At 38.9% G+C, this 115,343-nt stretch carries 108 protein-coding genes and 2 pseudogenes (2 of these 110 running past the window's edge); 28 read left to right on the forward strand and 82 right to left on the reverse strand.

From position 1 onward, the window contains the following. The 3 genes from phnC to MHH64_RS01895 form a co-directional block, all read right to left on the reverse strand. A protein-coding gene (gene phnC, locus MHH64_RS01885; protein ID WP_340002583.1) for a phosphonate ABC transporter ATP-binding protein crosses the window boundary here: on the reverse strand, nt 1-408 show its 5' portion. It extends 357 nt beyond the left edge of the window; the window shows 408 of its 765 coding nt (coding positions 1-408); it begins with the start codon at nt 406-408; its stop codon lies off the left edge, out of view. 82 nt (nt 409-490) lie between these two features. After that, entirely contained in the window at nt 491-1,522 is a 1,032-nt protein-coding gene (locus tag MHH64_RS01890) for a PhnD/SsuA/transferrin family substrate-binding protein (RefSeq protein ID WP_340002584.1), read from the reverse strand. An 18-nt stretch (nt 1,523-1,540) separates the two neighbouring features. Then, nucleotides 1,541-2,674, reverse strand: coding sequence for a phosphonoacetaldehyde reductase (locus MHH64_RS01895; protein WP_340002585.1), 1,134 nt, complete (start codon nt 2,672-2,674; stop codon nt 1,541-1,543). A 236-nt stretch (nt 2,675-2,910) separates the two neighbouring features. On the opposite strand from MHH64_RS01895, the gene MHH64_RS01900 reads away from it, so the two are divergent. Then, nucleotides 2,911-3,684: a DeoR/GlpR family DNA-binding transcription regulator gene (locus tag MHH64_RS01900; protein ID WP_303447084.1), complete on the forward strand. Its 774-nt coding sequence runs from the start codon at nt 2,911-2,913 to the stop codon at nt 3,682-3,684. Between the two features lie 226 nt (nt 3,685-3,910). Here MHH64_RS01900 and MHH64_RS01905 read toward each other — a convergent pair whose 3' ends face one another. From MHH64_RS01905 to MHH64_RS01995, 19 genes are all read right to left on the reverse strand, one after another. After that, the gene (locus tag MHH64_RS01905) at nt 3,911-5,854 is read right to left on the reverse strand and encodes an FUSC family protein (RefSeq protein WP_340002586.1); all 1,944 of its coding nucleotides are present in this window, start codon (nt 5,852-5,854) and stop codon (nt 3,911-3,913) included. Between the two features lie 317 nt (nt 5,855-6,171). Then, entirely contained in the window at nt 6,172-7,608 is a 1,437-nt protein-coding gene (locus tag MHH64_RS01910) for a glycoside hydrolase family 1 protein (protein WP_340002587.1), read from the reverse strand. 52 nt (nt 7,609-7,660) lie between these two features. Then, on the reverse strand, nt 7,661-8,593 hold the full coding sequence (locus tag MHH64_RS01915; RefSeq protein WP_340002588.1) for an ROK family protein: 933 nt from the start codon (nt 8,591-8,593) through the stop codon (nt 7,661-7,663). A gap of 73 nt (nt 8,594-8,666) precedes the next feature. Further along, nucleotides 8,667-9,692 carry a LacI family DNA-binding transcriptional regulator gene (locus MHH64_RS01920; RefSeq protein ID WP_251659830.1) on the reverse strand — a complete coding sequence of 342 codons (1,026 nt, stop codon included), beginning with the start codon at nt 9,690-9,692 and terminating at the stop codon, nt 8,667-8,669. A 91-nt stretch (nt 9,693-9,783) separates the two neighbouring features. Then, nucleotides 9,784-10,635 carry a carbohydrate ABC transporter permease gene (locus tag MHH64_RS01925; protein WP_340002589.1) on the reverse strand — a complete coding sequence of 284 codons (852 nt, stop codon included), beginning with the start codon at nt 10,633-10,635 and terminating at the stop codon, nt 9,784-9,786. Beyond that, the gene (locus MHH64_RS01930; RefSeq protein ID WP_340002590.1) at nt 10,632-11,585 is read right to left on the reverse strand and encodes a sugar ABC transporter permease; all 954 of its coding nucleotides are present in this window, start codon (nt 11,583-11,585) and stop codon (nt 10,632-10,634) included. The genes MHH64_RS01925 and MHH64_RS01930 overlap by 4 nt, the downstream gene beginning before the upstream one ends. A 181-nt stretch (nt 11,586-11,766) precedes the next feature. Then, entirely contained in the window at nt 11,767-13,062 is a 1,296-nt protein-coding gene (locus tag MHH64_RS01935) for an ABC transporter substrate-binding protein (protein WP_303447088.1), read from the reverse strand. A gap of 454 nt (nt 13,063-13,516) precedes the next feature. Beyond that, entirely contained in the window at nt 13,517-14,485 is a 969-nt protein-coding gene (locus MHH64_RS01940; RefSeq protein WP_251659826.1) for a sugar phosphate isomerase/epimerase, read from the reverse strand. Between the two features lie 90 nt (nt 14,486-14,575). Next, complete coding sequence (locus tag MHH64_RS01945; protein WP_251659824.1) at nt 14,576-15,616, reverse strand: Gfo/Idh/MocA family oxidoreductase; 1,041 nt, start codon at nt 15,614-15,616, stop codon at nt 14,576-14,578. A 122-nt stretch (nt 15,617-15,738) separates the two neighbouring features. Continuing rightward, on the reverse strand, nt 15,739-16,455 hold the full coding sequence (locus tag MHH64_RS01950) for a ThuA domain-containing protein (protein ID WP_118889369.1): 717 nt from the start codon (nt 16,453-16,455) through the stop codon (nt 15,739-15,741). Nucleotides 16,456-16,505: 50 nt separating this feature from the next. Next, nucleotides 16,506-17,588 (reverse strand): Gfo/Idh/MocA family oxidoreductase, encoded by a 1,083-nt coding sequence (locus tag MHH64_RS01955; protein WP_251659822.1) that lies wholly within the window; start codon nt 17,586-17,588, stop codon nt 16,506-16,508. 26 nt (nt 17,589-17,614) lie between these two features. After that, a complete protein-coding gene (locus MHH64_RS01960) occupies nt 17,615-18,436 on the reverse strand; it encodes a carbohydrate ABC transporter permease (RefSeq protein WP_340002592.1) in 822 nt (273 codons plus the stop codon). Nucleotides 18,437-18,448: 12 nt separating this feature from the next. Then, a complete protein-coding gene (locus tag MHH64_RS01965) occupies nt 18,449-19,780 on the reverse strand; it encodes a sugar ABC transporter permease (protein WP_340002593.1) in 1,332 nt (443 codons plus the stop codon). A 322-nt stretch (nt 19,781-20,102) separates the two neighbouring features. Continuing rightward, a complete protein-coding gene (locus tag MHH64_RS01970; RefSeq protein ID WP_095310242.1) occupies nt 20,103-21,404 on the reverse strand; it encodes an ABC transporter substrate-binding protein in 1,302 nt (433 codons plus the stop codon). Between the two features lie 182 nt (nt 21,405-21,586). Continuing rightward, nucleotides 21,587-22,339, reverse strand: coding sequence for an SDR family oxidoreductase (locus MHH64_RS01975; protein ID WP_340002594.1), 753 nt, complete (start codon nt 22,337-22,339; stop codon nt 21,587-21,589). Nucleotides 22,340-22,354: 15 nt separating this feature from the next. After that, nucleotides 22,355-23,338: a LacI family DNA-binding transcriptional regulator gene (locus MHH64_RS01980; protein ID WP_118889365.1), complete on the reverse strand. Its 984-nt coding sequence runs from the start codon at nt 23,336-23,338 to the stop codon at nt 22,355-22,357. Between the two features lie 323 nt (nt 23,339-23,661). Beyond that, nucleotides 23,662-25,233, reverse strand: coding sequence for a BCCT family transporter (locus tag MHH64_RS01985; protein ID WP_340002595.1), 1,572 nt, complete (start codon nt 25,231-25,233; stop codon nt 23,662-23,664). 122 nt (nt 25,234-25,355) lie between these two features. Then, a complete protein-coding gene (locus tag MHH64_RS01990) occupies nt 25,356-25,853 on the reverse strand; it encodes an LURP-one-related family protein (RefSeq protein WP_095310161.1) in 498 nt (165 codons plus the stop codon). A gap of 117 nt (nt 25,854-25,970) precedes the next feature. Further along, nucleotides 25,971-27,302 (reverse strand): PQQ-binding-like beta-propeller repeat protein, encoded by a 1,332-nt coding sequence (locus tag MHH64_RS01995; protein ID WP_340002596.1) that lies wholly within the window; start codon nt 27,300-27,302, stop codon nt 25,971-25,973. 286 nt (nt 27,303-27,588) lie between these two features. Here MHH64_RS01995 and MHH64_RS02000 point away from each other — a divergent pair, with 286 nt between their 5' ends. Beyond that, nucleotides 27,589-28,713 carry an NADH-dependent flavin oxidoreductase gene (locus MHH64_RS02000; protein ID WP_340002597.1) on the forward strand — a complete coding sequence of 375 codons (1,125 nt, stop codon included), beginning with the start codon at nt 27,589-27,591 and terminating at the stop codon, nt 28,711-28,713. 1,001 nt (nt 28,714-29,714) lie between these two features. Here MHH64_RS02000 and MHH64_RS02005 read toward each other — a convergent pair. Genes MHH64_RS02005 through MHH64_RS02015 form a run of 3 tightly spaced genes read right to left on the reverse strand, consistent with a single transcriptional unit; the run spans nt 29,715 to nt 30,472 of the window. After that, nucleotides 29,715-30,035: a histidine phosphatase family protein gene (locus tag MHH64_RS02005; RefSeq protein WP_340003250.1), complete on the reverse strand. Its 321-nt coding sequence runs from the start codon at nt 30,033-30,035 to the stop codon at nt 29,715-29,717. Nucleotides 30,036-30,045: 10 nt separating this feature from the next. Beyond that, nucleotides 30,046-30,309, reverse strand: coding sequence for a histidine phosphatase family protein (locus MHH64_RS02010; RefSeq protein WP_340002598.1), 264 nt, complete (start codon nt 30,307-30,309; stop codon nt 30,046-30,048). A 13-nt stretch (nt 30,310-30,322) separates the two neighbouring features. Continuing rightward, entirely contained in the window at nt 30,323-30,472 is a 150-nt protein-coding gene (locus MHH64_RS02015) for a hypothetical protein (RefSeq protein WP_187393148.1), read from the reverse strand. Between the two features lie 377 nt (nt 30,473-30,849). Here MHH64_RS02015 and MHH64_RS02020 point away from each other — a divergent pair, with 377 nt between their 5' ends. Then, nucleotides 30,850-31,113 carry a hypothetical protein gene (locus tag MHH64_RS02020; protein ID WP_095310146.1) on the forward strand — a complete coding sequence of 88 codons (264 nt, stop codon included), beginning with the start codon at nt 30,850-30,852 and terminating at the stop codon, nt 31,111-31,113. A gap of 263 nt (nt 31,114-31,376) precedes the next feature. Here the strand turns inward: MHH64_RS02020 and hpaB are convergent, their stop codons facing one another. Further along, a complete protein-coding gene (gene hpaB / locus MHH64_RS02025) occupies nt 31,377-32,819 on the reverse strand; it encodes a 4-hydroxyphenylacetate 3-monooxygenase, oxygenase component (RefSeq protein ID WP_118889358.1) in 1,443 nt (480 codons plus the stop codon). A 240-nt stretch (nt 32,820-33,059) separates the two neighbouring features. Between hpaB and MHH64_RS02030 the strand changes: the two genes are divergently transcribed. From MHH64_RS02030 to MHH64_RS02045, 4 genes are all read left to right on the forward strand, one after another. Further along, nucleotides 33,060-33,533: a DinB family protein gene (locus MHH64_RS02030; protein ID WP_340002599.1), complete on the forward strand. Its 474-nt coding sequence runs from the start codon at nt 33,060-33,062 to the stop codon at nt 33,531-33,533. A 25-nt stretch (nt 33,534-33,558) separates the two neighbouring features. After that, complete coding sequence (locus tag MHH64_RS02035; RefSeq protein WP_095310135.1) at nt 33,559-33,879, forward strand: hypothetical protein; 321 nt, start codon at nt 33,559-33,561, stop codon at nt 33,877-33,879. A gap of 113 nt (nt 33,880-33,992) precedes the next feature. Then, nucleotides 33,993-34,832 (forward strand): GNAT family N-acetyltransferase, encoded by an 840-nt coding sequence (locus tag MHH64_RS02040; RefSeq protein WP_340002600.1) that lies wholly within the window; start codon nt 33,993-33,995, stop codon nt 34,830-34,832. A 57-nt stretch (nt 34,833-34,889) separates the two neighbouring features. Continuing rightward, on the forward strand, nt 34,890-35,522 hold the full coding sequence (locus MHH64_RS02045; RefSeq protein ID WP_340003251.1) for a DNA alkylation repair protein: 633 nt from the start codon (nt 34,890-34,892) through the stop codon (nt 35,520-35,522). Nucleotides 35,523-35,779: 257 nt separating this feature from the next. Here MHH64_RS02045 and MHH64_RS02050 read toward each other — a convergent pair whose 3' ends face one another. The 6 genes from MHH64_RS02050 to MHH64_RS02075 form a co-directional block, all read right to left on the reverse strand. Then, on the reverse strand, nt 35,780-36,061 hold the full coding sequence (locus tag MHH64_RS02050; protein WP_340002601.1) for a hypothetical protein: 282 nt from the start codon (nt 36,059-36,061) through the stop codon (nt 35,780-35,782). Then, complete coding sequence (locus tag MHH64_RS02055; RefSeq protein ID WP_340002602.1) at nt 36,055-36,726, reverse strand: hypothetical protein; 672 nt, start codon at nt 36,724-36,726, stop codon at nt 36,055-36,057. Before MHH64_RS02055 ends, MHH64_RS02050 begins: the two co-directional genes overlap by 7 nt. A gap of 142 nt (nt 36,727-36,868) precedes the next feature. Beyond that, on the reverse strand, nt 36,869-37,270 hold the full coding sequence (locus MHH64_RS02060; RefSeq protein ID WP_340002603.1) for a MarR family transcriptional regulator: 402 nt from the start codon (nt 37,268-37,270) through the stop codon (nt 36,869-36,871). A 226-nt stretch (nt 37,271-37,496) separates the two neighbouring features. After that, the gene (locus MHH64_RS02065; protein ID WP_340002604.1) at nt 37,497-38,111 is read right to left on the reverse strand and encodes a DUF2306 domain-containing protein; all 615 of its coding nucleotides are present in this window, start codon (nt 38,109-38,111) and stop codon (nt 37,497-37,499) included. A gap of 15 nt (nt 38,112-38,126) precedes the next feature. Further along, nucleotides 38,127-38,561: a DUF2269 family protein gene (locus MHH64_RS02070; protein ID WP_340002605.1), complete on the reverse strand. Its 435-nt coding sequence runs from the start codon at nt 38,559-38,561 to the stop codon at nt 38,127-38,129. A 17-nt stretch (nt 38,562-38,578) separates the two neighbouring features. Continuing rightward, complete coding sequence (locus MHH64_RS02075; protein WP_340002606.1) at nt 38,579-39,589, reverse strand: DJ-1/PfpI family protein; 1,011 nt, start codon at nt 39,587-39,589, stop codon at nt 38,579-38,581. Nucleotides 39,590-39,830: 241 nt separating this feature from the next. On the opposite strand from MHH64_RS02075, the gene MHH64_RS02080 reads away from it, so the two are divergent. The 7 genes from MHH64_RS02080 (at nt 39,831) to MHH64_RS02110 (ending at nt 46,357) form a co-directional block, all read left to right on the forward strand. Then, nucleotides 39,831-40,517, forward strand: a complete 687-nt coding sequence (locus MHH64_RS02080) for a response regulator transcription factor (RefSeq protein ID WP_340002607.1) — start codon at nt 39,831-39,833, stop codon at nt 40,515-40,517. Between the two features lie 4 nt (nt 40,518-40,521). After that, nucleotides 40,522-41,871: a HAMP domain-containing sensor histidine kinase gene (locus MHH64_RS02085; RefSeq protein ID WP_340003252.1), complete on the forward strand. Its 1,350-nt coding sequence runs from the start codon at nt 40,522-40,524 to the stop codon at nt 41,869-41,871. 168 nt (nt 41,872-42,039) lie between these two features. Beyond that, the gene (locus MHH64_RS02090; RefSeq protein WP_340002608.1) at nt 42,040-42,315 is read left to right on the forward strand and encodes a metalloregulator ArsR/SmtB family transcription factor; all 276 of its coding nucleotides are present in this window, start codon (nt 42,040-42,042) and stop codon (nt 42,313-42,315) included. 155 nt (nt 42,316-42,470) lie between these two features. Further along, complete coding sequence (locus tag MHH64_RS02095) at nt 42,471-42,854, forward strand: VOC family protein (protein WP_340002609.1); 384 nt, start codon at nt 42,471-42,473, stop codon at nt 42,852-42,854. Nucleotides 42,855-43,260: 406 nt separating this feature from the next. Further along, nucleotides 43,261-43,716: a GNAT family N-acetyltransferase gene (locus MHH64_RS02100; RefSeq protein ID WP_340002610.1), complete on the forward strand. Its 456-nt coding sequence runs from the start codon at nt 43,261-43,263 to the stop codon at nt 43,714-43,716. Nucleotides 43,717-44,349: 633 nt separating this feature from the next. Beyond that, a complete protein-coding gene (locus MHH64_RS02105) occupies nt 44,350-45,159 on the forward strand; it encodes a nucleotidyltransferase (RefSeq protein ID WP_340002611.1) in 810 nt (269 codons plus the stop codon). Between the two features lie 337 nt (nt 45,160-45,496). After that, entirely contained in the window at nt 45,497-46,357 is an 861-nt protein-coding gene (locus MHH64_RS02110) for a polysaccharide deacetylase family protein (protein WP_340002612.1), read from the forward strand. A 49-nt stretch (nt 46,358-46,406) separates the two neighbouring features. Here the strand turns inward: MHH64_RS02110 and MHH64_RS02115 are convergent, their stop codons facing one another. The 3 genes from MHH64_RS02115 to MHH64_RS02125 form a co-directional block, all read right to left on the reverse strand. After that, a complete protein-coding gene (locus MHH64_RS02115; RefSeq protein ID WP_340002613.1) occupies nt 46,407-46,826 on the reverse strand; it encodes a MarR family transcriptional regulator in 420 nt (139 codons plus the stop codon). A 71-nt stretch (nt 46,827-46,897) separates the two neighbouring features. Continuing rightward, nucleotides 46,898-47,632 carry an SDR family oxidoreductase gene (locus MHH64_RS02120; RefSeq protein ID WP_095310116.1) on the reverse strand — a complete coding sequence of 245 codons (735 nt, stop codon included), beginning with the start codon at nt 47,630-47,632 and terminating at the stop codon, nt 46,898-46,900. Between the two features lie 13 nt (nt 47,633-47,645). Continuing rightward, the gene (locus MHH64_RS02125) at nt 47,646-48,395 is read right to left on the reverse strand and encodes an SDR family oxidoreductase (RefSeq protein WP_340002614.1); all 750 of its coding nucleotides are present in this window, start codon (nt 48,393-48,395) and stop codon (nt 47,646-47,648) included. 266 nt (nt 48,396-48,661) lie between these two features. Here MHH64_RS02125 and MHH64_RS02130 point away from each other — a divergent pair, with 266 nt between their 5' ends. Next, the gene (locus tag MHH64_RS02130) at nt 48,662-49,624 is read left to right on the forward strand and encodes an aromatic acid exporter family protein (protein ID WP_158586241.1); all 963 of its coding nucleotides are present in this window, start codon (nt 48,662-48,664) and stop codon (nt 49,622-49,624) included. Between the two features lie 282 nt (nt 49,625-49,906). Here MHH64_RS02130 and MHH64_RS02135 read toward each other — a convergent pair whose 3' ends face one another. From MHH64_RS02135 to MHH64_RS02155, 5 genes are all read right to left on the reverse strand, one after another. Next, complete coding sequence (locus MHH64_RS02135; protein ID WP_303447113.1) at nt 49,907-51,157, reverse strand: lactate racemase domain-containing protein; 1,251 nt, start codon at nt 51,155-51,157, stop codon at nt 49,907-49,909. 140 nt (nt 51,158-51,297) lie between these two features. Continuing rightward, nucleotides 51,298-52,296 carry a 4-hydroxythreonine-4-phosphate dehydrogenase PdxA gene (gene pdxA, locus MHH64_RS02140; protein WP_303447114.1) on the reverse strand — a complete coding sequence of 333 codons (999 nt, stop codon included), beginning with the start codon at nt 52,294-52,296 and terminating at the stop codon, nt 51,298-51,300. A gap of 85 nt (nt 52,297-52,381) precedes the next feature. Further along, nucleotides 52,382-53,701, reverse strand: a complete 1,320-nt coding sequence (locus MHH64_RS02145; RefSeq protein ID WP_340002615.1) for a four-carbon acid sugar kinase family protein — start codon at nt 53,699-53,701, stop codon at nt 52,382-52,384. A 254-nt stretch (nt 53,702-53,955) separates the two neighbouring features. Next, a complete protein-coding gene (locus MHH64_RS02150; protein WP_340002616.1) occupies nt 53,956-55,728 on the reverse strand; it encodes a PrpR N-terminal domain-containing protein in 1,773 nt (590 codons plus the stop codon). A gap of 359 nt (nt 55,729-56,087) precedes the next feature. Beyond that, nucleotides 56,088-57,434 carry a gluconate:H+ symporter gene (locus MHH64_RS02155; protein WP_095310102.1) on the reverse strand — a complete coding sequence of 449 codons (1,347 nt, stop codon included), beginning with the start codon at nt 57,432-57,434 and terminating at the stop codon, nt 56,088-56,090. A gap of 599 nt (nt 57,435-58,033) precedes the next feature. Here MHH64_RS02155 and MHH64_RS02160 point away from each other — a divergent pair. Next, nucleotides 58,034-58,201 carry a hypothetical protein gene (locus MHH64_RS02160; RefSeq protein ID WP_340002617.1) on the forward strand — a complete coding sequence of 56 codons (168 nt, stop codon included), beginning with the start codon at nt 58,034-58,036 and terminating at the stop codon, nt 58,199-58,201. Between the two features lie 213 nt (nt 58,202-58,414). Here MHH64_RS02160 and MHH64_RS02165 read toward each other — a convergent pair whose 3' ends face one another. The 9 genes from MHH64_RS02165 to MHH64_RS02205 all read right to left on the reverse strand — a co-directional run bounded on the left by MHH64_RS02165 (nt 58,415) and on the right by MHH64_RS02205 (nt 67,898). After that, nucleotides 58,415-59,200 carry an SDR family oxidoreductase gene (locus MHH64_RS02165; RefSeq protein WP_251659777.1) on the reverse strand — a complete coding sequence of 262 codons (786 nt, stop codon included), beginning with the start codon at nt 59,198-59,200 and terminating at the stop codon, nt 58,415-58,417. Between the two features lie 317 nt (nt 59,201-59,517). Next, complete coding sequence (locus MHH64_RS02170; protein WP_340002618.1) at nt 59,518-59,676, reverse strand: hypothetical protein; 159 nt, start codon at nt 59,674-59,676, stop codon at nt 59,518-59,520. 102 nt (nt 59,677-59,778) lie between these two features. Beyond that, nucleotides 59,779-61,224, reverse strand: a complete 1,446-nt coding sequence (locus tag MHH64_RS02175; protein WP_095310099.1) for a carbon starvation CstA family protein — start codon at nt 61,222-61,224, stop codon at nt 59,779-59,781. 310 nt (nt 61,225-61,534) lie between these two features. Further along, nucleotides 61,535-62,419, reverse strand: coding sequence for a VOC family protein (locus MHH64_RS02180; RefSeq protein WP_340002619.1), 885 nt, complete (start codon nt 62,417-62,419; stop codon nt 61,535-61,537). Between the two features lie 88 nt (nt 62,420-62,507). Beyond that, nucleotides 62,508-62,948, reverse strand: coding sequence for an SRPBCC family protein (locus tag MHH64_RS02185; protein WP_251659769.1), 441 nt, complete (start codon nt 62,946-62,948; stop codon nt 62,508-62,510). Nucleotides 62,949-63,152: 204 nt separating this feature from the next. Continuing rightward, nucleotides 63,153-64,019, reverse strand: coding sequence for a fructosamine kinase family protein (locus MHH64_RS02190; protein ID WP_340002620.1), 867 nt, complete (start codon nt 64,017-64,019; stop codon nt 63,153-63,155). Nucleotides 64,020-64,240: 221 nt separating this feature from the next. Further along, nucleotides 64,241-65,830 (reverse strand): long-chain-fatty-acid--CoA ligase, encoded by a 1,590-nt coding sequence (locus MHH64_RS02195; protein WP_340002621.1) that lies wholly within the window; start codon nt 65,828-65,830, stop codon nt 64,241-64,243. Between the two features lie 137 nt (nt 65,831-65,967). Further along, nucleotides 65,968-67,533: a cation acetate symporter gene (locus MHH64_RS02200; protein ID WP_095310087.1), complete on the reverse strand. Its 1,566-nt coding sequence runs from the start codon at nt 67,531-67,533 to the stop codon at nt 65,968-65,970. Continuing rightward, nucleotides 67,530-67,898: a hypothetical protein gene (locus tag MHH64_RS02205; protein ID WP_340002622.1), complete on the reverse strand. Its 369-nt coding sequence runs from the start codon at nt 67,896-67,898 to the stop codon at nt 67,530-67,532. Before MHH64_RS02205 ends, MHH64_RS02200 begins: the two co-directional genes overlap by 4 nt. A gap of 506 nt (nt 67,899-68,404) precedes the next feature. On the opposite strand from MHH64_RS02205, the gene MHH64_RS02210 reads away from it, so the two are divergent. Further along, nucleotides 68,405-69,004: a TetR/AcrR family transcriptional regulator gene (locus MHH64_RS02210; RefSeq protein ID WP_340003253.1), complete on the forward strand. Its 600-nt coding sequence runs from the start codon at nt 68,405-68,407 to the stop codon at nt 69,002-69,004. Between the two features lie 225 nt (nt 69,005-69,229). Here MHH64_RS02210 and rlmH read toward each other — a convergent pair whose 3' ends face one another. Continuing rightward, entirely contained in the window at nt 69,230-69,709 is a 480-nt protein-coding gene (rlmH, locus tag MHH64_RS02215) for a 23S rRNA (pseudouridine(1915)-N(3))-methyltransferase RlmH (protein ID WP_095314191.1), read from the reverse strand. A gap of 236 nt (nt 69,710-69,945) precedes the next feature. Between rlmH and MHH64_RS02220 the strand changes: the two genes are divergently transcribed. Further along, nucleotides 69,946-70,098 (forward strand): aspartyl-phosphate phosphatase Spo0E family protein, encoded by a 153-nt coding sequence (locus tag MHH64_RS02220; RefSeq protein WP_095314193.1) that lies wholly within the window; start codon nt 69,946-69,948, stop codon nt 70,096-70,098. A gap of 56 nt (nt 70,099-70,154) precedes the next feature. On the opposite strand, the gene MHH64_RS02225 is transcribed toward MHH64_RS02220, so the two are convergent. Next, complete coding sequence (locus MHH64_RS02225) at nt 70,155-71,321, reverse strand: TraB/GumN family protein (protein WP_095314194.1); 1,167 nt, start codon at nt 71,319-71,321, stop codon at nt 70,155-70,157. Nucleotides 71,322-71,509: 188 nt separating this feature from the next. Between MHH64_RS02225 and MHH64_RS02230 the strand changes: the two genes are divergently transcribed. Beyond that, the gene (locus tag MHH64_RS02230; RefSeq protein ID WP_095314195.1) at nt 71,510-72,067 is read left to right on the forward strand and encodes a GNAT family protein; all 558 of its coding nucleotides are present in this window, start codon (nt 71,510-71,512) and stop codon (nt 72,065-72,067) included. 139 nt (nt 72,068-72,206) lie between these two features. Here the strand turns inward: MHH64_RS02230 and MHH64_RS02235 are convergent, their stop codons facing one another. Continuing rightward, nucleotides 72,207-72,542: a YqzG/YhdC family protein gene (locus tag MHH64_RS02235; protein ID WP_095314196.1), complete on the reverse strand. Its 336-nt coding sequence runs from the start codon at nt 72,540-72,542 to the stop codon at nt 72,207-72,209. A 75-nt stretch (nt 72,543-72,617) separates the two neighbouring features. Between MHH64_RS02235 and MHH64_RS02240 the strand changes: the two genes are divergently transcribed. From MHH64_RS02240 to MHH64_RS02255, 4 genes are read left to right on the forward strand one after another with little or no spacing between them, the layout of a single operon-like run. Beyond that, complete coding sequence (locus tag MHH64_RS02240; RefSeq protein WP_303447130.1) at nt 72,618-73,181, forward strand: histidine phosphatase family protein; 564 nt, start codon at nt 72,618-72,620, stop codon at nt 73,179-73,181. A 27-nt stretch (nt 73,182-73,208) separates the two neighbouring features. Then, a complete protein-coding gene (locus tag MHH64_RS02245; RefSeq protein ID WP_340002623.1) occupies nt 73,209-74,198 on the forward strand; it encodes a phosphotransferase in 990 nt (329 codons plus the stop codon). 3 nt (nt 74,199-74,201) lie between these two features. After that, on the forward strand, nt 74,202-74,945 hold the full coding sequence (locus tag MHH64_RS02250) for a class I SAM-dependent methyltransferase (protein ID WP_251659744.1): 744 nt from the start codon (nt 74,202-74,204) through the stop codon (nt 74,943-74,945). Nucleotides 74,946-74,964: 19 nt separating this feature from the next. After that, complete coding sequence (locus tag MHH64_RS02255) at nt 74,965-75,330, forward strand: nuclear transport factor 2 family protein (protein ID WP_095314202.1); 366 nt, start codon at nt 74,965-74,967, stop codon at nt 75,328-75,330. A 152-nt stretch (nt 75,331-75,482) separates the two neighbouring features. On the opposite strand, the gene MHH64_RS02260 is transcribed toward MHH64_RS02255, so the two are convergent. The 12 genes and pseudogenes from MHH64_RS02260 to MHH64_RS02315 all read right to left on the reverse strand — a co-directional run bounded on the left by MHH64_RS02260 (nt 75,483) and on the right by MHH64_RS02315 (nt 91,078). Then, nucleotides 75,483-75,923, reverse strand: coding sequence for a VOC family protein (locus MHH64_RS02260; protein ID WP_340002625.1), 441 nt, complete (start codon nt 75,921-75,923; stop codon nt 75,483-75,485). Nucleotides 75,924-76,432: 509 nt separating this feature from the next. Continuing rightward, nucleotides 76,433-77,692, reverse strand: a pseudogene (locus MHH64_RS02265) (DUF1343 domain-containing protein); the annotation flags it as partial. A 173-nt stretch (nt 77,693-77,865) separates the two neighbouring features. After that, nucleotides 77,866-80,547, reverse strand: coding sequence for a gamma-glutamyltransferase (gene ggt / locus MHH64_RS02270; RefSeq protein WP_340002626.1), 2,682 nt, complete (start codon nt 80,545-80,547; stop codon nt 77,866-77,868). A gap of 244 nt (nt 80,548-80,791) precedes the next feature. Beyond that, nucleotides 80,792-82,276 (reverse strand): serine hydrolase domain-containing protein, encoded by a 1,485-nt coding sequence (locus tag MHH64_RS02275; protein WP_340002627.1) that lies wholly within the window; start codon nt 82,274-82,276, stop codon nt 80,792-80,794. Nucleotides 82,277-82,311: 35 nt separating this feature from the next. Next, on the reverse strand, nt 82,312-82,899 hold the full coding sequence (locus MHH64_RS02280) for a CalY family protein (protein ID WP_095314208.1): 588 nt from the start codon (nt 82,897-82,899) through the stop codon (nt 82,312-82,314). 30 nt (nt 82,900-82,929) lie between these two features. Next, nucleotides 82,930-83,493, reverse strand: coding sequence for a signal peptidase I (locus MHH64_RS02285; RefSeq protein ID WP_303447135.1), 564 nt, complete (start codon nt 83,491-83,493; stop codon nt 82,930-82,932). Between the two features lie 21 nt (nt 83,494-83,514). Further along, the gene (locus tag MHH64_RS02290) at nt 83,515-83,961 is read right to left on the reverse strand and encodes a hypothetical protein (protein WP_340002628.1); all 447 of its coding nucleotides are present in this window, start codon (nt 83,959-83,961) and stop codon (nt 83,515-83,517) included. A 37-nt stretch (nt 83,962-83,998) separates the two neighbouring features. Then, entirely contained in the window at nt 83,999-86,032 is a 2,034-nt protein-coding gene (locus MHH64_RS02295; RefSeq protein WP_340002629.1) for a glycoside hydrolase family 3 protein, read from the reverse strand. 514 nt (nt 86,033-86,546) lie between these two features. Next, complete coding sequence (locus MHH64_RS02300) at nt 86,547-87,389, reverse strand: carbohydrate ABC transporter permease (RefSeq protein ID WP_340002630.1); 843 nt, start codon at nt 87,387-87,389, stop codon at nt 86,547-86,549. Between the two features lie 69 nt (nt 87,390-87,458). Continuing rightward, nucleotides 87,459-88,352, reverse strand: coding sequence for a sugar ABC transporter permease (locus MHH64_RS02305; protein WP_095314214.1), 894 nt, complete (start codon nt 88,350-88,352; stop codon nt 87,459-87,461). 82 nt (nt 88,353-88,434) lie between these two features. Beyond that, a complete protein-coding gene (locus MHH64_RS02310) occupies nt 88,435-89,784 on the reverse strand; it encodes an ABC transporter substrate-binding protein (RefSeq protein WP_118889392.1) in 1,350 nt (449 codons plus the stop codon). A 790-nt stretch (nt 89,785-90,574) separates the two neighbouring features. Next, nucleotides 90,575-91,078, reverse strand: a complete 504-nt coding sequence (locus MHH64_RS02315; RefSeq protein ID WP_340002631.1) for a hypothetical protein — start codon at nt 91,076-91,078, stop codon at nt 90,575-90,577. Between the two features lie 325 nt (nt 91,079-91,403). On the opposite strand from MHH64_RS02315, the gene MHH64_RS02320 reads away from it, so the two are divergent. Both MHH64_RS02320 and qacH read left to right on the forward strand, forming a co-directional pair. Next, on the forward strand, nt 91,404-91,955 hold the full coding sequence (locus MHH64_RS02320) for a TetR/AcrR family transcriptional regulator (RefSeq protein ID WP_340002632.1): 552 nt from the start codon (nt 91,404-91,406) through the stop codon (nt 91,953-91,955). Nucleotides 91,956-91,957: 2 nt separating this feature from the next. Next, a complete protein-coding gene (gene qacH / locus MHH64_RS02325; protein WP_340002633.1) occupies nt 91,958-92,335 on the forward strand; it encodes a quaternary ammonium compound efflux SMR transporter QacH in 378 nt (125 codons plus the stop codon). Nucleotides 92,336-92,806: 471 nt separating this feature from the next. Here qacH and MHH64_RS02330 read toward each other — a convergent pair whose 3' ends face one another. Further along, complete coding sequence (locus tag MHH64_RS02330) at nt 92,807-93,343, reverse strand: DUF5412 family protein (protein ID WP_340002634.1); 537 nt, start codon at nt 93,341-93,343, stop codon at nt 92,807-92,809. Nucleotides 93,344-93,557: 214 nt separating this feature from the next. Further along, nucleotides 93,558-95,273: an ABC transporter ATP-binding protein gene (locus tag MHH64_RS02335; protein WP_340002635.1), complete on the reverse strand. Its 1,716-nt coding sequence runs from the start codon at nt 95,271-95,273 to the stop codon at nt 93,558-93,560. A gap of 369 nt (nt 95,274-95,642) precedes the next feature. Here MHH64_RS02335 and MHH64_RS02340 point away from each other — a divergent pair, with 369 nt between their 5' ends. Further along, a complete protein-coding gene (locus tag MHH64_RS02340) occupies nt 95,643-96,002 on the forward strand; it encodes a DoxX family protein (RefSeq protein WP_316246655.1) in 360 nt (119 codons plus the stop codon). 408 nt (nt 96,003-96,410) lie between these two features. On the opposite strand, the gene MHH64_RS02345 is transcribed toward MHH64_RS02340, so the two are convergent. From MHH64_RS02345 to MHH64_RS02380, 8 genes are all read right to left on the reverse strand, one after another. Further along, nucleotides 96,411-97,613: a trypsin-like peptidase domain-containing protein gene (locus MHH64_RS02345; protein ID WP_340002636.1), complete on the reverse strand. Its 1,203-nt coding sequence runs from the start codon at nt 97,611-97,613 to the stop codon at nt 96,411-96,413. 251 nt (nt 97,614-97,864) lie between these two features. Further along, nucleotides 97,865-98,650 (reverse strand): MBL fold metallo-hydrolase, encoded by a 786-nt coding sequence (locus MHH64_RS02350; protein WP_095314224.1) that lies wholly within the window; start codon nt 98,648-98,650, stop codon nt 97,865-97,867. Beyond that, entirely contained in the window at nt 98,647-99,576 is a 930-nt protein-coding gene (gene yycI, locus MHH64_RS02355) for a two-component system regulatory protein YycI (RefSeq protein ID WP_095314225.1), read from the reverse strand. Before yycI ends, MHH64_RS02350 begins: the two co-directional genes overlap by 4 nt. A 2-nt stretch (nt 99,577-99,578) precedes the next feature. Beyond that, complete coding sequence (yycH, locus tag MHH64_RS02360) at nt 99,579-100,910, reverse strand: two-component system activity regulator YycH (protein WP_251659728.1); 1,332 nt, start codon at nt 100,908-100,910, stop codon at nt 99,579-99,581. Then, nucleotides 100,907-102,736: a cell wall metabolism sensor histidine kinase WalK gene (gene walK / locus MHH64_RS02365; protein ID WP_095314228.1), complete on the reverse strand. Its 1,830-nt coding sequence runs from the start codon at nt 102,734-102,736 to the stop codon at nt 100,907-100,909. The genes yycH and walK overlap by 4 nt, the downstream gene beginning before the upstream one ends. A gap of 5 nt (nt 102,737-102,741) precedes the next feature. Beyond that, nucleotides 102,742-103,443 carry a response regulator YycF gene (gene yycF / locus MHH64_RS02370; RefSeq protein ID WP_095314230.1) on the reverse strand — a complete coding sequence of 234 codons (702 nt, stop codon included), beginning with the start codon at nt 103,441-103,443 and terminating at the stop codon, nt 102,742-102,744. A 141-nt stretch (nt 103,444-103,584) separates the two neighbouring features. After that, on the reverse strand, nt 103,585-105,081 hold the full coding sequence (locus MHH64_RS02375) for a M23 family metallopeptidase (RefSeq protein ID WP_340002637.1): 1,497 nt from the start codon (nt 105,079-105,081) through the stop codon (nt 103,585-103,587). A gap of 300 nt (nt 105,082-105,381) precedes the next feature. Continuing rightward, nucleotides 105,382-106,671, reverse strand: coding sequence for an adenylosuccinate synthase (locus tag MHH64_RS02380; RefSeq protein WP_118889314.1), 1,290 nt, complete (start codon nt 106,669-106,671; stop codon nt 105,382-105,384). Nucleotides 106,672-106,890: 219 nt separating this feature from the next. Here MHH64_RS02380 and cdaS point away from each other — a divergent pair, with 219 nt between their 5' ends. Further along, nucleotides 106,891-107,514, forward strand: coding sequence for a sporulation-specific diadenylate cyclase CdaS (gene cdaS, locus MHH64_RS02385; RefSeq protein WP_340002638.1), 624 nt, complete (start codon nt 106,891-106,893; stop codon nt 107,512-107,514). 169 nt (nt 107,515-107,683) lie between these two features. On the opposite strand, the gene dnaB is transcribed toward cdaS, so the two are convergent. From dnaB to MHH64_RS02405, 4 genes are all read right to left on the reverse strand, one after another. Beyond that, entirely contained in the window at nt 107,684-109,057 is a 1,374-nt protein-coding gene (gene dnaB, locus MHH64_RS02390; protein WP_095314238.1) for a replicative DNA helicase, read from the reverse strand. A 116-nt stretch (nt 109,058-109,173) separates the two neighbouring features. Continuing rightward, the gene (rplI, locus tag MHH64_RS02395; RefSeq protein WP_095314239.1) at nt 109,174-109,620 is read right to left on the reverse strand and encodes a 50S ribosomal protein L9; all 447 of its coding nucleotides are present in this window, start codon (nt 109,618-109,620) and stop codon (nt 109,174-109,176) included. Beyond that, on the reverse strand, nt 109,617-111,593 hold the full coding sequence (locus tag MHH64_RS02400) for a DHH family phosphoesterase (protein ID WP_340002639.1): 1,977 nt from the start codon (nt 111,591-111,593) through the stop codon (nt 109,617-109,619). Before MHH64_RS02400 ends, rplI begins: the two co-directional genes overlap by 4 nt. Nucleotides 111,594-111,624: 31 nt before the next feature. After that, a complete protein-coding gene (locus tag MHH64_RS02405; RefSeq protein ID WP_095314242.1) occupies nt 111,625-112,569 on the reverse strand; it encodes a YybS family protein in 945 nt (314 codons plus the stop codon). A gap of 298 nt (nt 112,570-112,867) precedes the next feature. Here MHH64_RS02405 and MHH64_RS02410 point away from each other — a divergent pair, with 298 nt between their 5' ends. Further along, nucleotides 112,868-113,350: a DUF1189 family protein gene (locus MHH64_RS02410; RefSeq protein ID WP_095314244.1), complete on the forward strand. Its 483-nt coding sequence runs from the start codon at nt 112,868-112,870 to the stop codon at nt 113,348-113,350. Between the two features lie 49 nt (nt 113,351-113,399). Here the strand turns inward: MHH64_RS02410 and rpsR (MHH64_RS02415) are convergent. The 4 genes and pseudogenes from rpsR (MHH64_RS02415) to ssb all read right to left on the reverse strand — a co-directional run. Continuing rightward, a pseudogene (rpsR, locus tag MHH64_RS02415) lies at nt 113,400-113,498 on the reverse strand (30S ribosomal protein S18); the annotation flags it as partial. Nucleotides 113,499-113,873: 375 nt separating this feature from the next. Beyond that, nucleotides 113,874-114,281, reverse strand: a complete 408-nt coding sequence (locus MHH64_RS02420) for a hypothetical protein (protein ID WP_340002640.1) — start codon at nt 114,279-114,281, stop codon at nt 113,874-113,876. A 443-nt stretch (nt 114,282-114,724) separates the two neighbouring features. Beyond that, on the reverse strand, nt 114,725-114,955 hold the full coding sequence (gene rpsR / locus MHH64_RS02425; protein WP_095314025.1) for a 30S ribosomal protein S18: 231 nt from the start codon (nt 114,953-114,955) through the stop codon (nt 114,725-114,727). A 35-nt stretch (nt 114,956-114,990) separates the two neighbouring features. Next, nucleotides 114,991-115,343, reverse strand: the 3' portion of a protein-coding gene (ssb, locus tag MHH64_RS02430; RefSeq protein ID WP_095314023.1) for a single-stranded DNA-binding protein. 160 nt of this gene lie beyond the right edge of the window; 353 of the gene's 513 nt are visible here — the last part of the coding sequence; the start codon falls outside the window, past its right edge; the stop codon is at nt 114,991-114,993.

Raw genomic sequence — 115,343 nt, forward strand, 5'->3', positions numbered from 1 at the left:
TCCCAACTTTTCCAACAGGTAAAAGGCACGTTCTTTTTCTTCTTCTGTGTATCTTCCTAACAGTCCCTGCAGTGTTGTTTTATAACCAAATCGGCCATGCAGTACATTCTCAATCACTGTCAAACGAGGCACGAGATTATAGTGCTGAAACACCATCCCAATATTCGCTCGTAAATTGCGTAATTCTTTTTTATTTAAACTTCCAACATCATGATTGTTAAACATAATCTTTCCTTCATTAAATTCAACCATTCGATTAATACAACGCAGCATGGTAGATTTACCAGCACCAGACGGACCTATGATAGAAACTAGCTCTCCTGCTTTGATTTCAAAATGAATATTCTTTAATATTTGTTTGTCGGCTGTATATGATTTTCCTAATCCTTCTACTTTTAACAATGACATGTGTATTGACTCCTTTTTAGAGCTTATTAAGTAAGATTACGCATCGTAAGTACACGCTTCCTGGTTTCGTTTCCCTCTACTATTATTTCGAAATTTCGCGAATTGGATCATACCATTCATCTTCCACTGGCAACAGTCTTTCTTTATCACTTTTAGAGAATAAAGCGCTCTGTTCTGAATCCTCAGGTGCAAAGATTTTCTCATTATTTGCTACTTCATCTGAAGTTAAGAGCTCTTGAATTTTATCAAAATCCGCTTGTCCGATGACATCCATATTCACAACAAATGGTTCATTTAATACTGGGTCAGAGCTCATTAATGCAAATTCTTTGCCTGTAACTGAATTGAAGGGTTCCGCTGCATTTTCTTTCACGCGATAAACAGCTCCAACTGTATTTTCCTCTCCTTCAGAAAGCTCCACATACTCTTCCACACATGTATCACAGAATGCCGCAACATCTGCATTACCCGTTAATAAATTAACTGCGGAACCTTGGTGAGAGTTGCCAAATAATACTTGGGAAAACAATGGCCCGCTTCCCATTAAATCCTCTTCCGTTAAATCTGCATATGCTTCTTGTTGCGAGAAATGTTCAATAATACTGGATGATGGAACTTTAAACCCGGATGTTGAACTATTTGATACGAATGAAAATCTTGTATCTGCAATCGTATCAAGGGAGAATTCCCCGTTTTCTTTAAACTTGTCTTGCTCGTCCACATTTACCGCTAACCAGCTGTAGTATTTCGCATCATCCAATGTTCCGGATTCACCCGATTTTACGGCTAGCGTTTGAACTGCATCATTTCTGTTATTTGCTTCTACATATCCTTGTGAACCCATGAATGCAAGGTCTGCATTGTTGTTGACTAACGTTTCAATCGCAATCGAGTAGTCCGTCGTTAATTGATGTTCTACCTCTTTACCTGTAGCCTCTGAAATAAGTCTTCCAATTTCATCACGAGATGATTTCAAATCATTACCAGACTCGTTCGGATACCAAACAATTTTAATCACATCATCTACTGACGCAGTACTGCTGTTACCGCCACCACAAGCCGTTAACAAAGCTGTGAACACGAAGAGCATTATCAATAAAAATTTCGTTTTCATATTTTACACTCCTTATCCTTAATAAATAGATCGTAATATGTTTTTGACATCTTCCTGCGTTAAAGCAACTGGGTTATTATCCATTCGCCCCTTTGTAAAGGCGTTTGCGGCAACTTTCTCGATTATTTCTTCATTCGCATTGTAATCCCTGAGCTTGCTTGAAGAATCTGCTAGCTGATGGAAATGCTCGATAAGACCTTGAACTTCACTGCAGCTTCCTACCCCAAATGCCTGGAGCAACTTATCGTTTTCAATAATCGAGTCAAAATTGATTTTCATCACTTTAGCCAATGTAATGCTTGCTGCTATTCCATGAACCATTCCAAGTTCCAGTGTCAGAGGATAGGATATCGAATGACATGCAGTCGTCCTAGTGTTACTAAATGCTAGTCCTGCGTACAAGCTGCCCAAAGCCATTTCATTTCTATATGTAAATTCATCGGGCTGATTTATTACCTTTTCAAAGTTGTCAACAATACGATTGATCGCTTCTAATGCATAGATTCTTGAAATTTCATTGGAGCTTTTTGACCAATAAGCCTCTGTTGCATGACATAAAGCATCTAAAGCAGTTGAAGCCGTTAATCCTTTTGGTAATGTTACAGTTAGTTTTGGATCAATGATCGCTGCATAAGCATATAAGTGTTCACTATCAACTGACATTTTCACTCCGTTAGCACGATCCCAAATCGTTGCCCAGCACGTAACCTCAGAACCCGTACCTGAGGTTGTAGGAATGCCAATCCATGGTACGACGCTTTGATTTTCTGCATATTGCTTTTGTTCAATCATGGTACGTAATGCAGAGACAGACTCTATTTTCATATCCTTTAAAGCAGCCAATGATTTCGAAAGATCAAGAACACTGCCTCCTCCAATTCCTACGATGCACTGATATTCAACGTTCTCAATTTGCTTATAGTAATGAAACAAGTCTTCCACATCCGGATTGGATATGTTCACTTCTATCTGTTTTACTTCATAATTCTCAAGGTATTTATAGAGATTACGTCCAGCGGCAATTTCTGATAAGTCGCCTCCTCGATGTAAAAGGACAATCTTGCTGATTTGAGGTTTGATGGTATGGAGCACCTCTTCAATGACATCTATAGTATCTATTTTAATGTTGACAGGATTGTAATAGTTTCCCATTATGCTATTTCCTCTCTTTGTTGGTATTTTTCTTTGCGGTACAATGCAAGATTAATCGGTATTTTGCTGTTTTTCAAGTGCTTTTACAGTTTATTTACATAACATTAACGCTTTTTACAAAGAATACGCGCAGTTTTTACTTTACAAAATGCCCTTATTTGCATTATTTTGCTTTTTTATAATGTATGTTATGATTTACATACATGAAATATAGAGGCAGATGGGAGAGCTGGATGATGTTACAGGAGCAAAGACATCAAATGATTGAATCCTTTTTAAAGCAGCAAAAAGCTGTAAAAGCTTCAGAGCTTGCTACTTTATTAGATATCTCTATTGATACGGTACGAAGGGATCTAGAGGTTCTTGAGAAAAAAGGAGTCGTAAAACGAGTACATGGCGGGGCTGTATTAACTCAAAAAAGTGATAATGCACTAAACAGGCTTTTTAATGAAAGAGAAGTCAAAAATCGAGAAAAGAAACAAGAAGCTGCTTTCGTAGCGATTGAATTAATTGAAGAAGGACAGGCAATTGCTCTAAACGGCGGGACAACGACGATTGAAATTGCGAAGGTACTTGTTAACAAATTTAAGCGATTAACGATTATTACAAACGATCTTCGGATTTTATCTATTCTTGGGGAAAATAAAAACTTCAACGTTATCCTCACGGGCGGCTTTTTTAATCCAGAGGAATACACGTTATATGGGAAACAATGCGAAGAAATCCTTTCTAATTTTAATATTGATATTGCTTTTATTACGGTAAACGGATTATCGCTTGAACATGGTTTAACAGATTTCAGAATGCACGAAGTAGGCGTTATTCAATCCATTATCTCACGCTCAAAGCATAAAGTAGTTGTTGCGGATGCATCAAAGTTTGAGACATCTTCTTACATCAATGTATGTCCACTAAAGGATATTGATCTAATTGTTACGGATAGCTCACTTCCATCTGATATCGTGGAGCAATATAGTCAACAGGATATTCGGATTCTTTCTCCACACTAATCAGAAATGATGGGGAAATGCCGGTTAGCAGCAATGAAATGAAAAGCTCAAATAGGCTCGTTTCTAATAGGATAGATATTTAACCGTATATTAACCTATGATGGGAAATTACTGTCACTGTTTCATGATCTATTCCTTTACAGCAAGGTACGCGACAATTTCTGATATAAACGGTTTAGAGTCAAAGGCAGAATTTGTCGCGTTCGACTAATTAAATAGAGTATCTCTACGCCAAACCACTTCCAACCTGCATCGCCACCTGCAAATCCCCAATCTCCTTCTGAATCTGCGGAAAGCCTGGAATCTCCGGAATACGCCGAGTCTCTGGAGACTCCATTTGTTTCGCTGATTTCGCCATCATTTCAAAAACAAGCATCAGCTGTGCTAAATCATCATCTTTAAGAATGGGTAGATCTTGCTTTCTTGATGCAGCTTCTAATAAAAAGCCTAACTGCTCAATCGAGAAAATAACAGACCATAATTGCTCTAAAGCTTTTTGATTACGTGGGATTTCTCCTAAAGCTGTACGATAAACAAGACTTAAATTCTTCAAGTTGGTGTGCATTTTCTTTGTTTCACTACTGCTCGTAATATCCACATCGTCCCTCGTTCCAGAAAACATGAAAGCCATCAATTGCATCTGGCTGCGGATTGTTTTAGCAATTAAATGCGGAAGACGGCTGGATGCCGATTTTCTGCCGATAAAGAATATGCCAATAAGTCCAATCGCACAACCGATTAGAATATCTGTAATTCTTGCTGTCGCAAAGAAACGTAAATCATAGATCTGGGACGTGTTTTCTGCCATGAATATTGCATTTGGTGTAATGAAACTTACGGCAATCGCATAATTCCTTGGGATAAATAGCTCCGTCAAGAAAGTGAGCAGCCAAATAATCAAAATGATATAGATGCCATCTGGATGGGTGGAAAGAACGAGAGCCGCAATCAGGACACCGACAATGGTTCCAAATGACCTTTGGATGGCACGGTGAAATGTTGTGATAATAGTTGAACCTAACATAACAGCGCCACATGATAATACAATCCAATAAGAACGGTCAAATTCAAATGAAAAAGCTATGAGGGCTGCAATAAACAGGATAAAGCCATAACGAATCGCAGAAATAAAGACGAAGGAATTTTTATGAAAGCTTCCTGCTAGGGTCTCTTTCAACGAACGCCTTGGAACACGGATTTCTTCCTCTAATCGTAATCGCTCATCGTCTCCATTTAAAATAAGCACTGCTTCATTTACCATCTTTTCTAAACGAAGGTTGGTTTCCTTATCCATTTCATTCATGAACGGCATTGGTTCACCCGAATGTTTGTCCATTTTATTCGCCAATGTGCGAAGCATTTGGGCAATTGCGGATAGTTGCTTTTTATCAGGTATTGCATAGAATTCGATAATCTCCGCATAAATTAGATTTGCTTGCTCATATAAATAGTGAAGTTTTCTAAATTCAGCCGAATTCTGCCAGGAAATATACGCTCTGGATAACGTATCTCCAGTATCTTTTAGCGTTTGCAGGGCTCTTTGTCTTTCTTTACTAAACTCAGCTGTCCCTATCACATCGATTAAAGATCCCAGCTCCATATACACACGCTTGATGGCATTTCTCTCTGGACCATGGGGATTGATAAACCAGCCGCTCATTGCAAGAACCCACGCGAAAGCACCACCTAATAAAGTAAGCCCTGATCGCATTGGTGCTAGGGAAGGGTCAATCGGCATTGCTGATGTGATGGTGAAGACTAACACAAAGAATATTGCCGCAGGTCCTGGAATTTTCAAAGCCCCAAATAAAAAGGTAAACAGAAAACCAAGTACACCAGTCATCAATGAGAATATAAAGGGGTAAGGTGCGAGCAGCATTCCTAGACCGATTGATAGCGAGAGACCAATCATGACAAAAAATAACTTCTTCGCCCGCTCTGCATACGGTTCATTAAACATATACAGGTATGTAAAACCGCCAATTCCAGCTGCAAGACCGGATTGTAAGTCGCCAAGCATTAGTCCTATCCATGCGGGAAACGCGGCACTGACACCAGCAAGAATTGCTTTATTCCATGGCAAGGGATTTCTTTTAATTTCAAATGCCTGGATTAATGTTTTTAGGAATGTTGAATCTGTAAAAGTTGTATGTTTGTTTCTTTTCCCCATCCCAGACACTCTCCTTTGAATTACCGTCAATCTATGTTAATCATTACACAATCGAATGTAAGGTATGATTCTAGTATAGGATAAATACAACAGATTTATAAAATAAAACTTTTCGGCGTCCAAAGTTGAATATGTTCATAAAAGAATAGGATTTGAAAATTTATGCTAACTTTTATCGTCCACATAAAATAAAAACACAACATAATTAAAAATATGTTGTGTTTAAATGATAACAATAGAAAGCAGAAGGACTGCCCACCCGCTCCCCCTAGTTTAAAGGGTTGCAATAGGCCAGCCCCCGTATTTATTAGATCCAATTACAGTTTGCTTCCATTCGTCTCAATGACTTCTTTATACCAATCATAACTTTTCTTTTTGATGCGGCGCAGATCATGGTTACCTTCTTCATGTTGATTAACATAGACAAATCCGTAGCGTTTTTGGAAGCCATTCAGCCAGCTTAACAGGTCTGTGAACGACCATGTACAGTAGCCGAGTATGTCTGCTCCATCGCTAATAGCTTCTTGTATCGCTTTTACATGTACGTGAAGATAATGAATACGATAGTCATCGTTAATGACATCACCATCCTCGAGCTTATCATATTCTCCTAAGCCATTTTCACTGATTAAAATTGGTAATTGATATCGATTTGTGATGCGGCGCAGGGCGATTCGCAGTCCATTTGGATCGATATTCCAATCCCAGTTTGTTCTTTCGAGATTTTCATTTTGAACGGTTTTATAAAGACCTGGTACACCTGTATCTTGTGTCGTGCCTTTCTTTCCGGATGTATTCATTTTCCCTTCAGATACACCGTCTAATGGATTCTTCTCAAAAGTAGTGGTTTGGTAATAGTTCAATCCCATAAAATCGGGTTTTGCTTCTTGTAATAATGCAGCGTCACCACTTTCGAATGTTGGAGCCAAGCCTTTTCCTTCTAAGTATTTCCAAGCAACCAGAGGATACATCCCCCATGCATAGACGTCCAGCCACCAATGCGCATTTAACTCTTCTGCATTTTCCGCGGAAAGGATATCCTCCGGTTTTGAGGATGCTGCATAAGAAGGAGAATACGCAAAGCTTGGACCTATCTTTCCATCCGGTACATATTTACGGAACTCTTTGATTGCACTTGCATTTGCGAGATTGGCATGATGGTTAACTTGATAGAAGAGCTTCTCATCCTTTACTCCCGGAGGATGAAGGGCCGTTCTATATCCGAAACTAGTGAAAATATTTTGCTCATTCAAGCTTACCCAATATTTAACACGATCGCCAAAATGCTTGAATAAAGTAACCGAATAATTGGTAAAGTCCTCGACAATCTCACGGGATTCCCAACCACCGTATTCATCTTGAAGCGCCTGTGGCAAATCCCAATGATAAATGGTTAAAATCGGTTCAATTTTGTTTTTAATCAGTTCATCAATTAAATCACTATAGAATTGGATGCCCTTTTCGTTTACTTCACCTTTCCCCTCAGGAAAAATACGGGACCATGCAACAGAAAATCGATACGCTTCCAAGCCCATTTCGGCCATAAGGCGAACATCTTCTTTATAACGATGGTAATGATCGACTGCTGTATCACCTGTTGTCCCTTTAAAGGTTTTGCCCGGAATCCGAACAAATTGGTCCCAGTTGGAAGGTCCCTTTCCATCCTCGTCCCATGCACCTTCTACTTGATAGGCAGCAGAAGCAGATCCCCACATGAATTTACTTGGAAAAGGTTCTAATTTTTTGTGTATCATCTTATTCCCTCCTATGTATCTATTTTGCTCGCTTCATGTTAACGTTTACTTATCAACTTAAAGCTTCACGCTGTTCGATGGATTGAAGATTTTGATTTCTTTGTAAGAAATGATACAGTGCTCCAATTAAATTGGAGTCATTGCCAAACTGGCATAGGTGTACTTGAATATCTAAACATGCATCACTCGGTTTCATAACCTTAAGCTTTTCATTAATTTGATCAACAAACCCTTCACGTTTACTAATTGCGCCACCAATTAATATTTTTTCAGGGTCAATAATATACTGCAAGTTATAAATCCCTACTGCTAAACGTTTAATGAATTTTTCAATTTCATCCTGTACTTCTTGGTCGCCCCCATCCGCCATCTTAAACACCGTTAGGCCATCAAGCGTATCTGGGTCCATGTTTTTGCGCCCTGCAACCTGCATAACCAAGCCCCGAGTTGCAGCCAGCGAGCTCCAACTCTCTCCTAATGGCTGGTTCAGATAATCTTCAAGAATCATATAACCGAATTCACCACCGAAAAGACTGTTACCATGACGAACCTTTTTATCTAATACTACTGCCCCACCAATCCCAGTGCCGATAACAATACAAATGTAGTCATTAATTCCTTTGGCAGCACCAATCCAGCCTTCTGCTAATCCTGCACAATTCGCATCATTTTCGAGTTCAACCGGAAGTTCTGTTCGTTCCTGGATCAGTTCCTTCATATTTGGACCATGAATATAGGAAATAGCCGTTAATCCTTTAATATATCCAGATTCCACATCTACCGCTCCAGGCATACTTAAGGCGATCCCACTTAGTATGTGACTTTTTTGAAATCCCTTCACCACTGAATCAATTGTATTTACAAAAGATTCAATGCCGTCTTTCGGTGTTGGAATAGAAGATTTTTCTAAAAAATGGCCTGCCTCATCCATAAGAGAATATTTTATTGCGGAACCACCAACATCAAAAACTGCATAATAGTTCACCAAAAAACCTCCTAACATCCCATACAAATCCTGTTGTTATTTTTTTAAAAATCAAGCATGAACCAAGGTGAATTTACCAGAAGGTTTTGTTTGTTCCACACGACTCTCTGACAATGAGTTCTGAGTCCGTAAACACAGGCTTTAATTTCGATTTCCCCTCAATTAAATCATTTAACATATAGGCCGATAATTTACCGATTTTCTCCTTATCCTGTTTAACTGTGGTCAGTTTAGGGTTACTGTAACGACAAGCAGCAATGTCATCACATCCCACAACCCGGATATCGCCTGGAACATGTAATCCAGCTTCTTTAATAGCCCTTAGTGCACCTAATGCCATTAAGTCTGAGGCAGCGAAAACAGCTTCTGGATAATTCTTCAATTCAAGCATCCGCTTCATGGAGATATAGCCGCTTTCTTCTTGATAGTCACCGTATTGAATCCATTCATCTCTTACATCAAGATCAAACTGACTCATCGCATCTTTGAATCCTTTTAACCTGAAATTAGAAATGACCGAATCACGCATCCCACCAATATATCCGATCTTCCGAAGGGAACTCAGATAAAAATATTCGACTACTTTTCTTGATAAATTCACATTATCCGTCATGACATAGCTTGCTCTAGGGCCCTTTAACTCAATATCAATCCCAATACAAGGGAAACCACTTTCCGCAAGTTCAAACGTAGCATCCTCTACTTCCTCACCAGCAATAATCAAACAGCCATCTACGTTAAAATGCTTGCATCTGGCTAAATAACTTCCTTTATCTTGCAAAAAATGTTCATTGGAAAACATTAAAATATCATAACCTAGTAATCCAATATTCTTCTTAAAGGTTGAAATAACTTCATTGAAATATGGATGCGTCATGTCAACATTGATCTTACCAGCATAAATAAGACCGATGAGATTTGACTTTTTAGTTGCCAGTGAGCGAGCGGAAAAATTAGGTGCGTAACCCATTTCGTTAATAACTGTCATGACTTTGTTCTTTGTTTCCTCACTAATTCCCTTATAATTATTTATTACTTTTGATACAGTCGCTTGTGAAACCCCTGTCATTTGTGCAATGTCCTTTATCGTTAAGCCCATCGTATTATCTCCTCTAATCCTTGCTAAATGTCTTTCCTACTGTTAGATTACTAAGATTTATAGAGTGAAACAATAGCCAGGCAGGAAAAACTCATGATTTTACAGATCCCTCTGTAATACTAGAAATAAATAAGCGATTAAATAATAAGAAAATGATTAATAATGGAACGGTAGCCCAGAATACTCCAGATAAAATCATGCCGAAATCGATATTATTCGTATTGCTCAACTGTGCCAATGCAACTTGAATTGTATAGCTATCCGGATCTCTTAGAACCGTAAACTGCCATAGGAATTCTCCCCAAACCGCAGTAAAGACAATAATTCCAAGTGTCGCAAATGCTGGTAAGATGATAGGCAAGACAATTCTCCAATAGATTCGGAAGTTTGAACACCCATCTAATTTCGCAGCTTCTATTAATTCATCCGGAACCGCGCCTGAAATATATTGTCGCATCAAAAATATCCCTAAAGGATTTAAAAAGAATAGAATCATGACTCCAGGTAAAGAATCAAGAAGTCCTGCTTTCGAAATTAAAAAGTATTGCGGAATTAATCCTAACTGCGGCGGGATAATCATGGTTACTAGAATTGCGACAAAAAGGATATTTTTCCCTGGGAATTTAAACTTCGCAAAAGCAAAGCCTGCTAATGAACTAATGAACAGAACGACAATCGTAACGACCACACACAGTACAAACGAATTCCACATCCCACCAAAGAAATCAATTTGATTTAATACCTTATTAAAATTTTCAACCAGCATATTTCCTGGTGTAAGTGTTGGTGGTATTGTATTATAGGCAGCACTTGGCCGTGTCGCCATTACAAACATCCAATAAAAAGGAAAAAGAGAAAGGATTGAAGCAATGCATAAAAACGAGTAAACGACTATGCTGCCAATGGATAATTTTTTTCGATGCTTTTGGATTTGATTACTCATTTCTGAACACCTCTCTTTTTCCTACCAAAGCCTTGAACTAATCGTAAATTAATCACAGCAAATAACGTAATGATGACCAACAGAATAATTGCTGTTGCGGAAGCTGTTCCAAACGACTGTAATCTAAAGGCATCCCGGTACAGGTACATGACAATCGTCATCGCTTCGTCCCTTGTAAAGGCATCAGCCCCTAAGAATACAGTTGGCTCAGAGAATAACTGCATCGCCCCAACTGTTGATGTAAATACGGTCAGGATGATAAATGGCTTCATCATCGGAATCGTAATATACCATAGCTGTTGAAACTTATTGGCACCATCGACTGTCGCTGCTTCATATAAATCATTAGGAATACTTTGGATTCCTGCTAAATATATAATCGTGTTGTACCCGACCCATCTCCAGAATACCATCATCGAAATCGCAATTTTTGTCCCCCATTCAGATGCAGCCCAGGAAATTGGGTCAAGTCCAAATAAATGGGTTAATACATAATTGGCAAGCGAAGATTCATGATTACTGAATAACACACTAAAAATCAGGGCTACGGCAACCATTGAGGTTAAATAAGGCATAAATATCGTAACCCGGAAGAAACTTTTAAACTTGAGAAAAGCCATATTCAGTAAGTAGGCTAAAATAAGACCGACAATTAATTGGGGAGCAGTGCCCATAACCCCCATAATAATGGTGTTGTATACGGACTTCCAAAACAATGGATCCGTTAACACGAGTTGGAAATTACCGAAGCCATTAAAGGTCATCGGGCTTAAGCCGTTCCATTTCTGGAAAGCTAAGTAAAAACTAAAAAGTGCGGGATATAAGCCTATAAGTGTAAAAATTATGAAGAAAGGCGCTATATATAAATATCCTGAAATCATGTCTTTTTTTTCTTCAGACCTAAATCTCTTCTTTTTAAATATAGGTTCTTTCTTACGAATAGAATTCATTTTCACGCCTCTTTTCCATTTCAAAGTAGTACGGTGCCCTTAGGCGCTCATATCTTATGTTATTCACCGTTCACAAGGTTACAAAAAACGCGTTAAGAAAGGTAGTCGGCTTACCTTTTTGGGGCTAAAAATCCAAATGTTAAGCCGACTATATAGATTACTTGCTTACAAGTTTTGCAGATTAGCGTTTCATTAGATCCTCAGCACGCTTCACAGCTGCATCCCACTCTTTTTCTGGGTCTGCACCTTTGTTTTGGACATTTTTCAGGGCATTCAATATCTCGTTATGGACTGGAAAGTATTTTTCACCTTTGTATCCAATACCAGTAATGTCTTGGGCAGCTTCAGCGAATACTGGAGCTGTTGCTTGACCACCGAAGAATTCATCTTCATTTGTCTTAAATGCTTCCTCCTCATAAACAGCTTGTGCAGAAGGGAATAATCCATGGCTTTGGAATGATTTTAATTGATTTTCGGATGATACGAGCCATTCAATAAAATCGTAAGCCTCTTGTGCATATTCTGTTTCACTTGGAACCGCGATGTATGAACCACCCCAGTTAGCTGCAAACTCAGTTGGTAATGTAGCCACGTTCCATTTACCAACAGCTTCTGGAGCATTTCCTTCCATCCAGCCTTTTAACCAGCCTGCACCTAGTTCTGCTGCAAACTCGCCCTTATTAACGGCATTAGCCCACTCTGGACTCCACATTTCATATTTACCTACTAATCCGAGGTCATTTAGATGAACAGCATAGTCATATGCCTTTTTCACTTCGCTGTCTCCTCCAAGATTTAATTCATTCTCGGGAGTCAAATAAGCAGTTTCTGCAGCATCCAAATAAGCTCTAAATGCCATTTCGATACTATCTACAAAGGGCATTCCAGTTTCTTCTGTCACTTGTAAACCAACTTCTTCAAATGCTTCGGGTGAATCAATTAATGCAGCCACCTCTTCCGGATCCGTTGGGAGTCCAGCTTGTTCAAACAAGTCTGTGCGGTAGTACAATGCTTTAGGGCCGATATCTGTTGGAAGCCCGAATAAGAAATCTCCATCCACATTTTCTCCGCTTTGCCATTTCCATTCCAAATACTGATCCTTCACATCATTCGCACCTAGATCATATAAATTCTCGAAACGATCCTGAGCTACCTTAAAACGGTCAAATTGATCAATCTCAAGCATCGCGATATCCGGTGCGCCGCTTCCAGCCGATAAGGAAGTAAAGAGTGCATCATGATGGTCCGCTGTTTCAGACGACTTTACTTTAATTTTTATATTTGGATTTTCCTTCTCGTATTCTTTTGCCAACTCTTCATATCCAGTTGCACCAAAGGTCCAAAAATCCAACGTGATTTCTCCCTTTTCTCCACTAGCATCATTTGTGTCTCCGTCATCACTTCCACTGCAAGCTGCTAGAAGAAATGCAAGCAATGTCGCTAATCCAAGAACAGCAATTTTTCTAATTCCTTTCATGCGTACAACCCCCAATAATAATTATTTTGATTTTTTTCAAACGTACTCAGTTCATTCTAGAAATGAAAACCTCCTTAAAATGGATTTCAATTTTACGAAATCGGTTTCTTTAAACTTCAAAAAAATAATAAGTAAACGCTTACAAAAATCATTATAGTACCTAAAAATATATAAATCAATATATTTTTAGAAAATTTTTAACAAAATTACCAAGATTACAGATTTTAGTTAAGCTATTTTTAATAAAAGATAAGAATTCTGTGCTGTTAAACACAAATTATTTACCGCATTATAGAAACCGCTTTCGTAGGAAGGAAACTAAATTTGATTTTTATTGCCCACAGACATATATGTCATTCAAGCATACTTCTATAACTCTCCGTGCGCTTCTTACTTAACCAAAAAAGCAAATAAAAGAGCTAGGAATCTGAATCGATACCTAGCTCATCTAACTTTAAGCCCACCACATATCAACAGGCCTCTCTCGAATCAATACATCTTTCAAATTCCCTACAGCAGCTTGAAATCCCTCGTCCACAGACATCAGCGGATCCTCATGTTCAATACTCACCACATAATCATAACCATATGTCCTTAAAGCACTGATAATATTGGACCATTCCTGCGCGCTGTGTCCATAGCCGACACTGCGGAATGTCCAAGCGCGTGTCTGCACATTGGAATACGGCTGCATGTCAGTCAGACCGTACATGTTTACATTATCCCAATCAATATAGGTGTCTTTTGCATGGAAATGATGGATCGCATTTTCTTTTCCAAGGATCTTGATTGCTGCAACTGGATCAATCCCCTGCCACCATAAATGGCTCGGGTCCAAGTTTGCCCCTATGGCATCATTTGTCGCTTCTCTTAGTTTAAGCATCGTGTATGGCGTATGCACAAGAAAACCAGCGTGCAGCTCCAGTCCCACTTTTACACCATGATCCTTCGCAAACTGCCCTTGCTCTTTCCAATATGGAATTAATTTTTTCTCCCATTGCCATTCCAGAATATCCGAATATGCTGTTGGCCAAGGTGTTACTGGCCAGTTTGGATAGGTGGAATCCTCATTGGAACCCGGCGTTCCGGAAAATGTATTCACAACTGGAACATCCATCAACTCTGCCAAACGAACCGTTTTGATAAAAATGTCATGTGAGTCCTGTGCATGCTTTTTGTCTGGTGACACAGGGTTATCATGGCAGCTGAATGCACTGATTGTTAACCCGCGAGAATGAATCTTATCCAAGTATTCCTTGCGCTTATCTTCACTGTTTAAAAGTACATCAATATCACAGTGTGCATTACCTGGGTTCCCGCCAGTGCCAATTTCCACTGCATCTACACCAGCTTGCTTTACATAATCCAGCATTTCTTCTAATGGTTTATCCTGAAATAATACGGTGAATACGCCAAGCTTCATATTCTCTCCGCCCCTCCGCAAGATTGTTTATTTAATTTCACGCCCACGGCAGTCGACGGATAGCCCCCCGATACCGCCTTCTAACATGTCTCATCTAAAATTAACACTTGATCTCGTCTCACTGCTTCTATAAATCGCTTCAATAATTTTGGAAACCTTCATCGCTTCTTCAGGTTTCACAACTAATTCCGCTTCACCAAGACAGCTTTCAACAAAATTTTTAGCCTGGGCAAGTCCTGCAGCAGTTTCATCATGCTTCGCTTCGGCAGTGCTTTCCATCATCTTGCCAAGCTTCGGCTGGTATAGTTCAAATGGGTACACATTCAAACCACCGTCCGATCCAGATAGGCTGAGATGAATTTTATCTTCTTTTATATTCGCAGCCCATGAGCATTCGAATTGAAGAGAAATACCATTTTCAAACGTAATATAGGCCGAAACATGATCATCCACTTCAAATGTTTGATGATCAAAAACTCCCCAGTCGTTAATCTGGTTCGGGGATTTGCTTAATCGGTTATATGTTGTTCCCATCAATTCCACAGGTTCCTGTTCACCAAGTAGCCAGATCGCTAAATCAAGCATGTGACAGCCAAAATCGATTAAGCTTCCACCGCCCTGGAGGTCTTTGTTTGTAAAAACTCCCCAGCCGGGAACCTTTCGTCTTCTTAATGCCTGAACCCTTACCACAAGCGGATCGCCTATTTCATTATTCATCACTACTCTTTTGGCTAACTGGCCAGCCTCTGTATAACGGTAGTGATAGCCAATTAAAAGGAGTTTCCCTGATTTTTTAGAGGCTTCGACCATCCTTTCACATTCCGCAGTCGTAATTGCCATCGGCTTTTCACATAGCACATGCACGCCTGCTTCCAGTGCCGCTACCGAAATATCAGAGTGGAATTTATTTGGTGTACAAATCGCTACTGCATCTACTTCTTTGAATAAATCATAGTAATTCTCGAACACATATGGAATGTCATATTTTTCGGCCACCTCACTGGCACGCTGCTGGTTCATATCATGGACTGCTGTCAGTTCAACCTTATCCTGTAATTCTAGGAAGGCAGGGATGTGCCTGCCTTGGGCAATCCCCCCAGCACCGATGATTCCCATTCGTAATTTTTTCATCGTATCACTCCTTCAAATTGCTGATTTTTCGAATTGCACTTGATTATTTTTTTACCGCTTTTCTTTGCTGCTTTACTCATACTCTCTGCTTCTTCTTTTGCTGTTGCCATCTGCTGTCACCCCTATTTCGATAATTTCTCAAGTGGCTGTCTGTTGCCATATACATGCTTTGGTGTATTGGTATTTGCAGCCCATTTCACGCCATTTTGGATTACTTTCTGGATTTCCTTGTTATGGTAGGTTGGATAGGTTTCATGTCCCGGACGGAAATAAAAGATCTTGCCACGACCACGTTTAAAGGTTGCCCCGCTCCGGAACACCTCTCCACCCTCAAACCAGCTGATGAAAATCAATTCATCAGGGGTTGGGATATCAAAATGTTCCCCATACATTTCTTCTTTTTCAAGCTCGATGTATTCCCCAAGTCCCTCTGTGATTGGATGTGTCGGATCCACAACCCAGAGCCGTTCTTTCTCACCCGCCTCGCGCCATTTCAAATCACAACCAGTGCCCATCAGCTTTTTGAACACCTTGGAAAAATGCGCCGAGTGGAGTACAACGAGACCCATACCATCCAGCACACGTTGCTTCACTCTCTCTGCAACTTCCTCGCTTACTTCTTCATGGGCCTTATGCCCCCACCATACGAGCACATCTGTTTCGGCCAGCACTTCTTCTGTCAAGCCATGCTCCGGCTCATCGAGTACAGCTGTTTTTGTTTCATGACCAGCTTCTTTTATAAAAGCTGCAATTGTTTCGTGGATGCCATGCGGATAAACCGCTGCAACTGCTGTGTCTTCCTGCTCATGTCGAAATTCATTCCATACGGTTACTTTCATTTTGTTCACTCCTAAATTTTTATCGTATTTATCTAGTTTCAAGAGCTATCTTAATCAAAATATACTGCCTTGCCAGTTCTCGCAGATTCATAGATTGCCTCTAAAATCTGTGTAACCACCATTGCTTCCTCCGGCTTCACAACCGGCTCTGTATCATGCAAAATACATTCAATCCACAAACGCATCTCGAGATCTGCTTCACTTTCTGTTTCTCCTTCAAAAAAAGCGACACCACCAGGATCCAGTTCGACATTTGTCGTGTATAATTTACCGAGGTCTTCGCCATGTATCCGAAGACCATTCTTCATATCAGCGCCTCCCTTGGTTCCGCTTAAGGAGCATTTTGCCTCATCCACATCGAGTGAATTCAATGCCCAGCTTGACTCTAAAACAATGGTCGCGCCATTTTGCATTTTTATAAAACCAAACGCAGAATCCTCTACCTTGAATTCATCTGGATCCCAAGATCCAAAAGCATTTGCAGCGTCTTTTTGTTTTCCAAGCTTATGAAAGACAGAACCCATCACCGATTGTGGTTGATAATTATCCATCATCCATAACGTCAGATCGAGGGCATGTGTTCCGATATCGATAAGCGGACCGCCTCCCTGCTTTTCTTCATCCAAAAACACACCCCATGTAGGAACAGCTCTTCTTCGGATTGCGTGTGCTTTTGCATAGTAAATCTCGCCCAGGTCACCCCGTGATACGACTTGGTGCAAGTACTGGCTGTCCGAGCGGAAGCGGTTGTTATAGCCGATTGACAGCTTTTTTCCGCTTTTTTTTGCAGCTGCAAGCATTTGCCTTGCTTCCTCTGACGTCTTTGCCATCGGTTTTTCACACATCACATGCTTCCCAGCTTCAAGCGCAGCTATTGTAATTTCCGCATGGGACACATTCGGTGTGCAAACGTGAACAACATCAAGGCTTTCATCCATTAGTAGTTCCCTGTAATCCGAATAGACTTTTGTATCTGCTGTTCCGAATTCTTTTGCGACTGACTTTGCTTTTTCAATATTTCGATTGCAAAAGGCTGCAACCTCAACCTGGCTGATTTTTTGGAGACTCTTGAGATGCTTTTCCACCGCAATTGCCCCACAGCCGATTATTCCAACTTTCAACTTTTCTCTCATATCAAATCAACCTCATTTTCCATGAATTATTCTTTAACCGATCCAGATGTCAAACCAGAAACAATTCGTTTTTGGAAAAACAATACCAAAATAACGATTGGAATCGTCACAATAACCGTTGCTGCCGAAATATCCCCCCATGGGATGGAATATTGACTTTGGTACATCGAAATACCCACAGGAACGGTTCTCCATGCATCATCACTGTTAATAGTCAATGCGAATAAATATTCATTCCAAGCTGCGATAAACACTAGGATTCCGGTTGTAAAAATTCCAGGTGCTGCTAATGGCAGGATAATCTTCCGGAATGTCTGGAATGGACTTGCTCCATCCAGCTTGGCAGACTCCTCCAGCTCATATGGAATCTTTTTGAAAAAGGTTGCCAGAATCCAGATTGCCAATGGAAGACTGATCGTAATATAAGGGATAACGAGTCCCATATAGCTATTGCGCAAACCAAGATCTGTTACCAGATTGAACATTGGTGAAATGATGGCGATTTGCGGGAACATCGATGCAGCAAGCACCAATCCCAGGATCAAGCCTTTTCCTTTAATCGGCAATCTCGTAACTGCATATGCCGTAAACGATGCAAACACCAGTGATAAAATAGTTGTTAAAGCAGATACCGCAAAGCTGTTAATCATATATCGCACCAATGGTCGATTCGTCAGCGCCGCTTCATAGGAGTCCAATGAAGGATTGCTTATAAACCAGCTGAAAGATGAGAATATCTCTCTTGGCGGCTTAATGGATGTTAAAAATACCCAGATGAAGGGAAACATCACAAGAAAAACAAAGATGATCAGAAACAGATAAAATCCTATTCCACCGCGTTTATTCATTTATACCCCTCCTCATTTCGTACGACCATCAAATAGATCAGAACCGATTAATTTCACATACAATAGACTAATGATGGCTACACTGATAAATACAATGACAGAAAGGACAGACCCTTCCCCGAAATTCTGCTGGGCGAATAATGTTTTGTAGGCATAAACGGAAATTGACTCCGTTGCGTTTGCAGGACCTCCGCCTGTCAATACATAGATCAGATCAAATACTCGGAATGCATCCAGCGTTCTGAATAATAATGCAACTAAGATCGATGATTTCAGAAGTGGCAATGTAATACTCCAGAATTGTTGAAGTCTGTTAGCTCCATCCACACTTGATGCTTCATATAAAGACTGCGGGATTGTCTGCAGGCCTGCGAGCAGTAATAGCGCCATGTATGGTGTTGTTTTCCAGACATCTGCAAGAATGATGGAAAACATGCCGCCATCCGATGTGGTCAATAGCCAAGATGATCCAGGAATGAGATTAAGCGCTTCCAAATAGTGTGCGATAATCCCCGACTGTCCGTCATACAGAAATCCCCACATCATCGCTGCCACCGCAGTCGGAATAGCCCACGGAATTAATACCGTTGCACGGATGATTCCTCTTCCTTTAAATGCTCGGTTGATAAGGAGAGCAATTGCCAGACCAAGCACCAATTCAAATGCCACGGAAATGACTGTGAAAAATGCGGTATTTCCCATCGCTTTCCACATTCGCTGATCCTTCATGTACTTCCCGTAGTTATCCAATCCGATAAAATTTGAGTTTAATATATTGCCTGCTGTTGATGCAAGCAAGTCAGAGGTTTGCTGGAACTGCTGTCCAGACGTATCGTCACTGCTTGACGCTGCAATTTCAGCTAGTGCTGCAGCATGAGATTCCAGCGCACCCTGGTATTCTTCGGCAAACGCATTATCTACCTTAGAATATTTTAACTCGGAATCTCTTACCGGCGTAAAACTCGCTAATAGCTCATCAATCTTCTCTACCTTTGTCTTAATCGTTTCATCACTGATTAGCTCAGCGTGATAGTTTTCAACATCCTGTTGAATTCCCTTTACCGTTTCAGCATCCGCTTCATTTTCAGCACTTTCTAGTAAACTATCAAGCTGACTCCCTATGTAAAATTGATTATCCACGTATCGTTCCAGATCAATCGTTGCACTAAGCATGAGCTGGGAACGAGAGGGATCATTCAGCCTATAGTCAAATAAGCTATTGTAAAAGGACTGTGCAACCGGCCATAGTACGACAACCATTACTAGAACAAGGGACGGGATGACCATAGCATACCCTAGCTGTTTCTCACTTAGTTGAAAGCTGCGCCTTTTCTTGTTTTTCATGTTTAACCTCCTCGTTATTAAGCTGGCTTTCTGACCCTATTAGAGGTTGTTCAAAAAGTCCGGTGAAAATGACGCTTCGAGAACAGATGACCTTCGACTAACTTCCGACACGTCCTGTGTCGAACGTCGAAGTCACCACATCCTGTGGAAGCTCGTTAGCTTGCTTTTCCGTTCCTCACGTATTAATTGCATACGCTCCGGTACTCAAATCTACGCCGCCTCGAACTTCTCGGTCCTTTTCATCCTCCTTTTTGCACACGCACTATTATAAGAATAGCAAGATGAGTATATGCCCATCCTGCTATTTTGACTAACTTAGAATCTATTCAGCCATCGCCGCTTCAATCTTTTCCTGCATATTCTTTGCAGCTTCTTCGGAGGTCTGGTCACCTGTCAATACTTTTGAAATTTCAATTTGCATAATATCGGAAACTTCCGGGTAAATAGGTGATACCGGTCTAGGAACTGCAGACTGTAATACTTCCCTGAACTCAGGGTTTGCGAATAATGAACTGACACCCTGTACTTCTGGATCGTCATACAATGCGCTTAATGTTGGAGCACGTCCACCCTCAAGGGCACTAATTTTTTGTCCTTCTGGTCCCGAAATGAATTTCACAAACTCCCATGCCGCTTCTGGATGCTCCGAATATCGATTGATCATTGTCATCCATCCGCCAAGTGATGCTGCAGTACCTTCATCACCTGCTGGAAGTCTGGACATTTCGACATTATCAACGATTTCAGATCTCTCTTCATCATTAGAAGAAGCCATCATATACGGCCAGTTTCTAGCAAAAACAGCATTCCCTTCAATCCAAGCATTCTCTGTTTCAATTTCCATGAAGTTCACGATATTCTCTGGTACAAAATCAGATGTTACAATTTCCTTCATCTTATCGAGTGCTTTGATTGTTTCCGGGCTGTCAACGACAACATTATTATTTTCATCCACTACTTCACCGCCATAAGAAGCGATAAATTCAATGGCATTTGTAATCAAGCCTTCATATTGTGCGGCCTGCATGAGGTAGCCATATTCTGTGCCGTTTTCCCCTTTCAGCTCGCTTGCCATTTCGATCAATTCATCCCATGTTGCTGGGGGCTCGTCCACAATATCTGTACGGTAGTAAAAAACACCGGCATCTGTGTACTGTGGCATTGCCCATTGCTTTCCATTAAAGTTCGCTGCTGCAACTGTCCCCGGGAAGTAATCATCCATGTTGATTCCATCCTTTTCGATAAAGCGATCCAGCTCCAGCACGTAGTTAGCCTGAGCAAATTCTGCCGGCCAGATTACATCAGCGTTGAAAACATCAATCTCCGAACTTTGAGAGCTTAAAAGTGTCACATATTGGTCATGGGATTGGCCTGTATCTGCAGGCATTTCACGCTGCTCCACTTTTATGTGCGGAAACTTTTCCTCGAATGCTTTGATTACTGCTTCTGTACCCGGTGTTGTATCTACCCCTCGCGCATACACAATGGTAACCGGTTCTTCTTCACTGCCTTCTGATGCTTGTTCACCATTCGCGCTTGATGTATCGGATTCATCGTTATTGTCTTGTTCCGATGAATCTGAATTACAAGCTACTAAAAAGAAAACCAGAGCGATTAACAACATACTGCTAAGTGCTAACTTTGAAAACTTCAATGTAATGCCCCCTTTTTTTAATGCCGATTTCAATCCAAGATATATTTAAGGAATATTCTTGAAAATGAAATCGATTACATTTGGTTATATTATACGATAATTATTTTTGATGTCAATCCTATTTATAGAATTATTTTTTCGAAACATCCGTATTATTGTCTCAAAAATCCGCCTTCGGAATTGATAACCTGTCCCGTAATCCACGCAGCTTCCTTACTTGCCAAAAACGCAATAAGCCTTGCAGCGTCCTTCGCTTCTCCAATGCGCCCCAGTATAAATTTCGGCAATAGTGCTTGCTTCAATTCCTCTGACATCCAGCCTGTATTGGTCGGTCCGGGATTGACGGCATTAACTGTAATACCAAGCGATCCCAGCTCTGCAGATAAGGAAAGCGTAAAAGCAGAAATAGCTCCTTTTGTGGCTACATAGGCAAGTTCTTCGACCATTGGACCTTGCGCCTGTCCAGAAGTCAAATTAATGATGCTTCCTGCATGATATCCTGCTTTCTTAAAACTCTTTGCAAACGCTGCAGAAAGCATCATTGCAGCTCTGATGTTTACCGCATAATGCGCATCCAGCTCTGCTACTTGAAGTTTTTCATATCCGTCTCTAGTGGAATAAGCGGCATTATTAACTAATATCGAAGGTACTCCCAGCGCATTTTCGGCACCTTGAATAACCTGGAGGTATGCTTCAGGTTCGGATAAATCAATTTCAGCATGGGCGCACTTCACCCCCAGCTCTTGAATCTCCCTTTGGAATGTTTCAGGCCATCCACTGTCTGATTGCCAATAGGTAAAAAATAGATCCACCCCTGCTTTTGCAAGCTCCAGACACGTGGCCGCACCAATCCCGTGCTTATGACTTACGCCTGTGACAATAGCAATTTGATTAGGCATATTCATACACCTCACTTTTCATTATGTAGACTCTCTAATAATCAATTCATGATCCAATATTAGGCTTTCCACATCTTTTCCTCTAATTTTATTGATAATCATATTCGCAGAAATGCTGCCCATTTTGTACATCGGCTGGGCAATTGTTGTGAGTGTCGGGTTCGTCATGTTGGAAAAGCTGATCTTGTCAAATCCAATCACAGCAATATCATCCGGTACCTTCAAGCCCTGCAGCTGAATTTCTTTCATTGCACCAATTGCAAGCACATCAGATACCGAAAAAACAGCATTTGGCTTATCCGCTTCATTCAATAAAGAACGCATCGCCTGCTGCCCGCCTTCAAATCCAAGCTGCTCCGTTTCTCGCATCCATTTAGACTCAATTGGCAAACCAAACTCATGTAAGGCTTTTTCATAGCCCCTTCTGCGTTCACGGGCATACAAGTACTTCTCATCTGTATTAATTAAAGCAACTCTTCTATTCCCTAATTTAATCAAGTGTTTAACCGCCTGATAAGCAGCAAGCTCATTATCAATGGTTACGTAGGAAATCTCCCCCTCTTCATCAAATTCACTGCATTGCACAATTGGATGCCTGCTTGCAAGGTCATACAGATTCTTTCGATTGACAGTCGGGTCCATTAGAATAATCCCGTCTGCAAGTCGGTTCCGCACCATATTAAAATAAATTGCTTCTCTTGCTGGATTAGAATCTGTTTCACAAAGCAGAATGTTATATCCCTTGCTAATCGCTGTATCCTCAATCCCATTAATGATTTCCGTGTAAAATGGATTCGAAATACTGGGAATCAAAACAAGAAGCAGCCTGCTTTCAGAGTTCCTGAGATTGCGACCAAGCGCACTCGGCTCATAATTTAATTCTTGGATAGCTTGCTCCACTCGTACTCTCGTCTTTTCTCTAACCGTTTCCCTGTTATTGAGTACCCTTGAAACAGTAGCGGTAGAAACACCTGCCTTTTTCGCCACTTCCTGTATGGTTACCATATAATCACCTGTCTTTTATGTAATCGATTACATTTTTATGTTATATTTTGTGGTCTGTTTTGTCAAGATTATAAAAACACATCTAACTAGTCCATGCTGAAAAGAATAGCACGATCCCATTTTTTCACATTGACTTATCCCATCATGAAAAGCAGGAGCTTGCTTCATATATAATATGACTTGTGACTCTAAAGTTCATTTTAAAACCGCAAACACAAGACATAACCCCGTTTTATTTAAAACGGGGTTAAAAATATGGCTGTTTAATTTGATTTTTGAGGAATTAATTGTACTTAAAAACAGAATGCAACAGTCACGCTTTTTTATCTCAGTTCTCTATTGGATTTTGCTTTATCACTATATTCCTTCATTCTTTTTTTATCCGGTTTAAGTGTCAAACCTAAGTATTTCCTTTCCTGATTGGCATCTTTATAGAATGCTACAGCCATCAAAATCACCACTACACTAAATGGCAAGGCCGAAATTATGGATGCAGATTGTAATGCATTTAAGCCGGTTTCTCCACCTGATAACAGCAGTACATATGCGATTGCTGATAGCGCTAATCCCCACACAATTTTTACAAAACCAGCAGGACTTAACGTTCCAAAACTAGTTTGCATACCTAAAACAAATGTTGCGGAATCTGCTGAGGTAATAAAAAATGATGCTATAAGTATCAAAGCAACAACAGATAAAATGACACTTAAAGGAAGTTCATTGAGAATCCCAAACAACTGCGTTTCAGGTGGCATTTCAAATATTGCTGGTACATTTAGACCTACTTCCACCCCTGTTAGACCAAATGCGCTAAACCAAAATATACTCACGATAGTGGGAACAAATAATACCGCAAGGACAAATTCCCGGATTGATCGCCCTCGTGAAATCCTTGCAATAAATATACCTACAAATGGACTCCAACTCATCCACCATCCCCAATAATATATCGTCCAAGACTGCATCCACTCATGTTTTTGCTCGTTTAATGGTGCTACATCCAAGCTATTGTATAATAATGTGTTTAAGTAATCACCAGTGGCACTTGTCATCATATTGAAAATAAGTAAAGTTGGACCCAAAATTAAAACAGCAACAAACAATAATCCTGCTAACAGCATATTTAAATTACTTAAATATTGAATTCCCTTACTTAATCCACTCCAAGCACTATATAAGAACAACACAGTAACAATGGCAATAATAATACCTTGGACTAGCTGATTGTTTGGGATACCAAAGAGGTAGTTCAATCCCCCATTAATTTGCATTGCTCCTATACCTAAAGAAACTGCTACACCAATAATTGTGGCGAATACCGATAACACATCGACAACATTTCCGATTGGACCATCTACTTTATCTCCTAAAACAGGTCGTAATGTTTTCGAGATTAAACCAAGCTCACCTTTTCTAAACTGGGAATAAGCCAATGCAAGTGCTACAATACCGTATACTGCCCACGGGTGGAATCCATAATGAAAAAAAGTTGATCGCATTGCTTCAGCTAAAGCAGCTTTCGTTTCAGCATCAGCAGTTGGTGGTGCCAGGTAATGTGAGATGGGTTCGGCTGAACCATAAAACACTAAGCCAATTCCCATACCAGCACTAAACAACATGGTTAACCATGATATCGTATTAAACTCAGGTTTATCGTGTGGTTTACCCAATTTGAGTTTACCAATTGGGCTAAATCCCAAAAATATAAAAAAGAGTAAAATTAAGGTGAAGACTGTCATATAATACCAGCCAAAAGTCTCCGTAATCCATGCACCAACACCACTGGAGACTTTACCGAACTGGTTTGGAAACACTGCTCCAAATAGTACAAGCACTCCGACAATTATGGAAGCATACGTAAATACACTGGAAAATTTCTTCTTATTTTGCTTCATGAAAAGGTTCATCCTCTTTGCATTATTTATTACAGATGTTTCCCATTTTAACATATCAAAATGTCTATTCAACCTTAGCCTTTGGATTACTATAAATAATATTATATGACATTTAATGAATATTAATTCGACACAACCGAGGAAGCGGCTGCTTGATCTGCCTTCACACAATCAATTGCAATAACAAGCGCAAGAATGATTGTCTCCATCTCTTCGTTCCATACTTGTACCTTATAGCTATCGCCCCAAGTGAACCATTCCTTGCTCACTTTCCCTGCGACTTCGCCATGCTGGTACACCTCAAAGTTCATGTCCCACCAGTTGCCATTTACTTCAATACCAGCCGCATCAATCGTATAGCGTGCCTTAAAGAAGGAAAACTCCTTCTTAATCGTTAACACCTCTCGGCCATCTACCTCAACCATAAACTTTGGCAAAAAGCTGAACACTTTTTTCGTAATGAGTGCAACTTCACTCCCTGTATTGTTATGGATGGAGAAGGTCTTTGGAACCTTCATAAAACTGCCCTCAACGAAATAAACATCATTTCCCTGCTGATCTTTCACCGTAAACTTGCCGCTTAGACTGAATACCTTCTGTTTTATATAAAGTTCTTTCATATCAAGTCCCCTTTATAGATTGCTATTATGCCGTATAAGATTTAAAAGTTCTAATTACGAATACTATAAAATAAAGAAAGCTATTACCCAATTTAGCTAATAGCCTCTTTTTCCACCTTAATCAATTGGCAAAATAAACCCTTGTGCCCCCTCATCATTAAAGTATTGCAGATATACCATAACATTCCCATTTTCTTCATCAATTATAGGACCGGCACCAATTGCCTTTCCAAAGGAATACTGATTTTTTACCTCACCGGTTTTGGAATCAATTACCGTAAGAAAGTTGTCACGATCATTTGCAACATTTGATTTCTCTGTAAATGCATATACATGATTACCTGTAATACCTGCAGAGAACCAATAGTTATAATCATCACCTGTTTCAGAACGATCCTTTAAATCTCCAACAGAGACCGACCATAGCTGCTCATGGCTATTGATATCATACGTTAATATTCCATTTTCAACTGTGATATAAAGAAGATCATCAACTAAATCTAATTTTATCTCTCCAATTTCGTATGGTTCTTCCACTTCTGGGGCTTCAATTATTGTTTCCTTTTTTCCTTCTTGGTCATCGAATTCCACTACCTTGTAAAGCGAGTCTGAAAATGCATCAGCTTCATCTGCCAAAGCATAGAAGGTACTTCCATCGACAGCAACGTCCCGGAATACTCCTTCTTCTTCAAATAATTTTGTTCCATCTTTTATATCGAACGCTGTTAGTCCGTATTGATCTTCATAAATAAGCGCATGATCTGTTGCATGAAGTTCAGCATATCCTGTACTAAGCTCAACTTCTCCTGTTGTTTCCCAAATTGTTTCTTTTGTATTTGTATCAAGCGCAGACAACTTATCAGCGCTGATAATATAAAGAATGTCATCTTTTTTCACCATATCTGATGGACCATCTGCGTCTGCTAAATCTTCAATTTCTCCAGTCGAAAGATCAGCTTGAATGATTTTATTTGTGCCAACATCATTACCCTGAAGATAATAGTAATTACCGAATAAAAATGGCCATGTATAACTATCCGTATTTACAATGGATGACTCTGCTCTTCCTTTCAGGCGTTCAACATCGGTTTCTAAGCTTAATCTTTCTCCAGTCCGATAATCAAAAAATATACTATGATTTTCTCCGCCCATGGCTAATGCTCCACTTGATGCATATTGGTAATAATAATCATTTGGCGATGGATCGGATTCAAAGTCCACCACTTCAAATAATGACTCATCAAAGGGGGTTCCTTCTACTGTAAGTAGATCGGTATGATGACCAGATGCTCCATTTTCTTCTTTATCTGTTTTCTCAGCGTTATTTTCCTCAGCGGAAGTTTCATTAATTTCTCCACTATTCTCTTCGTTTCCATTCGAGTTATTACAACCTGCTGCGATTAAAATTGATACGAGTAAAAGTATAGGTAGGTAAAATCGCTTATACAATCGAATCGCTCCTTTTATTATTTTGGTAATTTTCATACGATTATCGGTTATAATAAGTTTCAATTCGTGAGTAAAATAGTTCCAAATGACTAAAAATTGGTTGCATGAGAGTAAAGAGAAAGGTCCAAAAAAATTATGTGGAGTCTGTCAGAATAAGCGTTGTCCATTTTTCAGCCAAAAAAAGCCAGCTCCATGAGTAAAGTTAATACTCCAAGCACATTAATATACAAAACGAAATAGAACTACTATCATAACCATAAAGTAACCCTTGAAGGAGGAAGAAACGATGAATCCAAGCAATCAAAAATTTTTTTCACCATATACATTTAACAATGGAGTTGAATTGAAGAATCGAATCATAATGGCACCAATGACTAACTATTCATCCAATCCAGATGGAACAGTTTCAGAGGAAGAGCTGGCCTATTACGCACGACGTTCCAAAGATGTAAGCATGGTTATTACTGCTTGTACATATGTAACCCCGAACGGAAAAGGTTTCCATAATGAATTCGCTGGTGACCGTGATGAAATGATTCCAAGTCTGAGCCAATTAGCTAAGACCATCCAAAATCAAGGCGCTAAAGCTATTTTGCAGATTTTCCATGGTGGAAGAATGTGTCCGCCAGAACTGGTTCCTCATGGTGACATCGTAAGTGCCAGTGCTGTTCCGGCGGAGGTGGCAGGAGCCAAAACACCTAGGGCTTTAACGGAAACAGAGGTTGAGGAGATTGTCGATGCTTTTGGTGAGACGGCACGCCGGGCGATTGAAGCAGGCTATGATGGAGTGGAAATCCACGGGGCGAACGGATATTTAATCCAGCAATTCTTCTCCCCACATTCCAATCAACGTGAGGATCGATTTGGCGGAAGTGTCGAAAAACGGATGACCTTCCCACTAGCCATCGTAGATAAAATAAAGAGCGTAGTGAAGGAGCATGCCGACGATTCCTTTATCGTAGGATACCGCTTCTCACCGGAAGAAGCCGAAACACCAGGAATCACTATGGCAGACAGCCTTAAACTAGTGGATACATTAGCAGAAAAAGACTTGGATTATCTCCATGTGTCCTTACAGCATTTTCTTTCCAAAGCAAGAAGAGGCGTGGAAGATGTAAACAAAACACGTATTGATTACCTGCTTGAAACGATCGATAATCGCGTTCCTTTAATTGGTGTAGGTTCTATTTACAGTGCAGAAGATGCCCGCAAAGCTTTTGAGACAGGGGTTCCACTGCTCGCGCTTGGTCGAGAGCTTATTATTGATCCGGACTGGGTACAAAAAGTAGCCGAAGGACGAGAAGACGAAATTGTAACAGAAATTAATAAGGATAAACAGGAAGAATTAGTTGTACCAGGCCCATTGTGGAATGTCATTATGAATACGCCTGGATGGTTTCCGGGAGCTTAAAATAAAGTCAGACCTCTAAATACGAATTTAGGGTCTGGCTTTTTCTTTTTGTTTGGCAGGAAAGACCATCTTGATTGCAATTGTTTAAACAAAAAAATAATGTAAAGTTATTATACGCTTTGAGTAAAAAGAAAATGGAGGACTCAGATTAAAGAAATGATAATCTCCACAATATCCGTATTAGATGTTGAGGCGATTATCCCTTTAAAGAGGTCACCCGACGTAAAATACCTTTTTAAATAGGAAATGGTTTATTTTTTCAGAATATGTTGTATAATGATTATAGATATTCAAAATGAATATTTATAATCTCTAACCATAGAATAATAAAAGACCGCAGGCTGCAACCTACGGTCAGCAACAGACCGAACCCGATTAAGAAGGGTTAGGCTCAGAGCGAAAGTAGCCCCATGCCTGGAAAAGCATATGAGGGGGCTATTTTTTATGCTTGTCGGACATGATCATGACAATCAATCCCCCGAAGGCGATCATTAAGGTCCATAAGCGCTCACCTCCCATCGTGGGAAGTTTCCCTGTGGTCAAAACGGTGAGCCATAACCCCTATCCGTTACACGCTTTCATTATAGCATGATATTCCAGTGATTTGTAAAAATCACTGGAGTTTAAATTCAATAGATATGGGCGTTTTGAACACGTTTTGAACAGCCTTTATGGCCTAGCTGCAGGGATACTGCTATAGTCCGTCAGATAGTTTAGATAAAATGTAGTTCGAGTGACTTCTATGCAGAAGCTGGGACATAACAAAAGTGTTTCATGTTAAAGACGAACGATACATAAGCTTAGCCAGGAAATATTTTTAGACTCCAGCGGGAGGTAAGGCATAGGTGAGACACCGTAGTGCGATAGCACAAGGGGGATCCCAGCCGCCCTAAGGTGCGCGAAGTATATTTCCGGAGCGAGTTATTTGCACCAATCATGTTCGGTTTTTACTTCATAAAAATACTTTTGACTCAGCCTCGTGTTTTTTATCCTTCCCTTTCTCATGTTACTTTTAGACGTGATGTCTCATTGTACGCTTGCACATGAAAAGTTTGATTACTCCATTGCAATCGCGTGAAAGAGGTATTTGCCAACTTTCCTTTTCCAGTTCCCATCTCCCCTTTTGTAATATAGTGAAGGAGTGCATTAATCGATCCCCCATGCGAAACAATTAATGTTGGAGAACCTTCTGTTACTTTAGCAATAGACGTTAGAATGGAAACCATTCGTTTTTGCATGTCTTCTAACGATTCAATTCCATATTGCATCTTTACACCAAAATTTTTATCGTAATCTGGCATAAGTTTCACAATATCATCAATATATTCACCTTCAAGCTCCCCATAAAAACGTTCTCGTAGATTCGATAGTAAATTTACTAATTGACATCCCTTTTGTGATTAATTGGGCAGTTTGGTGGGCTCGTAATAAATCACTTGTATATACATGTTCAAAAACAATATGTTGATTTTGAAAGTGTAATCCTAATTCCCGCGCTTGATTAACTCCTACCTCACTTAATGGAATGTCCTGCTGCCCTTGTAATCTCTTATGTAAGTTCCATTCCGTTTCTCCATGACGCACTAAAAAAAGCAACCTATTTCCTCCTTTAAATTAACTTTTTGCGAATGATAGCTGAAAGCTGTTCAACCGATACCACAACAATAAAGATAATAATAATGATCATGAAAGCTTCATCGTATTTCATTAATGACATGGAAGTGGATAACTCAATACCTATTCCTCCTGCGCCAAGCAATTAAAAAGGATCCTTTCTAATTTAGGAATTGCAGTTGTTTCGAAGCTTTCTGTTGAACATGAGGTAAAAAAAGGAACTTTATTATTCAAAGAATTCAATTCAAGAAAAAGACGATCCATTTACTTAATTTATCACCCAAACCGTAAGCTATCCCCTATGCAAAAACGTATTATTGAGCTCATACAGGTTTTGTGGAGTAAAGGTGATAAGATAAAATCGATTTAGAGGATTTTCTATGTGTAAACAGTTTTTATTAAGAAGAATTAGTGTTTTTACTAGCTATATCTGCCCTTTTCCCCCTCCGAGGTTTGTAATTAGGATGTGATCTTTTAGGATAAACTAACAAAAACTAACCTTATGGCTTAGGAGAGATTCCCATGTTGCTAACAGGTAACATTATTTCAGGTGAATTTGATGAACTCGTGAACGAATTTTCAATACAAAAAGTAAAGCATTTCACTACAGAATCCAGTATTAGAGAAAACCAGTTAAAAAGTCTTTATGATTATTTGAAAAAACACCAAAATGACACAGATGGTCAAATCATTACGTTGTATGATCAAATGCCGATACGGTTGAGTCAGGAAGAAGTGAATCTCTTTATTAGGGATCTTGAAAAGATTCAGTCGATGTATCGCTAACATTAAGTGTTCTAAAGTTTACCTCCAATTCAAAATTCAGGGAGAAGAAAAGTTGATGAAGGGAGGAGCTATATAGTTCTTTTTATTAGTATATAAAGAAAAATGTAAGGAGGAATGAATAACATGGCGACTGGACGTTGATTATCTCTATGGCAAACTTGCCAGGCAATAAAATCAAGTTGGGGGTAGGGCTTTACCTTGGTTAATCAAGTAAATTAGATGATTACACAGAATCTGGCTTTTTAGGCCAGATTCAAATAACTTCAATCCATCCCTAACAAAGTCTTTACCCGTTTTACATACGGTTCCTTATCATATGATAAATACAATCCACTAGACAACCGGATTGGATCACCAAAGAAAAACCGTTCATATTGGGTTTCACGTGTACCAAATGCACTCATTGTCATTTCCCAAGCTAAACGGAAAATCTTGACACGTGATTCAGCATCATCAGCTTTCGATTGCAAATATTGATCCAAGTCTTTTCTTAGTGATGATTGAAATGCCTCTTCTGTTGGGATGGACATCAACCCACTGGCTCCTAGCTGCTGGATAATTTCACCAAATCTTGCATAGGCGCGCGGGAATACATTACAGGCTACCTGCAGTGTTTTTTGATTTGGTCTCATGAACCCCCATTCATCCAATTCAGCTTCAACTTCAGATTTAATAATCAATGCTTTCATCGTTTCCAGAGCAACGATAATTTCAGATACCTTTTCCTGAACATGTTGGTACTCACTAATATTGATTGTATCAATGATTGACTGAGCTACCCCTAAGACAAATTCAGTTTTAACGATTTGTCTGGATACAGCCTGATGTAAAGTAAACGGCAGAAATGAACTAGCATCCATGAAAGTATTCGAGACTTGTAGGTTATTGTAATAAAACACGCGTTCCCACGGAATAAGTACATTATCAAAAACGACAATCGTATCCATTTCTTCATAGCGTGAACTCAATGGATAGTTAAATGCGGAAGCGCCGCCAACAAATGATTCCCGGCAGATAAATTTTAAACCTTTTGTATTACTAGGGATGGAAAATGCAAAACCATTCGCCTTATCCTGGATTCCTCCTGCCGATAATACAACGATTTCATCTGTTATCCCACCCTGTGTTGCCAATAGCCTGGCCCCTTTAACAATAATACCTTCATTTGTTTTGTCTACAACTTTAGTGGCTATTGGTTCATCATCCGGATCTTCAAAATAAAATTGCTCACGATTGACTTGCGGATTTATAAATGTATGTGTCATGGAAATGTCGTTTTCACGGGCATATTCATAAAAAGATAATAAATGTTCAGGGAAACAGTTTTCCTTTCCCTTTAAAAGGTCTACAGATGATGCAAGTGCCATCAGCACCGTATTCATATAGTCCGGACTTCTTCCCATCATGCCATTCGTTGACAGTGCCCATTGTTGAACCATCTTCCTTCTTTTCACAAGATCCTGTTTCGTCTTTGGCTGCAAATAGGACATCCCAACCGGCTCACTAGTTGATGGCGAGGAATAAGTCATGATAGATTGTAATGATTCATCGTGTTGTAAATCATATAATGCTGCTTGACTCCTCATAACTCCCTTAAATGCCGGGTGCTCAGAGACTTTGCCTATGACCGGATGCCCATCTACCCATATATCCATTTCCAGAAGATCGATTCGATCAATATATTCGCTTCCCGTAATAATTGACATAAATTCACCCCTTGTGGTTTCTGCAGAGTATGATCAAACGCCTATGCCATTTTATTCGGATTGCATTCGGATGTTACAGTTTTTGAATTCAGTCAATGTTCATTGTTAAACGACCAGCTACTCTTTCAGAAGATTATGTTATTATTTAAGCAGAGACACTAATTAAAAGTAGTTTTTTAACAAGAAGAACCTTAAACACTTACAATTAGTTTCAGCAATTGAATGAAAGAGGTGTTCACATTGATTACGTTTTTTGAGTATAACTGGCAGGTAAGAGATGAATGGTTTGACTGGTGTAAACAGCTAACACCTGAAGAGCTGTTAAATGATCACAAAGGTGGTGTAAGAAATATTTTATACACCCTTTTTCACATTATTGACGTGGAATATAGCTGGATACGCGGTATTCAGGGTAAAGAAGATATCGTATTTTCATTTGCAGATTATAATACGCTTGAAATGGTTAAATCTCTGTCCGATACATTCCGAGATGAGATTTTGGTTTATTTAAAAACAAATTTAAATGAGTCCAAAGATGAACACATACATGTGCCTTGGGATGAAGATAAATACACGAAGGATGAAATACTTCATCATATTATTGCTCACGAGATTCATCATATTGGCCAGCTTTCTGTCTGGGCAAGAGAATTAGATCGAATCCCTGTTTCTGCTAATTTTATTGGCAGGAAATTAAACTATATTAAGAAATGACTTATGAAATGTCAGGAGTGAAAAGATGTTTGTAAAAGTTTATACGTATCATATTAAGAAAGACAAAATAGAAACCTTTTTAAACATTCAAGAAAAAACAAGGGAAATTTATAGTAAGTATATAGATTCACATGTAATTTATATTCAGAGTAACGAGGAGCAAACAAAGTGGATGGAGATTTCTCAATATAAAGATGAAGTGGAATATAATAAGAGTATAGAAATTATTAACCGAGATAAAAAAATCCAAGAACTTTTTAAATCATTTCAAGAGATTCTTATAGAAAAAAGCGAAATCCGCGAAGAAAATTTTACTCAGATTAGAGAAACAGATGGTTTTAAGTAGTTTCCCCATAAATTGGTGCAAGATCAAACAAGAACATTTGGGGGCAGCATAATTAAAGAAGATTATTGATTTTCATGTTAGCAGAAAAGAAATAGGGTTAGAGGGGGAGAAATATGATTTCTGAACTAAACAAGGATGAATTCTATAAATATAAATATTTATTATCTGACCAAGGACTGTTAGAAGCAAGAGCAGTGATTGAGGGGATCAACCCTGGCCGTGTCTTTGTAGATGATATGGAAACTCCTACTTGTGGGCTTATTTGGTTAGGTAATAACGATGGATTTATCTTTATTGGAAATGAAAAGAATGAGCGCTTCAATAAAGATCTAAATCAATTTATTGATACAATCATTGTACCCGAAGCAAATAAAGTTGGGTTGAAATGGTTTGAAGGCATTGGTAATCACAATAAATGGGATACAACGATTAAGGATGTGTTTAAAAACCGCAAATCAGGAAGCTGGAATCAAAGGGTTTATACGCTACATAAGGACGACTATAGCTATACCGATGAGTTTAGTATAACGCAAGGATACAAACTTATGAAAGTTTGTAAAGATATCTTTGAAAACAAAGGCAATTCAATAAAGAATATAGCATTTCTAAGGTCAAAAATTTTAGAGTCTTGGTCTTCATCTGAAATGTTCTTTCGTAATGGGATAGGATATTGTATGATTTATAAGAATGAAGTTGTAAGTACTTGTTTTTCAGGGTTTGTCGCTGGAAATGTCCATGCTGTAACCATTGAAACGATAGAAGAACATCGTGGGAAAAAGCTAGCGCAAAACATAGCTAAAGCCTTCGTAAACGATTGTCTAGATAATAATAGGATTCCATCTTGGGATTGTACGGAATCAAACAAACCTTCGATTGCAGTTGCAGAAAATATAGGATTAAAAAATGTAATTACCTATAGAGGATATGAATTCTCGCTAAATAACGAAATGTAAGGTGGCCATAATGATGACGGATGCATCAAACTCATACGTTCAAGAACTTATTAATCTATTAACAAACACACGGATGCTGAATTTGCTAGATGGTCAAGCGACTATCTTAGAAACCAATTCAACTTTTTAGGTATACGAACTCCGATTCGCCGAAAAATAACGAAACAATTTATGAAAGAAAACGGACTACCTCCAAAAGAAGAACTGAAAGATGTCATTTTTATGCTGTGGGACCTGCCAGAACGTGAGTATCAAAAAGCAGCGCTTGATATAATTGAAAAAGCAAAAAAGAAATTAACCGAGGAGGATGTAACCTGGCTATCCAGTTTGATTGTGAAAAAGTCATGGTGGGATACGGTAGATGTACTTTCTCCTCATATCGTGGGCTATATGTTTTCTAAGCACGGGGAACTTATTCCATCATTTGCTGATCAATGGATTGAAGATGAGAATATTTGGTTACAGCGGTCTGCCATATTGTATCAGCTAAAATACAAAGACAAAACAGATAAGGAGCGCCTATTTCGATACATTATAAGACGCGCAGACAGCGATGAATTTTTTGTACAAAAAGCAATTGGATGGGTATTGCGTGAGTATGCCAAAACTCGCCCTGAAAGCGTAAGATCCTTTATCGCTAATCATAGCTTAAAACCCCTTAGTAAACGAGAAGCTTTGAAACATCTTTAAGGCTTAATTAGTTCTTTCGCTTGAAAATGAAACATTTATTGGATATACCGCGTATGAAGATCAAGGTAAATCAAATACGTTCTGAGAGCTGTCTAAAATTCAATGGTCTTTGAAAGAGGAAGCCCCCATCTTCAAGTATTCTGAATGGTAAGAACCCAACTTTATGAAAAAGCATAATGAATCCTATTCGAATAACGATTGTACTTTTAGGTAAGATATTTAAGTTATAAACAAATCAGCACAACAATACACACTAATTAAATTCTAATCCTCACTATACAATATCGAATCGACCTTCTCACATAGAGCGAGCAAATTACGAGTAGTATTGAGACTGCGAGTGATATAGGAATGCTTAATACTGCAGGCAGTTCAATTCCTTGCCAAATGCTCATTTGGATTTGTTCAATACCGAATGTTCGTAGTATGCCAGCTAATAGGATTAGTAATGCGCATAGCATTAATCCAATATAAAGAACATATAAGACAGGGATTGTTAGCACTAGCAGAAAACGAATGGTTAATTGCAATATCACCACGAGCTTTCCCTCCTAATAATATGCTGAACTTCTGCATGCGGAGAAATGGAATAGCTTTCTGTATAATACAGTGTATGAATTTGACAATGTTTACCGATTACAACAATATCCCCCTCTACTCTATCCGCTTCCGTATAAGATATTTGTATGTTCTTTCCTTTGATATCCTGACAGACGAGTATTTTCTTTAATAAAGGAAACGAAATTTTATCCTTCTCCACGCTTACCTCACCTGCGATTAGCCGCACTATTTTACTTTCACCCGATAATTTTAACTGAAACTGTTTTGCCTGAACCTCTTCAGCACGAATGATTCCGACTGAATCAAATTCCTCCGTCATAAAGGTTCGTTCAATTGCCAGTCTCCCGGAACTCATAATTTTCGATACTTTGCCACAATACATTTTTAGATTACCTGCATTGACAACATCCATAGCTTCACAGCTGGATTTCATGATGCATGACCCGGAGTTTTGGAAATGATCTACCTTAACTTTGGAGTGAAATGTACTATATCCGTGAGATGTGATTCTTTTTAACTGAACATCTTGATGTATAGAGACAGATCCACGTATTTTTACTACTTCATACTCCGGCGCTAGGTCTTTAATCGATCCACTCGTAAACGTTATACTTCGCAACTTCTGGCTTTGTACATTTGTCATTAAACACACCACCATCATTTAATTAGTATATATTTCAATTGTTAAAATATATACTAATTAAATTATATTGACTGTAGTTTTGTCAAGGGCAATTTTAAAAATTTCCATATAATAAAAAAAAGGACTTCAATAACTGAAATCCTTAAAACACCGTACTCATTAATTTATTTACTTCCAATAAAACCTGCTCAATTTCCTTTAACTTTTCTTGTGGGAACTTCAGAAATAGTTCATGAACCTTAGCTTCCCCGGTCTCTGTTAAAATCATTTTTACAACACGGCGATCTTCACTTTCTCTTACTCGTTGTACAAGCCCAAGCTTTTCTAGTTTATCGCACATTGATGTTACGGCCCCAGGAGTAACGCCGAAAAAATCAGCAATTTGAGTTGCCTTCATTCCATTATTAATTTTCATTTCAATGAGGAGAACGAGCTGATTTTGAGATAGTGACTCCCCTTCACATAATAGGTCTGCAAATCTTCGCGACCGTTTTTGTATTTCAAGCATTTCTCGCATAATTACTTCGATATTGTTTTCTGGCATTTCATCCCAACCTATAATGTTTAATTATTAAAATATATGATAAGTATATAATTAATTTTGACAGGTGCCAACTAAACTAATCCAAGTTTGTTCCTAATGATTTTGAGGTGAGGTGGTAAATATGACATCTTACACGAATATTAAAGAGACCCTACTCCAAACTCGCCCCCGCTACAAACACTTTAATAAGCCCCGCCCTAGCCAGGACAAACAGCTCTTCCATTTGCTATATCAATAGTCTTTTTCTAATGACAAACTCTGCAGCTCCTAAATTCAGAATCCAGCATAGCCAAACTGCTATTGTATACGAAAGACCATAGGGTAGACTCATTGCGCTATGTGCTATCGCTACGATGATATAAATCGTCATATTAGCAAAGGTGAGAAAAAAGCTGCGGGTCATCCATTGACTATGCAAGACTACCTTTCTTTTTTTAATAGACAAATAACCAAGGATGGTCGTTCCGAGCCATAATATGTTTAAGATAAGGAATCCTACTGTACTTGACCAGCCACCCGTTGCAAAAAAAGAAACATAGACTCCAGGAATGAAATTTAACATAATGGATAATACATAGATACGTCCATTCCAACGGTGAAACCCTTTGGACTTGTTCCGCACTGCCTTCATCACTCCTAATGGTCCTGTGATAAGGGCAATAATTGCAAGTATAATATGAATCCGAATCATGATCACCCAGAGCGGTTCATTTGATAGGATTTGATCCTTCTTATCAATAAATGTTGAAAAAGCAGGATCTACCATAAAATTCTTTGAAAATGTATGGAGCACCCACATAAGCGAGATAATTGCGATCGTTACTGCAAAGGTTTTCTTCATACTACCTCTCCTTTGTTATAAAAACAGGTGTCGATTTGTCATAATAAAGGCTGCGATGATGACCAGCGTAAAGGTCAGCCAGCCAAATGTCTTCAGCTTTGAAATATTTTCCTGCAATGCTTTCTCTGCGTTTTCTGCATGGGTAATCGTTTTAAGCCGCTTACTAATCATTCCAATGACTGCCCCAATTAAAAGAAGTAGTGTTAATGAAAGAAGCACCCATAGCATCGAAGGGTAACTAGAATAACCGATAACCATCCACCCCCCTGAAATGAATAATAAAATCAGCGCATAATGTCCGAACCGAGTATAATGATGGATTGTTTTTAGTGATGCCTTTAACTCATCCCCAGCCCGTTTAGCAAGGGATTTGTACATTAATGGTAGAATAAGAAAACTGCCAAGCAAAAAGGCACTGATTACATGTATAAATACTAAAATAGAATACATGGTGTTCCCTCCTGTTGTTAAGAAATTCGATGTCCCGTTAATTTGGATGCCGGAAGCATACCAGCTTTTGCTTCCCCAAACATTTTGTCTCTATCTACTAAAACGCTAAATTTTAATGTGAGAGGCATTGGCTTTGTCACTTTCATAGACCATGTTAAATTGCTCTCCTTTTGTACGAGGTTATCTAAGGTTACAATATCCCCTCCTTGCTCGGCAGTCCCCGCTAATTGCCCATCCTTACTAGTTAATTCTAAAAGAACGGGCAGGTTACCAATTGGAGTGGAGATGGTCGTGTCCCACTTTCCTTCAATGTGATTATTTTCCTTAGTAGAACCTAAGAAACTATCGGCTGCAATCTCCGTTTCAGTTGAATACTGTTGCTGGCTTTCTTTTGGTGTATTTCCGATAGCTTTCCAAACCGTACCTCTACGTTCGTATTCAAACAATTGTTCAACAGCGTTTGCAATTCGTGGACCTAGCTCCCGCCCAACTAAATAAAGGGCAACATCAAGACCGGAAGTAACGCCACCACCAGTAACAAGGTCACCATCATCAACAACTCGAGCCTGAACTGCAATTGCATTTGTAGCACTTAGGACCCCCATACCCATATGATGTGTTACTGCATGGCGACCTTCCAAAAGACCATTCATCGCTAAGACGAGGGAACCGCCGCAAACTGTGCAAAGCAGGATATCAGGCTGTTTCATTGCCTTTTTTAATAAGTCACTTAAGCTTGTTTGAGCTGCTTGCTGTAATTTTACTGGTACAGAATCGGATCCATTATCGTGAACGGAACCAGATGCTCCTGGAACAACAATGATACCTCCATGAGATAAATCAAGTTTGCCTGTTGATTGAAGTTGTACCTGGTTTACACCGCTCGTTACCGTTTCTTTCCCTTCTGCAGACACGAACTCAACGGATAGCTCCTCCTCTGAATACATCGCAGCAGCTGTGAATACTTCATAAGGAGCAGTAACGTCTAATAAATCAAACCCATTAAACAACACAATTTGAACCTTCATTGCTATGACCTCCACTATTTTATAAGTATAATTTGTCTTTGTTTTGCCGAAACACGATTGTCTTCGTCTATTCAAAATAATAAAGATTAAATGTCTCAATAGAAGGTATAAAATAGTCACAAAACCATCACAATACCCTCGTCTGACCTTGTACCTAGTTGGAATGATGATAAAATAAAGTTAATATAAATAAAAAAGTTCCCTCTAAAAGTAAGGTATTGGGGGAAAGGCGGTATATCCTATGAAAAAAACACAGACGATTCTCGTTGTAGATGATGATAAAAGCATTGTCGAACTAATAAGAGATTTCTTGGAGAATGACGGTTTTCAGGTAGAAACAGCTTTTGACGCTTCTCAAGCTTTAGACATTTTCCAAAGCCATTCCATTGATTGCATCATTCTCGATATTATGATGCCGGGACAAAATGGGTTTGAGTTATGTCGCAAGCTTCGTGAGGAAAGCAATGTGCCAATCCTGTTTTTAAGCGCACTCAGTGATGATGTAGACAAGATTCGAGGGTTAGTGCTTGGAGGCGACGATTATATCGTTAAAACTGCTTCACCGGGAGAGATTGTTGCTAGAGTGAAGGCTGTGTTGAGACGTTCCAATTCCCACCAAGAACAAAAAAGTAAGGTCTTAGATTACGGACGTCTCGTATTGGATTTGTCCACGAGAGAAGTATTTATGGATGGGAATGCTATCTCACTGACTCCAAAAGAATATGAATTATTGCGTCTGTTTGCTGAACATCCGAAGCATGTTTTTTCGTACGATCAATTACTTGATAAATTTTGGGATGGCGTTGGTGACAAACATACGGTTCGCGTCCATCTCAGCAGACTTCGCGAAAAAATAGAAGCCAATCCAAATAACCCCAAATTTGTCGTTAATGTTTGGGGCATCGGGTATCGCTTCGTGGGAGAATAACATGATAAAAGCCATTCGTATTCGTAAATTTATGATAGTCAGCTTCATCCTCATTCTCACACTGCCATGGCTGTTTTATGTAGTCGCACACTTTTTAGAAACGAATACATTTCGTTTAGAGTTAGATGATAAGCAAGAGGATTTGGAAACAATCATGCATGGAATCGAAACCAATACCCAAAATTGGACAGATCCCGATTGGCAAAATCAATTTAGCGAACAAGCAGAGGAAATGAATGTAGATGTTGTGATTCTGTCTGCGTCCAATCAGAAAATTATCCAAACCAATTCCGATGAGCCCCCCGCCTTTGCAAACAAGGAAGAGTTTACAATCATCGAGGATGGCCAGGTAATTGGAAGGGTTGCTGTTTACCATTCATATTCACGAACAACTCCTATGATTGCGTCTTTCATCGGCCTTTTGTTAGCCTTTTTTGTTGTCGGGTTTAGAGTACGAAAAATGATTATCAAACCGCTGGAGAAGATGAGCCAGAATGCCAGGCAAATCGCAGAAGGAGATCTGGATGTTCAGTTACCTGTATCCCGGATTACAGAAATCGCAGAAGTCCGTGATGGATTTCACGTTATGGTAAATGGACTAAAAGAGGCCTTTCAAAAACAAGCGAAATTGGAAGAGGAACGGAGATTCGTGATTGCAGCTGTGGCACATGATTTGCGGACACCACTATTTGCATTAAGAGGCTATTTGGACGGATTAGAGCAAGGTATTGCTGATTCACCAGAAAAAAGAGCAAAGTATTTGGCGGTGTGCAAAGAAAAGTCTGCGCAATTAGACCGATTAGTAGAGGATTTGTTCACCTTTACGAAAATGGAATATGTGAAAGCAGAGCTTAATGAGGTAGTAGACTTGACACAAGTTCTAAAGCAATCAATTGACAGCCTTCGTCCGCAAGCCCAGGAAAAGCATATCTCGTTGATCGCTGATAACCTTATAAACGGATGTATAATCAAAGGTGATGCTCACTTATTAGAGCGCGCCATGAGTAATTTGTTAGATAATGCGATTCGACATACACCAAGCTATGGAAAAGTTCTTGTTTCTCTTGGGGAGGATAGTAATAGCGTAACCTTTGCGGTTCAAGATACAGGGTCGGGTTTCATTTCCGAGGAGCTGCAGCGTGTTTTTGAGCCATTATACCGTGGAGAGGAATCAAGAAGCCGTTCAACTGGAGGTGCTGGATTAGGACTAACCATCTCACAACGGATTATCAGGTTACATGGTGGCGAACTACAAGCAGGAAATCATCCCGACGGCGGTGCACTACTTTCAGGCTGGCTGCCAGTTGGTGATAATGAAAGAAAGGCTTCGTACAAGCTGTATAGGACATCATAGGAATAGAGTCTAATTACATGGTCAACTCTTCAAGCAGAGGAGGTTGACCTTTTTATTTTTTATGGAAGAGCCGGCGAAAAAGAAGATTAAATATATAGCTAACACAATATACAACTATTCAGTTGCTTGTTATTTACAGGCAACCATTTAGTTGCTTATAATAATAGCATGTGGGACAAAGACGCTATTTTCAAAGCACTTGCCGACTCGAATCGTCGGCTTATATTAGATGAACTATCCGAACGCAACGACATGACAATGTATGAACTCACAGGGCGCCTTATTATGAAGCATAGCCTTTCCATTTCGAGACAAGGTATAGCCAAACATCTTTCTGTATTGGAAGAGGCAGGACTTGTAACATCAAAACGGAAGGGAAAATATCGGGTACTGATGTTTAACAACGATCCGCTTCGAGACTTGCTGAAAGGATGGATAGATTAATTTTATAAAACACAAGGTACATTATATTATGTATAAGAAAAAGTGGATAAAGTCTCTGCGTGTGTTTCGAGTTCCATATAGAAATGGTAGAACAGGTTTTTGTTATTGCTAACAGCACAGGCCATACATCACAACAATCAGGAGGTATAAACAATATGAAAGTCATAGTTACGAGTATATTTGTAGAGGATCAGGACAAGGCATTACAGTTTTATTCAGAGACGCTTGGATTTGTAAAAAAGCACGACGTCCCTGCCGGGGAATTTAGATGGATTACGCTTGTTTCCCCAGAGGACCAAAAAGGTACCGAGATTGTACTCGAACCGAATAACAATCCAATCGCTAAAGATTATCAGAATAGGCTATTTGAAGAAGGTATTCCAGTAACCATGTTCGGTGTAGAGGATATTCAAAAAGAGTATGAAAGGTTATTGCAGCTGGGCGTGAAATTTACAATGAAGCCAACAAAAATGGGCGAAATCAGCATCGCTGTATTTGATGATACGTGCGGAAACCTTATTCAAATAATACAGCAATAACCTAATAGCAAATTTTTAGTGTAACACTTTATATAACCCCATTCTATTTAGGATGGGGTTACTTTTATACGAATAACTAGTATAGTTGCAAAACCCCATTTTTTGTATTAATGTTGCGGTAAAGTTTTAAATTATTAAATAACTAACCGAATTGGGGGCGACGAAAATAAATAAGTATCAAAAACGGACCGTTGTATTGCTTTTACTATCTGCCTCTTTTTTGCAGGCGGGTTTGCATTAAAGGAATATATTGAATATGCAACCCTTATCGGGTGGGTATTTGCACTGATCTGTTAAATTTCGGCCTTAGTATTTGCTATTAAATGGAAGCAAGATATTAAGGGAAGTAATCGCACTCCAGATTAATTATAAAACTCGAAAATATATTATAGGGGAGAACTGGAAAATGGAAATTTACCAAGCTTCAATTGAAGATTTAGAAGGAGTGTCCAATCTATTTAATTCGTATCGGATGTTCTATCAGCAAACATCAGATTTAGAGGGGGCTAAAGCTTACATAAAAGAACGTATAGAAAACCAAGAATCCGTAATTTTTATCGTTAAAGACAAGCAAAAATATGTAGGTTTTACGCAACTCTACCCTACATTTTCATCGATATCAATGGAAAGGGCTTTGATATTAAATGATCTATATGTTGATGGAAAAGCCAGAAAAAAAGGAGTAGGAGAAATGCTTTTACAGCAATCCAAAGAATTTGCTATAGAGACAGGGGCTAAAAGCATTAGTCTAAGTACAGCCCTAGATAATGATGCTGCACAAAGACTTTATGAAAGAAATGGATACATTCGGGATTCACGATTTTTTCATTATGAGTTAAGTTTTGACTTACCAATTTCCTAGTATCTTGCTTGTACCGCGTCCTCTGGTGCGTTTACAAAAAAGGGAGTGAGATTGCACCTTTGCTATGAAGGGAGGGGGAAAATTAACGAGCATTTGTGAGATATAGCTGTTAAAGAAAGGGAGTGCTAAAAGGGAATTAATTTTTCAGTGAGAGCAGAGGTTACGTATGAAACAATTAAATTTGTCATTAAAAGAAGCTGTTTAATGTTTAAAGATCCTACAGAACAGGGAGAAGCTGATTTTTTTTCTTCTTGAAACGTACGAAAATGGAACGAAACATCAGTGGATTTGAATACTTTCGAAACGCTTTTCGAGGATGCAAAAGGGAATCCGACCTATGAAGCCTTGTCGAGCTCTCATACTTTTAATTGGGAGATACACAAAACACTATGATCGCTGAAGAAATGGGCTATCAAACGTTTTTCGATCAATGGAAAGAGCACGGTGTGTTTGAATATTAAAATACAAACTAGTGCGGAGTTGAAGAAAAGTATGATTGTTTCATGATAATAAACTTGATATGATTAATTGGATGTAAATGAAAGGAGCATTAGCTATGTGTTGCTCATGTTGTTGTCCAGTGGTAGATATGCAAAAGTCTCTCTAATTTTAAAAACTTAGGAGGTTTTGTATATGCTATTACAGGAAAAATTAATTAATGTAATTAAAGAGAAGTGTGAGAATGACCCTCGTATTTCTGCATGTATGATGTATGGTTCGTTTACAAAAGGGGAAGGAGACCAATACTCGGATGTTGAGTTTTATGTCTTTTTAAAGAATACGGAAATAGAACAATTCGAATCCTCTGTCTGGATTAGAGATATTGCCCCATATGATTTACTCTTTTTTAACGAATTTGGTTCTGAAGTTGTCGTGTTTTCCAATTTTGTTAGAGGAGAGTTTCACTTCCAGACTGAATCTGAGATTGAAGTTATTAAGACATTTAAAGACACAGGTGTTTTCCCTGACACAGAATCCATGTTTATTTATGATATGACAGGCAAATTAAAACCATGTTTAGATTATCTGAAAGGTAAAGGGCCAGAAAGAACGACAAATGATAATGTCAATTTTGCCTTTAATAATTTTGCTAATGCATGGCTTATGGGTATAAACGTTTTAAAAAGAGGGGAAATTGCACGTTCATTGGAATGTCTAACATATGTTCAAAAGTACGTTTTACAATTGATTAGGATTCGTGAAAAAAATGTGGAACGTTGGCTAAACGCTACAAAAAACTTAGAAGTCGACCTTTCAGAAAAGGCGTATAGTGAGTATGCTTCAATTACGTCAAAGTTAGATAAAGAAGATTTATATCGAACCTATTCAAATGCACTGGATGTAGTTGAAAGGTTAGTTCTAGCACTTGATGATTATTACAAATTTGACTTTAATTTAATGTTTTTAAACAAATTGCATTCTCATTTAACTAATCGTTCTTAAATCCACTTTTGACTTAGACTTTCCCTGTAAATTAGATAGCAAAATAAGAGATACTGGGTATTCAAAATATAATTTGGATACCCTCTTTTTATTTTTGTATAAGATATTATGAATAAATGTACTTTCATCATACTTTATTTCAAAGTTGCTATAAAAATTTCAATGAATGATGATATAAATTCAGTTGCAAATATGAGTTGGCTACCGTTCTGCCTTTTTCATCTTTCAAAAAGAATGCCCTTCTTTCTGCATAAATCATCCTCTTTCACCCAAAATAACAGTGTGCTATGAAACACGCTCCTGTTGAAATCCCATAACCGTAAAAGGAGACGAATGGATGAAAGAGCGAATCGTTAAGCTGATATTGGTTCTTGTTTTTTTACTTTGTTTTTATCTAACAAATGTCTTATTTGCAAATGCGAATGGCATACCGTTGGAAAATCCTTCTCAGCAAGATAACGTAAAAGATAATTCAGAAGAAGATTTTCCCGACCTTCGCGGCGGGTCCGAAAATTCCGAACGTGAACGCCAGGTCCCGGTTGATTTGAGGATCTTACAACAACGTTATCCAGATGTATTTTTCTTGCAGGGTACTTCAGATCAAAACCAAATTGCATTAACGTTTGATGATGGACCAGACCCACGCTTTACAAATGAAATCTTGGACGTATTAAACCAATACGATGTGCCAGCAACGTTTTTCTTATTAGGTTCGAGGGCCGCTGCATATCCTGAAATCGTCACGCGAATTCAAAATGAGGGACATGTGATTGGAAACCATACGTACTTCCATCCTAACCTTGTAGATGAAGCTGACATCGCAATGCTCGAGCAGGAAGTAATTAGAACGGAAGATGAACTTTATGACATTATCGGATATCGGACACATTTATTCAGACCGCCATATGGTTTCTTATACGATGAATTAGTCGAACAACTAGCGAAAATGAACTATTCCATAAGTGGCTGGTCGGTGGATTCCTTGGACTGGCAGGAAGACCCACCAGAGATTATTGCCTCTAATGTATTAGACAACATGCATCCGGGTGCAATTATTCTCATGCACGATGGTGCAGAGCAGGATGGGGACCGAACGAATACAATCGAGGCCCTTCACCAAATTATCCCAACACTGCAAGAGCAAGGATACGAATTTGTTACAGTATCAGAGTTATTGAATATTCCATTTGAGAAATAGGAGATGCTTCTTCTATTTCTTTTTTACTTCTACAGTTTTATATAGAAATTTATACAAACCTATTGAGTTTCTCATAAATAACCAATAACTGCTGTACTTCCTCCTCGGTTAGCTTGTCAAATAGATCTCCACGAAGTGCTTTCCCCTCGTCATGAGCTTTGTTTACCATCTCAGTTCCTTCATCGGTAATCGCTAAATAGATTATCCGGCGATCATTCTCATCCACAAGCCGAACAGCCAATTTTCGTTGGACAAGCTTTTCAGATAAGTGTGTTAGAGATGGAGGAGTTAGACCTAAGGCCTTCGCAATATCGGATGGCCTGCTTTTGCCATTTCGCTTCAAATGGCCGAGAACAAGAATATGCGAAATCCCAAGGTTTTCTTTAAATTGTTTATTCCACTGAATGATTAAATTGTTCGTAACCTGATCCATGGAATGAATCAGTTCAAAAATCGTTTGTTCTTTCATGTTGTATAACCTGCTTTCTATAAGCGAAGTGCCCCCTAAGAAATAGAGGGCACTTCCTATATATTTCTATACTACTGTGCAGAAAATCCACCGTCAATAACTAATTCAGAACCAGTGATATAAGAAGATTCATCAGATGCTAAAAATAGCGCTGCATTTGCGATATCCTCCGGTTTTCCTAATCGCTGCAGTGGTGTTGCCTGCATTAAACGGCCAAGCAGCTCTTTTGACGTGCTCAGCGCTTCTGTCATTGGTGTTTCAATAATACCAGGGAAAAGTGTATTCACACGTACCCCCTGACGGCCAAATGTTGTTGCAGCCGCTTTGGATAGCGCACGAACCGCTCCTTTTGATGCAGAATAATGATTAAAGCCTTGTCCAATTTGAGCTGTATAGGATGAAATATTAATGATGGACCCTTTGTTTTGTGCTGCCATATATGGTGCAACATGTTTGATACCAGCAAATGGTCCAAAGCCATTAATGGATAGCATCTTTTGCCAATCGTCCAAGTCAATCTCCTCGTATGGCTTTTCAGATGATATACCAGCGTTATTTACGAGAATATCAATTTTCCCAAAGCGATCGTTCACTTCTTTAGCAAAGGATTTCCAGTCTTCATCAGAGGCAACATTTAATTTCATGCCAACTACATTTTCTTTTTCGCTTACCTTTTTCAGTGCTGTCTCATTAATATCAGCCGCAATAACAGTAGCCCCCTCTTGACTGAATAGTTCTACCATCCCTTCACCAATACCTGATGCTCCACCAGTAATAATCGCAACCTTGTTATCTAATCGTCCCATTATTTTTTCCTCCTTAACGTAATTTAATTGAACCACCATCGACCATGATCGTTTGGCCCGTAATATAATCCGAATCAGTACTTGCTAGGAAGACAGCAGTTCTGCCAATATCCTGCTCTGGGTCACCTAATCGACGAAGCGGTAATTTATTAATCATTGCATCGTATAATTCAGGTGCATTGTCACGCCATTGTTCAACACCAGGCGTGAGGGCAATTGGTGATATTAAATTCACATTAATTCCATCTGGTCCCCACTCATTTGCTGCAACTCGAGAAATTGCACGAATTCCCTCTTTTGCTGCAGCATAGGATGTTTGTGTCACTTGCCCATCAATTCCCGCACCAGATGCAAAGTTAATGACCTTGCCATGCGTCTTCTTTAGCTCCGGATAAGATGCCTGCATAAAATGGAATGTAGGATAAAACCCTGTTCCAAACGATAAATCAAAGTGTTCAAGTGTTGTTTCCATAAAAGGAGCCTGTCTGGATACATGTGCATTATTAACTAGGATATCCAATTTACCAAACTTCTTCACAACTTCGGTAACAATCTCCTCGATATTTTCTTTTATCGAGATATCTTTTATAAAAAGTAAGCCTTCTGCATATTGATTTATTTCCGCAAAGGTTGTTTTTCCCTTTTCTTCATTTACATCAACAATGGCAACATGCGCGCCTTCTTTTGCCATTGCAAGAGCAATCCCTCTACCAATACCAGAAGCACTGCCTGTAACAATTGCTACTTTATCTTGTAATCTCATTCCAATTACCTCTTTCGTATATTTAGACATCTAAATATTTAACATCTAAATAATAACATGTATTTTTGTTAAATGCAATTTCAGCAGAGGGAAATTGTCGTAATCGAGCAGACAAGTAGGAGCATATACGTTAAAAGGGCAGACATACAATTACATGGAACAAGCTACCCTCCGACTGTATACGGTGCTAACCCTAAGATTCATTCTGATACCCATTATGGGTTATAATGGAGTAATTACTGAACAATTACAGGATGGTGTTTCGTATGGTTGGAATGGGCTATCGGACAATAAAAACCGCTATAGGTGCAGGGTTAGCAATATGGATTGCGAGTTTAATCGAGCTGGAATTTGCAACGTTTGCAGCGATTATCGTCATTATGTGTATTGAGACAACAAAGAAAAGAACATTAAATACAATTAAAGAAAAGTTCTTCGCATCTCTTTTATCCATCATTATTGGTATGTTATTTTTTGAATTATTAGGGTATAACCCAATCTCCTTTGCTCTATTTATCCTCTTATTCGTCCCAATCCTTTTGAGAGCTCGTATTCAGAATGGTTTTATCACAAGCATGGTAGTCGTTCTGCATATTTATACGGTGCAGGAAGCGAGCCTGGAGACGTTTTTAAATGAGCTTTATATTATTTTAATCGGGATGGGAATTGCTATCCTTGTTAACAGCATCATGCCAAGTTTTAAAAAAAATATTAACAAGAATATGTTTGAAATCGGAGAACGGTTTAGTGTCATTCTTTATGAACTAGCAGCTTACTTAAGAGATAATGAACGACAATGGGATGGGAAGGAAATTATTGAAGCAGAAGAAATCATTCATAAATCTAAAAGCATTGTCATTCAAGATGTAGAAAATCATCTTTTCAGGGCAGAAAACAAAGATTATCACTATCTGCAAATGCGTGGGGACCAGCTGGAAATCCTAAAAAAAATGGTAACAATCGTTCATATTATATCTTCATCAGATCTGCATGTTAAACAAAGGGGAATGCTTGCTGACTTTTTTGAGTACGTAAGTCAAAATGTGCACTCAGGAGATACAATACATAGTGCACTTGAAAGGCTAGAAAATTATGAAGCGTCTATTCGCGAAACAGAATTACCTAAAACAAGAGAGGAATTTGAGGTTAGAGCAAACTTATTTTATTTAAACTTTGAGATTAAAAATTATTTAACGATTAAAAAGAAAGTTTTCGAAGTGATAGATTGATGCAATCGAAAAAAAAGAAAAGCAACAGGGGGAAACCATGTTATGGTAAAAAGGGTAAAATATATATTTATAATACTATTTTTAATTCTTCTAGTTATTCATTTAACCACTGAACTTAAATATGCTTTCGAAATACTTATGGCATTAGTAGCGGTTCAAATTATAGCCTACTCGATAGCCGAAAAAATTGATAATAAAAGACGAAATTAGCGAATAACAATAAATAGGCAAGCTAAGGTATATCCTAAGCTTGCCTATCTATTGTTCGTTAATATGATGTTATTACATAGACGGAAAATAACCATCCGCATCAAATTTCATTTCATGTAAGCCTTCTAATACCTCAATATTTTCCTTATCCTTCAGTTCATTGAAAATTACTTCTGATACAAACAGTTCGCCAATATGAAGGGTGTTTGGAATTCGTACAATTCTTGCGTCCTGTGCTGGCACACCCCAAGTAGCGCGTAGAGCAGCCTTCAACGCTTCACGATCGCTATCAAGGACAATTGGAATTTTAGCTCTATCTAAAAATGTACTTGTTACAACGTTTTCGTTCATTGTTTTTAAATCAATTTTGTCAAATAGCCGTTTCGTTGTTAAATCTGATAGGCCAATTCCTAATGCATTCCCATGGCTTGCCTCACTTAAATTCGAAGCGATAACATATTTTACACTAGGCTTTTCTGGCTCTTCAACACCTAATACACGGATTCGACCAATAATATTTGTGTCCATGCCGGTTCCGCTATAATTTTTACCGATTTCATCAACGACTAATATATCCATTTCGTCAACTGGAAGGCTTGGCATCAAAGCAAATGCACGTTTCAATAATTCTCTTTCGCGATTTTCAATTTCATCTGGATGGATCGCTTCAATGATTGCCGTTTCTTCATGGGCGTTTTCTACAATTGCTATCCCAAATAATGTATTTGAATTACCAATGGCTACTTTACCAACCTCAGGCATCATATCACGAATTCCTCTAATACCATATGTGTGAAGGGCTAATGCTTGCTTATGTTTCCCCATGCCAATCGATGCCATTTTTAAAATGCCACTTTCAATATCCTTTTTAAAATCAGTATGTGGCTTCACACGGCCCATTACAATAATACCATCGGCATGATATGCATGCTTATCAACATAAACGGGAATGCCTGCTGATGTTTTGCCAACCTCTACAACTTCCATGGACGAACGAATTTCGCATCCAGTAGATTCCTCTGTTACGCCAAGACCGTCCAGTACTTCAATTTGCCCTGCGGCAGTTGCTCCACCATGACTTCCCATTGCAGGAATGATAAATGGTGTTGCACCTCTTTTTTTAATTTCATCTGCTACACTTTTGACGATTAGTGGAATGTTAGCAATTCCCCGGCTTCCTACGGTAATCGCAATTTCCATGTCAGGCCCTATTTTTTCGTCTGCTTTTACATGGTTGAATTGTTCTGAAATGGTTCCAGTTATATCGTTCAGGCTTTCTACTTGGAATTTTTGTCTTATTTTTGCGAACTTCGGTAAAGACATTGACGTCACTCCTTCCATATTACTTTTATCCAGTTTTTAAGAAATATCCCTTGTAGTGGGTAGTGCATCTATTCTTCAACAAAATCTTTATGCAAGGAAAGCAAGAGGTCGATGTCAACCTCCTGCTTGATCATTTAGTATTAATTTTCGGGGGCTAGTTCAACCGCCATACGAAGCGCTTCTTTTAGGGATAGCTCGTCCGCAATATTTTTACCAGCGATATCAAAAGCTGTTCCATGGTCTACACTTGTACGGATTGTTGGAAGTCCAACTGTAATATTTACACCAGCTTCTAGACCTAGCACTTTAATTGGACCATGTCCCTGATCATGATATTGTGCAACAACGATGTCAAAGTCACCACGTTTTGCTCTAAAGAATAGTGTATCTGCTGGAAGGGGCCCTTGTACATTAATCCCTTCTGCTTGTGCTTTTTCAACAGCTGGAATAATTTTTTCTTCCTCTTCGCCATTTCCGAAAAGTCCATTTTCTCCAGCATGCGGGTTAATTCCACAAACAGCGATGCGTGGGGATTCAATTCCTGCTTTTTGCAACGTTTCATGCGCAAGCTTAATCACTGTATATTGACGATCAACATTATTGTTTTTGATAGCATCGATTAGACCAACATGTGTTGTTGCATGAATTACGCGTAACCCTGGAGCAGATAGCATCATTGCGAAATCTTTCGTGTTCGTTAGTTCTGCTAAAATTTCTGTATGCCCAGGGTAGATGTGACCTGCTTTATGAAGCGCTTCTTTATTTAAAGGCGCTGTACAGATCCCTTGGATTTTCCCTTCATTTGCATAAGCAATTGCCTTTTCCAAATAACGGAATGCAGCGTTTCCAGCCTCTGGTGAAACTTCACCCCATGGTAAATCGGCAGAAACTAAATCTAAATCAATAATGTCGATTGTGCCATATTCGTACGTTGCTTCCTCTGGTTGTGTAATGCTATTTATTTGAAGCGCTACATTGGTTACATCAAGTGCTCTTTTCAATATTTTTGCATCGCCAACTACAAATGGACGACATGTTTCATAGATATTTTTATCATTTAATGATTTGACGATAATCTCAGGTCCTACCCCTGAAGGATCGCCCATTGTTATTGCAATACTTGGTTTTTTAGTGGCCATCATTATTTCCTCCTATTATCCTTTTCTTTTTCGCCAAGCCTATTGTAAAAGGCAATCATAAGCTTGACGTTATACGTTGTAAAAATCATTCATTACAGCTTATCGCATGTCCATGCACTTCCGTAACGGTTTGAAGCGCTTTTGAAAGTGCCTGTTCGGTACCAAATGCACCCGCCTTTGTTACAATCGGAATGCCGTCATACAATCCACCGAATAGCTTACCATATGGGATACCTGCTTCTACTTCACCAATGACTCGAATTCCTTCACCCTTTAATGCTTTACAGGCTGCACCTGCAATATCTCCACCAGTTAAAACAGCACCACAAATGTCCTTCGATTCAATTAACTGACCGGCAATGATTCCCATTGATTCGGCAATCGTATGCCCTACCTCAAAGTTTGATAAACTTAGTTCTCGTTTCAGTTCCTTCACTCGATTCATCGCCTCTTGCCCACGATCAGTCGTTATTACTAGATCACCTTTTCCCAGTAATGCTTGACCTGCTTGAACAACACGATCAATCTCGCGCTTTCGTTCCTCTTCATAAAAGAATGCTTCAGGAGAAATGACAATTTCTTCTACAGTATTCCGTTTTCGTAAATCCCGAATTTGTTGATGGGTAATTGTGTTCACACTGCCTGCTACCACCAATACTGGCGGTCGTTCATCTATTTGCTTGTTAAGTACTACCTCGTCATAGTTGCCTTTGCTTGAAAGGTGAGAGGCAACTCCTGCCGAACCAACCCAAAGGAAATTCTCTTCAAGCATTTCCGCGGCTTCCACAATTGACTTTAATTCTTCATCTGTTGTAGCATCTATAACGATAATTTTGGAAGGAGTATCCGCAGTTATCGCTATCATTTTTTCCAATAAGTGGTGTTTTCCTTTTTGAACATCCGAAATGGAGATCAATTCAATGTCCCGCTTGCTTTGCTCCTGCAATAATTTTGGAAGGTAACTTTCTTTCACAGGACAGGAGGGGTCGTTTGCAATTTCCGATTCTGCTAATAGTACCCCATGCACATAGTGCTTACCATCCACGGTTGTTCGCTTGCTTTTTGGAAAAGCTGGTACGACAAATGACGTCTTAAATTGAAATACATCCATTACTGCATCAATTTCCTGACCGACATTCCCTCTCATCGTTGAATCGATTTTCTTAAACACTTTTGTTACGCCTAATTTGTTTAATTCTGTTGATAGATTGAAAACAATATCATAAGCTTTTTGAAAATCGAGGGCACGACTATCTGAATTTAAAACGATGACATCTTCACTTAAATGCACTGGCTGTAAGTGTGTATCTGAAAAAAGCACCGTTGTGCTTAACCCTTTTTTCGCAAACTGAACGCCTGTATCATTTGCACCTGTTAAATCATCTGCTATCACTGCCAGTTTCATTCTGTTTACCTCCCCTCTTAACAATCTCAGCATTTGCTTTTTTGCGTTTTTGCGTTTTCGCTTTATTTCTACTTATTGTCTATCGTATATCGCATTATATTTATTTCTATTATCTATTCTAATAACGCTTTCAATAACAATCATAAACCAAAACGTTGCATTTAGCAATGATTTGGTTTATTTATTTTTTAATTTCTATATATTGTTGTATTTTGCATCAGAAAGAGCATTTTTGCATAGAAAAACGCAAGCTATTATTTAAGCTTGCGCCATAAGGTCGATCGATTAATTCCTAAACGTTTAGCCGCTCTGGATTGATTCATTCCTTCATCTTCAAGGACTTTTGCAATCACTTCTTTTTCGATTTCTTCTAATGTACCACTAATGTCAATATACGATAATGCATCATTCCACCTTGCTTGATGTTCCAATCTCTTAAATACAATGTCCACTTCTGCTTTCTCAATATAATAGGATTGTGCCTCCAAAAATAATTGCTCCATTACATGCTTCAGCTGTGCCACATTTCCAGGCCAATCATAGTGGACAAGCTGCTCCAGTGCATCATCCCGAATCCCGACGACTTCATTGCCATACTTCGGATGCAAATCGGAAATAAATACGTGTACTAAATCCTCAATATCTTCTCTCCGTTCACGAAGCGGCGGTATTTGAATCTGTGATCGCGCTAACAATTGGTATAACGCACGATGAAAATCTCCATTTTTAATCTTTTTATCCATATTATCGGTTGAAGATACAAGCCATTGTGGTTTCTGTTCATTTTCATCCTGAAGGACACTTAATAATTCCTTTTGCATATAAGCATTCAGGTTGTCGATATGCTTTAAGAAAATCACTCCATTGGCGTACTTTTGAAAAAATCCCTCCTTCATGAGCTCCTTCAATTGCTCTGCACTTATCATATCGCAATGCAATGTAATCAACAGTTCATCCGAAGCTTTCCTTTTTAAATAAATGGAATGGGCAACTAATTCCTTTCCATTCCCTTGCTCCCCGGAAATCCAGACAGGCTCATCACGTTTTCCGTATCGATTGATTTGATCCAATACCTTCTGGGTTGCCTGACTTTTTCCTGAAATTGGAGTCCGAGAGGGAGGCGTATGCAATTCAATTGCATTTTGCTTTCCATGCTCACTTTGCACAGTCGTTTGATTTGAATGTGCTTTTTCAAAAAATAATGCCGCTTCACCGTTGATCGGGCATGTTGTTATTTTCCATAATTCATTATTAATGTAAAGGGTTTTTACTTGCTTTTTGTTTGTTAAGATTGTTTCCTGCATAAGTTTTTTTACATCGGTAGCATCGTCTAATTGCAACCAATGAAATTCGCTATGAAATCGCGCATTACCATACGTCATTTCCGCTGCTTGATTGAAAACCCCGATAGCCTGTTCATTACTATCAAGAATCGTTTGCATTAACGCAATATCCTGCTGTAGTCTTGAAAATAAACGATAGGATCTTCTTGTTTCTTCTAACGCATCCATAATCGCTTCTTTACCAGATGTAATCAGAACTCCTGTCATACCTAATTGTTTTGCAGCCTGCATCGTTATGACGTCTCCAATTACTACCCCATAGCCTTGCTTTTTTAAGGCCGTTAATTTTTCTTTTACTTCATTGTCTCTTGTAATCGTTAATGTCTTAACATCTAAATCCAGCAGCTTACATATTGTAGCTGCACCTTGTGTGATATTCGAAAATCCAACAATAGCAGCTTTGCCAGAAAATCCTTTTACAAGTGTTAAAATGCGTAATACATCGTAGCCAGAAACTTGAATATCGATTACCGGGATGGATACCGCCTCTTGTATCATTGAAGCCGTACCGCCACGACTGATAACAACATGGTAGCCTTCATTTTCAGCATTCTTTGCAATTGCGACACCTTCATATAAGTTACCTAATTCAATGTGTAATTCAATATCTTCTATTTCTTGACTGATATCTTTCATCATTTCAAGCAGTCCCTCATAAGGGACGATTACCAACGCTTTTATCATTTTACTTCACCTTCTGTCACTAAAATCAAGTTATGTATTTCTTTTATCTTTTAATTACAATGAGTTTCTTAACCTAAACCTATTGTAGATTTCCCATTAAAAGTTGTAATCTTGTAATCTGTAAAGGAAGTTGAATACATTGTTTCCTATTCCGTTTCATTTTACTTACTTTAATAGTTGATAGTATGCAATTTGCAACACTATTAATTATAAGCCATATTCCCTCAAAGTAAAAGTAATTGATAAAGCGATTTCAATACTAATTGGAATACCAGCGTTCAAACGAAATCTGGAAGAACTGCATGTAAAAAAACAACCATTTTATAGAACAGAATCTATAACATGGTTGTTTTGTTTTTTTAAATTATGATATCTAATAATAAAGTACATACAAGACCAGATACAGCAACGATTGTGGACAGTACGGTATATGTTCCAAATGCTTCTTTTAATGTCATACCTAGAGATTCTTTAACCATCCAGAAGCCGGCATCGTTAACATGTGATGCAATAGCACTACCTGCTCCTGTCGCAAGAGCAACTAGCTCTAGATTAACGTCGGGAATTCCAGCAAGTGAAGGTATAACCAATCCTGCTGTTGTTAGCGTTGCAACCGTTCCAGACCCTAAGCAAATACGTAATATTGCTGCGACCATCCAAGCAAAGAAGACCGGAGACATTGCAGATCCTGCAAAGATATCAGCAACATAATCACCAACACCACCATCAATAAGCACTTGTTTTAAAGCACCGCCACCACCGATGATTAGCAGCAGCATACCTAAGGCATTGATTGCGGAAGAACAAGAATCCATTAATGTCTTAATTGGAATATTTCTTCTCAATCCCATTGTATAAACTGCCAGTAATAAAGAAAGCAACATAGCAGTTGAAGAATTACCAATGAAACGAATCAAACTCACTAACATGTTATCGGAAAAGCCGAAGACCGGCTGAACCATATCAACGATAGCACCTAAAGCCATTAGAATAACAGGAAACAGTGCTGTAAATAAACTAATACCAAAACCAGGCATTTCTTCTAATTTAAATGTCTTTTGGACACCAAACGATGCACTGCCTTCTCTCGTAAATGCAGTCGGCACAATCTTTTTTGCAAGCTTCGGATACAAGATACCCGCAAAAATAACTGTTGGGATAGCGACTATAATTCCGTAAATTAGGACCAAGCCAATATTTGCACCATATTCCGCAGCTACTACGGTTGGGCCTGGATGCGGAGGTAAAAATGCATGCGTTGCCAATGCAGCAGTAACCATTGGTAGTCCTAGTTTAACAATAGAAACTTTTAATTCCTTTGCGATTGAGAATATAATCGGAACAAGTAATACAATTGCTACTTCAAGGAATAATGCGATACCAACTATAAATGAGGCAAATAATACAGCCCATTGAATTCTTTTTTCGCCAAATTTGTCAATTAGCGTTATCGCAATGCGGTTCGCTCCACCTGCATCTGCAATTAATCTACCAAGCATGGCACCCATACCAAAGATTAAGGCAATGTGACCAAGTGTTCCACCTAAACCGCTTTCAATCGACCCAACAACTTCCCCCATAGGCATTCCTAGCGCTAGGGCTACAATAAACGAAACAATAATTAATGAAACAAATGTGTTTAATTTAAATTTCATGATAAAAATAAGTAGTAACAGTACCCCTATTGCAACAATTAATAATGGCATATATTAGCCCCCCAATGTAATTTTTAGCAGTTCTGTTTGCTTTATATAAAGATATTGTAATTTGTTCCTTATAGATAGCAGCATCTCAGTGCGCTCCCACTATATACACTCTCAATAAATGACCAAACTCATTCATCTCAAACTCAATTGGCAGTGCTTACAAAATGAATTTAAAATAGAGAATCAGACTGCCTGCTTTTGTTCTCTGTTCGCCATTAGCGACGTACATAATCGCTATATGTGCTAAATCGCAACATTTTTCTAAGATACCAAGATAAAATTCACAACACTTCTTTCTATTCACAGTCTGAAATAGTTTATAAAGTACTAAACTGTTGTTTTTCGCATCAAAGTCATTTTATACTGTGTTTATATTCTTGTCAAGAGAATAAATAGAGTTGTTTTTGTTTGTTTTTTCAACAGTTTTATTGAATTAATTGGTAGAGAGTTATTCGTGTAGTGTTTATTCTGTACGGTATAAAATGAGCAGAATTATATTTCATAGCATCCGTTCGATAACAGCGTATAATAGGGTTAACGGAATTTTTCTTATTTACTCTTATATATGTACAATTTGTAATTTAGAAGGAGAGATTCAATTGAGGTGCGGCGAAAAGTGCTTTCTTGTGGAAGCTGAAATAGATGGAAAAAAACTGCTTAAAACGATAAATGCCAGAACACATGCAGAGGCAAGAAAAACCATCCGGAAAGAACATGGTGCAACAACACCTATCGTCGCTGTGCGAGAAAAGAGAAGTAGTCGCTAAATTGCAGAGTAAGTTTATTTACAGAAGGTATTCTTCATTCTAGTCGGCTTAAAAGTTATGCATTGAATTGTTGTAAGCCCAACCTGAAGCTTTTTGAGTTCGAATGTGTGCGGAATACTGAAGAAACAGGGAATCTGTTTCTGATCCCCTGCTTCTCCATATCTAGAACTGTTTAATTCATTTATCCGCGTTTAAATAATATCTAATTGAAACTTAATATTTATAAGACTGTCCACCATCAATTGGCACAACAGCGGCATTAACAAATCCTGCATGGTCAGATAAAAGGAAGGCAGTTAAGTAGCCTACTTCTTCTGGTTTACCGAAACGTTTCATTGGGTTTGGCTCGACAAATGCTTTTCCAACTTCTTCCCAGCCATCTTCGCCACCCATTTGTTTTAATGATCCTTCAACCATTGGGGTCATAATTGCCCCTGGAGCAATTGCATTAATTGTAATACCGTATTGGCCATACTCAATCGCAGAGTTATGTGTTAATCCAACTACACCATGCTTACTAGCGGCATAGCCTGATTGGTTGCCAACACCACGAATGCCACCTACTGAAGCAGTATTTACTACGTGCCCGCTGCCATTTTCCTTCATCACTTTCAGAACATATTTTAAGCCATAGAATACACCATTCAGGTTAATATCAACAACTTTTTGGAATTCATCTGAACCGAAATCTTCTGTCAGGTTTTGTTTTCCTTCAATTCCAGCATTATTAAAGAATCCATCAATCGTGCCAAATGCTTCTACTGTTTTATCTACATAATTTTTTACTTCATCCTCATTAGCAACGTTCGCCGTTACTAGAAGAACTTCTGCACTAGGTGCTACCTCAAGTACTTCCGTTTTTGTTTCTTCTAATCCCTTTTCATTTAAATCAACTAAAGATAATTTTGCCCCTTCTTTAGCTACTTGTAATGCTACAGCACGACCTAGACCAGATCCTGCCCCAGTGATAAGTACTGCTTTCCCTTCGAACCTTTCCATATATGTCATCCCTCTCTGCTGTTTTTATATTCTAATACTTTTAATTTAATTATATTTAATTAAGGTATTTTGAATATAGTATAAATGTATCGTAATCATTTTATTTTGTCAATTTAAAGGTCCTGAGATTGACCCTTTATACTTTCTCCGTTTTAGTCAGGCGTATTCATTTTTGCACTATTTCTCTTAACGTTTTCGACCCAATCAACGCCTATCAATGCTTGGATGGTTCTATTCAACTTACTTATGGGACAGTTTTGCATATGGAAAAACCCTGCCACTTCTATATAAAGTGACAGGGTAATTGATGATATTTATCATATTGACTTTAGATTGAAGGCTTTTTTACCAATAACCATATAACTTCCGAATAAAATGGTGAAAATACCAGCTAGAAACATGATAATTCCAAAAATATTTGTCGCAATTCCTTCAAACAGAAAGAACCTGACAAACTCTCCTATATCTTTATCCATCCCCGTAATCTCCTTTTTGGGAACGTAGGGTCAGGATCATCGCCCCAAAACAGAAGGTAATTTGGGACAAGGAATCAAAGAGAATCTTTGTCCCTTCACCCGCTACCCTGCTTTCACATCCGAATCCTCATTGTTGCCGGCTGCTTTATGTTTAATAAGTTGTCTTACAAACCATGCAAGTACAGCCAACCAAATAACCATTCCTAGAATCAGTGAAATACCATAGCTCAGATTAAATCCCTCTGGTGCGTAAAACCAATACGTACTTACTACCGCTGTCATGAACAATGCAGGAATACTGCAGATCCAATGAAACTTGTTATTTTTTAGAAGATACATGGCTGCAGTCCATAACATTACCGCAGCAACAATCTGATTAGATCCACCCACATAGCGCCAGAGGAAGCTATAATCAATCGTAGAAAGATATAGTGCTGGTCCTGCTATAGGAATAATAAGTAATGCTAACTTCCCTTTTCCTTTAAAGTCTTTTTTAGTTATTTGAGTCAATAATTCTGCAAGCATCATTCTTGAAGAACGTAGTGCCGTATCACCGGTCGTAATTGGAAGGACGACAATACCCAATATTGCAAGAATCCCGCCAAATGTCCCCAGTGTTGTTAGACTGATTTCATTAACAACTCCAGCAGGCCCTCCTGCGTTCAGTGCTGTCTGCAATGCACCAGTACTGCCAAAGAAGGTCATTCCTGCTGCTGCCCAAATCATGGCAATAACCCCTTCACCAATCATTGCTCCATAAAACACTTTTCTGCCTTCACTCTCTTTTTTCAAGGTTCGAGCTAGTATTGGACTTTGTGTACTATGAAATCCAGAGATTGCACCACAAGATATGGTTACCATTAATAATGGCCAAATTGGCATCTCTCCAGGATGTAAATTGCTTAATGTTAAATTTGGAATCGAGTAATCAAAAAAGAACAAACCAATTCCAATCGACACAGCCATAAAAATTAAAATCGCTCCAAAAATTGGATAAACCCTTCCAATTACTTTATTAATTGGCAGAACTGCTGCAAGTACTAAATAAACGAATATAATAAGAAGCCATGTCGTAAAGTTTAGTGGTGTTATTTGCGTCAATAACTGAGCAGGTGCTGCAGTGAAAGCCGCCGCTACCAAAACCATTAGAAATATCGAAACGATTGTCGTAATATATTTTAAATTTTCCCCCAAATATTTACCGACAATTGTCGGAAATTGAGCTCCATTATGCCTAAGTGATACCATTCCGGAGAAGTAATCATGTACCGCTCCAGCAAAAATACAACCAACAACAATCCAGATAAATGCTACTGGACCATAAAGCGCACCCATTATTGCGCCAAAAATCGGACCGGTTCCAGCGATATTTAAAAGCTGAATTAAACTCGCTTTCCACCAACTCATTGGCATATAATCAAGACCATCATTGCTTGTATAGGCAGGCGTTGGGTTTTGGTCATTAATGCCAAAAATTCGTTCAACCACCTTCCCATAAACGATATAACCAACAATTAACAACACAATAGATGCTATAAAAGTAACCACCGCTGAACCCCCCTTTTTCTAAAAATTTAAATATAATAATATAATGGATAGTATGAAAAATCAATGACTTTTGACATTTTTCTACAAATTTCTACTATTTCAAGTAAGTATTTGCCATATAACCAATTATCCAGTTATATAATCAAATATATTTCTTAATATCCAGTAAAGAGAGGTCAGCTTATAGAGCAGATGAGTTATTACACCTTAAAACGAATGGAGTGTAACAAAATTCACCCCTATCTCCAAATACAAAACATGGCCTTAACTCTATACTACCCAAGAGTTAAGGCCATGTTTTGATATTACTTTATTTTGCCAAACGAGCTCTTTCCAATGCGCTAATGTCAATTTTCTTCATTTTCAGTAGTGCTTCAGAAGCTCTGCGTGCCTCATCCTTGGGCCCATTAAACAAAACTTCATCAATGTTATCCGGAACAATCTGCCAGGAAACACCGAATTTATCTTTGACCCAACCGCATTGTTCCGATTCTGGTACGGCAGAAAGCTTGTCCCAGTAATAATCAATCTCTTCCTGGTCTTTACAATTAATAATGAAAGAAAATGCTTCATTAAAAGTAAAATCAACGTTCATTCCATTATCCATTGCTGCTATATTCATTCCAAAAAGATTGAAATCAGCATATTTCACGCTTGCCTCTGCTGAGTGGGATTCACCAGATTCATACTTGCTGATTATCCCTGTTTTAGCATGTTCAACTATTTCGGTGTAGAAGTTTACTGCTTCTTCAGCCTTTCCGCATGCATCCCCAGAGAAAAGCATATTTGGCGTAATTTTTTGTGAAGCCTGGCCCTCGTCTACGAGCATTAACTGCCAGGACAAACCATAGCGATCCTGCACCCAGCCATACAGCTTGCTAAACGGATATTCGCCAAGTGGCATTAATTCCGTGCCCCCGTCTGCTAATGCCTCCCATTTGGTGTTAACTTCTTCTTCGGTCACGCAAGCTACCATTAACGAAACCGTTGGGTTCAATTTGAAATATGGACCCGCACTTATTGCTTGAAATTCCTGACCAGCCAGTTCAAAGCTTACTATTTCAGAGTCACCAGATGGCGTGTCTCCAATAACAGCCACATGCAGTAATTTGGACTGATCAAATAAACTGATATAAAACGAAGCTGCTTCTTTTGCTTCCTTGTCATACCATAAATGCGGAACTATTTTTTGCATAAAACCCCTCCAACATTTAGTGTTTTTTACTCTGTATTCTAGTATTTCAAAAATGTCGTTGTTTCCCCACCATTATGAAAAACAGCTTTTAAATTTCTTGGGTAGAGATAGCTTCACTATATTTTTTAAAATTATCAAGTATCGCCTGCCACCCTGCTTTCTGCATCTCAATGGAATTGGTATTTTCAGCTTGGAATGTCTCCACTACCTTTGTGCCATTTTCCTGACCAATAAACGTAATTTCAACTTTTCTACCGTCCTCCAGCGTGTAAGAAATTAACTCATACTGCTTAACTTCATCATAAACGCCTGTGAAATCAAATCCGAAGCTGCCGTCTTTCGCTTCCATTCGTGTTAGGAAGTTACCTCCCGCTCTTAAATCGTTCTCTGCTTTTGGTGCATGCCAGTCATCAGAAGCATTGGACCATTGTGTGATGTGCTTTGGATTCGTCCAGCATTCCCACACTTTTTCAACTGGTTTTTGAACTGTTGTATCAACTGTTATGATTTCTTTCTTACTCGATTCCATTCTTAACACCCCGCTATTGTAGAATTAAGTTAATCATATATGTAAACGCTTTAATATTCAACTAGGATTCTAGATGAATTTCATTACATAAAATCATTTCCCCTAAATTCCTACATATCAAATTTAATCACAATAATTTCTAAGCTGATGGAAACTTCAAGAAGCTGTTCATCCTCATTCACAATGGTATGCAAATAATCCTTTCTATCCAACATACTTTCTAACAATTCGGTCGACTGATCCTCCATACGATTCACCAAACATGTTTAAGTGAGCTAGTAGATAATATAGTTGATAAAGTTCTTTTCGTGTTTCATATTCCGGTGATAATGGAAACACAGAATGGTACGCATCATAAAAACGTTGTGAAAAACCTCCAAATAACTCTGTAAAAGCCATTTCAAACTCATGGTCTCCAAACAAAATGGATGGGTCGATTAAATAGGGTACTCCACCCTTACCAGTCATCCAGTTTCCTCCCCAGAGATCTCCATGTAATGTACTAGATTTAGGATTATTCGGAATCCATGTATCAAGTTTTTCTAGTAATCTCATTAGTTGTTTGTTTCGCTCTCCAGATATGCTTTTTTGTGATTGTCCTATTTTTATTTGCTCCAATAGGCGAGCATCACGATAATAAGTAAGCCAGCTATTGTGAAGATGATTGTCATGCATTAGCTTCCCGATATAACTTTTACCTTCCCATCCAAATCCAGGACCCTCACTTAAATGCAATGCTGCTAGACGCTCACCTAAGATCTCATCCGTATTATTTTCTTTCTTCCCTTCAACCCATTCCATAAATAGCATTGGTATTTGTGTTTCCTTATCCTTCTGCACACCATAAACAGCAGGAACATTTATCGCTCCTGTTTGACGAATGGCAGAAAGTCCTTCTGCTTCAAATTCGAAAAAGGAAACATCCATTTCTTTATTTAACTTAACAAAGTATTCTTGGTGTTTTGTTCGAACATAATATGCTTCATTAATATCCCCGCCAGTGACAGCATGAATTTCTTGAATTTGTTCTTCTTGGATTTGTTTTAACCCTTTTTGGATGATAGGTTTCATGGTATCGCTCCTTGCTTAATGCTGTTGATCGTTTTCCCCTTTAACTTGATATAAAACACCATACATAAATTTTTATACCTCTCGGATTACTCTCGAAATGAAAACATCCCTGTAAGTTAGATTTTATAATCTAACTTACAGGGATCGGCACCATCAAGATGGCGCCTTTTGTATTTATGATTGAAGCAATATAACCCGATACCATTGCCCTACTTTCCTTCTTAATTAACCATTCTATCCTTGTTTTTCCAAAATTCGTTTCGTAAATGTGCCTTTTGTATTTTGCCCGAACCTGTTTTAGGCAGCTCTTCTACAAAGCTGACGGATGTTGGGGCTTTATAGTGGGCGAGCCGTTCTCTTGCAAAAGCAATGATTTCTTCTTCCGTTACCGTTGCTCCATCGCGGACAACTACAACGGCATGCGGGGTCTCTCCCCATTTTTCGTGAGGGATGGAAATCGCAGCCGCTTCTATTACTGCTGGATGTTCATACAGGATATTTTCCACCTCAATGGACGAAATATTTTCTCCACCGCTAATAATAACATCTTTTTTCCTGTCGACAATTTCAATATTTCCTTCACTGTCGACGACTCCCATATCCCCGGTATGAAACCAGCCATTTCTGATGACTTCATTTGTCGCCTTTTCATTCTTCCAATAGCCTTCCATCACACCGTTGCTCCGAATTACAAGCTCACCAATTTCCTGACCGTTAGACGCAACTTCTTCACCTTCTTCATTGACTACCTTCACGTCAGTTAAAAACATTTGATAGCCCGCCTTTGATTTCATCCGGTATTGGACTTCTTTAGGCTCATCTACATGTTGGGCGCGGATAAGTGATGTAAGAGTAAGTGGGGATGTTTCTGTCATTCCATAGATTTGTATAAATTCCCAGCCTAATTCTTCCTCCACTTTAGCTACAAACGTAACAGGTGGTGCGGAACCGCCAATGACAACCCTTACATTTTGATTTATATTTAGTTTGCCTTCATCATAATATTGGAGCAGGGAATTCAGCACGGTAGGGGCCATATGCATAATCGTCACATCATGCTTTTGCAGCTTTTCGAAAATAATATTAGGACGGGTTTTTCTTAACATGACCTGGGTAGAACCGTTCCCTGTATAATAAAATATCGAGCCCCATCCATTGACGTGAAACATAGGCAATACATGAAGCACTGCGTCTTGGTCAGTTACATGTAAATGATGCATTACTTGAAGGGCCTGCAGGTAATTGTTTCGATGCGTGAGCATAACGCCTTTCGGATCTCCTGTTGTGCCGCTTGTGTAAAGCAGGCTGGCAATATCTGTTTCGTCCATTTCTGCACGGTCAAACGGCTTTGCCGAAAATCGGTCCAGCCACACCTCATAATTAAGATCGTTTTCTTCAAGTTCGATTTTGCTACCCCCGTGAACAATGATCTGTTCAACATTTAACTGTTCTCGGACCGGATCGATAAGACCGTACAATTCATAGTCCACAAGTAAAACTTTAGTTTCACTATGGTTTAGAATAAACAAATAATCATTCGGCTTTAACCGAATATTTAGCGGGACAGTAACGGCTCCCAATTGAAATACTCCGTAGAATCCTTCTAACATTTCCAATGTATTTGGTGCCAAGATAGCAACTTTGTCACCTTTTTCGACCCCAAGCTCTTTCAGCCCGTGGGAAAGCCTGTTTACTCTTTCATTTAGCTCAAAATAAGTGACAACCTTTTCGTCATCAATGACTGCCGTTTTATCGCCATATAATTTAACGGCTCGATCTAAAAAATCTGTTAATAGTAATGGTACGTACATTTTGACCCCTCCCAACAGTATACTAAGAAATTTCATTTAAAAATTATAATTTTTCAGCATAGGTGCGATCTTCTTTGCAGAATCATCACTCCTGCTTTTAAAATTCCGCTACTTGTGGCTTGTCCAGAAACAGCCCATTATGCAGCATCTTCCTTCGAATGAACCTTTCGCATGAACGAGTTTACGTCTGCCGGCACCTTTCCATCCAGTTTTGATACGATAATTACGGATAAGAAACCGATAGGGACAGTAATGATGCCCGGAACTCTAAATTGCAACGCTTCCGGCAGAACGGATGAGAAAAAGATCATGAACATGGAAGCCAAAAGACCCATAACTAGACCAGCAATCGCCCCTTTTTCCGTGATGCCTCTCCACCATATACCAAGTATAAAAATGGGGGCAAATGTACTTGCCCCGACGGTAAAAGCAAGAGCAACGAGGTGGCCAATAGACGCTTCTTTAACCAAAATACCAAGGATTCCGTAAAGTATTCCGAGAAATACAATTGCCCATTTCGCGGCACCAACACGTTGCTTTTCCGTTAGTTCTTTCTTTGAAAACTTTGCATACAAGTCATGGGCGATCGCTCCCGAACTGGCAATAAACAGTCCTGACAGGTTTGAGAAAATTGCCGCAAATGCACCTGCAATAACGAGTCCCAGAAGCCATTGACCTCCAAGCGCCGTTGCTATGGACGGAATTACCATGTTATCGCCACCGGTAACCAAGTTATTCATAACCTCGGAACTTGCATTCCCTTCCAAAAAAATCGCCCGACCGACAACACCGAGGTATACAGCGAGCCCAAAGAATAAGCTAGCAATACCAATCGACATAACTGCAGACTTCCGTGCGGCTTTGGCATTTGGATTTGTATAAAAACGCAATAAAATATGAGGTAACCCTATTACTCCCAATGCAAGCCCGATCACCATGGAAAGGCTATGCCAAAAATTTGGATTAAAAGCTCCCGATTGGTACCATGTTGCCCCGTTGAAGACAATATCTTTTCCGTCTTCTGTAAAGGCGCCTGTGTTGATGATTGTTCCAGTGAATTCACTGATGGTCGCTAGAATTTGCTGGTAATGGAAACCACCATAAATGGCGGCCCCAACCATAACGATAAACGCGCCCAATCGGATCCAAAGCTCCAACGCCTGATTTAATGTTGTTCCTTTCATTCCGCCGACTCCAACATAGAAAATCATGACAACAGTTGTAAAAATAATTCCTAATTCATAGGAAGTCCCAAAGAACATGCTTAAAATGGATGCAGCTCCAAGCAACTGTGGTGCTGCATAAAAACCTGAAATAGCCAAAACAACAACTACAGCGATAACCCTGGCCCGTTTGCTGTGAAAACGATACGCGACAAAATCAGCTACGGTATACGCCCCCAATCGGCGCAATGGACCGGCGACAAATAGTGCCAAAAGGGTTAACCCGATTGAAAAGCTAAATGTATAAAAGGCTCCGTCATAACCAATGGAGAAGGTGAGACCTGCAAGACCTAGAAATGTGGCAGCGCTCAGGTAATCTCCAGCAATCGCTGAACCATTTGTAAACCAACCGAACACACGCCCACCAACGAAAAAGTCGCTTGAATTATCATTTCTTTTTGATAAATAGGTAATATAGACAATAGTTCCTAGCAGAATAATGGTAAAAAGATACTTTGGGTCCAGCAATATTTCCATCATACAACCGTCTCCTTCTCTTCTTCATTTCCGGCTGAAGGTTTGAGTGCTTGAACTTTCTTTTCCCATCTCTCATAAAGCCTGGTATGCACATAAGCAATGACAAAAGCCATAACCATGGCAATTATTGATGTTAAAAACCAGCTTGCAGACATTCCGCCAACCAGTTTGGTAAATGCCCAATCCGGTTTATACCAGTTCATCACCGGAACCGAAATAATAAAAATAAAATAAATAATGGTCAATGATAAACCGGTTCGAAATTCGGAACTAACAATATACTTTGTTTCCCTATCCAGATTTTGCAGCTTTTTGATGTCAACCGTTTCACAAGGCTCGTCCGTCATGACAAATTCTCGTTCTTTCAAATCAGATTCAACTCCCTTTGTATTTTGTCTCTGTGCCGGATTATCCAGTCAAGACACGTGAGGTAGCCGGCTTTTTGCTATTCTTTAAGCCCCTGATATTCTTTCACGTCAGTTTTATATAATGCCGGAGCCTGAAACTCAATTGATAAAGCCGTTCATCATTAACCGTTTCTTTTGTTGGGAAATAATTATAAAATATTCCTTGCACCACACCTGCCTTCAACATTAATAATGGAGTGTCAAAATAATCCGTCTCCCAAAAATCCCCTCAGCTATCGATTTTCAATAATTTTTGCCTTGTCATCACCCCTTTTCTCTGCTAACTAATTTTTGCCCCTTGTTAATTGTGACAGGTGATTCACTTTTTTATTTTTGATTATACTAAATTTTTTCAAAACTTTCAAGATAGATTTATTTTAGTATATTTACAAAGTTTAAATTCTATCTTAAAATGAGAGATAATTTAATTGTCATATATAGATGAAGATAAAGTAACAAAAAGAGAGGTGATTTACTTGTCACTAAAAACTGAAAAAGAATTAACGAAAAAGGGGTTAAACACACGAAAGAAACTATTAAAAGCAGCTGAAAAGGTTTTTGGTACGAGGGGGTATTTCGAAGCGTCAATTGTCGAAATCACCCAAGAATCAAATGTTGCGCAAGGGACGTTCTATAAGTATTTCCCCTCAAAAAAGGCGATTTATGATGAATTAGTTCAGCAAATGAGCCGGGATATGCGGATTTTTATTAAACAGGCAATCGAAAAATCGCCTCAGGTCAATGTGCATCGAAGAGGTTTTGAAGCATTTTTTGAGTGGGTAAGTGAAAACCGAAACTTATACAGCATTGTTCTGCAGGCTGTTATTGTTGATAAGGATTTATATCGCTGGTACTACGAGAAATTAGCAACTGGTTATATTAGAGCTTTAAAAGAAATTGATAATACAGGTGAATTTAAGTTACTAAACCACGAATCGTTGGCTTATAGTTTAATGGGCATCGGTCAGTTTCTCGGGATGAGATGGATTTATTTAGAAGAAGAAGAAATCCCTGAGGAAGTGTTGGATGTAGCAATGGAGATGGTATTACACGGAATTATAAAGTGAAAAAAAGACAAATTAGATGGGAATTATTTAAGAACTAGCAGCGCCTTTTTATAAAGAAAAGCTTTGTGTTTGCAAGAATTATATGACAACGGCTACTGGATTATCCCCCTTAATATAACCTTATATTCCTATTAGTTGTTAACTCTATAATATAAATTAAGAAGACCACATTAGTGGTCTTCCATTGTATTAAAGTCTTATCTGTTACCTACAATAATTTTATCTCTATTTGTGGTACGGTTCCCCCCGATTAATCCGAAACCCCCGATAAACCTGCTCTAACAAGATCAACCGCATCAACTGATGAGGAAACGTCATCTTAGAAAACGACAATGCTAAGTCACTTCGCTTTTGCACATCATCACTTATCCCTAGTGATCCACCAATAACAAACACAATCTTGCTTTTTCCATATGTCGCAAGTTCATCCATTTTCGCAGCTAGCTGCTCGGAGCTTAGCATTTTTCCGTTGATTTCTAGTGTAATGACATACGTGTCTGGGGCAATTTGTGAAAGGATCCGTTCGCCTTCTTTTCGTTTGACCTCTAACATTTCCGCTTCGCTCATGCTTTCCGGGGCTTTTTCATCAGCAACTTCGATGACATCTACCTTTGCATACGCACCTAATCGTTTCAAATACTCCTGTATTCCTTGCTTTAAATATTTTTCTTTTAACTTTCCGACAGAAACAATCGATATCTTCATAAAGCACATTCCTTTTCGTTCTATTTTTTTCAAGTATATCAAAGGTTTATTAATTATCCTATTTGTAGTAGAATTTCACCTATATACAGTCATATGACAAATGATTCTGAATTGACACAAGAAGGATAAGAGCTACCTTTCACATATTTTCCTAAAGGTGGAAGTCCTTTCTAGATAAGGTTTCAACAAGGTTTTCTCGGGAAATATACCTACTAAAAGAAAGCGGGTGTTCTTATTTGGAAAACCGAAAGCAACTAGAATTACGGATTGAGCAGTTGAGAGTTAAAATGTATCATGCTTCTAAAGATAATTTAAATGATAACAAGGTCATTGAAATTTCACAGGAACTAGATGCGTTACTTAACGAACTGGACAAGCTCGAAAAATGAAAATGGACATACATGAAAAAACACTTCCACATTTGAAAGTGTTTTTTCTATATGGATTATAAATTTTCGATAAATACCCGGATGACGTCAGCTCCACCTAAAAGCGTTCCGAGTGAGCTTCCGAGATTTGCGAATACAACAACAAGTAATATCCGCGTTACTTTGTTATTCCAGAATCCTTTTACACTATGGACATCGTCCGATAATCGTTCGAAATCAGCTACATTTGGCCGCTTTATATACGCTTGAACGAAGCCTGCAAACCAACCAGCTGCAAGGAGTGGGTTCAATGACGTAAAGGGTGCTGCAATAAATGCCGTCAGCACGGCTAATGGGTGCCCCAATGCGACAATCGTTCCAATTGCAGATAGCGAGCCATTCCACAGGAACCAGCTAATTGCCTGCTGCAATCCGGCAGACGGGTTCATGAAAAAGGTGTATGCGATGACTGCAAGTACGAAAATCGGAATAGCCCAGCCAATAATTTTTGGTGTCTTGGATTTTGGTGGACGCTCACTTAACTTCTTCAAATCATGCTCTTTCTCGATTTCCTTCGTAATACCTGGAACATGGGCAGCTCCAAGCACTGCTACAACCTTTTCTCCAGGAGCATCTTTAATTTTTTGGGATAAGTATTGATCTCGTTCATCAATGAGCGGCTTTTTTAATTTTGGAAAATGATCTGTGAACTCTTGAAGCATCGCATTGATTGTATCCTGCTGCTTCATCTTCTCCAGATCTTCCTCGGAAATTTTTTCATTGCTAAAAATACTGCCAACGACTTGCGTTAACAGCAATGCCTTCCCTTTCATTCCGATATTTCCCCAGACACGGGCAAAGGTAATTTGAATGTCGCGATCTGCTAGGACTAATTCAGCGCCTGTTTCTTTTGCGGATTCAATTCCTTGAATCATTTCCTGTCCAGGATTAATGCCAAACTGCTTTGCCATCCGCTTTTGAAAGGATGAAATCGCTAAGTTCATTAATAATAGGGTCGCCTTTTTATCTTTTATCACTTGAAAAATATCCGTATCCTTCCACTTGTTTCCCTCTGTTATTGACTGATAGCGCTGCTTGTCCAGTTCGATACAAACAGAATCTGGCCTTTCTGCTTCAATTACTTCCTTCACTTGTTCAGCACTTTGCTTCGATACATGTGCTGTTCCAATCAGGATGTATTCTTTATTGTTTATATGTAATCGGGTTATATTTTCTTCGGTCATGTATAAACCTTCCTTCACTGCGGGTACTATCCATGCTTCCATTCTAATACAAATATATACTAATCATAAACTAGAAAGTACTTGGTGAGAACTATTATTTTATTTAGCTGATAGAAGAGGATATATATTCCGTTTTTTCTGACTAAATTTATGCTATGATTACGAATAGAATAAGGGGGAGATCGTAGATGTTTGTATACGAGGTTGATGAACATATCACATTGCGACAGCTTAATTTACAGGATGCGAATCAATTATTTGCGCTAATCGATAGCAACCGAGGCTATCTTCGGGAATGGCTTCCTTGGCTGGATACGAATGTAAGCTCAGATGATTCCATTGCTTTCATTGAACATATCTTGCAATCCTATGAAGCAAAAAGGGGATTAACCGCTGGAATCTTTTATCAAGATAAGCTCGTAGGGATTGCTGGATTTAATGCGTTTGATTGGACGAACCGGATTGGCTATATTGGCTACTGGATTGGACAGGATTATCAAGGATACGGCATTATTACCAGCGTGGTACGTGCGTTGACGGATTATGCATTTACAGAAGCACAGCTGAATCGCGTCGATATCCGTGCTGCTTTTACCAATAAAAAAAGTCGGGCAATTCCAGAACGGTTAGGGTTTAAGGAAGAAGGCATACTCAGGCAATCGGAGTGGCTTTACGACCATTATGTGGACCATGTTGTTTATGGGATGTTAGCGAGTGATTGGGTTGAAAATAAAAGAGACCAATAAATTCAAACATACATACATAAATGAGTACCAGTTGACACTTTAGAGGCCGTGGAGCTTTATCCAGCTTTTTTACGAAACGCTTTAAAGTAATTGTCACATTATCCAGTGCATATTGTTGCGAGACAGACCGATTAAAAATTCATCGATCTGTCTCTTCAAACGTTATTTGGACGACCTCATTTGTCTGTGGGTTAAATTCAATATTGACAAAAACACCGAATTCTTTCGTTTCACCTTTTAGCCATAGCTTAAATTTTTCAACCGTGGATCCGTTGGTTGTTTCCTTGCCAATGTGGAGATAGTCAATAATCTTAGCAGATGGGTATTTTTCCTTTGTCTCCTGGACGGCAAGCTTCCCCCATTTTGCATAGGATGGAACGCCTTCATCCTGAACAGCATTTACTGCCTGTAGTGGAAGGGAATAACTAGAAATAAGTACAAATGCAATACCGAGAGCTAAACATAATTTTCGCATAGGTGCTTCCTCCTTTTGTTTTTAGGATGTGTCAATGCTTTGTTTTTATAATACGAAATTAAGGAGAGGGTAATTTTGACAAGGATATGCTTCATTCGTCATGGCGAAACAGATTGGAATTTAGCAAAACGAATACAAGGGAGTACAGATATCCCATTAAATGAGACTGGCAGAAAGCAGGCAGAACAATGTGCAGCCTATTTAAATGCTGCTGATTACGATGTACTCATACATAGTCCATTGAAAAGAGCAAAGGAAACAGCGGAAATAATTAATGCCAAATTACAATTACCAATGGTCGAGATGACTGATTTTCAGGAGCGTTCCTTTGGAGATGGCGAAGGTAAGACATATGCAGAAAGAGAGAAACATCCTGATGGTTTTCCAAACCAAGAGGAGCGGGCGGATTTTAATAAACGGGTCATCACAGCGGTTGAGCACGTTCAGCAAAACTACCCAGATAAACGTGTCTTACTTGTAGCGCATGGAGCTGTCATAAACGCGATTTTGTCTGTCTACTCCGATGGGGAAATTGGATCGGGGAAAACAACATTGTTAAACGCCTGCATTAGCAATCTTCATTTTGAGGAAGATAAATGGAGGATAGAGGATTTTAATCAGGTTGAGCATTTGTCTTAAAAATTTTCCGTAGATTGGAGATTTACAATGCCAATTTTAACTGATGAACAAGCTGTCCTTGCCGACCTTACTGCTACGTGTAGCCATTTATTTGGATTCACATTATTCAAAGCAGAGCCAATCAAAAGAGGCTGGCTTAATTTAAAATGGAAAATCACGACCGACTCAGGTGTATTTTTATTGAAGCAGTACAACAAAGAAAGGTTTAAAAAGTATAACCAGGAAGACCTCCTATTCGCGTTTGAACAACAAACTCGCTTGTTTGCACATGGATTGCCGTGTCCAAATTTATATACCTATCGAGGAAGCTCCTTCTTGAAGTCCGCTAAAGGGGAGCATTTCCTCCTGATGGATTACTATGATGGAAAGATATTGCCATCTGGGTCTTTAACTAAACATCAACTATACGATTTAGGACGATTAACAGGGAAAATGCACTGTATTCTAAATGATGGTTCGCTGAGAAGAGCTTCTCGTGCTCAATTTATTCCACCTAGCATAAAGGAACGGTTAGCACATTGGGAAGATACTAAGAAACGGGCCATTGCTACTGGGAAAGAGCATTTGCTGCCACTATTTGAAGCGCAAGCGACTGCAACAGAGACAGTTTGTCTAGAAGCGCTTCATACGAATGATACAGGCTGGGCACATCGTGATTTATGGGTAGATAATGTTTTATTTAAAAGAAATGACGTAGCCGCTATCCTCGATTTTGATCGACTGAAATACGATTATCCGCAGCTTGATGTTGCACGGGCAATTCTATCCGGCGCATTAGGCAGAGAGGGACTGAACACTGATTTTGCTCTTGCTTTTTTAGATGGATATAAGGAATATCATACTGTAAAGCAAGGTTTTTTAGCCAAATCATTATTGCTCCTATGGTATATGGAGAGTACATGGTGGGTACATCCGAAAATGGATGAGGAGGAAGGGCCGCCGCGTCGATTTCAACTGGAGATGGCTTGGCTTGCTGAGAATTTACAGCACTTGGGGGAGCGATTAGAGGGGAGATAAAGTATGGAATTAGATAATTTTCAAGAATATGAGGATCCAATTTTATATGATACCGAAAATGAAAGCTATTTGAGTGATCTAGTCTTTCTGAAAAAATGGGCAGCAAAAACGGAAGGGACACTGATCGACTTAGCATGTGGCACTGGAAGAGCAACGATTCCATTAGCACAAGATGGGCATCAGCTCATCGGAGTGGATATCCACCAGCAAATGCTTCATCAGGCAAAAAAGAAAGCTGTGAATTTACCGATTACTTGGGTAGAACAAGATTGTACGACCCTTGATTTGAAGCTGCAAAGCCCGTTTATATATATGGTCGGCAACTCCTTTCAGCATTTCCTGACAAACGAAGCGCAAAACATGCTGCTCCAGTCTGTAAATCATCATTTAGATAAAAATGGTGTTTTTATTTTTAATGCACGTTTTCCAAATAGTGAAGAATTACTTTCATCAAGCACCGAGGAGTATTGGAAGTCGTATATCGATAACGGGGAAAAGGTTGATGTCTATACGATTAGCGAATATGATGCACTTCTTCAAATCCAGCACAATGTAACGATTCGAAAGTACCCTCATGGCAAGCAGCTCCATACGAGTATTCGTTTACGATATGTGTTTCCAAAAGAGATGGAGCGTTTGTTAGCGGAAAACGGCTTTGAAATTTTGCATGTGTATGGTGATTGGAAGGAAGGTCCTTTAACGAATGAAAGCATGGAAATGATTTATGTTTGTAGGAAGAAGAAGTAAACGAATAGGGGGAGAGATTATGTCACATCAAGAAGCTTTACAGCAATATATTAATGCAACAAATACACATGATTTTTCAAATGTGAAGGATATACTGCATGAAGAAGCCGTTTATTGGTTTACGGACAAAACATGCGCTTCTATTGTAGATATTCAAGCGTACTTTGAGCACGCTTGGGACATGATTAAAGAAGAGGTTTATACCGCAACAAACGTCCAATGGATAAGCGTTGATCAGCAGTCAGCAACTTGTATTTATAACTTTATGTACGAAGGCTATCATCAGGGTAAATTTATTTCTGGCAGTGGTAGAGCAACGAATGTGTTTAAGCTGAATAAAAATGGGCAATGGAAGCTCGTTCATGAGCATTTGAGTAGTCTCTAATATTGGAAGAAGGAGGAGCGTGATGCGCTCCTCTTTCTACTTTCTGGTATTCGAATTATCGCAGGGAATGTTTTCTTTTATATGCAAATCGATAACTGATGTACCACTTCATACTGGCCATTCAGCGAGTCAACCACTTTTGTCATTTTTTCCTATCCTTCTTTTGTATCCGGTTGATATAAATCAAATGCATTGCCATACAAGTCTTCGAAACCTACACCTTTCCCACCCGGAACCGGTTGCGGTTCCCCCTGAAAGATCACGCCGCGTGCCTTCATTTCACGATAATCCTTTTCTATATCATCACTTAAAAACATAATCAACACTTGGTTTGCAGCTTGTCTGCCAATAATCTCTTCTTGCTCCGGTGTATCGGCTTTGACTAATTCTAGCCTCGTTTCATTTGCAGAACCTGGTGAAACGGTGAGGTACTTCCATCCCGGCGAAAACTCTATTTCGTCTCGAACGATGAACCCTAATTTTTTGGTATAATATTGTTTTGCTTCTTCAAGATCCTTAACTAAAATAGAAATTTGGGCTGCTTGTGTAATCATATCAATATGTCTTCCTTCCTCAATCACGTTATCATCCATTTTGACTACTAAATCTTACCACATAAAAGATGACTTAATTTCTTTTAGATTGCTACCATCTCCTGAGCCTAATTTAACAATTGCTTATTGTGTATTTTCAGCTACAAGGGAATTTTGTTTAAAAAAGAGTTGCTGTCACATAACGACGATACTATGGTTACTAACTATCCTGCTTCGTTTGTTTAGTTATACAGTTTTTTCAAGATTTCCACACGATTTTCCAAATACCGCTATTCTTTAGCTCTCTAATCCCACTGCGCAATCATATCCGTCGTGTCACTACTCAGTTGTTTATAAGCATTATCCGATAGGCTCGTCGCATCTTTTTGCTGGTCTAAAAGCAACTGGAATCCTTGCATATGCTTTGCGACTTTATCTGCGGCCTTTTTCCCTTCAAATTGCTCAACCGCGGTGAGGTGGAGGAGTAATTTACGCTCCGCATCCTTTTCAATATCACCCGATTGTTGAAGGGCCCCGATGTTTTGCTTCAATTGCTCCGTGTTCATCGTGTAAAGAAGATATTCTCTTCGAACTTCTTTAAATGCTTGAAGATCCTCGTGCCAATTTGATGCCATTTCTTCAACGGAATCTCCATTTTCAATCGCATCACGAATCCAACCATTTCCGATTAGATTATCAAAGAAAGAAATACCTGCGCTGTTCTCTGCTCGGAATTCAAAGTTTTCCGGGTACATATCATGCAGGGTTTTTACAATATGCAGTCCTGTAATTACAGGCTCATATGCTCGTTTATCTGTCACATGAATCTGTACGCCGTGACTTAATGTGCCACTATGTTTGGAGAAAGTTGGTGTAAACGACGCTGCTCGAAATGTGACACCAGGTAATTCCAATTGATTCAATGCCGAGGCGTACTCGGTACTATTCACAAATGGAGCACCAATGAATTCAAACGGCTTTGTCGTTCCCCGGCCTTCCGAAACATTCGTCCCCTCAATCAGTGCTGCACCTGGATAGACAAGCGCCGTATCTAACGTTGGCATATTCGGTGATGGCAGCACAAACTCTAAATCGGCATCATCATAGTACATTCCGCGCTTCCAGCCATCCATTTCTACAACGGTTAAATCTGCACCAATTTCGAATTCTTCATTAAACAAATATGCCAGCTCACCAACTGTCATGCCATGTTTGAGTGGAATCGGGTAATTACCGACAAAAGAAGCATATTCCGGATCAAGCACCGGCCCCTCTACATGATTGCCACCTAGCGGATTGGGACGATCGAGTACAACAAATTCAATATCATTTTCAGCTGCAGCCTCCATTGCATAGGCCATTGTATAGATATACGTGTAGAATCTTGCACCTACATCCTGAATATCAAATAGTAAAATATCAATATCCTCGAGCATTTCTGGCGTCGGTTTTCTTGTTTCACCATACAAACTATACACCGGTAAGCCTGTCTGCTCATCGATATAGTATTCGACATAATCACCTGCTTGGGCATCCCCACGAACGCCATGCTCTGGACCATACAAAGCGGTTAACTCGACATCCGGATCATGGAATAACCGATCAACAATGCTATTTAGTTCTTGATCGACACCTGTTGGGTTCGTGATTAATCCGACGCGCTTTCCTTCAATAAGATCCTTTTGTTGCTCTAGTAAAACCTCTACCCCAAGCTTGAGCGGCTTTTCACTGTCATTACCCGCATCAGCGTTAAGCCGATTGGTTGCAATTGCAGTTAACGAGCCTAGCACAACTAACAGCGTAGTTATTATCAAGAACAGCTTTTTCATCAGTTTTTCCTCCCTTTTGGATCTCTCATTTTTAAATTTGCGATGCATGTGAAGAAAGAGCACGGACTTATACCCCATGTGCAAATTTGGCTTCAGCAATTTTGCTATAGACTACAGTAAATTACTGCAGAACTTCAGCATTTTCCCGCTCTGATAAAGCACAAGGGAGAGAGCTACTGCCACATATCAAGCAACTCCTCTGCACCGCTCAACAGCGTATCGCGAGCTTGCTCGGAAATGGAATCTGCAGCTTTTAGCTGATCTAACAACTGCTTAAATCCTTCTAGATGCTTGATAGCTTTATCCATTTTTTCATTTTCCTTGTAATGTCCTACCGTCGTTAGGTGGGTAAGAAGCAATCGCGCAACATGTTCTTCGTAAATTTCATCATCCGCTTGTAATTGCTCCACACGGGATTTTAGACCATCGATGCTAATGAAATCTTCTGCTGATAAACCGATTGCAGTACCTTCTCTCGTTGAGTCTGCTGCCCCAATGAACATCCCTTCATCTAGAACAATGCTATTCACATTTCCGATCTCTGTTGGATTTGCTTCCCAAGCGTGTCCCATCTCTTCAAGCAGTTGCCGGACAGTATCCGAAATGCCATACTCCCAGCGTATGGTTGGGTAACTATTGCTATAAATACGCGGCTCCTCAATTGCATCCTTTATCGGCATTCCATAGCCGATGACATTGGCAATTGTCTGCGTGACAGACGTTATAATCGTCGCTCCTCCCGGGGAACCAACCGTCATAAATGGCTCGCCATCCCTTAACACAATTGTTGGGGTCATGCTGCTTAGCGGCCGTTTATTTGGCTGCACCTCATTTGCGCCGCCTGGTACAGCGTCAAAGTCGGTTAATTCATTATTCAGTACAATTCCATATTCCGGTACCATAATGCCCGATCCGAATAGCTGCTCAATTGTCGTTGTATTGGAAACTAGATTCCCCCATTGATCTGCTACTGTATAGTGGGTTGTTTGTCCTTCTTGTTTATCATCCACCTGCTGGACAATAGTTGGAGCACTTCCGTCCTGATACTCCCACGGATCCCCTGGCTGTACATTGTCATTAGCATGATCAGGGGAGATGGTTTCAACCCGCTCTGCTATATAATCCGGATGAAGCAGCCCATCTCTTGGCACTTCAACATACTCCGGATCGCCCATATATGCTCCTCGATCCGCATAAGCAAGATGCATCGCTTCGGCCATGAAATGATATTTTTCCGGTGATTTGATATCATGCCCTGTCAGTTCAAGCTGCTCAAACATTTTCAGGAGCTGCAGCATCGTTAATCCTCCTGAGCTTGGTGGCGGCATGGAAGCAATGTCATAGCCCTGATAGTCTCCCCAGACTGCTTCATCTTCGGTCACATCGTAATTCCTTAAATCCTCTTTTACCATGCTCCCATCAAATTCTTGAACAGTTTCGGCTAATGCTTCACCAATTTCCCCATTGTAAAAAACATCTGTTCCTTGATCGCGTATCAGTTTAAATGTTTTCGCTAAATCTTCTTGTACTAAGATCTCTCCTTCCTCTAACGGTTCACCTTCTGGGAGAAACACATCCTTTGCTGCTGTACGCTCTAATTTACTTTGATTACTTGCAATAGCATTTGCTAAAACCCAATTTACCTCGACCCCTTGCTCTGCCATATCTATCGAAGGCTGTATTAATTCATCAAGCTCCATCGTTCCCCATTTATCTAAAGCTTCTTCCAATCCTTTTAATGTACCTGGAACCCCAACAGAGGTACCACTTTGTACCCTTTCTGAAAATGGAATTACCGAACCAGCAAAGGTTTCGATATCCCAATCCTCTGGTTCCTCGGCTCCATCCTCCCATAAGCGCACTTTTAATTCATCGCCCTCAACACGAAAGCGCAATGACTGCCAATCATTTGTTCCCTCATATGGCAACGTAGCAAGTGTTGAGCTCGTTGAATCCTTTGATTGAATTAATCTTATTTCATTTGTCTTCGTATTGATTTCAACACCGTAACCATTTTTGACATACGTTGTTCCCGTAGAACGATATTCATCCGATCGCAGCCACAAACGCAACCGTCGGTCATCACCGGAATCATCGGCCCGGTAGCGAATGAAAAGTTCGCTATCCTCAACCTCATCCATCACAGCTGTTGTTTGACCATAAGAAGATGAATTACTGCCAGTTGGAGGCCCAAAGTTAATTAATCCACCATCTTCATCCAGCTGGAATGTTGTTCCACGTTCAAACAAGGAAAACTTATTAGGATCCCACGGCTCCCCAGTTTCACCAGTAAAATCATAGTCAAAAATTGTCGCATCCTCATCCGATGCGTCAAGGTCGGTAACATTTACTTCACCAATATGAAATTGCTTATCCTCACCCTCTGGATTCATATCAATTGCACCTAGATGAAATTTTCCTGGATCTGTTACTACATTTTCTTTATCTAAAAACATATCTGGCGTTGCCCCTTGAGGAGCCCGCTCTCTGCTGTTAATAATTGAGACATCCTCGGTTTGGGCATCATAATACATGAAAAAACCGCCGCCACCAATTCCAGACATCATTGGTTCCGCAACATTTAATGCAAACTGAATAGCTACTGCAGCATCCACTGCATTACCACCTCGCCTCAGAACATCTGCTCCAACCTCTGAAGCTAGAGGATGTGCCGTAACCACCATCCCCATGTCACCCTCATCTGTCTGTTCATCTAAAATACCAGGGTTTTCTGGTTCGTATCCCGTATTATCATCTGGATCAACCGCATCGGCTAAAGAAACAGGAATACTTACACCAAAGAATAGTAATAAGACCATGAAAATAGATACTAATTTTTGCTTGCTGTTCTTCAATTTTATTCCTCCTTAAAACTCCCCTTTTATAACCACGTACTACTAATTGTGAACATCATCCAATTTTCTGTGAACTTAAGCCTTTATCATATAGATATCAGCTAGTTTCCTATAAATATCAGTCTTTTTATCACAAATAACAGCTTTTCCCCTCAGCTCATCTACATCCGCACCATTTTCAAATCTATCCGATCAGAAAAAATGCATGCAGCAAGAAAGCTGCTTCCTTGCTGCACCGTAAAAATTACTGCCATTTTTCTATTAAATAGTCTGCTGTGCGTTGTAAGTCATCATGTGTCGCGTTGTCAATTCCTTCTTGTATGAAAAGATAGTCAACTAATTGTTGAAACCCTTCTAAATGCTTTACGACCTTTGCTTGGTCTCCTTTATTTTCATATTGCTCAATCGCTGTTAAATGCAGTTGGAGAGCACGCGCATCAGACCCCAACTCAAACGCACCCCTCGTATCAAGCCGTTCCACCATCATTCGCATGCCCGCTGCATTCCACGCATGAATGGAATCTGCCGTTTTTTCAGCCGCTTTTCTGCGAATCGTATTTGTTGAGACGGTATTACGTGTTGGATGGACCCGATTCGTTAGCAGGATTGTAACCGATTCCTTATTTGGGCTAACAACGATTGACGTTCCGGTATAACCGGTATGTCCCATCGTATTAAATTCTGCTAGATCATCCATATACCATTCTTGATTAAGCTCCCAGCCGATACCTTGATCCTGTCCTGGAAATGCCTCATTCCAATTCGTATTGATTTGCTCGAAAGCTTCCTCGGTAAGAATTTGCGTCCCTTCATAGTTTCCTTTATTCAGCATCATCTCGGCGAAGACAGCTAGATCTGATGCACTGCTGAATACCCCAGCATGTCCAGCTACTCCATCAAGCACCCAAGCTTTTTCATCATGAACACTTCCCCAAACAATTCCGCGATTTGTCCACGGCTGATATTCCGTAGCCGCAATACGATGCTGTAAATCAGCTGATGGATCATACATCGTATTCGACATGTTTAAAGGTTCTTTAATAAATTCTCGTACAAAGTCATCCTGCCGCTCGCCACTAACTCGTTCAATTAATACACCCAGCGTAATATAGTCGACATCGCTATACACATAAGCTGTCCCAGGCGGATTTTGTAAAGGCTCGTTTAATACAAAATCTAATAGCTCCTCACGTGTTCCTTCCATTTCGTGAATCGGTTCTGTCGTGCTCGGTCTAAACCCGGACGTATGTGTCAAGAGATGGCGGATCGTTACATCCTCTTTGCCTTGTGCGGCAAATTCAGGAATATACCAATAGACCGGGTCATCCAATTCGAATTCTCCTTGATCCCATAATTGCATAATTGCTGTTGCTGTAAATAGTTTCGATATAGAGGCCACATCAAAAATTGTGTCTTCCTGCATCGAAACAGGCTCATCCATCTCCGTAAATTGGTCGTCCGTATAACGTGCTGCATATCCATATGCCTGATGCTTAACGATTTCTCCATCTCTAGCAATCAGCACAACTGCACCAGGCATTACCCTATCCGCTAAAGCTTCTTCTATTTCATCATCCAAATCATCCAATGGTTGCTGGAGCATCTGGACGCGGTCTGCTTCAACTACTATTGATTCTGCAATGGATGCATTGCTTATTCCACCAGCATGGGGAAATAATAAGATAATCGTCATTATAATGGTTGTTACTGTTAGTAACCGCTTCTTCATTTCATCTCGTCTCCCTTATTAGAGATCGTCGTTTACTATTTATCTTCACCAGCTGTTTGCGTTGCGGTAAATGTCCATTCCAAATTCAAGGAATCACCTTGAAATTGATTTTGGTCTTCTCCATTATCGATAAAATTAAATTTAACGACTAAGTCATCAATGGAATCAACCTCCAAACCTTTTTCACCAAACAACGGATAAAAGACATTCTCATTTACAGCTTCTGGTGTCAGCGATTTTAGTTCTGCAAGCGTCGTTTCATAAATTACCTCATCCAATTTGTCTGCATTATAAAGGAATTCTACTTGGATATGCTCACCGAAATCCTCTGTATTATCACCAGCTGCATCGTTTACCGTATAGTTCGTATCTAACAGCACCTTATCGATATCTAACGTTCCATTGTTTTGTAGTTCAAAGTCTCGAATCATGGAATCTCCTGGTTTGATATTATCTACCTCAATAATTTGTGTTGGATTCACTGCTAAATCTAATGTCCCCGCTGCAAATGTATTGTTTGTTGTTTCCGTATCACTAAAATAGGCAAACGTTCCTCCACCAACGAGCGTTAAACCAAGCACTGCTGAAATAATACCTGCCCCTAATTTCTTTTTAATATTCATCCTGAATTCCTCCTCTAATTTTTGTTCTGATTATGCTCGGATTTCTTTTTCATTCATGAGCTGTTTCACTTCTTTTAACGTGCTTCTTATCGTTATCAAGGAATAACCTATTAATAGTATCCCTGGAAAAATGAATAGCAGTGCTGCCCCTTCACGTGAGCTGGTAAAATTCATGACATATCCTGCATAGGGTATCGTGAACCCGGTGTATTGCCCGACAATGTTCTCTGCCAGCACCGGATTGCGGTCTGCACCATTATTCGCATCGCCTTTTGTCACATATTGCTGTCCGCCATTCTTTACTTCCACAATACGGTGGGTTACCAGCACATCTTCTTCTGATTGAAATGTAATCACATCATTTTCCTGAAATCGCTCCCCGGCTCCTCCCGTTTCAATCGCGATAAGCGATCCTGTTTGAATATCAGGCTCCATGGAACCCGACAGGACAGACTTTACTTGATACCCAAACAGATTCACCTCATTCCCTGCTGCCTTAGAAGCAACGGAGAGAAAAAGGACAGACAATAAGACGATAAATAAAATAGTTGATAGAAAGCTAGTACATTTCTTTAATATACTTTTTATACGCATTTGTTCTATTCACTCCCTTGCTCAGCTGGGCTCACTGGTTTCTCCCATTTCCTCTTCATTCACATCTTCCTGCTCTGTTTCTTCTTCATCTTCTTCGGGTCCTTCTTCTATTTCCTCATCGTTCGTTTCTTGGACTTCCTCTGTTTCTGTTGATTCAGCCGCTCCGGTTGATGCCCCCTCATTTCCCCCATGCCCGTTCTCCGTATCAGCTTTTTCTTCTTCTAAATCATCTGCTTCTGCTGCCTCTTCTTCGTTCACTATTTCTTCACCTGCTTCAGACTGCTCCTCCTCCGTTTCTTCATTCGTTTCTATCTCTTCCACTTGATAGCTGCCAACTGTTATATTTCCAACAACTATTGTGGTATCGGTAAACAAAGCCGTTGTCGGGGTATGCACCTGATATAGGATGATAAAAATCAAATAGAGCAGTGCAGATAGCCGCACTCCGATTCGTAAAAAATACCTCAAGCTGCATCCCTCCCCGGCTTGTTCCTGCGATTACGGTTTAGTTTTCTAACCAATGCTCAATTAACCGCAGTCCCTCTGTATCTAAATAACTATGAGCTTTCTTTGAAATTGCCTCATTAACATGTTGTTGATCAAGCAGTTTTCGAAAGCCCTCCAAATGCTTAATCACCTTATCAGGCAGCCTTCGATCCTCATATTGGGCTACTGCAGTTAAATGGAGATTGAGCGCACGACTTGCTTCTTCATTCGATATTTCTCCAGCTTCATCCAATTGATCGACAAGCTGTTTCATTCCTGCAGCACTACGTGGTATATCAACATAGTCCAGACCCTCCCCAATTTCATATTGTTCCGGGATTGTGACAGGTAAACTCCCAAACGGGTTAATCTCACCTGCCAGTACACCAGCAACCGCCTCCATGGATACATCTAAATAGCTGTAGCTCGCCACATAGCTGTCTACATCTGGAAAGGCCATCACATCATATGGATTCCGGTGAGCGGAAACAACTATTGGCTTCCCAGTAGCCTGTAATGCTTCAACCAATGCTTGCTGCTGACTATTTGTGTTTGCTGTGTAGGTCGTGATAATCACTTTGTCCACAGTATCAGCAAGCTCTACAGCTTGATCAATTTGCCCTGCTGTCGGACTTGTTGCCGTCGCAAAACTATCTGATTTTATTCCTTTGTCATCCAATAAATCTGCTATCAAACCAGGCTTCGCAACCGATGGTCCAGTTACAAGCACCGTTTCTGCGTCGGATACAGGCAGAACATCCTGTTCATTTTTAACAAGCGTGATGCTTTTTTCAGCGATTTCCTTCGCCGTTTGCAAATTGGCTTCTGTTCCGATATTTTCTAGATTCGCTGGATCTGCATAAGGATCTTCAAATAAACCTTTTTCTGCTTTTGATTGTAAAATCCGGTAAACGGATTCATTTAAGCGATCCTCACTGATTTCACCAGACTGTACCGCTTCAAGCACACTCGTATAAGCTTCTTCCACATTTGCAGGATTTAATAGAATATCCGCTCCTGCTTTAAATGCCTCCACAGGAACCTCTTCCGGTGGCAAAACATCGGCACCAGACATATCAAGGCTATCCGTAATAATTAAACCATCAAACCCCATTTCCTCACGCAATAAATCAGTAAGGATCGGCTTCGATAAAGTTGCCGGGAGTCCAGAGTCATCCAATGCGGGAACAACAATATGTCCTGTCATAATGGCATCTACACCTGCATCGATTGCATCCTTAAAAGGCTTCAAATCGACTGCATGCAACGTTTCCAAATCATGATCTATAATCGGTAGTCCATAATGTGAATCAACATCTGTATCTCCATGTCCCGGGAAATGCTTTGCCGTCGCAATCACATTTTCTCCCTGTAGTGCCTCGATTTGCTCAACTCCAAGACGGGACACACGATCAGGATCCTCACCAAAAGAGCGAACACCAATTACCGGATTTTCTGGGTTCAGATTGACATCCACTGTTGGAGCAAAGTTCATATTAACGCCCAGTGCTTCCAGCTCTTTTCCAAGAATGCTTCCGGTTTGTGCTGCGTAATTATCCAATCTCGCAGCCCCAAGTGCCATATTCCCTGGAAAAACAGTAGCAGGTCTCGTTGCCCGCTGAACAATCCCACCTTCCTGGTCCGTTGAAATAAACAGCGGAATCTCCTGGTCTTGCTCTAACGCAATATCCTGTAATCCATTTGATAACGCATTAACTTGCTCCACATCAAGTGGTGTCCCAATATTGTCTGTCCAGTTAAAATAAATCACACCACCAATATGATAATTTTCAATGACCTCTTGAAAGTCTTTGCCCCCACGATTATTCGCAATATTAATCAACTCGTAAGCTGGATCTGTCGGCGTTTTACCATATACATGGACAATAAAAAGCTGGCCAACTTTCTCTTCTAACGTCATTTCCTCCATGATTTCTCGAATCATTGCGTCATGGTTTCCTGCTTCACCTGTCTGATTTGCCAAGCTAGAAAGTGGAATACTGACGATAAGTAGTGTCAGTGACAAAATGGTTAACACGTATTTTAACTTCACATATATTCCTCCTTTGCTCCGTCTAATTGCAACATTAAATCCGTAGAGAGGATCTTTCACCCCCATACGTCCTAACCAGGTTCTTGCCAATTCTTTTTAAAAAAACGAAACAATAATAGCTTGTCCTACTTATATAACCTGCCACTCCTCCCATGATTGATTCAGTGGTGTCAAAACCGTGCAGTAATTTAGATTAACTAGACAATAGCAAACCCCATTTAAAAATGTTGTTTTATTATGTAAAAAATGAATTATTTAATAAAAATGAATATTTATTCCTAGAATAACAATATTACATCCCTCATAGCATAGGAAATTAGTTGTGTGAAGCGGAAGGAAGTAAGCCTTAATACGTTCAAAATTAAGCCCGTATTCACACACTTTCAGCATAATGACGTTTATTAGTTACATAGTGATGACGAACAAGGAAGCCGTTTTTCTACACAAAAAAACAACAATCCGTAATGGATTGTCGTATCCTGTTTATTTTTTGCTATAGGTTACGGTTACAATGTTATCCTTTAATCGCACCTTCCGTTAAGCCCTTCGCAATTCTCCTTTGGAAAATCGCATAAAGAACAATAACTGGAATGATTGCAATCACCAGGCTTGCAAACAATGTCCCCCATGCATTCGTATATTGTGCTTCACTGCTAATAAAGTCAATTGCCAGTGCCAGGGTATAGTTATCACTTGTATTCAAAAAGATTAATGCCATAAAATATTCATTCCAGAATTGTGTTGCATTCATAATTGTAACGGTAATGATCCCCGACATACTTAATGGCGTAATGATTTTCCATAAAACCATATACGGTGACATTCCGTCCATTGCAGCTGATTCTTCCAATGATTTCGGAATCGTGCTAATAAAGCTCGTTAACACAAAAATCGTAAATGGAAGCTGGCTTACCGCATAGACGATTGCTAATCCATAAATATTATCCAATAGATTAAGCTCCGCTAAGAGAAAGAATAATGGTATCCAGCCTAGTACCATTGGAATCATCATCGCTGAAATATATAATAGAAACAACGCTTGGCTTCCACGAAATTGAATGCGTTCAATCGCATAGGCGGTTGGGATTGCGAGTACTAACGTAAGAGCAGTTCCAATAACCGTAACAATTAAGCTATTAAATACACTTGTATCAATATTATAGTTTGTCCACGCTGTAACAAAATTATCGAGACTAAATGACTCCGGAAAGCCCCATGGGTTCCGATAGATTTCAGCATTTGATTTAAACGAACCTAGAAACATCCAGAAAATCGGATACAATACTGCGATTGTCCAGAGAATTAACGGGATGCGAATCCCTGCTCTCCCTAAAATTTGTCCGACACTCCGCTTCACAATCTATTCCTCCTCTCTCTTATATAGAAGTTATTCAAAAAGTCTGGTTTATCCTTTTTTTGAACGCAATTAGTATTCGATTTTATCTCGACGCATAAAGAACTGGAGAACAAGCACCGTCAATAGGGATAGAATCAAAATCATAACACCAATCGTTGCCCCGTAACCAAAGTTATATTGGACAAATGCTTGCTGATAGAGATACGATCCCATTACATGTGTTGCATTATTTGGGCCACCACCAGTCATTACCTGGACAATAATAAACGATCCATTTAACGTTGTAATAACGATATAAAGAATTGAAATTTTAATTTGCGGCCAGATCAATGGTAACGTAACTTTCCAAAATTGCTGCCACTCGTTCGCCCCGTCAATTTCTGCTGCCTCATAGTAGCTTTTGGAGATATTGGAAATCCCGCCAATAAGCATGAGCATAAATAATCCAATTCCTGCCCAAATGGAAGGGAGGACAAGACTTGGTAATGCCCAGGTTTCATCACCGAGCCATGGCTTTGCCAAGCTCTCCAAGCCGAGAAATTCCAGACCAGAATTAACCAATCCGAGACTCGGGTTATAAATAAATGTCCATAAAATCCCAATGACTACAACGGACATAATATTAGGAAAGAAAAATACAATTCGGTAGAAAGGAGCTTCCTTAATTTTTAATTGGGTTAAAGCAACTGCAAAAAATAGTGCTAAAATCATAATTCCGATTACTTTCGTTACAACTAAAAAGTAATCATGCATAATTGTATTTGGGATGATTGCATCCTTCACTAACTTTATGTAGTTTGCAAACCCAATAAATTCCTTATTTTGTGAAGAGCCCGACCAATCGAAGAAGGAGTAATACAACCCACTAAACAATGGATAAAGCGTAAAAACAGCAAATAATATAAAGGTCGGGATTAAACAAAAAGCTAGGAACAAATACTTTTGCTTTTTAGACTGTACCATCTGATCCCACCTCCTGCCTTTTTAATAGAATCCAATTAAATGATCAGCAGGAGATTCGAATCCCCTGCTGATAGATAACTATTTAATTACTGCCACGATATTCAGCTGCAGCCTTTTCTGCCTCTTGGACAAATTCCTCTGCTGTCATATTTCCAAGCATGAGCGACATGAGGGCATTCCCAACAGGAACCTCTAAATCGGCACTCATTGGATGTGGTTTATTATATATCGTCACTTGGTCTGGATCGTTAATCATGGCGTTTGCTTCAGTTAAATATGCAGGAACATTTTCGTTTTGCGTTAAATCCACTTCCGTAATATTCATCATGGCACCCGTATGCTCGGAGAATGACATCGCATATTCACGTGTAAATGCAAATTCAACAAAGGCCTTTGCCGCTTCCGGATTCTCCGCCTCCTCTGCAATTGCTAGTGGACGCAGGTCTGGTACAATCGCATAACTCTCATCCTCAGCCTGCATTGGGGAAGGAATAAAGCCAAAATCAAAGCCCTCTGGGATATCATTTGCCATTTCATTTGGCAGCCAGAACCCTACTGGAATAAAGGCATTTTCATGCAGTAAGAAATTCATTTGTGACTGTGTATGGTTTAATGCACCAAGTCCGGAATCAAACATTCCTTCCTGCTGCATTCTTTCTACACGCTTCATGATCTCTAAAACCGGATCACTTGTCCATGCACCTTCTGCACCTGTAATTAAATCAGCCAGCAATTCCTCCCCACCAGCTGCACCAAATGCCGGATAAAGTGCACCACGCAGGAAGTAATATGGATGCTGCCCACTCGTTACATAAGGATCGATTCCTTCTGCTTCTTTAATCTCTGTCATTGAACGCATTAAGCTTTCAAAATCTGTTGGCACCTCGTACCCCTTTTCTTCAAATAACGCTCTGTCATACCATGTACCCCATGTATCAAATACTAGCGGCAAGGAATATATATCACCGTCAAATGTTCCAGGTTCAACAATGAAACTATCCATTAACTTGTCGCCACCCTCTAGCTCAATACCTTCTACCCATTCGGTTAAATTCATCAACTGACCATCTTCTACCATTTGTGTTTCACTGGATCCCGCACCATCAATGTATACGACATCTGGTGGATCGTTGGACACCCAACGGCTCCGCATTTCCTCATTAATATTTGGACCAGCATGCTCAATTATATTGACATCTGGATATGTCTCTTTAAAGTCTGCAATAACTTCCTTCCACCAAGCGTCACCATAACCACCAACAAAATACTGGATTTCTAAGTCACCTGAAATGCCACCATCTGCATTGTCACCGGAAGGACTTTCTGAATCTGTCTGCTCTTCTGGTTCTTCATTTGTATCATCTTGATCATCATTCGATGAACAAGCAGCAGCAAAAGCAACCATCAGCATCATGACAAATAACACCATCATTCTGCCAGTTAATAATTTTTTCAACTTTATTTCCCCCTTTTATCTTTACAATAAATAAAGCATCGAAACAGCTCTCTACCTGCTATCTCTTTTTCATAAAAGAAAGGCCTCCTTTCCATCATTCATTCTTTCTATGAAAAAAAGATTTCTAGCCATAATGGAAGCTGTTTCCTATTAAGTGATGGATGCATCTTGTCCGATAGTGCAGAGGAACTACATCACCTTCTAAATTATATTGACCATATTCTTAATTATGCTTGGAATTTTTCAACTGCCCACAAGGGGAGGAATACGAGTCTTGCTGGAAGTCCGTTTTTCATTTCCTGAATTATTTCCCGGGGAATATCGACAAATTTTGATAAGGAGGGACCACCTCTTGCTGTTTTACATAAGGGCTTTTCGGTAATTATAGAGGTAGGATTATATTAATACATAAATGCGGTATAATGATTACGAATTGTTAATTTTGAGTAAATTTTCTAACATATTAACAGGTTATCCAGAGTTTGTGGATAACTGTAGCTAGGGGCGACTATCTACCTTTTTAGGTTCACTATTTTATTCTTATAGCAAATGTTAACTCCTAAAGATTTGTAGCTCGATTCATATTTGTTTTGTCTTTTCGCTTCCGTATAGTTAGATTAAAAATAATGTTTGGCCCGAATATTAAGTAAGCTCTTATGCTAAGTGTGACAAATAACAAAAACCCATTTCGAGTGCCGAAATGGGTTCCAAGGTTGTATAGTTTAACTATTTTCTTCTGTTTTTGTGGTTAACACAAGTCTATCGACTAAGCACTTAAACTTTCTGATTTCCGTGCCTGGGATGCATGTATTTTTTTCATTATAAATCGTGCTATCGGCTGTGCGATTAAAACTTCAACCCAAAATGCGATGAAAAAGTTACGTGGCCAATTATAAAAGAAAGTTTGAATAGGTTCCAAGCTAATTTCTCTCATGCCAATCCAAGATCCGATAACTGTAAGTAAAATGGACAGAATGGTTACGCTGAATAATATCGTGAATAATATTCTTGCATTAAAACCGTCATTTGGTTCAATAAATTTTTGTACAAGTTTATTAACGATGGGGTTTGCAACAAGTGTTACCAATAAAATGACGCAAATCCATATAAATGGAATTACTTGCAGGGTATCAAAATAGACCTTTTTACTGAAACCAAATTCAAATCCCATAATAAGAGGTGCGATAATATTGACTGAAAGTATCGATATAATCGCTAAAAATAATGCGAATTCTTTTCCGTTTTGTGGTAATCGTGTTTCGCCGTGCATATTGAACATCTCCATTTAAAAAGTTTTTCAGATGGTAGACGTATCATGAGACATATATTTTTGGTCCATAAAAAGACCAATATCTCTACACACTGATTTTATCAGTATAGCACTTTTTAGGGATAAATGTCCTGTCTTCTATATCAAATTTATTAACTATCTCCTTGCTGTATTTAGGGAGATTTAGCTAGCAAGAACCTGCTCAACTGACCCAGTCTTATCAAATTATTTTATTAAATAATAATACTACACGGGAAATCAATTCTATTGACAAAAATACCGTCTAGACGGTATAGTTACAAATATAAAAAATTCGGAGGTTACTATGCCTACTTCAAAAACAACGAATACGAAAAAAAACTTGCTGATTGCTGCAGCTGAAATTGTAAAAGAAGAAGGAGTTGTTAAACTCACATTAGAGGCTGTCGCCCAAAGAGCGGGCGTGAGTAAAGGCGGATTACTATACCATTATCCCAGTAAGGAAGCGTTAATTAAAGGAATGGTGGAAGATTGGAAAAATAATTATTTTGAAAGCATTATAGCGTTAGCTAAAGACGATACAAAAGATCCAGGAAAATGGAGCAGGGCTTATGTTCAATCTACCTATTCTAATTTAGAGAACGATAAGCTACTGAGTTCTGCAATAATGGCCGCAATGTTTATTAATCCAGAGTTACTAGATGAATACCGTCAACAATATGATCGTTTGCTTACAAAGTTAGAAAATGATGGGATTGATCCAATCAAAACGACAATTGCCAGATTATCTATAGATGGTTTGTGGTTTTCCGAAATATTTGGAATGCAGCCATTAAATAAAGAACTGCAAACAAACGTTTTTAATGAGTTAATCAACATGATTGAGGAGGAAGATTAACAATGGCTTATCTATATCTTGCACTCGCAATCATTGGGGAACTTATTGGTTCTTCTTTATTAAAAGCATCTGAGGGGTTTTCAAAACTTTACCCTACACTAGGTTTAATTGTAGCTTTCGTTAGTTGCTTTTTCTTCTTATCATTATCACTGAAAACCATTCCTTTAAATGCTGCGTATGCAATCTGGTCAGGTCTTGGACTTGTTGCTACTGCAATTATTTCAGTTTTAATTTGGAAAGAAAAAATTAACATGGCTAGTATTGCAGGAATAACACTGATACTTGCCGGAGTATTAATCTTGAATTTATTTGGACCAGGACACGATGAATCTAGCCATGAAGCAGGTGAAACGCTTACAGTCGATGAAAAAACGGAATGAATCTGGGACATTACAAACGTGTTTGAATGTTAAAGAAGAACGATGCATAAGCTTAGCATCGGAAATATACGCAGAGGCATAGGTGAGCCCCCTTGTGCTATCGCACTACGGTGTCTCACCTATGCCTCTGGATGCGCGAAGTATATTTCCGGAGCGAGTTATTTGCACTAATTATGTTCTGTTTTTATTTCATTCGTTTCTTTTTTAGCATTTTTTAATTTTTTGAGATACTCTTCCTTCAGACCCGAAGTATTATTAGCTTCTTCGTCTACATTGTTTGATGTACCGAGTTTTTCATTTGCATCATTATTTTCTGTGTCAATACTTGAAATATTTTCTGCTGAACCTACATTATTTGATGTACCTTCTTTTTCATGAAATATTACTCTTCTTTCCTTTTTATTTCACTATTTAACCATAACATAAGACATTCATTTAAGATTAATTTCCACCTTTTCCCATTAGGGGAACCTAATATCCGTATGAATCTCCTTCTTTCAAATTTAAGATATGCTTGTTAATCGATACCGTACTGTTATTCTTCCAATCCACTTCAACTTGATCTATTGAGTCTTGATAATAAATACGTTTTTTAAACCATAGCGGCCCATTTAATTCTCCCCTTACTCCAAATGAACCTGCTGCCCCTGCGTCGTAACGATAAAAATCAATTGTATAATTATCATCGGGGGAATTGACTGTCTTTACATGTTCACTTGCTCGTAATAACGATAATAACAGGGTAAGTGATACTCCTAAAAAAAGTCCGACAGATAGTAAGGATGACAAAATAATCGTTATCCAGCTTCTAGTTTTCGTTCGCCAGTTTCGTTTATCTTTAAAACCAAAAACTCCTAAGTAAAAGGCTAATAGACTCATTATAAGTAACATATAATTTGGTGGTGCAATTAGCCAAGCATGAGTAAAATTAGAATACAATGAATAGGCTGCTAATCCTAAGCAAACAAGTATTAAATAAAAAGACCAGAAGTTATACCTTCTTTCCATAAGACTCCACCTTGTTTTCTTTCTTCTGCATGATAAGTAGTTTTCTCACAAAATTCCATATACTGTTTTCTCTAAATTCAGTTTACACTAAACTAACTATTTATTAAAACCCCTTGAAGGACTTCGTTAATGCTCTTTTTCAAAAAAAAGCAGAGTGATTGCGATTCACTCTGCTTTTTTAAGTTCCTTTTCCTATTCAAAACACTTCATCTTTCTAGTTCATCTGTACATTATGCAACTGTGCAAATAAACCATTTTGTTTCAATAACTCTTCATGACTTCCTTCTTCTTCAATACCTTTTTTCGTTACAACCATGATACGGTCTGCATTTTTAATTGTTGCGAGTCTGTGCGCAATCACAAGGGTTGTCCGGTTTTTCGCTAGGTCATTCAATGCTCTCTGGATAATCATTTCCGTCTCTGTATCTAAGGCTGAAGTCGCTTCATCGAGAATTAAAATTGCTGGATTTTTTAAGAACATCCTGGCAATTGCAATCCGTTGCTTCTGTCCCCCGGATAGCTTCAAGCCACGCTCTCCGACTTGGGTTTCATAACCATCTGGTAGTTCCTTAATAAATTCTTCCATGTGGGCATTCCTTGCTGCGGTTTCAATTTCTTCATCAGTTGCATCAAGCTTCCCATATGCTATATTTTCCCGAAGTGTCCCGGTAAAGAGGAATACATCCTGTTGCACAACGCCGATCTGTTGACGAAGGGATTCCTTTGTCATATCTCGAATGTCCATCCCATCAATCATTATACTCCCAGCATTTACGTCATAGAAACGTGGAATTAGAGATGATATCGTCGTTTTACCGGCACCTGAAGGTCCAACAAATGCTATCGTCTCACCAGCCTGAATGCTAAAGCTCATATTGTTTAAGACAGGAGCATGAGCTTTCTCATAGCTAAATGATACATCTTGAAATGCAATGTTTCCTTTTAGCTCATTCACATGTACAGCATTCGGGCGATCTTGAACATCCGGTTCAACATCTAACATTTGTGCGAAGCGTTTGAATCCAGCCATTCCTTTTGGATACAGCTCTAACAACGCACTGATTTTTTGAATTGGACTAAATAATACGTTCATCATTAATACAAAGAATACTAGTTCTCCGGCACTTAGTTGTCCATTAAACGTCATCCACGCGCCGACAACTAAGACGAGCAATGTAATTAAACGCATCATCATGTAAATGTTCGAATGCACGAATCCCATTACTTTATAGGCTGCGATTTTTGCCTTTAAAAAGCTATTGTTATTTACTGCAAAACGCTTGATTTCATGTTTTTCATTTGTAAAAGCTTGAACAACACGAACTCCAGATACAGCATCTTCAACTTGTGCGTTGACACCTGCAATGTCCTCATACATCTTCTTCCATGCTCTGCTCATGCGAATATTACTGAACGAAATAAGAAACACAAGGATTGGCACAGCAATTAAAATGATCAGGGATAACTGCACATTGGTTGAGAACATAATGATAAAAGCACCGATAAAGGTCATAATTGCGATGAAAAAGTCCTCTGGTCCATGGTGTGCAAGCTCTCCAATATCAAATAAATCATTGGAGATTCTACTCATAATATGTCCTGTTTTTGTGTTATCGAAGAATTTGAATGACTGTTTCTGTACATGATGAAACAGGTCACGCCTCATATCTGTCTCGATATATATCCCGAGCTTATGACCTAAATAGGTCACGATATATTGCAGATAGGTACTTAATAAATATACGAATAATAAGAGTACACTTACCGTGACAATTAGATTCCAGTCATTGCCTGGAAGTAATGTATCAATAAACCATTGTACCGCCACCGGAAACGCAAGCTCGAGAATGGCAACGATAACTGCTGATGTAAAGTCAACAATAAATAACCGCTTATGCGGCTTGTAATACGAGAAAAATCGACGAATCATTCACTGCACTTCCTTTTTTTAATCTACCCTTGATTATAATGAGAATCATTCGCAATTGCAATTCCTAGGTCCAGTTAGAAATAGCCCAGACTGAACCATATTCAATGAAATAACACCACCTGCAAACTATCTTTATCTGATATAGCACCATCTCTATGCAATATAGCACTACCCTTATGAAAACTTGACATTTGACATTTACCAACCTGAGCGAATTGCCTTCGTTGCGCTCATAAGCAAAGAAAAGTTAAAACTTTCCTATCTGCCATAATCCCCCATGTTTTTTATCTGATGAAGGAAAGTTTGTCCATGCAGCTGCATAGTTATGTAGCAATAGATACTTTTATTAAAATGAAAGGGATGCATACGATGAAATGGATTTGTTATGCGACAGGTTATGTTTTTATTATTTCTGGCATGATGAAATTAATCAATCCAGATTTCAGAGAAATTTTTGCGGGTGTTGGATTGCCTTTTCCAGAGGTTATGTTATTGCTGGTTGCTCTTGTCGAGCTAGGTTGTGGAATGTTAATTGTTGGTAGGATGTATATGAATATTGCCGTAGCTCCTCTAATATTCATTATGCTTGGAGCACTTTATTTTACAAAGATTCCTTTAATCGGAACATCTGGCTTCCTTAACTTTAGCTTTCAAGCTAGATTAGATATCGTCTTAATTATTTTGCTGCTACTCATCTGGCAACATGCTCGTGGACAAAAAGCCATCTGAATTTCCAGGCAATCAACAAAAGGAAAGATTTATTTGTGGATAACTCGTGTATAACGACAATCCTGTCTGTATAACTTTGAGTTATCCACAGTTTTATACACATATGCACAAGTGTTCGTAGCTATTTTGTTATAAACGCTCATTTTTTACACCATATATTGATTCATCATTAATAATTATCCACCATTTGTGCATAACTTTCGTTTTTTGTGGATTACTTTTTCAAAAATTATAGATTATACACATAATGGATAACGAAGCAAAAGTGTTTCCCATAATAGTATAGAGAGAATATAGCATTTAATCATCGATAAGCATGTCTCTAAGTTTATACACAGTCTTCAAATTTTCTTTTATCACAGCGAAAGCTACCTTCTGCTACATTTTTAGAAGATAGCTTTATATCTTTTACTGGCTTCCAAGCTCTATGTCTGTTTCGATCCGCTCGCCATTTCGATAATATGTCACTTGAATCTTATCGCCAATTTCCTTTTCTTGATACAGTACTTTACGTAAATCAATCATATTCATAATTGGATTCCCGTCCAGCTCCGTGATGACATCCAAACGTTCTAATCCTGCCTGATCCGCTGGAGACAATGGCTCTACATTCCAAACGTAAACACCGCCATCTACTTCAGAAGGTAAATTTAACGTATCTCTCCACTCGGTTTGTGGTACTTCATCAAGCGAATAAATTTCAACACCTAGATATGGCCGTGTTACTTCTCCTGTGGTCTCCAATTCTTCAATAATTGGTAAGGCATGGTCAATAGGAATTGCAAAACCAATTCCTTCTACAGCAGCCTGGTTAATCTTCATCGAATTGATTCCAATAAGCTGACCATAAATATTAATCAATGCACCACCACTATTTCCAGGGTTAATCGCGGCATCCGTCTGAATAACCTCCGCTTGCCAATCTGCACGACCATCTTGGTTAAAATCTTGGGGGATTGTGCGCTCTGTTCCACTGATTACTCCTTGGGTAACTGTGCTTGAAAGATAAAGACCCAATGGATTACCAATTGCAATTGCTGGCTCACCAACTTTGATACTTTCTGATGTGCCAATTTCAATCACTTTATCTACAGCCGCCCCATCCATGCGCAGCACTGCTAAATCCGAAAAGAGGTCACTCCCAACAATTTCTGCCTCAATGTGAGTATCTTCGTAGAGAACTACTTCCACGGTGTCTGCACCTTCAATTACATGATGATTTGTTACGACAAAAGCAGTTCCATCATTATTCTTATAAATAACGCCAGATCCTGTACCAGCTTCTATCCCTTCTTGCTGCTCAAAGAAATCAGAACGCTGTTGAATATTCGTAATCCCGACAACTGTTGGTGTCACTTCCTCAACAACCTCTGTTATCTGAGTCGTCACATCAACGGTTACAGATGTATTAAGGGTTTGATTACCATTTTGTTCATTTGTCTCAATCGTCACTTGGTCACGAGCGTCGTCTCCACCATTCGTTGAATTCATAAATTCAGGCATAACAAGTCCAATAAATAGGACACCAATCACAATTCCTATTATAAGCGGGGCAAGCCATCTTCCCTTTCGTTTCCGATATGTCCGGTAATTCTGATCATAATATCCCATCTCGTAGTCCCCTTATTGATATGATATATGGTAAAGAGATTGTTCAAAAAACCTGCTAATAATCAAGAACTGAGGACATTCGACTAACTGTCTTCACATCTTGCTGCCATAAAAGCTACATTATGCGCGTAAGCCCGAAAAACAATCGAAATTCTCGGTTCCTTTTTCCTCTTTTTGAACACATACTATAGTATTACCTTAAACCGGAAATTATTAAACAATTATATCTAGGGGAACCAATAAAATAATGACTATACAACCTCATACAAAGGAGTTGGCTCCTTTGGATCCGTATCGTGCAGATCGATATGAATACCTCTTTCCTGGAGAACACCTTGTACAGACATTCGAGCTAGGTCCTTCATATTATTATCCAAACTCAAATGGGCAAGATAGATTCGTTTCGTACGGTTACTGATTATATCTGCAAGTGCTAATCCGCAATCTTCGTTTGAAACGTGACCAGAATCACCTAATATACGGCGCTTAACGCTCCACGGATAACGACCCATCCGCAGCATTTCTACATCATGATTGGACTCGAAAATATATGCATCCGCGTCTTCTACTGTTTTTTTGATTCGCTCCGAAACATAACCAAGATCTGTTACGAGCGCTACTTTCTTCCCATCATGCCGAAAAGTATAAAACATTGGCTCTGCCGCATCATGCGATACACCAAATGATTCAATATCCAGATCATCAAACGTCTTCACTTCATTCATCCCGAACAAAAACTTCTGATCTGTTGTAAGCTTTCCAAGCGAATTCTCCATTGCTTTCCATGTCTTTTCATTCGCATAGATTGGGAGATTATATTTCCTTGCCATAATCCCTAATCCCTTAATATGATCGCTATGCTCATGCGTTACCAAAATTCCTGAAAGGGCTGCAGGATCAACCTGTACCTTGCTAAATAACTGGTCCATTTGCTTCCCGCTTAGCCCAGCATCTACAAGAAATCGCTGTTTGTCTGTTTCGACATAAAATGCGTTCCCCGTACTTCCAGATGCCAAAACACTAAAACGTAATGTCATTCTATTTCACTCCGATTTCCTACCTCAAGACTTTGCTCTAAAGCATGTAGAGCTGCTTCTTTTATCTCACTTTCTTCTGGTAAACTTCCAATTCTTGTTATATTATCGTTGATTGTATTATTGAGAAATTCCTTATCCGTACCTGCATAAACAAGCCCCTCAATCGCATTTACAAAGTAATTCCTACTTTCATTTACCGTTACTTTCCATGTCGGTGCAAACACATGCGTACCTTCTGTCGGTATTCGCGACAGAAATCCTAATCTCACCTCGGTAACCGCATCATCCTGTATAAGGTTATTCCGCTCAAACAACGTGCCAATGGCCTGGATAGGCGGATTTATTGTTTGATCCGACCCTTGCTTGCTCGACTCCCCTAGCATCATTTGGGTGTAGTGAGTTACCTCGTTATCTTGGTTTAAATATGCAAGGATAATCGCACTCCCATTCAAATATATTGTCCGGCCTTCCTTTGACTGTGAGAAAATCAGTACTCTATAATCTTCATTCCAACCCCAGAAGTTATATTCATCGGCATAAGCCAAATAAGGTGCCAGCAATTCTGTAACTCGACTGTCACTTGCATTAATAGGGATTGGGATTGGCTCATTCAGCTGCGCCACGACAAACTCATCATCAATCACTGCCGCCGTTATATTATTGATGCTATTTAACATGCTTTTTTCTTCTTCGGTAAACTTCTTTTGCGAAACGCTAATATAATTGGACTCAGCAACATCCGATTCTATCTCTGTTTGAATCTTAATATTCTCCGATTCCAGTTGTTCTTCCAAACTCGTTTCTTTACTTTCATCCAATGCCGGACGTTCTGAATCCTGCTGTCTATCTACATATTGAATTAATAAGTAGATGTTCAAAATAAGGAAACTGAGAATAAATAGTGTTTTAATGTGGCCCCACTGCATTCTCAATCTCCCCCTTCTGGTTTTGCTGGTTCATTAAACGCATGCTGAATCCAGCGACCATTATATTTGATATACCATACCGGTTCCAGTTCAACATTTTCATTGTATGAAAAATCGGTATCGATATTTAGCCGATAGCCAAGTGTAACAGCCTGTATATTTTCTATACTATAGTCTGAATGATCAGGATTAAGGATATTGTTTTTAATAACTTCCCCAGATGCTAGCTCTACAGGTGTTTCATTAATAACAGACGGTGCAAATAAAATCAGTGGTCTATTATATTTAGTCAATTGCTGACTGTTCAATTGTTGCTCAATCATAGACATATTGTCATTGTTAAAGACAGGATATCCTTCAAAATACATCCGATAATTTATTAGACCTTGCATCGTGTTCAATTCTGCTAATCGATAATCACTTGTCCAACCCTTATGATTATTAATTTGCAAAATACTTCTATCCAATAATGTTGTTGGAGAAAGCAATGGATCCGTATTATTATCCTCTGTTAAAATATTTATATATTCCATCCCAATACCGTTTTCATCCACTCGCAGTTGACGACTATCTGTAAAATAACTTTCACCTATTTCTGGAGTTCTGGACTCACTTACTACAGATGGGGTATCAAATAATACGTCGCGCATGTCAGGCGGATTGATTCGTTGAAAGGACATTATTTTTTTCGGTAACACAATTTCACCGGTAGGCAAGTAAATATCTTTACCACCTTCATCCATTAACGTGTACAACCGAAATGTATCCAAATCAAATCCATCCATATAAGACCAGAGATGGTTAAAATCATTGGTATCCGTTATCTTGCCCGTTACAAGCCCGCCATCATCCGTAACTAACTCAACTAGTAATGTGTCTGTGTTTTCATCAAATTTAATATAAATACGTTCAAATAATGCATTTTCGGGTAAATGGACATCTTCATCAGCTAATTTGAAAATACTACTCCCTAATAATTCTACCGGGAATTTTTCCGGGAAAATGATCTCTACCTCATAATCGCTCGGCGTTCGATTTGCAACCGATTGAATCGTAACATCAGATAAACTCCAGGAATTCATCCGATTATATAGGATCTCTCGCTCTGTCGGATCTTTAAAGCCATAATAACTGCCATTCGCATGTAAAATGATGTCCATCGGCTCAATAATGCTTCGTCTATTTTCTTCTGTTCCACCAATGTCAACCTCATCAATTGTCTCGTTATTTAATGCCGTTTGACTTGACTTGATGCTTCCTGTCCCAAGGGTAAGGAGTAAGCTTGTTCCAATTAAAACGATTAATATCAACGTTTTTGCTGTTTCTAATTTCATCGGAATCCCCTCCGCTTCTTATTCATAAGCGGTAATGTGAAGAGAATCGTTGTCCCTTCGCCTTCTTTACTTTTCGCCCAAATGGTCCCGTGATGTGCTTCCACTAATTCTTTCGTAATTGCCAATCCTAAACCTGTTCCACCAAACTTCCTTGCTCTTGCTTTATCTGCTCGGTAAAATCGTTCGAAGATTTTTTCCAGCTTATCATAGGCAATCCCCATTCCTTGATCCTTGATGCTAACAAGCAGATAATGACGCTTTACTTCAAGTTTTAAACGTATTAATCCACCTTCTGGAGAATATTTAATCGCATTTGAAATAATATTATCTAGAATTTGCGTCATTTTGTCTTTATCCATCCAGACATAGCTTTGTACATTTGGAATTTCGCGAACGAGTTTTATCTTTTCAGGAGAATTCATTTCAAACCGATCAATCACATGATGGAAAAAGCTCGCAAATTCTGAGCGCTCTTTATGCATCGGCAGCTCATCCGAATCCATTTTCGAAAGCTGAAGCAGATCGTTTACCATACGAATCATCCGATCCGTCTCACCTTGCGCAACACTGAGAAACTTCGGAGCAATATCTTTATCCTCCCAAGCCCCATCGGTTAATGCTTCTAGATAGCTCTTCATTGTTGTTAACGGCGTCCGCAACTCATGTGATACATTGGATACGAAATCACGACGCTCTTGTTCTACCTTCTCCTGTTCCGTTACATCACTAATTACCGTAATGAATCCTGTTATTTCCTCTTCGTCGTCCAATACAGTTGAAAAGTTTGCTCGTATTAGGAAAGGATTATCATCATCACTAAAATCAATAATCATTGATCCACTATCTTGCAGATCGGTTATATCAATAATCTTACCTTCGAGCTGCAGAACGTCCAGCAAAAAGTCACCGATAACCTCTTCTGGATTATTACCGATCAGCCTTCCTGCCGCCTCATTCATTAACGTAATCGATCCACTATTATCCGTAGCAATAACACCATCGGACATATTGGAAAGGACAGAGCTCAGCTTTCTTCTCTCTTCCTCAATCGTTGCATACGAGTGCTTCAATCGACTATTCAAATCATTAAAGGTCTCAGCTAGTTGTCCGATTTCGTCCTTCCCATATATATTAACCGTTTGTGTAAAATCTCCATTTGCCATGATCTGAGCTTGCTCTCTCATTTCCTTAATCGGCTTTGTAATGGTGCGAGCAACAAGAATTCCCAGTATTGCCGAAATACTGATTGCAAGAATAGACCCTTGGAAAAAGATTCGATTAATGCCTTCTACTTGATCATATACACCTTCCAATGAGGATTGAAAATATATAACACCAACAGCTAAGCCCTCTGAATCAAAAATTGGCTCTACCTGAACATATACACTTTCCCCATTATCGTTAAATTCACTTTTTCGCTGGGAATCAAAAAATAATGCTTGCTGAACTAAATTCTGCGTTGATTTTTTTCCAATCTCGTCCATTTCGTTAATTCGATTCGTCCCCAACACAACCCGCTGAGTATCAATTACTTGTACGGTCGTAGCTGCATTATCGGTACTTATATCTTCTACAATTTGCTGTACCTCTTGCTGTAAGGATATGTCACCATCCTCTTCATTTCGCTCTCTTTCAAAGGCTTGTTCGAGGTTGTAGTTTAAAAGTTCCACCCGCTCATTAATGGAGGTTTTAAAGCTTTCAAATAGATCATCCTCCAGCCTGATGGTAAAGAATGACCCAATCACTTGAACAGCAAGCAGCAATAACAAGATATAAATAATAATAAACTTTAATTGTATCGAACGAAAAAAACCAACTTTATTCATCACAACTACTCCTGCTCAGGATTACGTAAATAATATCCTACACCCCGTCTTGTCACGATCCACATCGGGTTACTCGGATTCTCCTCAATTTTCTCACGAAGCCTGCGTACAGTAACATCAACAGTACGAACATCTCCGAAATAATCATAGCCCCAAACAGTTTCAAGCAAATGCTCTCTCGTCATTACTTGTCCAATATGGCGAGCTAAATAATGCAATAATTCAAACTCACGATGCGTTAACTCGATTTGTTCCCCTTTTCTTGAAACAACGTATGCATCCGGGTGAACAATGAGATCCCCAATAACAATATCCTTTGTTGCCTTCACCGTATCATCAGGGACCTGCTGTCTGCGCAAATTAGCTTTTACCCGTGCAATCAACTCACGATTGCTGAACGGCTTTGTCACATAATCATCTGCGCCAAGCTCCAGTCCAAGTACTTTATCAATTTCTGAATCCTTAGCCGTCAACATGATAACCGGCATCGTCTTTGTCTTTCTCACTTCACGAAGTACTTCATTTCCATCTTTATTTGGTAACATGATATCTAATAAAATTAAATCAGGATTCTCACTTTCAGCAAGCTCAATAGCAGTATCACCATCATTTGCTATAATTACTTGATAGCCCTCTTTTTCTAAATTAAATTTTAATATATCTGCAATTGGTTGCTCATCGTCTACAACTAATATTTTTTGTGCCATCTCATTTCACTTCCTTTTTATCCATTCCTTCATTCTATTCTATCGTACTTTTGCTCATCTGTCTTTACCTAGGAAACGTCTAACCTGCTACTAAATTTTTCGAAAGGAAGAAGGCCGGCTCAGATAGAGCCGGCCTTCTTATTATTCACTTACATATTCTGTTGGATTCTTAAGGCTGCCATTTTTATATACTTCAAAATGAAGGTGAATTCCTGTCGAGTTTCCTGTAGAACCCATCACACCAATTTTACTACCTTTTTCGACAACCTGACCTACTTCCACATCAATAGAGGATAGGTGTGCGTAGATTGTTTTCATCCCATTATTGTGATTCATCACAATCTTATTGCCATAGCCACCGTCGTTATAATCAGCAGATTCAATAACGCCATTATCAGCAGCTAAAATATTACGATTGCTTGGGCGTGCAATGTCAATTCCTTTATGCATCCTTCCCCAACGCTCACCTAAATGGCTGGAAATATATCCACCAACTGCTGGCCAAACCATGTCTCCAGTTCCTCGTGAGGAAATTACCTTTGTGCCTTTGATAACAACCTTATTTATAGGTTCTTCTGTAACGGCTTCATCTAGGGATTCTTTTGCCGTTTGCTTGCCATTTTGCTTCTTTATTTCATATAAAACTTCTTTTTTTCCGTCTTTACCTTCTTGTTTTACTTTTTCCTCGCCTTTATACATGTCCTCTGATTCAATAACTTCTGTTTTAAAAGGAATTGATTCCTCAACCGCCTGCTTTTCAGTCACGACCACTTGTGCAAACGCATCATATTCTGTTACGTTTATTTCCTGGTCAATTTTCAGTACAGTTTCATCTGTTAAATCGGGATTTAGTTCTAGCAGTTCTTCTGTCGTTAAATCGTATTTTCCAGCAATTTCCCCTAAAACTTCTCCTTCTTTAACGGCATGTATCTTGTCTTGCAGCGTTCCTTTTTCAAGCATTTGGATACCTTGTTTTTCCGTTAAAATTTCATCCGGATCTGCGGTTTCCTCGGAGATAACAGCTTCCTTTGAAAATGCAATATCTGTGACAATTGTTTCTCCGACATCAGGAACCCCTTTATCTTGCTTTTGTTTTTCTTTTGTTCCCTTATCAGCTGCAGATTTCTGCTTTATAGCTTCAATTTTTTCCCACTCGTTTTCATCTACATATTTTGTCGTATAGGCTTTTAGAACTGCTTCAGCTGTCTCCTCATCTTTAAAATAACCAACGGTTTCATTTGCAATATTCAATTCCACTGCATCTGCCATTACGGTCATTTGCTCATCCAGCTTTTTTGTTACTTTTTCATTATTGTATTTCGGATTAAAAACCATTTCAGGGATGAAAGTGATGTCTTCACCAATGGTTAATTCAATGGCGTCATAGTTATTCTGATGCTTGGCCAGTTTATCATCGATCACTTGCTGGATAACATCCTGATCGTCAACCTTTCCAAGGTGCTCACCATCTATGTACACATGATATATTGTTTCCAATGTATCTTCTGCCTGTACAGGATGTAAAGTTACCCCAATCCCTAGACATGTCATTATTGCTGTCTTTTTGAATAAACTCCATTTCCGTTTATTCCTTGTCATAGCTTCCGGCTTCTTTTCTGTACTGGTACGATAAAACATTCCCTTGTTCTCCTTTTAATCTAAGTAATTCTATATTAATCTCATAGAGTATGTATAAAACTCATTCTACCAATCTACCATAGCTCAACAGGTTAAAAAATGGATTGTCGAATAATGTAAAGAAATTGTATTATTGCAACCAAAAATTTACTTTAATTAATAATAAATACGATAAACAATCATTCAATTAAAAACAGGACCTGTGAGGAAACTCCCCACAAGCCCTGTAACTCAAGAAAGAAATAGCTAGTAATAATCCGTTCATAGCATGCACATTATTGGTAAGCCAACCAAGTAATTTTACGGACGATATACACTACGTACAACATTTGTCTGAGAACGATCTGGCCCAACAGAGAAAATTGATAATGGTATCTCTGTTAATTGGGATATTCGCTCAAGATAATGGCGTGCATTATCAGGAAGCTCGTCTAAGCTTCTCACACCTGTAATATCCTCTGTCCAGCCTGGCATTTCTTCATAGACCGGCTCACATTGTGCCAGTACACTTAAACTGGCAGGGAATTCCTTCATGATTTCCCCATTATATCGATATGCTGTACAAACTTTCAGTGTCTCAATACCTGTCAGTACATCTATAGAATTTAAGGAAAGGTCCGTAATTCCACTTACACGCCGTGCATGTCTGACAACAACACTATCAAACCAGCCCACACGACGTGCTCTTCCTGTTGTTGTTCCATATTCGCGCCCTATTTCCCGAATCTGATTACCAATCTCATCCTGAAGCTCTGTTGGGAATGGTCCATCTCCTACACGTGTCGTATATGCCTTCGAAACACCAACAACATGGTTAATTTTTGTAGGACCTACACCCGAGCCAATTGTTACTCCACCAGCAATTGGGTTCGATGATGTAACAAATGGATACGTACCTTGATCAATATCAAGCATCACACCTTGTGCCCCTTCAAAAAGGACACGACGCCCATCATCAATTGCATCATTTAAAACAACCGATGTGTCGACAACATATGGCATCATTTGTTGACCATATTCATAATACGCTTCTAAAATCGGTTCTATCTTCAGTGGTTCCACTTCATAAACCTTTTCAAATAAACGATTTTTCTCTTTTAAATTTTGCTCTAATTTCTCACGAAAGGCTGCTTTGTCCAATAGATCTGCAATCCGGATTCCAGTTCGTGCTGCTTTATCCATATACGCAGGTCCAATTCCTTTTTTCGTTGTACCGATTTTATTTTCACCCTTCTCTTCCTCTTGAAGAATATCCAATTCCAGGTGATAAGGTAAAATAACATGTGCACGGTTGCTGATACGAAGATTGTCAGTAGAAACCCCATGCTCATGCAAATAAGCAATTTCTTCTATAAATGCCTTCGGGTCAATGACCATGCCATTACCTAATACACAGATTTTATCTTTAAAAAAGATTCCGGATGGGATTAAGTGCAATTTATATGTCATATTATCAAATTTAATCGTATGACCTGCATTGTTACCACCTTGATAACGAGCTACTACTTCTGCATTTTGCGATAAAAAGTCGGTAATTTTCCCTTTCCCTTCATCGCCCCACTGTGTTCCAACTACTACTACTGAGGACATAAGCACACCTCCATAATTTTAACTTCATTGTATGACTTTTTTATTGACAACTGTAATTTTATCAATAGAAAATACACTAGTCAATCTAAAACACACACATTTAATTTAATTAATCAATTAATGTACGGATATAAACAAAAACTGTATTTATTTTTTACGCATAAAACAATAACTTCTGTGAAAAAATAAAAGAGATTTTAGAAGAACAGGGGTGGAATCATGGGGTTAATTAAACCAGCTCTATCGTTTTCATTGATCAATCAATTAAAAAAAGACCTCGGAGATTTATCGCTTCGAATTGATCGTTTAATGCATGCAATGGATAGTCCAAATTCAAGCTTACTCAATGAATTTGAGGAAATCCATAATGTATTTCATGATATTCAAGTTAGCACAGCATCCCATTATTTAAATTCTTACTTGGCACCTTTTACAAATCAATTTGAGGTGCTCTCAAAAGCAATCCAACATCTCTCAGACCGAAACCATGGAGCCCTAATTGTAATTCAACGAAACGATGCTTTAGATCCGTACATCCATTCTGGGATTGCAATTAATGCTGATTTATCGTTTCCTTTATTAGAATCGATTTTCCACACTGGTAGTCCATTACATGATGGTGCCGTTCTAGTCTGTGATTCAACAATTGTTTCAGCTGCTAATGTCCTTCCAGTTTCCAAGCAAAAAGTAGTCGAGAAAAAACTAGGAACAAGACATCGTGCTGCACTCGGACTTTCCGAACTATCCGATGCATTAATCCTCATCGTTTCCGAGGAAACAGGGAGAGCAACATTCGCGTTTGCTGGTGAATTGTATCCAATCCGTACAAATGGTGTCACCTAATTTTTATTTTGAAGAGTTATGTTAAGCGAGTGAGCTTTCGTCCTGGGATTTTGAGTATTTTCAATGCAAAATTCGGCCTTTTTCTTGAACGTGACCATCAGATTCTCCCTTTTAATCAAGACCCAGCTTCCCTTAACACAAAAAAACAGCCTCATATAAGGCTGTTTAGCTACGCTTGCATCATCGCTGGGGGAATATCTCCTTCTTGGTAGCGATGATCCAAGTCTACGAACTTATTATATTCCTTCACAAATGCTAGCTCTACTGTACCCGTCGGACCATTACGCTGCTTAGCAATAATGATCTCGATGATATTCTGGTTTTCTGTTTCTTTATCATAATAATCATCACGATAGAGGAATCCGACAATATCAGCATCCTGCTCGATACTTCCCGACTCACGAATATCCGACATCATTGGACGTTTGTCCTGACGTGATTCCACACCACGGGATAGCTGTGACAAGGCGATCAAAGGCACCTTCAGCTCTCGAGCTAACGCTTTTAAGGCACGAGAAATTTCAGATACTTCCTGCTGACGATTATCCTTTGAATTCCCGCTTCCTTGAATCAATTGAAGATAATCAATTAAAATCATCCCAAGGCCATGCTCTTGTTTTAAACGTCTACACTTCGAACGAATTTCACTTACTCGAACTCCTGGAGAATCATCAATATAAATTCCAGCATTCGATAAAGATCCCATCGCCATCGTTAGTTTACTCCAGTCATCTGCTTGCAGCTGCCCATTACGTAATCGCTGTGCATCGATATTACCCTCGGCACAGAGCATACGCTGAACTAGCTGATCTGCACCCATCTCAAGACTGAATATCGCCACATTCTGATCTGTTTTTACAGCGACATTTTGAGCAACATTCAATGCAAATGCCGTCTTACCCACAGACGGACGGGCTGCGATAATAATTAAATCATTCGGCTGGAAACCAGAGGTAATCTTATCTAAATCATGGAAGCCTGTTGGTACTCCCGTAACATCACCTGTTTGCTGATGAAGCTGCTCAATATTATCGTAAACATCAATAAGAACATCTTTTATATTTTTAAAGGCTCCGGAATTTTTCCTTCCAGATACCTCCAGAATGTTTTTCTCTGCATCGTTTAAGACACCTTCTACTTCATCTTCATGTTCAAAAGTAGACGTAACAATATCCGTTGCTGTGCGGATTAATCGTCTTAGGATCGACTTTTCCTCAACGATTTTACTATAGTATTCGATATTCGCTGCAGTTGGAACACTCTCAGCAACCTGTGTTAAATACGATACACCGCCAGCCTCTTCCAGCTGCCTCTTGTCATTTAAATAGGTCGTAACCGTGACGACGTCAATTGGTTCGCCTCGTTCGGAAAGGTCCATCATCGCTTGGAAAATTCGTTGATGACTTGCTCGATAAAAATCATCTGGAAGTAATAATTCAGAAGCAGTCGAAAATGCTTCAGGCTCCAGAAAGACAGCACCAATCACCGATTGTTCTGCTTCTATATTGTGTGGCGGTGTACGATCATTTAACGTCTGATTCATTCGATGCTCCCCCTTTTCTAAGAAGTAAAACCAAGCTCTTTTTTATCTTTATACAGAAGAAATCGGCCCAGTCGCCGATTTCCCTTCATTTTCATTATCCATCTTGCAATTTATTATTATTGTTCGCTCACGTGAACTTTAACTGAACCAGAAACTTCTGGATGAAGTTTTACTGGAATTGTTGTGTACCCTAATGAACGGATTGGCTGGTCAAGCTCAATTTTCCGTTTATCCAATTTATGTCCATGTTGCTTCTGTAATGCTTCGGCAATTTGCTTACTTGTAATGGAACCGAATAGACGTCCATTATCTCCCGATTTCGCCTTAATTTCAATGGTTAGTTCTGCCAATGAATCTTTAAGATTCATTGCTTCTTCTTTTTCCTGTTGTTCTAATTGTGCATTTTTACGTTTTTTTGCATCTAGGGCCTTCATATTTCCAGAGGTTGCTTCCTCTGCCAATTTATTTTTTAACAGATAGTTTCGGGCATAGCCATCCGGTACGTTCTTTACCTCACCTTTTTTTGCTTTACCCTTTACATCTTTAAGAAAAATTACTTTCATTCCGATTCTCTCCCTTCATAATACTCGTTTAAAATATCGATTAGGAATGCTTCTGAATCATCGATAGTTGTATCTTCTATTTGAGTAGCCGCATTTGTCAAATGCCCGCCACCATTCATTTTTTCCATGATCACTTGTACATTTACTTTTCCAAGTGACCTGGCACTAATTCCAATTTTACCATCTGCTCTTTCAGAAATCACAAAAGAAGCACTTATTCCGGTCATCGTTAACAAGGTATCGGCTGCCTGAGCAATCATCACAGGGCTATAGGATGTTCCCGATTCAGCTTTGGCAATCGCAATATGATCGCGGAATATTTTTGCACGTTCAATAATTTTACTTCGTATTATATACAGGTCTAAATCCTCTTTTAGGAATTGTTGTACTAAAACGGTATCAGCTCCAACCGAACGTAAGTATGATGCTGCGTCAAACGTCCGTGATCCAGTACGTAACGTAAAGCTTTTCGTGTCGACAATAATTCCTGCTAGCAATGCTGTAGCTTCCAGCATTTTTAACTTCGTACCTTTTGGTTGATATTCCAATAACTCCGTCACTAGTTCTGCAGTCGAAGAAGCATATGGTTCCATATATACTAACGTAGGATTATCAATAAAGTCCTCACCTCTCCGATGGTGATCGATTACGACTCGATATTCTGTTTTATGAAGCAGGCTTTCATCGGCTACCATTGATGGTTTATTGGTATCAACGATAACAAGCAAGCTACGATTTGTAATAATCTCCTCCGCACGATCCGGATCAATAAAATATTTCCATAATTCGTCATCCGCCTTGATCGCATCAACTAGACGATATACACCAGTATCAACATCATCTGGATCGAAGACAATATGCCCTTCGACATTGTTTGTTTTCGCGATATTCAAGACGCCAATAGCTGCACCAAGGGAATCCATATCTGGTGATTTATGGCCCATAATGATGACATTGTCACTTGCCTTCACAAGCTCTTTTAACGCATGTGAGATAACACGTGCCCTTACACGGGTTCGTTTCTCCATTGGATTCGTTTTACCACCGTAAAACCTTACTTTACCTTGATCTTCTTTAATCGCAACCTGGTCCCCGCCACGTCCCAATGCAAGATCAAGGCTGGATTGTGCAAGCTCACCTAACTCTGGTAGAGATATATTTCCGACGCCAACCCCGATACTAAGTGTAACGGGGTTATTTTCAACGCCGTTCATTTCACGGACCTCATCCAAAATATCGAATTTAATTTTCTCCAGCTGCCCTAGAATTTCCTTCGTTCCAACAGCCAAAAATCGCTCTTGAGATGTGCGTTTTAAATAAAGGCCATAACGATTCGACCAATTATTCAAAACGGTTGTTACCTCTGAGTTTAATTGGCTCTTAGCTGTATCATCCATATTCTGTGTAATTTCTTCATAATTGTCTAAGAAGATAATGGAAAGCACGGTTTGATCATTATGGTATAGCTTTCTTAATTGCTGCTGATCCGTTCGATCAAGCAGGTATAGTAAACGTTCTTCTTTTTTTATGATGGTGTTAAATTTATAACCATCCAATTCAAGCCAAAGGCTCTCTTTGTTTTCCTTAACCATCGGAATAATATCTTCCGAAAGCTTATTCAACGACTCACCTATTAGCGAATCATCTTCATCACTAAATTGATTCATGTATGGATTTGCCCATTCTATCTGATAATCTTCATTATACAAAATAATACCTAAAGGCATCTCTAATAATGCTTCTTCTCCAACCTTCTTGATCCGATGTGACATGGTTGATATATATTTCTCTGTCTCATTAAGAAGTGTTCTTTCCGTCCTGACACTATAATAAAAGGAAGCGGCTAATAAAACAGTCAAAATGAACCCCAGTATCCACTGGAAATACCAAACGACACCAAGCAGAAGGAAGGATAATAAATATATCACCCATACATGCCTGCTCAATATTGGCTTATTTTGTAAATTCGGCATTGCGTTCAGCTCCTATTACTCGGGTGCAACCTTATTTTTTGCTTGTCAGTCGTTCCCTTAACCTAAATCCTATATCAATTATACCTAAGATTCTTACGAAATAAAGTAGAAACGTTGGAAAAAGTAACGTAATCACAACAATAAAAATTGGCACAGCTTTTGTTATTTTCTTATGGTACGTATAAAGGAAGATAAATGAAAATCCTTGTAATGCCATTAAAAGCCCTGTTAATGCCAATAAATTATGTACAGCTGTATAGTATATACCTGCTGGATTCAAATCAAAAAACGAAATGAATAATGCAAAGAAATAAATCCACAGTATAGATGTCGGAAATCTTAAGTTACGGAAAGGCGGGAATCGTAGTTGCTTCTTCTCTAGCCGGTTGATAAATTTATAGCTAATCCACTGGCTGAGAAACGCTAATACAATTGCAGTTAATGCAAGTCCCACTGGCAATAATTCAATAAGCATGTTGACTTGTTGTAAAAGCAACTCTTCCATCTGTTCAGTTTGTCCACTAGCACCAAATTGCTCCATGATGGATGCACTCATGTCCATCGAATCTGTTATGATTACTTTCAGCTCATTTACCAAATTAACTGAAAAGACAACTTGACTAAAAGCAAAGATAAACAATAGGCCAATAATAAAACCTAATGTACCCCTGGCCAATGTTTCATAAGCGGATACTTCTTTATGAATAGCAGCGCCAATTGCAATTCCTCCAATTCCAGCTAAAACCGTAAACGGCAGGAAGGCAATAGTAGCAATAAGTGCCGTAATAAGCAAGGAGGCTACAAACATTAAAAATGAAGGCTTTAATCCATGCCTAGCTGCATATAGAATAAAAGGTATTGGTAATAAAAACATCCCGAATATCGTTACTATCGGAACAAATATGGTAATCAACAGAAGCACTATATATATAGCTAATAGTAATGCTCCATCTGTTAATTTTTTTGATTGATTCATTTATTGCACCTCATCTAATCTAGATTGACTATTCTACTATCATAACATGATTCGTACCAAAATAGTTGTCTGATCATGTCGAAGCATTTATTCCCCGGGAGATATAAAAAACGTCCTTCGAGCTATTCTTAGCAGTATTTATATACGATTTACAAATGTCATTCTTTCTTCAACACTATAGGCGCATTTCCCACTAATTTCTACTATAATATTATAGAAGGATGAATTTGCTATAAAAAACGGCATGCTTATTTTATAGCAGTCACTTCCTAAGCATACATAGTTAAGGGTGGAAAGCATGACCTTTTTGAACGTCTTTTTGAATAGTATAAAACTACCAAAGAAAAAAGCAATGTTTCAGCTTAATCGAGTTGGTATGGATATTGCTGTTATTTATATGTTTATCCTACTTGGTCTCGTATCAATTCCTTCATTAATCGAACAGCTGACAGCATCAAGTGGACTCGCAGCTGATTTAAATGTAATTTTCAAGTTGATTTACTTTTTTATGTTTTATTATTTGCCATTAACAATTCTTGTATTTATCGCGATATCATTTGTGGCTTATATTGGAAGAGGGATTACACATTTTATGCAGCGTAAACTGCGCTACTCTCTCCTATGGAAAATGGTTGCATTTACAACAACAATCCCATTTATCTTATACATTATCATCGCATTTATTATCCCAGTTCGTGATGCTTATCTATTGCTTACATTTATTTTTTCGATTGGTTTATTATTGAAGATGATTTCAATTTATCCAAAAAGAAGAAAATAAAAGAACCTCAAAATCGGAATTACATCCAGGTTTTGAGGTTCTTGGTTATTTACTCAGCTACATATGGTAATAAAGCCATTGTACGAGCACGTTTGATTGCAATTGTAAGTTTACGTTGGTATTTTGCAGAAGTTCCAGTTACACGACGAGCTGCCATTGGACGTTAATATGGACACACTAATCCCAGTGTTCATATCAGTCCAAACACCGCATTCATTTTTGTAAGAAACCAACCAACCTAAAAAGATTAGCAAAAAAGGAAAAACAAAATTTATATAATTATACTTTATCATATTTATTAAAAAAGAAAATGGTGTCCAATCTCTTCTTTCACTATAATTTGAGATCAACTTTACAACAGTTAGTTACAAGAATCCATTTTAATCAAAATGGATTCGAAAGTATGAGTATCTTTAGAAATTTATATTGTATAGTTTGATTATTTATATAATAGTATTGCGTTCTTATAAACTCTAGTTAAAAGTGAGGAAATGGTATCATAGTTATTAACTTTGATTTAATGTTAAAAAAATGTCGGGACCTTTTTAATGGTAATTAAGTGACCTTCAGAAAGAAGTAACTGTTTTGGGTTTGTAATTTCGTGAAGTAACAATTTAGATTTTTCTTTCACTTTGAATTTTATTTTATTCGAATTTATCAATTTCGCTATTTGAACACTACAAACTTTATATGAGGCTGTCTGCTCTTGAATATAATAAAGAAGCTTTTGTAATTCTTCTTCTTGTTCAACACCATTAAAAATCTCGATTTGAATAGGGTAATCGAATCCTTTTATATGCTCATCACTTTTTTCTAAGGTTAAAATTTCATCATGTGAAGTGGAATTATTAAAATTCAAGTGGAATCCTTCATCATAATAATACCCTTTTTGTAATGGGATATCTGAAGCTAAATAATAATAATAAGTCAAATTATCACCCTTCGAATTTTTGTTTACAAGTAAACAACGACAGTTATATATCCATAATACGAAAATGAATTTATAAAACAAGGAATAAGAAAGTTATTTTAGATCACCAATTAAACTCTGTAGAGCAAAAGCAATCATTTATGAAAGGCTTTTAGAGCTTGATCAAGTAATAGTTAAGATAAAGAATTAAATTATGCTCAAGTTGATTTATGATTTGAATGCATAGTTAAACAATTAAAAAATGCGATCCCCTTAGACTCTATTATGACACATTTATCCTAGTGTTATCATATCAGTCCAAAGATCGCATTAGTTTAAATAGCCGATTATCCAAAAAGGTTGCAAAAAAATAAAAAAACATACATCAATATAATAATTTAATCAAAATAAAATACCTCAAAATTAAACGAGAGGTAACTCGAAATAATTTTGAGGTATTATTATTACTCAGCTACATATGGTAATAAAGCCATTGTACGAGCACGTTTGATTGCAATTGTAAGTTTACGTTGGTATTTTGCAGAAGTTCCAGTTACACGACGAGGAAGAATTTTTCCACGTTCAGAAATGAAACGTCTAAGCAAGTCTACATCTTTGTAATCGATGTGTGTGATTCCGTTCGCTGTGAAATAACACACTTTACGACGCTTTGCGCGTCCACGACGAGCTGCCATTGATACCCCTCCTTTTTAAATTCACTTTACCCGTTCTAAAACGGTAAATCATCGTCTGATATATCGATAGGCTCTCCATTATTCTTAAATGGATCGTCTTGTGGTTGGTTATTATTTGGTTGAAACTGATTTTGGTTTTGATTCGGTTGGTATTGATTCTGATTTTGAAATTGGTTCTGATTTCTATTTTGCTGGTAACCTTGCGAATCCTGTCCGCCAGAAGAAGAACCTTTTGATTCCAAAAATTGTACACTATCTGCAACAATTTCAGTCACATATACGGTTTTTCCATCTTGTCCTTCAAATGAACGTGTTTGAACTCGACCATCTACACCGATCATACTACCTTTTTTCATGAAGTTTGCCAGGTTTTCTGCTGGTCTACGCC

Source organism: Oceanobacillus sp. FSL K6-0127, from assembly GCF_037983385.1.
Taxonomy (GTDB): Bacteria; Bacillota; Bacilli; order Bacillales; family Amphibacillaceae; genus Oceanobacillus; species Oceanobacillus profundus.

Bases quoted from the DNA above. Each gene is read 5' to 3' on its own strand.
- MHH64_RS02170 (WP_340002618.1), bottom strand. From the start codon at position 59,676: ATGGATAAAGATATAGGAGAGTTTGTCAGGTTCTTTCTGTTTGAAGGA.
- yycF (WP_095314230.1), bottom strand. From the start codon at position 103,443: ATGGCACAAAAAATATTAGTTGTAGACGATGAGCAACCAATTGCAGAT.
- MHH64_RS02340 (WP_316246655.1), top strand. From the start codon at position 95,643: ATGAAATGGATTTGTTATGCGACAGGTTATGTTTTTATTATTTCTGGC.
- MHH64_RS02060 (WP_340002603.1), bottom strand. From the start codon at position 37,270: ATGCCAGAAAACAATATCGAAGTAATTATGCGAGAAATGCTTGAAATA.
- MHH64_RS01900 (WP_303447084.1), top strand. From the start codon at position 2,911: ATGTTACAGGAGCAAAGACATCAAATGATTGAATCCTTTTTAAAGCAG.
- MHH64_RS01940 (WP_251659826.1), bottom strand. From the start codon at position 14,485: ATGAAGCTTGGCGTATTCACCGTATTATTTCAGGATAAACCATTAGAA.
- MHH64_RS02125 (WP_340002614.1), bottom strand. From the start codon at position 48,395: ATGAGATTACAAGATAAAGTAGCAATTGTTACAGGCAGTGCTTCTGGT.
- pdxA (WP_303447114.1), bottom strand. From the start codon at position 52,296: ATGGCCACTAAAAAACCAAGTATTGCAATAACAATGGGCGATCCTTCA.
- MHH64_RS02100 (WP_340002610.1), top strand. From the start codon at position 43,261: ATGGAAATTTACCAAGCTTCAATTGAAGATTTAGAAGGAGTGTCCAAT.
- hpaB (WP_118889358.1), bottom strand. From the start codon at position 32,819: ATGTCAATTATTACGGGAAGCGAATATATTGATCGAATCGATCTTCTG.
- MHH64_RS01985 (WP_340002595.1), bottom strand. From the start codon at position 25,233: ATGAAGCAAAATAAGAAGAAATTTTCCAGTGTATTTACGTATGCTTCC.
- MHH64_RS02330 (WP_340002634.1), bottom strand. From the start codon at position 93,343: ATGGAAAGAAGGTATAACTTCTGGTCTTTTTATTTAATACTTGTTTGC.
- MHH64_RS02285 (WP_303447135.1), bottom strand. From the start codon at position 83,493: ATGCGTATAAAAAGTATATTAAAGAAATGTACTAGCTTTCTATCAACT.
- MHH64_RS02105 (WP_340002611.1), top strand. From the start codon at position 44,350: ATGCTATTACAGGAAAAATTAATTAATGTAATTAAAGAGAAGTGTGAG.
- MHH64_RS02185 (WP_251659769.1), bottom strand. From the start codon at position 62,948: ATGGAATCGAGTAAGAAAGAAATCATAACAGTTGATACAACAGTTCAA.
- MHH64_RS02145 (WP_340002615.1), bottom strand. From the start codon at position 53,701: ATGAAACTGGCAGTGATAGCAGATGATTTAACAGGTGCAAATGATACA.
- MHH64_RS01890 (WP_340002584.1), bottom strand. From the start codon at position 1,522: ATGAAAACGAAATTTTTATTGATAATGCTCTTCGTGTTCACAGCTTTG.
- MHH64_RS02335 (WP_340002635.1), bottom strand. From the start codon at position 95,273: ATGATTCGTCGATTTTTCTCGTATTACAAGCCGCATAAGCGGTTATTT.
- MHH64_RS02345 (WP_340002636.1), bottom strand. From the start codon at position 97,613: ATGGGATATTATGATCAGAATTACCGGACATATCGGAAACGAAAGGGA.
- MHH64_RS01925 (WP_340002589.1), bottom strand. From the start codon at position 10,635: ATGAGTAATCAAATCCAAAAGCATCGAAAAAAATTATCCATTGGCAGC.
- MHH64_RS02150 (WP_340002616.1), bottom strand. From the start codon at position 55,728: ATGATAAAAGCGTTGGTAATCGTCCCTTATGAGGGACTGCTTGAAATG.
- cdaS (WP_340002638.1), top strand. From the start codon at position 106,891: ATGGGGTTAATTAAACCAGCTCTATCGTTTTCATTGATCAATCAATTA.
- MHH64_RS02380 (WP_118889314.1), bottom strand. From the start codon at position 106,671: ATGTCCTCAGTAGTAGTAGTTGGAACACAGTGGGGCGATGAAGGGAAA.
- MHH64_RS02080 (WP_340002607.1), top strand. From the start codon at position 39,831: ATGAAAAAAACACAGACGATTCTCGTTGTAGATGATGATAAAAGCATT.
- MHH64_RS02230 (WP_095314195.1), top strand. From the start codon at position 71,510: ATGTTTGTATACGAGGTTGATGAACATATCACATTGCGACAGCTTAAT.
- MHH64_RS02110 (WP_340002612.1), top strand. From the start codon at position 45,497: ATGAAAGAGCGAATCGTTAAGCTGATATTGGTTCTTGTTTTTTTACTT.
- MHH64_RS02260 (WP_340002625.1), bottom strand. From the start codon at position 75,923: ATGGATGATAACGTGATTGAGGAAGGAAGACATATTGATATGATTACA.
- MHH64_RS01990 (WP_095310161.1), bottom strand. From the start codon at position 25,853: ATGAAAGAACTTTATATAAAACAGAAGGTATTCAGTCTAAGCGGCAAG.
- MHH64_RS01905 (WP_340002586.1), bottom strand. From the start codon at position 5,854: ATGGGGAAAAGAAACAAACATACAACTTTTACAGATTCAACATTCCTA.
- MHH64_RS02090 (WP_340002608.1), top strand. From the start codon at position 42,040: ATGTGGGACAAAGACGCTATTTTCAAAGCACTTGCCGACTCGAATCGT.
- MHH64_RS02250 (WP_251659744.1), top strand. From the start codon at position 74,202: ATGGAATTAGATAATTTTCAAGAATATGAGGATCCAATTTTATATGAT.
- MHH64_RS02225 (WP_095314194.1), bottom strand. From the start codon at position 71,321: ATGACCGAAGAAAATATAACCCGATTACATATAAACAATAAAGAATAC.
- yycH (WP_251659728.1), bottom strand. From the start codon at position 100,910: ATGAAATTAGAAACAGCAAAAACGTTGATATTAATCGTTTTAATTGGA.
- walK (WP_095314228.1), bottom strand. From the start codon at position 102,736: ATGAATAAAGTTGGTTTTTTTCGTTCGATACAATTAAAGTTTATTATT.
- MHH64_RS02310 (WP_118889392.1), bottom strand. From the start codon at position 89,784: ATGATGGTGTTATTTGTCATGATGCTGATGGTTGCTTTTGCTGCTGCT.
- MHH64_RS01975 (WP_340002594.1), bottom strand. From the start codon at position 22,339: ATGAATATGCCTAATCAAATTGCTATTGTCACAGGCGTAAGTCATAAG.
- MHH64_RS01930 (WP_340002590.1), bottom strand. From the start codon at position 11,585: ATGAATTCTATTCGTAAGAAAGAACCTATATTTAAAAAGAAGAGATTT.
- MHH64_RS01910 (WP_340002587.1), bottom strand. From the start codon at position 7,608: ATGATACACAAAAAATTAGAACCTTTTCCAAGTAAATTCATGTGGGGA.
- MHH64_RS02095 (WP_340002609.1), top strand. From the start codon at position 42,471: ATGAAAGTCATAGTTACGAGTATATTTGTAGAGGATCAGGACAAGGCA.
- MHH64_RS02200 (WP_095310087.1), bottom strand. From the start codon at position 67,533: ATGATGGAAATATTGCTGGACCCAAAGTATCTTTTTACCATTATTCTG.
- MHH64_RS02315 (WP_340002631.1), bottom strand. From the start codon at position 91,078: ATGCACGGCGAAACACGATTACCACAAAACGGAAAAGAATTCGCATTA.
- MHH64_RS02000 (WP_340002597.1), top strand. From the start codon at position 27,589: ATGAATCCAAGCAATCAAAAATTTTTTTCACCATATACATTTAACAAT.
- MHH64_RS01945 (WP_251659824.1), bottom strand. From the start codon at position 15,616: ATGAAAAAATTACGAATGGGAATCATCGGTGCTGGGGGGATTGCCCAA.
- MHH64_RS02410 (WP_095314244.1), top strand. From the start codon at position 112,868: ATGACCTTTTTGAACGTCTTTTTGAATAGTATAAAACTACCAAAGAAA.
- MHH64_RS02065 (WP_340002604.1), bottom strand. From the start codon at position 38,111: ATGAAGAAAACCTTTGCAGTAACGATCGCAATTATCTCGCTTATGTGG.
- MHH64_RS02405 (WP_095314242.1), bottom strand. From the start codon at position 112,569: ATGAATCAATCAAAAAAATTAACAGATGGAGCATTACTATTAGCTATA.
- rpsR (WP_095314025.1), bottom strand. From the start codon at position 114,955: ATGGCAGCTCGTCGTGGACGCGCAAAGCGTCGTAAAGTGTGTTATTTC.
- MHH64_RS02020 (WP_095310146.1), top strand. From the start codon at position 30,850: ATGTTGCTAACAGGTAACATTATTTCAGGTGAATTTGATGAACTCGTG.
- MHH64_RS02400 (WP_340002639.1), bottom strand. From the start codon at position 111,593: ATGCCGAATTTACAAAATAAGCCAATATTGAGCAGGCATGTATGGGTG.
- MHH64_RS02055 (WP_340002602.1), bottom strand. From the start codon at position 36,726: ATGACAAATGTACAAAGCCAGAAGTTGCGAAGTATAACGTTTACGAGT.
- dnaB (WP_095314238.1), bottom strand. From the start codon at position 109,057: ATGAATCAGACGTTAAATGATCGTACACCGCCACACAATATAGAAGCA.
- MHH64_RS01935 (WP_303447088.1), bottom strand. From the start codon at position 13,062: ATGAAAGGAATTAGAAAAATTGCTGTTCTTGGATTAGCGACATTGCTT.
- MHH64_RS01970 (WP_095310242.1), bottom strand. From the start codon at position 21,404: ATGTTGTTAATCGCTCTGGTTTTCTTTTTAGTAGCTTGTAATTCAGAT.
- MHH64_RS02155 (WP_095310102.1), bottom strand. From the start codon at position 57,434: ATGCCATTATTAATTGTTGCAATAGGGGTACTGTTACTACTTATTTTT.
- MHH64_RS01955 (WP_251659822.1), bottom strand. From the start codon at position 17,588: ATGAGAGAAAAGTTGAAAGTTGGAATAATCGGCTGTGGGGCAATTGCG.
- qacH (WP_340002633.1), top strand. From the start codon at position 91,958: ATGGCTTATCTATATCTTGCACTCGCAATCATTGGGGAACTTATTGGT.
- MHH64_RS01950 (WP_118889369.1), bottom strand. From the start codon at position 16,455: ATGAAAGTAACCGTATGGAATGAATTTCGACATGAGCAGGAAGACACA.
- MHH64_RS01920 (WP_251659830.1), bottom strand. From the start codon at position 9,692: ATGGGCTTAACGATAAAGGACATTGCACAAATGACAGGGGTTTCACAA.
- MHH64_RS01960 (WP_340002592.1), bottom strand. From the start codon at position 18,436: ATGAATAAACGCGGTGGAATAGGATTTTATCTGTTTCTGATCATCTTT.
- MHH64_RS02180 (WP_340002619.1), bottom strand. From the start codon at position 62,419: ATGCAAAAAATAGTTCCGCATTTATGGTATGACAAGGAAGCAAAAGAA.
- MHH64_RS02130 (WP_158586241.1), top strand. From the start codon at position 48,662: ATGGTTGGAATGGGCTATCGGACAATAAAAACCGCTATAGGTGCAGGG.
- MHH64_RS02280 (WP_095314208.1), bottom strand. From the start codon at position 82,899: ATGAATATTAAAAAGAAATTAGGGGCAGGTATTATTTCAGCAGTGCTT.
- MHH64_RS02120 (WP_095310116.1), bottom strand. From the start codon at position 47,632: ATGGGACGATTAGATAACAAGGTTGCGATTATTACTGGTGGAGCATCA.
- MHH64_RS02135 (WP_303447113.1), bottom strand. From the start codon at position 51,157: ATGTCTTTACCGAAGTTCGCAAAAATAAGACAAAAATTCCAAGTAGAA.
- MHH64_RS01980 (WP_118889365.1), bottom strand. From the start codon at position 23,338: ATGGTAACCATACAGGAAGTGGCGAAAAAGGCAGGTGTTTCTACCGCT.
- yycI (WP_095314225.1), bottom strand. From the start codon at position 99,576: ATGCAGTGGGGCCACATTAAAACACTATTTATTCTCAGTTTCCTTATT.
- rplI (WP_095314239.1), bottom strand. From the start codon at position 109,620: ATGAAAGTAATTTTTCTTAAAGATGTAAAGGGTAAAGCAAAAAAAGGT.
- MHH64_RS02255 (WP_095314202.1), top strand. From the start codon at position 74,965: ATGTCACATCAAGAAGCTTTACAGCAATATATTAATGCAACAAATACA.
- MHH64_RS02195 (WP_340002621.1), bottom strand. From the start codon at position 65,830: ATGTACGTACCATTACTATTAACAGATTTTTTAGATCGAGCCGTTAAA.
- MHH64_RS02070 (WP_340002605.1), bottom strand. From the start codon at position 38,561: ATGTATTCTATTTTAGTATTTATACATGTAATCAGTGCCTTTTTGCTT.
- MHH64_RS02035 (WP_095310135.1), top strand. From the start codon at position 33,559: ATGTTTGTAAAAGTTTATACGTATCATATTAAGAAAGACAAAATAGAA.
- MHH64_RS02320 (WP_340002632.1), top strand. From the start codon at position 91,404: ATGCCTACTTCAAAAACAACGAATACGAAAAAAAACTTGCTGATTGCT.
- MHH64_RS02040 (WP_340002600.1), top strand. From the start codon at position 33,993: ATGATTTCTGAACTAAACAAGGATGAATTCTATAAATATAAATATTTA.
- MHH64_RS02235 (WP_095314196.1), bottom strand. From the start codon at position 72,542: ATGCGAAAATTATGTTTAGCTCTCGGTATTGCATTTGTACTTATTTCT.
- MHH64_RS02350 (WP_095314224.1), bottom strand. From the start codon at position 98,650: ATGACATTACGTTTTAGTGTTTTGGCATCTGGAAGTACGGGGAACGCA.
- MHH64_RS02075 (WP_340002606.1), bottom strand. From the start codon at position 39,589: ATGAAGGTTCAAATTGTGTTGTTTAATGGGTTTGATTTATTAGACGTT.
- MHH64_RS02245 (WP_340002623.1), top strand. From the start codon at position 73,209: ATGCCAATTTTAACTGATGAACAAGCTGTCCTTGCCGACCTTACTGCT.
- MHH64_RS02275 (WP_340002627.1), bottom strand. From the start codon at position 82,276: ATGAAGAAGCGGTTACTAACAGTAACAACCATTATAATGACGATTATC.
- MHH64_RS02305 (WP_095314214.1), bottom strand. From the start codon at position 88,352: ATGGTACAGTCTAAAAAGCAAAAGTATTTGTTCCTAGCTTTTTGTTTA.
- MHH64_RS02375 (WP_340002637.1), bottom strand. From the start codon at position 105,081: ATGTTTTATCGTACCAGTACAGAAAAGAAGCCGGAAGCTATGACAAGG.
- rlmH (WP_095314191.1), bottom strand. From the start codon at position 69,709: ATGAAGATATCGATTGTTTCTGTCGGAAAGTTAAAAGAAAAATATTTA.
- MHH64_RS01965 (WP_340002593.1), bottom strand. From the start codon at position 19,780: ATGAAAAACAAGAAAAGGCGCAGCTTTCAACTAAGTGAGAAACAGCTA.
- MHH64_RS02190 (WP_340002620.1), bottom strand. From the start codon at position 64,019: ATGAAACCTATCATCCAAAAAGGGTTAAAACAAATCCAAGAAGAACAA.
- MHH64_RS02165 (WP_251659777.1), bottom strand. From the start codon at position 59,200: ATGGAAAGGTTCGAAGGGAAAGCAGTACTTATCACTGGGGCAGGATCT.
- MHH64_RS02115 (WP_340002613.1), bottom strand. From the start codon at position 46,826: ATGAAAGAACAAACGATTTTTGAACTGATTCATTCCATGGATCAGGTT.
- MHH64_RS01895 (WP_340002585.1), bottom strand. From the start codon at position 2,674: ATGGGAAACTATTACAATCCTGTCAACATTAAAATAGATACTATAGAT.